This window comes from Enterobacter sp. Sphag1F, from assembly GCF_014193275.1.
GTDB classification, from domain to species: Bacteria; Pseudomonadota; Gammaproteobacteria; order Enterobacterales; family Enterobacteriaceae; genus Pantoea; species Pantoea symbiotica.
Genome location: NZ_JACHZD010000002.1, coordinates 687551 through 802366, shown reverse-complemented (window position 1 = coordinate 802366; position 114816 = coordinate 687551). Strand labels below are relative to the sequence as shown.

Below are 114816 nucleotides of genomic sequence, written 5' to 3'. Positions count from 1 at the left end.
ATGCTGGTATCAAAAACCAGTGCCTTACCGCTTGGCGATACCCCATCCGGCTGCCGAAGACTGAAATGGTGCGGGAGGCGAGACTTGAACTCGCACACCTTGCGGCGCTAGAACCTAAATCTAGTGCGTCTACCAATTTCGCCACTCCCGCAAAAAGATGGTGGCTACGACGGGATTTGAACCTGTGACCCCATCATTATGAGTGATGTGCTCTAACCAGCTGAGCTACGTAGCCATCTTTTTCGCGTAACCTTCATCGGCGTTGCGGGGCGCATTATGCGTATTGAGTCTTGTAGCGTCAACAATTTTTTTGCCGTTTTTCGCCTTAAAACGCCTGTTTGTCTGGCTTGTAACCAGGCTGGTGATTTATTCGGCAAATTTCAAAGGTTGCACGACAGATTGCATAAAAAAGGGGCTCGATTGAGCCCCTTATCTTGTTGAGTAAAAACCTTATTTATACGCGGACTGATGCACGCCAACGGCACGACCTGAAGGGTCATCCATTGATTTGAATGCTTCATCCCACTCAATCGCTTTAGCCGAAGAACAGGCCACTGATGGACCGCCCGGCACGCACTCTGCGGCGCTGGCAATCGGGAACAACTCTTCAAAGATCTCGCGATACAGATACGCTTCTTTCGAGTTCGGCGTGTTGTACGGGAAGCGGAAGTGCGCAGTCGACAGCTGTTGGTCGGTAATTTGCTTCGCCGCCACTTCTTTCAACGTATCGATCCAGCTGTAGCCAACACCGTCAGAGAACTGCTCTTTCTGACGCCACGCCACGCTCTCTGGCAGATAAGAAGAGAAGCATTCGCGCAGGATGTGTTTTTCCATCTTGCCGTTGCTGCCGCACAGTTTGTCTGCCGGGTTGATGCGCATCGCCACGTCGAGAAATTTCTTGTCGAGGAAGGGTACACGCGCTTCCACGCCCCAAGCGGACATCGCTTTGTTGGCGCGAGCACAGTCAAACATGTGCAGAGCCAGCAGTTTACGCACGTTCTCTTCGTGGAATTCTTTGGCGTTTGGCGCCTTATGGAAATAGAGGTAGCCGCCAAAGACTTCATCTGCACCTTCACCGGACAACACCATTTTGATGCCCATCGCTTTGATCTTACGCGACATTAAATACATCGGCGTTGAGGCGCGAATGGTGGTCACATCATAGGTTTCGATGTGGTAAATCACATCACGAATCGCATCCAGACCTTCCTGCACGGTGAAATGGATTTCGTGGTGCACGGTGCCAAGGTGTTCTGCGACCGATTTCGCCGCTTTCAGATCGGGTGAACCTTCCAGGCCAACCGCGAAGGAGTGCAGCTGCGGCCACCATGCATCGCTTTTATCCGCATCTTCGACGCGTTTTGCAGCAAAGCGTTTGGTCACGGCAGAGATGATGGATGAATCCAGTCCACCAGAAAGCAGCACGCCGTAAGGCACGTCAGACATCAGGTGGCTTTTTACGGACTCTTCCAGCGCATGCTTCAGCTCGGCGGCATCCGTGGTGTTGTGCTCAACGGCGGAATATTCCATCCAGTCACGCTGCCAGTAACGACAGATTTCACCATCGGCGCTCGACATGTAGCTTCCCGGCGGGAACTCTTTGATGCTGCGGCACACCGGCACCAGCGCTTTCATCTCGGAAGCGACATACAGGTTGCCGTGCTCGTCGTTGCCCATATACAGCGGGATAATGCCGATGTGATCGCGGCCAATCAGATATTGTTGCTTCACGCTGTCCCACAGGATGAAGGCGAACATGCCTTGCAGTTCGTCGAGGAAATCGACGCCTTTTTCCTGATACAGCGCGAGGATAACTTCACAGTCAGAACCGGTCTGGAAAGTGTAACGATCGCTCAATTCAGCACGCAGCGCCTGATGGTTGTAAATTTCGCCGTTAACAGCCAGTACGTGGGTGTGGTCAGCGTTATACAGCGGCTGTGCGCCGTTGTTAACGTCAACAATCGACAGACGTTCATGCACCAGAATGGCTTTATCATCTGCATAAACACCTGACCAATCCGGGCCGCGATGACGCATCAGACGAGAGGATTCCAGCGCTTTCTTGCGCAGCTCGATAGGATCGCTTTTCAGATCCAGCACACCAAAAATTGAACACATAACTGACTCCTGATCTCACCTTGTGGTGAAGTTATTTCTACGTTTGTCCGGCAGCCTTGACTGCGTGATGCATAAGAAAATGCGCTAAATGGTGGTGTTAGCGCAAGCATAATTGCGATTCTTTGATAAAAATAATGTTGAGGAGCGAGTAATATTGAATATTATTCAATTAATGCGCTGTTATTTTAGATGATATCTAATGAAATGCCCTTTTTGTTCATTTTGTGGTCACGCTGTGAGCAACAAAGTCAGGCTTAACCCCATAAAAAACAAAAGCCCTGCATGAGCAGGGCTATAAGAAGAGGTGATGGCTGGGATCAGAACAGGTCGATATCGGCTACCGATGGATAAATCCAATCCGGGCGGAAAGGCATGGCATCAATATCACTCAGCGTGGATACGCCAGACAGCACCAGAATGGTTTCCAGACCCGCCTGGAAGCCGGCCAGAATGTCTGTACGCAGATTATCGCCAACGATGACCGTCTCTTCCGAATGCGCATGCATCTTGTTTAACGCCGCGCGCATGATGTACGGACTCGGCTTGCCGACATAAAACGGTTTACGGCCGGAGATGGTTTCGATGCCAGCGCAGAGCGCTCCGCACGCCGGAACAAAGCCGCGCGCGTGGGTATCAGGATTGGTGGCGATAAAACGTGCGCCATTGGCCACAAAGAAAGCAGCTTTATGCATCATCTCCCAGTTGAAGGAGCGCGTTTCACCAACGATAACGAAATCTGGATTGACGTCGGTGATGGTGAAGCCGGCTTTATACAGCTCATGAATCAGCGCACCTTCGCCAATCACGTAGGCTTTTTTCCCTTCCTGGCGGCGCAGGAAATCGGCGGTGGCCATCGCCGAGGTGTAAAACACCGAATCTGGTACGTCAATGCCGGCGTTGGCAAAACGGTTCGCCAGATCCAGCGCGGTTTGTGAAGGATAGTTGGTTAACACCACCAACGGCATATCCTTCGCCAGAATGCGCTGCAGAAATTCGTTCGCGCCGGGAACGGCGGTATTGTCGTGCATCAACACGCCGTCGATGTCACAGATTACGCTTTTAATCGTCATAAATTGCATCCGGTCGGGCCCGCTAAACAAGCAGGCTGGTGATTACTCTTCCAGCAGATGTTGCAGCAAAATGCCATTCAGCATAGCGCGTTTTGCCAGCGCAAAGGCACCAATCGCCGAGCGATGATCGAGCTCGGAACGCACCACCGGCAAGTTTTTACGGAAGGCAGGCAGTGTCTGCGTGTTAATGCACCCTTCAATGGCAGGAAACAGCACTTTATCGGCTTCAGTGATTTCACCGGCCAACACCACTTTTTGTGGATTGAACAAGTTGATGGCGATAGCAATCGCCTTTCCTAAATAGCGGCCGACATACTCAATCACTTCACACGCCAGCGCGTCGCCGTGGTTAGCGGCGCGGCAAATCTGTGGCATCAGGCAGTCATTCAAGGTTAATGAACTGGGATAGCCTTGATTGAGCAGGTGACGCACGCGGTTTTCAATCGCGCCATTCGCTGCAATGGTTTCCAGACAGCCAAAGTTGCCGCAGTGGCAACGTTCACCCAACGGATCGACCTGAATATGGCCAATCTCGCCGACGTTACCGTTACTGCCGAGGAAAATATGGCCGTTGGCGATGATTCCGGCACCGGTTCCGCGGTGTAAACGCACCAGAATGGAGTCTGCGCAATCGCGACTTGCACCGAAGTAGTGCTCGGCCAGCGCCAGGCTGCGAATGTCATGGCCCACAAAGCTGGTGACGTTAAAGCGTTTTTTCAGGCTGGAAACCAGCGGCCAGTGACTTACCGCGATGTGCGGCATATAGCGAATGATGCCGTTAATGGGATCAACCAAACCAGGCAGAATCACTGAGATGGCAATTAGCTCATGAATCTTCCGCTGATGCGCGGCGATAAAGGCGCTGATAGCATTGAACAGCGCATTCTCTAGCGTTTCCTGCGTGCGCTCCGGCAGCGGATAATCTTCCTGCGCCAGCGATTTCCCGCTCAGATCAAACAGCGTCAACGTGGCGTCATTACGCCCTAAGCGCACGCCGATAGTATGAAAATGACGGGTTTCAGTGATGATGGAGATCGCGCGGCGCCCACCGGTGGAGGCTTGTTGCTCCACCTCTTTGATGAGGCCGCGCTCGATGAGCTGGCGGGTAATCTTAGTGACACTGGCGGGCGCAAGCTGACTGTGTTCGGCAATCTGAATGCGCGAAATCGGCCCTTGTTGATCGATTAGCCGATAGACGGCTGCACTATTAAGTTGTTTAACAAGATCAACATTTCCTATTTGAGACTGGCCGCCAGTGGTCATTCAATGCTTACTCGCTGAGGACGTTGTCTCCGTTGACGAACGTCTTAGTGATTTGATAATCGCGGGTAAAGACAGTCAGGTTGGCGACTTTTCCTGCTTCGACCGTGCCTAACTGCTTCTCCACACCCATCGCCTGCGCCGGATAGAGCGTCGCCATACGCAGCGCTTCATCAAGAGCGATACCGCAATGTTCAACGCTGTTCTGCACCGCTTCAATCATGGTCAAGGCAGAACCGCTGAGCGTACCGTTCTCGTCAACGCACAGGCCATCGCGATAGTATATTGTTTTGCCTGCAAAAATGAATTGATCAATCGACGCGCCCGCCGGTGCTGTGGCATCCGTCACTAACACCAGTTTGTCGCCTTTAATGCGTTTTGCATTGCGCACATTAGCGTAATGGACATGTAAACCATCCGCAATGATGCCGCAGTATACATCAGGCGAATCAAACAGCGCACCGATCAGACCTGGCTCACGTCCGGCGAAGGTTGGCATAGCATTATAAAGATGCGTGGCAAAACTGACGCCCGCGCTGAAGCCGATTTTTGCTTCTTCATAGGTCGCGTTGGAGTGACCGGCTGAAACGATGATGCCGGCATCACGTAACTTACGAATCACTTCGCTGCCCGCATTTTCAGGTGCCAGCGTGACTTTAGTGATGACGTCAGCATTGGCGCAGAGGAAATCCACCAGCTTGGCATCCGGCAGGCGAATCAGCTCAGGATTGTGTGTGCCTTTCTTGGCTTTATTCAGCCACGGACCCTCCAGATGCAGGCCGATGGCCTGATTCTGATGCTTCGCCAGATAGGCACGCATGGTTTCGACGGCGCGTTTCATCAGCGCATCGGTGCTGGTAATGAGCGTTGGCAAATAGCTGGTGCAGCCTGATTTCTCGTTGGCACGTTGCATGATCTCCAGCGTCTCAACGCTTAACGCATTGATGTCATCATTGAACTGCACGCCGCCGCAGCCGTTGAGCTGCAAATCAATAAAACCAGGAGCGATAAACGCACCAGCCACATCCTGCTGTGCAATTGCCGCGTCCAGGGCATCACGCGGACACACGCGCTCAATCAGGCCATCTGCAATCACAACTGCATGATTGTCCAGAATTTCATGACCGGTAAAAATCCGGCCGTTCACTAATGCGTACATCGTTTCTCTCTCCCGGCTAAGCCTGCTGCCTGAAAGCAGCAGGTTTTTTACAACGTGTTTTCACACACCTTTCATATTTTCCGCTTCCATTTCGCGGAAATATTTCACGGTTTTCACTTTCAGTTCCATGGTGGCGGGTTCGTCACAGACCACGACAGATTTGGCATGCAGCTGCAGACAGCTGATGGTCCACATGTGGTTAACGTTACCTTCAACCGCCGCCTGCAGCGCTTGCGCTTTCAGATGGCCGGTAACCAGAATCATCACTTCTTCTGCATCCAGCAGCGTACCGACACCAACCGTCAGGGCGTATTTCGGCACCTGATCCACATCACCGTTAAAGAAACGTGAGTTTGCAATGCGCGTATCGTGCGTCAGGGTTTTGATGCGGGTACGTGAGGAGAGGGAGGAAGCCGGTTCGTTGAAGGCGATGTGACCATCGTTGCCCACGCCGCCCATAAACAGGTTAATTTTGCCGTAAGCGCGGATCTTCTCTTCGTATTGGCGACATTCTGCGTCAATATCTTCGGCATTGCCATTCAGAAGATTGATATTTTGCTGTTGAATATCAACATGATCGAAAAAGTTACGGTACATGAAGCTGTGGTAACTTTCCGGATGCTCTTTTGGCAGGCCAACGTACTCATCCATGTTGAAGGTGACAACGTGCTTGAAACTAACCTGGCCCGCTTTGTGCATGTCGATCAGGTGCTTGTAAGCTTCCAGTGGCGTTCCACCGGTTGGCAGACCCAGCACGAAGGGACGTTCTGCGCTAGGCTTAAACGCATTAATGCGGTTAACAATGTGGCGTGCAGCCCATTTACCCACTTGGGTCGGTGTGGCCAAAGGGATCAGTCTCATGTCTTCACCTCAATTAAGATTGGAAATGTGGAGTTGCCGTTTCTCTGAAAGTTTTCTGCCTTTAAGCGTAATGCGTTTAAGCGTAGCCATCCGGGAAAAGTGCGACTCGATATTTTTCATCATAAAATAAGTTTGTGGTGCTGGCTAGCATTTCGCATTATCAAACCACCATTTTGGTGATTAAAGTCACAGTTGCAGTGGTTTTAATTTGCGAGGCGAATTAATTTGTCTTTACACTGCGCCACGTGGTGAAAAGTGTCATCAAGGTACCGGGCGACGGGATAATAAAATCAACCTGCGCCACGGCAAAACGCCAGTCTCATAGGGGGAGAATAAGGTGAGTGTATTAGGATATCTGCAAAAGGTCGGCCGCGCGCTTATGGTGCCGGTAGCGACTCTGCCGGCAGCGGCAATCTTGATGGGCGTTGGATATTGGATCGATCCAGATAGCTGGGGCGCAGGCAATGCGCTGGCGGCACTGTTGATCAAATCCGGTTCGGCGATCATCGACAACATGTCCGTGCTGTTTGCCATTGGTGTGGCGTACGGTATGTCAAAAGATAAAGACGGTGCAGCAGCGTTAACCGGCTTCGTCGGTTTCCTGGTGGTGACCACACTCTGTTCACCGGCTGCGGTCGCGATGATTCAGAAAATACCGGTGGAGCAGGTACCTGCCGCCTTCGGTAAAATCAATAACCAGTTTGTTGGTATCCTGGTGGGTATTCTCTCTGCTGAGGTTTATAACCGCTTCAGCCATGTTGAGTTGCCAAAAGCGCTGTCGTTCTTCAGCGGCCGTCGTCTGGTGCCGATCCTTGTCTCCTTCCTGATGATTGTCGTCGCCTTCGTACTGATGTATGTCTGGCCGATCATTTTCGGTGGACTGGTGAGCTTTGGTGAACACATCCAGAAAATGGGCTCAATCGGTGCGGGCGTCTACGCCTTCTTTAACCGCCTGCTGATTCCTGTTGGTCTGCATCACGCGTTGAACTCGGTATTCTGGTTCGACGTTGCCGGTATCAACGATATTCCTAAATTCCTCGGCGGCGCGCAGTCTATCGCTGAAGGTACAGGTATCCCGGGCATCACCGGTCGTTATCAGGCGGGCTTCTTCCCAATCATGATGTTCGGTCTTCCAGGCGCAGCGCTGGCAATTTACCACTGCGCACGCCCGGAAAACCGCGCCAAAGTCGGCGGTATCATGCTGGCAGCGGCCTTTGCCGCCTTCTTTACAGGTATCACCGAACCGCTGGAGTTCTCCTTCATGTTCGTGGCGCCGGTGCTGTATGTGATTCACGCGGCACTGACCGGTCTTTCTGTGTTCATCGCCGCGAGTATGCAGTGGATTGCCGGTTTCGGCTTCAGTGCGGGTCTGGTGGATATGGTGCTGTCAACGCGTAACCCGCTGGCAGTGCACTGGTGGATGCTGATCCCACAAGGCCTGGTGTTCTTCGTTATCTACTACGCGGTGTTCCGCTTCACCATCCAGAAATTCAACCTGATGACGCCGGGCCGCGAACTCTCTGCGGGCGATGAAACCGATGGTTATGACGTAAATGTCGATAACAGCGGCAGCGGTGAAAGCCAAACAGAATCTCTGGCACGTCGTTACATTGCGGCGGTGGGTGGCTCAGAAAACCTGACCCACATCGATGCTTGTATCACTCGTCTGCGTCTGAACGTTAAAGACTCTGCGCAGGTTAATGAGGGTGTGGCTAAGCGTCTCGGTGCTTCCGGTGTGATTCGTCTGAACAAACAAAGCGTGCAGGTTATCGTCGGTACTCAGGCAGAAAGCATTGCGATGGCAATGAAAACTGTCCTGAGCAAAGGTCCGGTTGCGGCATCCGCTGCCGCGTCAACGGCTGCGCCTGCTGCTGAAGTAAAACCTCAGGCCGTGCTGAACAGTGAAAAAGCCGTCATTGCCACGCTGCTGGCGCCGGTCACCGGTGACATTGTTGCGCTGGAAAATGTGCCTGACGAAGCGTTCGCCAGCAAGGCAGTCGGTGATGGTCTGGCGATCAAACCAACCGATAAAACCGTGGTTGCGCCAACCGCCGGAACCGTGGTGAAGATCTTCAATACCAACCATGCGTTCTGCCTTGAAGCGGAAAACGGTGTCGAGATCGTAGTGCACATGGGTCTGGATACGGTGGCGCTGGAAGGTAAAGGCTTCACGCGTTTGGTTGAAGAGGGCGCAACGGTCACTGCAGGCCAGCCAATCCTGGAAATGGATTTGGACTTCCTCAATGCCAACGCCCGCTCGATGATCAGTCCGGTTGTGGTCAGCAACAGCGATGATTTCGCTGGTCTGAATTTACTGGCAACCGGTTCAGTGGTTGCAGGCCAAACCCCGCTGTACGAGGTTAAAGGCTAAGTCCTTGTGATTGAGCCAGAAGGCAGGAAGCGATTCCTGCCTTTTTTGTTTTAAAACGACCAACAAACGGTTGTTTCCCTCCTGCGCTTTGTGGATCATACTCCGTTACTTCGTGGTACAAATCACCCGTTATAGTTTTTGAGGATTTTGAGATGAGTGAGGCTGAAGCCCGCCCAACGAACTTTATTCGTCAGATCATCGACGAAGATTTGGCGAGCGGTAAGCACAGCAGTGTGCATACCCGTTTCCCGCCTGAGCCCAATGGTTATCTGCATATTGGCCATGCGAAATCTATCTGCCTGAACTTTGGTATCGCGCAAGACTACCAAGGTCAGTGCAATCTGCGTTTCGACGACACTAACCCAGTAAAAGAAGATCTGGAGTTTGTCGAATCCATTAAGCGTGATGTGCAATGGCTGGGCTTTGAGTGGAGCGGCAACATTCGTTACTCCTCAGACTACTTCGACCAACTGTTCAACTATGCGGTTGAGCTGATTAACAAAGGCCTGGCCTATGTTGATGAACTGTCAGCAGATGAGATCCGTGAATATCGCGGTTCCCTGACGGCGCCGGGCAAAAACAGTCCGTATCGCGATCGCAGCGTGGAAGAGAACTTAGCGCTGTTCCAGAAGATGCGCGATGGCGGTTTCGAAGAGGGCAAAGCCTGTCTGCGAGCCAAAATCGACATGGCGTCCAGTTTCATCGTGATGCGCGATCCAGTGCTGTATCGCATTAAGTTTGCCGATCACCATCAGACTGGCAGCAAGTGGTGCATCTATCCGATGTATGACTTCACCCATTGCATTTCGGATGCGATTGAAGGCATTACGCACTCTCTCTGTACGCTGGAGTTCCAGGACAACCGTCGTCTGTACGATTGGGTGCTGGATAACATCACTATTCCGGTGCATCCGCGTCAGTACGAATTCTCACGCCTGAATCTGGAATACGCGGTGATGTCGAAGCGTAAACTGACTCAGCTGGTGAGCGAGAAGGTTGTCGAAGGCTGGGACGATCCGCGCATGCTGACCGTCTCTGGTCTGCGTCGTCGTGGTTACAGCGCCGCTTCAATCCGTGAGTTCTGCCGCCGTATTGGTGTGACCAAACAGGACAATATCGTGGAGATGGCTTCACTGGAATCGTGCATTCGTGACGATCTCAATGAAAACGCACCGCGTGCGATGGCCGTAATGGATCCGCTGAAAGTGGTGATCGAGAACCTGCCTGCAGGTCACGAAGAGATCATCAGCATGCCGAATCATCCGAACAAACCGGAGATGGGCACGCGTGAAGTACCATTCAGCCGTGAAGTGTGGATCGATCGCGCGGACTTCCGTGAAGAAGCCAACAAGCAGTACAAACGTCTGGTGCTGGGTAAAGAAGTGCGTCTGCGTAATGCTTACGTGATCCGTGCCGAACGTGTGGCGAAGGATGATGAAGGCAATATCACCTGCATCTACTGTACCTGCGACGTTGATACGCTGAGCAAAGATCCAGCCGATGGCCGTAAAGTGAAAGGCGTCATCCATTGGGTTTCTGCAATTCACGCGCTGCCAGCGGAATTCCGCCTGTACGATCGTTTGTTCAGTGTGCCAAATCCGGGCGCGGCTGAGGATTTCCTCACCACCATCAACCCGAGTTCACTGGAAATCAAACAGGGCTTCGTTGAGCCAGGTTTGCGTGCAGCGGATCCAATGGCGCCATACCAGTTTGAGCGCGAAGGCTATTTCTGTGCTGATAGCGTCTATTCACAGCCATCCAAACTGGTGTTTAACCGCACCGTTGGTTTGCGTGATACCTGGGCAAAAATCGGCGATTAATACATTTTGTCGCTAGCACGATAAGATCATGAAAGGGCGAGCAATCGCCCTTTTTTATTGTCTCGATTTAACCAGATACGACCTTTTATGCTGCCCGCTGCAATTAGCCTTTAATTCCTTATTTGCGACTATTCTGACTTTAGCAAAATTAAACCATTTGCCAGTGTGAAAAACTTTTTTTCAGGTAGGCTATGCGCTCTCAGCCGTTGCTCTGCGGGTAATCAAAGGATAAAAAATGACAAGTCTCGCCCTGGAAGCCAAACATAGCGTGGTGGTTTTACATCAGCTTATCGAACGTATTTTCAATCAGGCAGAAGGCAGTGATGACAGCATTGATCTGTTCTTGTCGTACTTTCATCCCGACTTCAAAATGGTTACGCCTCAGGGTAAACAGCTTGATCTTAATGAGATGGAAACACTGTTTCGCCAGTTGCAGGGGCAGCGTGAAGGGATGCGAATTGCCACCAGTGAGCACGCCATCATTTCGCAGCAAAGCGACGAAGTCACAATTCAGTATCGTGAATTGCAGATGATGAATGGCACCAATCAAAGCCGCATTTCTCTGGCGGTACTGGATTGCAGTACCGCCATTCCGCGCTGGCGCTACTTGCAGGAAACGCTCGTTGCCTGATTTCAGATATAAAAAAACCGGCTTAAGCCGGTTTTTTTATACTGCATAGCACACTCAATTACTTATCGTGGAGCGTATCGTCTTCGCGGCAGTCTCCCAGAGCACAGTGACCATACAGGTACAGGCTGTGGTTGCTAAGCTTGATGCCGTGGCGAGTGGCAATTTCACGCTGACGCGTTTCGATTGATTCATCGCTGAATTCGATAACTTTGCCACAATCCAGGCAGATCAAGTGATCGTGGTGATGTTGCTGAGTCAGTTCGAAGACAGATTTGCCGCCTTCAAAGTTATGACGGGTTACGATGCCCGCGTCGTCAAACTGGTTAAGAACGCGATACACCGTTGCCAGACCAATCTCTTCGCCCATATCGATCAGGCGCTTATACAAATCTTCCGCACTGACGTGATGGGACTCGGGGCCGGGTCCCTGAAGCACTTCCAGAATTTTCAGTCTGGGTAGCGTGACTTTCAGGCCAGCCTTCTTCAATGCGGAGTTGTTGTCAGTCATGCGGATATTGTCCTGTTACTTTGCTAGTCACTTGCGGCGCAGGGGCCTTGAATGTTTAGGTCAACGCGCATTCTCATTTGCGTCTCATTATAGAACTCAAGCAGTGAAATGAAAACCAAGGCAACGTCCTTAATCACCAAAGGTTGTAAGGATAACGTCACTAACGTCTTCAGGACGCTTGGGTTTTGGATTCCATTTCACTCAGCCTCATTCTACTGCCAGAGGAATAAGCGGATGACCATTGCGGGTATTCTACAGATTTGCGGGGAAAAGTTAAAAAACCGTAGCTATTATTTTTATAGGAAATTCCGTTGCCCGATGTGAGGCAGCGCGCACATCGGACAGAGCAGGGAATTAAGCTTCAATAATCTCTTTCAGCTGCAGCTCGTCGAAGATCTGCTTCACCCACTTCTCAACACGTTCGTTGGTCAATTCTGGCTGACGATCTTCATCAATCGCCAGACCCAGGAAGTTTTTGTCATCGGCCAGGCCTTTAGAGGCTTCAAAGTGATAGCCTTCGGTTGGCCAGTGCCCAACAATCACCGCACCGTTTGGCTCGATGATGTCTCGGATGGTGCCCATCGCATCACAGAAGTACTCGGCGTAATCTTCCTGATCGCCACAACCAAACAGCGCTACCAGCTTGCCATTGAAATCAATCTCTTCCAGCGTCGGGAAAAAATCATCCCAGTCACACTGCGCTTCGCCGTAATACCAGGTTGGAATGCCCAGCAGCAGGATGTCGAATGCATCGAGATCCTCTTTGGTGCTCTTAGCAATGTCATGCACTTCGGCGACATCTTTACCCAGTTGTTTCTGGATCATCTTTGCAATGTTTTCAGTGTTGCCGGTATCGCTGCCGAAGAAAATGCCTACGATTGCCATGGGTTAGGTAACCTCTTGAATCCTGATTGTGAAAGTAAGTCAGTTGACTGCACAGTTATGCGAATAATAGCAGACCGGTAAAAAGTGCGGAACTTGTAAAGCCGTGACTTTGTGTTCCAGCGTGCGGTCTTCGCGCGTTACGACAGTTTGAGCTGTGCCAGCAGCATTTGTTCAATCAATTCGCTGCGACTAATGTTTTGCTGATCGGCCAGCGTGCTGAGCGCGTCAACCGCCTCGCTCGACATCTTCAGCTCAACACGACGCAGCCCACGCACTTTATCGCGCTTGAGCTGGTTGCGTTTGTTGATGCGTAACTGTTCATCACGCGTCAGCGGGCTGGTTTTCGGGCGACCAGGACGCCGCTCGTCTGCGAAGAGATCAAGCGTAGTGCGGTCTGTCTGTTCTTTTGCCATGGTTTGTAAAACTGAGTGGGCGCGAACGGCGGAAAGGCGCTGCGCGATTAAAACATTATCGGCCCGACCACGGCGAAAAAATATCCGTGGCAAATTTTTAGCGCGACATCATACTCCAGCGCCTTCCCTGACGCCAACCCTAAAGCGCAAGCGGCAAGCTTTTGCTTTTACAGGTTAAAAAACCGCCGAACGGCGCGTAACACCGCATCGGGTTTCTCGGCGTGCACCCAATGTCCAGCTCCGCTGATCACATGTGCATGCGCCTGCGGGAACTGACGCAGCAGCGCATCGCGATGCTGATTATCCAGATAAGGCGAATCGCCGCCGCGGATAAACAGTGCCGGATGCGGCCATGCAGGAATCTCTTTCCAGCCGGAGATGGTGCTGTAGTTATCCCACAACACCGGCACATTAAAGCGCCATTCGCCCTCGGCTAAAGACTTGAGGATGAACTGGATCACGCCTTCTTCATCAATATGCTGGCGCATTACCTCAGCGGCCTCACTGCGGCGCGTGACGCCTGTGGCGGTAACGGCGCGAATAGCGGCAAAAATTTCGTCATGGCGGCGCGTTTGGTAATCAACGGGCGCGATATCGATCATCACCATTTTTTCGATGCGTTCCGGCGCGATGGCACAGAGCGCCATGGCGATTTTGCCGCCCATCGAATGGCCAATCACACCAGCGCGATCGATCTGGTGCGCATCCAGCGTTTCGACAATGTCCTGCGCCATCACGTGATAATTCATCTCATCGCTACGTGCCGACAAGCCGTGGTTGCGCACATCAACCTGCAGCGTCGGACGTACGTCACGCACCCCACGCGCCAGCACGCCAAGGTTATCAAGGCTACCAAAAAGACCATGGATTAACAGAATCGGCGTGGCATCGGGGGCAGATTGTTCAGTTTGCAGACGGGCGTTCAAAATCATGGCTAAAGTTCTTACGGTTGTGACCTTGGCTTAGGTTATCATGGATTCACCTGTCCAGCAGTCAGGCCGGTGGGCATTAGGGCATATTCCGACTTTTGCCCGGAAACGTTGCCAACGCTATCGGCTGCCACGGATTTAACTTTATAATCCTTATGTTAGAACCCGCTCACGTTTTGCACGACTGGATTTTGCTAAGGCCGTTGCACTAATGCGTGGTTCTGTCATTTGCCAGAATCGTACGGAAAAAGATGAAAACGATTGAAGTTGACGAAGAACTCTACCGTTATATTGCCAGCCACACGCAGCATATTGGTGAAAGCGCCTCTGATATTTTGCGCCGCATGTTGAAGTTCACCGCCGGACAGAGCGCACCTGCTGCGCCCGCCGCTGGTGCATCAGTGAAAGAAGCGCAACCTGCCAGCCGCGAAGCGCGTCCTCAGGATCGCGTCCGCGCGGTACGTGAGCTGCTGCTCTCCGATGAATATGCCGAGCAGAATAAGGCGGTTAACCGCTTCATGTTGGTACTGTCAACGCTCTATCGTCTTGATCCGGCAGCGTTTGCTGAAGCGACTGCCTCGCTGCAGGGCCGTACCCGCGTCTACTTCGCGGGCGACGAGCACACGCTGCTGCAAAATGGCACCCATACCAAGCCGAAGCACGTTCCCGGCACGCCGTACTGGGTGATCACGAATACCAATACAGGTCGCAAATGCAGCATGGTGGAACACATCATGCTGGCTATGCAGTTCCCACAGGAACTGACAGAGAAAGTTCGCGGCACCATTTAACTGAAGCGTCAGGGAGAAGCGCCAATGGCCAATCACCCCCGTGCCGGGCAGCCTGCCCAGCAGAGCGATTTGATTAACGTTGCACAATTAACCTCGCAGTATTACGTCCTGAAGCCCGATGTGGCGAATCCGGATCATGCGGTGAAATTTGGCACTTCAGGCCACCGCGGCAGCGCGGGACGCCAAAGCTTCAACGAACAGCACATTTTGGCGATCGCGCAGGCGATTGCTGAAGAGCGCAAAAAGAATGGCATCACCGGTCCATGCTACGTCGGTAAAGACACGCATGCGCTGTCTGAGCCGGCGATTCTGTCCGTGCTGGAAGTGCTGGCCGCTAACGGCGTAGACGTGATTGTGCAGCAGGACAACGGCTATACGCCAACGCCTGCGATCTCTAACGCGATTCTTGAGCACAACAAACGCGGCGGCGCGCAGGCAGACGGCATCGTTATCACGCCTTCGCACAATCCACCGGAAGATGGCGGTATCAAATACAATCCGCCAAACGGTGGTCCGGCTGATACCAACGTCACCAAAGTGGTGGAAGATCGCGCTAACCAGCTGATCAAAGGCGAGCTGAAAGACGTGAAACGTCTGCCGCTGGATCAGGCATGGGCGAGCGGTCACATCGTTGAGCAGGATCTGATCCAGCCGTACGTTGAAGGTCTGGCGCAGGTGATTGACTTCGCTGCCATCCAGAAAGCCGGCCTGAAAATTGGCGTTGATCCGTTAGGCGGTTCCGGTATTGCTTACTGGCAGCGCATTGCTGAGCACTACAAGCTTGATCTGACCATCGTTAACGACGCGGTCGACCAGACTTTCCGCTTCATGCATCTGGATAAAGATGGCGTGGTGCGTATGGATTGCTCATCTGAATGCGCGATGGCCGGTTTGCTGGCGTACAAAGACAAATTCGACCTGGCCTTTGGTAACGATCCTGATTACGACCGCCATGGCATCGTCACGCCTGCGGGTCTGATGAATCCGAACCACTATCTGGCGGTAGCGATCAACTACCTGTTCCAGCATCGTCCGCAGTGGGGCAAAGAGGTTGCTGTTGGTAAAACTCTGGTTTCCAGCGCAATGATCGACCGCGTCGTCAACGACATTGGCCGCAAGCTGGTAGAAGTACCGGTTGGGTTCAAATGGTTCGTTGATGGTCTGTTCGACGGCAGCTTCGGTTTCGGCGGTGAAGAGAGCGCGGGTGCATCCTTCCTGCGTTTCGATGGCTCAGCCTGGTCAACCGATAAAGACGGCATCATTATGTGTCTGCTGGCCGCTGAAATCACAGCGGTCACCGGCAAGAACCCGCAGCAGCATTATGACGAGCTGGCAGAGCGCTTTGGTGCGCCAAGCTATAACCGTCTGCAGGCTCCGGCGACTTCGGCACAGAAAGCGGCGCTGTCTAAGCTGTCTCCAGAAATGGTGAGCGCTGATACGCTGGCGGGTGATCCGATCACCGCACGCCTGACTGCCGCGCCGGGTAACGGTGCGTCAATCGGTGGTCTGAAAGTGATGACGGAAAACGGCTGGTTTGCCGCGCGTCCATCAGGTACCGAAGACGCTTACAAAATCTACTGCGAAAGCTTCCTGGGTGCTGAACATCGTCAGCAAATTGAGAAAGAAGCGGTTGAGATTGTTAGCGAAGTACTGAAAAACGCCTGATAGGGCGGTGAAGAGAAAAGGCCGCTTAGCGGCCTTTTTTTATGGCATAAATCGATAGCCGATGCCGGTTTCGGTCAGCAAATGGCTGGGCTGCGTGGGATTCGCTTCCAGCTTCTGCCGCAAGTGGCCCATATAGATGCGTAAATAGTGGCTGTGCTCCACCGCATTCGGGCCCCAAACCTGATTTAGCAACTGACGCTGAGTCAGCACTTTTCCGGCATTATTCAGTAGCAAGCTCAGCAGACGAAATTCGGTAGGCGTCAAATGCACTTCCTGTTGGTTGCGCAGCACGCGGCGCGCCGCCAAATCGACGCTGACTTCGCCAAATTTCACAATCGGTTCAGGCTGGCTGCTTTGATGGCGACGCAGCGCCACGCGCACACGCGCCAGCAGTTCACCAATGCCAAACGGCTTGGTGAGATAATCATCCGCACCGGCATCCAGCGCATCAATCTTATCCTGCTCATCGCTACGCGCAGACAGCACAATCACTGGCATGCTGCTCCACTGGCGTACTTCACGGATAAAGTCATTGCCATCACCATCCGGCAAGCCGAGATCGAGGATCACCAGATCGGGCTTACGCGTTGCCGCTTCAATCAGGCCGCGCTGCAACTGTTCCGCTTCCACAATTTTCAGGCCTTCGCTCTCCAGCGCCAGGCGCACGAAACGGCGAATCTCTTTTTCATCTTCCACTATCAAGATGGTCGTCACGCTGCCTCCAGCGGCAAAAAAGTTAACGCATCACTTTAGCAATAAAGCGGCCCGGCGTCCGTCACGAAGTTTTTAACTTGAAGGGATCGTTAAATTTACAATCTTGTAACTAAATTTCATCACCACTTAAATTGATGGAAAAAAGCGCAAATAAAGTGGTCGGATGAGTAGTAAAATTACACAAAAACGGGTAATATCTGAACCAGATCACATTTCAACGCAATGTTTACCACAAGGGGGCCAAAAAATGGATCGAGCATATCCACTGTATAAAATCGTACTGCGCCGCGTGCTGGTGGTAGCAATCGGTTTGCTGGCGCTGCCAGTAATGTTATTCCGCTCGGATCGCGCGCGTTTGTACAGTTACCTGCATCGTATGTGGTGCAAAACCAGCACTAAACCGGTCTGGCTGGCGCAGTCGGAAGCGGCTGCCGGCATTCACTGGTAAGCAATTTCAGCGCAGTATTAACCCGGCGACTTCCCGCGAAGCGCCGGGTTTTTTTATCGATAAATTCACGCCCACCGCGCGTTAGCGCTGTTATCCCCGCGCATTTCAGCTACACTTAAAACCTCTACAAGATTTCTGAGGTTGTACAAGTATGAGCGAGAAAATTCCTGTTGGTATCAGCGCTTGCCTGCTCGGAGATAACGTCCGATTTGATGGCGGCCACAAACGTTTTGCCTTCGCCACCGACGAACTCGTGCCATTTGTGCGCTTTGAACCTGTATGCCCCGAAATGGCGATTGGCTTGCCGACGCCGCGTCCGGCTTTGCGGCTGGTAAAAGAGAGCGATGAAAATATCCATCTCTGTTTCAGTAAAGATGGCGGCGAAGAGGTGACAGAAGAGATGCAGCGCTGGTCCGCTGAGCGGGTCAAGTCGCTGCATCATCTGTGCGGCTACATTTTGTGTGCCAAATCGCCAAGCTGTGGATTGGAACGCGTCCGCGTTTACGAGCCTGAAACCAACAACAACCGTAAAGCAGGCACCGGCATGTTTACTGCATTCCTGCAGAAAGAGATGCCGTGGCTGCCGCTGGAAGAGGATGGTCGTTTGCACGATGACGCTATCCGTGAAAACTTTATTGGCCGCGTTTACGCGCTGCATGAATTCAACGAAATGTGGCGCAGCGGATTATCACGTCACAAGCTGATGGCCTTCCACAGTCGTTACAAACTGCTACTGCTTTCTCACGCGCAGGATGAGTATCGCGAAATGGGTCGTTTTGTCGCGGCGATGGATCAGTGGGATTCGCTGGAGGATTACGCCTTTGAGTACCGCAATCGCCTGATGCACCTGATGTCACATCAGGCATCACGACGCAATCACACTAACGTGCTGATGCATGTCCAAGGTTACTTCCGTCCACAGCTGAGTTCGCCGCAGCGTCAGGAGCTGGCGCAACTGATTGATCGCTATCGTCTTGGCGTGCAGCCACTGTTAGCACCGATCACCATGCTGAAACACTACATGGCGGAATATCCGCATCCGTGGCTGGCACAACAGCGCTACTTTGATCCTTATCCGGAAGCGCTGCGTTTGCGCTACGGACAATAATTTCGGGGCTTTATGACCACCCATTTAGTTTGGTTGCGTAACGATCTGCGCATTAATGACAACATGGCGCTGGCCGCTGCCTGCCGCGATAGCCAGGCTACAGTGATTGCGCTGTTTATCGCCACACCACAGCAGTGGCAGCAGCACCACATGGCACCTAAGCAGGCGGCGTTCATCCAGCAAAATCTCCTTTTGTTGCAGGCATCGCTGGCCGAACGCGGCATTCCTTTGCACTTCCATCAGTGTGATGACTTTGCCGCTTCGATTGATCACCTGGCGGAATTTTGCCAGCAGCAGCAGGTTGATGCGCTGTTCTACAACTATCAGTACGAAATCAACGAACGGGAACGCGATGCCAGGGCGGAGAAACGTCTGGATGCGCAGGGCGTGATTTGTCAGGGATTCGACGACAGCCTGCTGTTGCCGCCGGGCAGCGTGCAAACCGGCAGTAACACCATGTTCAAGGTATTCACGCCGTTCAGCAGAGCCTTTGTTCGTCGCCTGCATCAGGGCTTGCCGGAGTGTTATCACGCGCCGAAAGCGCGTGATGGCGCGCCCGTCAGCATCAAAAAGAAGATCCCCGCCTTTGATTATCCCTGTGAAGCTTTTGATGACAGCGTGTTCCAGGCAGGGGAAGAGGCCGCGTTAAAACAGCTGCGCCACTTCGCCAAACAGGCGGTGCAACATTATCCGGATCAACGTGATTTGCCAGCCATTGACGGCACCAGTCGTTTATCGGCCTATCTGGCGATTGGCGTGTTGTCGCCGCGTCAGTGTCTGCATCGCGTATTGAAAGAGCATCCCGACGCGCTTAACGAGGGCAAGGCTTTTACCTGGCTGAACGAATTGATCTGGCGCGAGTTCTATCGTCATCTGATGGTGGCATTTCCCGCGCTATGTAAGCATCAGCCGTTTGTCGACTGGACGCGCAACGTGGATTGGCAGCAAAACGAAGCGCATCTCAAAGCCTGGCAGCAGGGTAAAACCGGCTATCCGATTGTTGATGCAGCCATGCGCCAGCTCAACACGCTCGGCTGGATGCACAATCGCTTGCGCATGATTACCGCTAGTTTCCTGGTGAAGGATCTGTTGATCGACTGGCGTGAAGGCGAGCGTTATTTCATGCAGCAGCTGATCGATGGCGATCTGGCTGCCAACAACGGCGGCTGGCAGTGGGCCGCGTCAACCGGCACCGATGCCGCGCCCTATTTTCGTATCTTCAATCCCACCACGCAGGGCGAGCGTTTTGATAAACAGGGCGCGTTTATCCGTCAGTGGCTGCCGGAATTAAAGGAAGTGCCCGACAGCGATATCCATCAGCCGCAGGTGTGGGCGCAGAAAAATAACAAGAAACTCGATTATCCCGCGCCAATCGTGGAACATAAGGACGCACGTAAAAAGACACTAGACGCCTTTGAGCGCGCTCGCAGCGCGGCTTGAGGCGGTCAGGGAGCCGTAATGAATAATGTCGAGTTAGAACAGATCGTCAATCAGCAACTGAACAACAGCGCCTTCAGCGACTATGCGCCGAACGGTTTGCAGGTTGAAGGACGCGCCGAGGTCAAAACCATCATCACCGGCGTCACCGCCTGCCAGGCGCTGCTGGATGAAGCGGTGAAGCGCAACGCCGATGCGGTGATGGTGCATCACGGATACTTCTGGAAAAGCGAAGCGCCGGTGATTAAAGGCATGAAGCGCCAGCGTCTGCGTACGCTGCTGGCCAATGATATCAACCTATATGGCTGGCATCTGCCGTTGGACGCGCACCCCGAGTTGGGTAATAACGCGCAGCTGGCGCGCCTGTTTGATATTGAAGTGAAAGGCGAGATTCAGCCGCTGGTGCCGTGGGGCGAGCTGGCAGAACCAGTGAGTGGCGCGGCGCTGGCGCAGAGAATTGCCCAGCGATTAGGTCGCACACCGCTGCACTGCGGCGATAACGCGCCGGCATTGATCAAGCGCGTTGCCTGGTGCAGCGGCGGCGGTCAGGGTTTTATCGATAGCGCAGCAGCCTTTGGCGTTGATGCCTTTATTACCGGCGAAGTTTCTGAGCAAACCATCCACAGCGCGCGCGAACAAGGTTTGCACTTTTTTGCCGCCGGACACCACGCGACCGAACGCGGCGGGATCAAGGCACTGGGCGAATGGTTAGCCGCCCATCATGGCCTTGATGTGACCTTTATAGACATCGATAATCCTGCCTGATTCTTCCATTCTCACGCCCTTAACCTGCGTTTAAGGGCGCAAATCTGTTGACACATCTCTGTCACTTTCGCATAACTTATTGCCTTTACGCATAAACGAGTTGCCCGGTCGCCATGAAAGGCGACCCTACGTTATGTTTTGAATTTGACCAGGAGGTTGTTTTTGCAACGAGCACGTTGTTATCTGCTAGGTGAGCGCGCGGTGGTGCTGGAACTGGAACCGCCGGTTTCGTTGACCAGTCAGCAGCGCATCTGGGGATTGTGTCAGCGACTGCAGCAGAACGAGCAGGTAGAGGAAGTGATTCCTGGAATGAACAACCTGACGTTGCTGCTGCGCGATCCGCAACTCAATGCATTGGACGCCATTGAGCGTTTGCAGCGCTGGTGGGAAGAGAGCGAAGCGCAGCTGCCGGAATCGCGTCGGGTTGAAATCCCGGTGGTGTACGGCGGCTCGGGCGGGCCTGATCTGCAGGTGGTGGCGGATCGCGCCAACATGACGCCAAAGCAAGTGGTAGAACTGCACAGCAGCATCGATTACGTGGTCTATTTCATCGGCTTCCAGCCTGGTTTCCCCTATCTCGGCGGCCTGGATGAGCGTTTACACACGCCGCGCCGTGCTGAGCCGCGCGTGATTGTGCCGAGCGGCTCAGTGGGCATCGGCGGCAGCCAAACCGGCATCTATCCGTTAGCCGCGCCTGGCGGCTGGCAACTGATTGGTCACACACCGCTTAGCCTGTTCGATCCACTTCAGCATCCACCGACACTGTTACGCCCCGGCGATAGCGTGCGCTTTGTGCCGCAGCAGGAGGGCGTATGTTGAAAATTCTCCGCGCGGGCATGATGACCTCGCTGCAAGACCACGGCCGCACCGGCTTCCGCCAATATGGCATCAGCGTGGGCGGCGCGCTCGATCAACCGGCAATGCGCACCGCCAATATGCTGGTGGGCAACCCCGAGCAGAGCGCGGTGCTGGAAATCGTGCTGGGACAATTTAAAGCGCAGTTTACCCGCGATGGCTGGTTTGCGTTGACGGGTGCGGGCTGCAATGCCGATCTGGATGGCAAACCGGTCTGGACCGGCTGGCGTCTGCCGGTGAAAAAAGGGCAGGTGCTGACGCTGGCAACGCCAACGCGCGGCATGCGCAGCTATATGGCGGTCAACGGTGGCTTTGCCGTGCCGGAAATGCTTGGTTCGGTGAGTACCGATCTCAAGGCGGCGTTTGGTGGCTGGCAGGGACGTAAGCTGCAGGACGGCGACGAACTGCCGTTGGGCAAACCGACGCGCGACTTCAAAGATAAAGCCGGCGTGCGTCAGCTGCTGTGGGGCAACCGCATCCGCGCCTTAGCGGGCCCGGAATATAACGAGTTCTCGCGAGAGGCGCAGCAGGGTTTCTGGCGCAGTCCGTGGAAGCTCAGTCCGCAAAGTAACCGCATGGGCTATCGCCTGCAGGGGCGTCAACTGCATCGCGATGCAACGCGCGATTTGCTGTCGCACGGTTTAGTACCCGGCGTGGTGCAGGTGCCGCCTAATGGTCAGCCGATTGTGTTGATGGCGGACGCACAAACTACCGGCGGCTATCCGCGCATTGCCTGCATCATCGAAGCCGATCTCTATCATCTGGCGCAAATTCGCCTCGGCGAACCGATTCACTTTATCCACTGCACGCTGGAAGACGCGATTCACGCCAAACAGCATCAACAACGTTCGTTCGACCAAATAGCATGGGGATTGGCACATGAAGATTGATCTTAACGCCGATCTCGGCGAAGGCAGCGCCAGCGATCAGGAACTGCTGACGCTGGTGAGTTCAGCCAATATCGCCTGCGGCTTTCACGCCGGTGATGCGCAAACCATGCTGCAATCGGTGCGCTGGGCCAAAGCGTCTGGCGTGGCGATTGGTGCCCATCCAAGTTTCCCCGATCGGGAAAACTTTGGTCGTACCGCCATGCAGCTGCCGCCGGAAACCGTATATGCGCAGATGATCTACCAGATTGGTGCGTTGAAAAGCATTGCGGAGAGCGAAGGCGAACGGCTGGTGCACGTCAAGCCGCACGGCATGCTGTACAACCAGGCGGCGGGCGATCCACAACTGGCGGATGCCATTGCGCGCGCAGTGAAAGCCGTGGATAGCGGATTGATTCTGGTGGGATTGGCGGGCAGCGCGTCGATTGCCGCGGCGGCGCATCATGGTCTGCGCACCCGCGAAGAGGTATTTGCCGATCGCGGCTATCTGGCGAGCGGGGCGTTAGTGCCACGCAGCCAGCCGCACGCGATGATTGAAGATGCCGATCAGGCGCTGGCGCAAACGCTGGCGATGGTACAGCAGCGCCAGGTGCAGAGCATCAGCGGAGAATGGGTCAAGGTCAACGCCGAAACCGTCTGTTTACACGGCGATGGCGCACACGCGCTGCAGTTCGCCCGCACGCTGCGTGCGGCATTTGCGACACATCAGATTGCTGTCACCAGCGCATAACGTTTTACTCATTGCCCGGCATCACGCCGGGCTTTGTCTATTCACATAAGGGAACAACATGGATAACGTGGTAAACCTCTGGCCGCTGTTGGGTATTGCCGCCATCATTCTGGGTTTTGTGCTGCGCTTTAACCCGGTGCTGGTAGTGATTGTGGCGGGCTTCGTCACCGGGCTGGCGGCGCATCTGCCGTTGGCAGACATTCTGGAAAAACTCGGCTCAGGCTTCCTCAATACGCGCAACCTGCCGCTGATTCTGCTGCTGCCGCTGGCCGTTATCGGGCTGCTGGAGCGTCATGGTCTGAAAGAGCGTGCGCAAAGCTGGATCGCGCAGATCAAAACCGCTACCGCCGGCCGCTTACTGATCGTCTACCTGTTTGTGCGTGAAGCCACCGCCGCGCTGGGCTTAACCAGTCTTGGCGGCCATCCGCAGATGGTACGTCCGCTGCTGGCGCCGATGGCTGAAGGCGCTACCGAAAACCGTTACGGTGACGTCCCGCCAGACGTGCGCCATCGTCTGCGCGCCATGTCTGCGGCGACCGATAACATCGGTCTGTTCTTTGGCGAGGATATCTTCGTTGCCTTTGGCGCGATTATCTTCATGCATAACTTCATGCAGGAATCTGCTGGTATCAGCACCGAACCGCTGCATATCGCGTTGTGGGGCATCCCGACCGCTCTTTGTGCTTTCCTCATTCACTCAGCCCGTCTGGTGCGTCTTGATCGCCAGCTGTCGCGTGAATTGGGCGCGTTGAACCAGCAGGCGCTGAACGCCAAAGGAGGGAAGTAATGTTCCAGCAACAATATTTGATGTGGCTGGCAGGCGTGATCCTGCTGGTGGTTGCCGTACTTTCATGGCGTGACAGCGCTAACCCGCGTCGTTTTACCACCGGGCTGTTCTGGGCATTGTATGGTCTGATTTTCCTGATTGGTGAGGGTGCTTACCAGCTGATGGGACAATGGGCGGGCGATGCCGAACTGGGCCGCCGCTGGTTGCATATCGGCGTGGGCGTGGCCGTGGTGTTGATGGCGTTAATTGCTGGTTTCGGTGGCGTGCGTCTGGGTCGTTACCATCAACGTAGCGATGAGCAGAAACAGGAGAGCGCTAAACGCCTGCATAACAAACTGTTCCTGCCAGCGCTGGCGATTCCGCTGGTCACGGTGATTGGCGTGCTGGCGTTTAACCATATTCCCGGCTTGCAGGACCGCGTGTTTGGTCCCGGCAATCACTCCACATTGGTGACGCTGTTCTCCATGATGATTGGCTGCCTGCTGGGCTGGCTGATCGCGTTGAAAATTACCCATGAAAAGCCGCTGCAGTCGATGCAGGAAACCCGTCGCCTGCTGGATGCGGTGGGTTGGGCATTTATCCTGCCGCAGATTCTGGCCACGCTTGGCCTGCTATTCACCAGCGCCGGTGTTGGCACGGCGATTTCGCACCTCACCGAGCAGTATCTGGCGGTGGATAATCGCCTGATTGCCGTCGCGGTGTATGCGGGTGGCATGGCGTTGTTAACCATGGTAATGGGCAACGCCTTTGCTGCCTTCCCGATTGTGACCGCCGGCATTGGTATTCCGATTCTGGTGCTGCAACACGGCGGCAATCCGGCAGTGATGGCGGCGATTGGGATGTTCTCTGGCTATTGCGGCACGCTGATGACGCCGATGGCGGCCAACTTCAACATCGTGCCAGCGCGCCTGCTGGAGCTGCCGGACCGCAACGCGGTGATCAAGGCTCAGGTGCCAACCGGTGTGCTACTGTTGGTAGTGAATATTTTCCTGCTCTACTTCCTGATGTTCTTGTGAGGTTGCAATGAAAACGGTGTTAATGACGGCGTTTGAGCCTTTTGGTGGCGAAACTATCAACCCTTCATGGGAAGCAGTGCGCACCTTCGACGGCAAAGAGATCGCCGGTGCGCGCATTGTGGTACGCCAGTTGCCAGTGGTGTTTGCCACCTGCGGTGAAGTGCTGACGCGCGCGCTGGACGAGATTCAACCCGATCGCGTGTTGTGTGTTGGGCAAGCTGGCGGCCGCGCCGATATTACGGTTGAACGTGTCGCAATCAACGTAGACGACGCACGTATTCCGGATAACAACCAGCAGCAACCTATCGACCAACCGATTGAAGCGGATGGCCCGGCGGCCTATTTCTCCACGCTGCCGATTAAAGCGATGGTTGCCGCGCTGCGCGAAGTGGGCGTGCCGGCTTCGGTATCGCAAACTGCCGGCACCTTCACCTGTAATCACGTGATGTACAGCCTGCTGCACTGGATCCACACCACCAACAGCAAGGCGCGCGGCGGTTTTATTCACATCCCGTATATGCCGGAACAAGCGGTGCACCATCCGGGCGTGGCCAGCATGGCGACGTCTAGCGTGATTCAGGCGCTTGAAACTTCGCTGCAGGTGATTCTGAGTACCGAAAATGATATCCGCGTCGTCGGTGGCGCCACGCATTAACAGGAGTTGTTATGCCTGAGGGACCGGAGATCCGCCGCGCGGCGGATCAGCTGGCAGAGGCAATGGTCGGCAAACCACTCACCGATGTGTGGTTTGCCTTTCCACAGCTGAAAACCTACGAACCGGCGTTGATGGATGCCACCATCAACGCCTTCGAAACGCGCGGTAAAGCGCTGCTCACCCACTTCTCCAACGGGCTAACGCTCTACAGCCACAATCAGCTGTACGGCTTGTGGCGCGTGGTGCCAACCGGCACGCAGCCGAATACTACGCGCCAGCTGCGTGTGCGGCTCGCTACCGCGGATAAAACCATTTTGCTGTATAGCGCATCGGATATTGAGCTGCTCAATGCTGATACCTTAGCGGCGCATCCGTTTTTGCAACGTGTAGGCCCGGATGTGCTGGATGCCAGTTTAACGGTGGAAGAGGTGCGCGAGCGTTTGCTGTCGCCGCGTTTTCGTCGTCGCCAGTTCAGCGGCTTGCTGCTCGATCAGGCCTTTTTAGCTGGCCTCGGCAATTATCTGCGCGTGGAGATTTTGTGGCACGCCGGATTGCTGGCGTCACATCGGGCGCAGGATCTCAGCGAGCAGCAGTTGACGGCATTGAGTGAAGCGATGCTGGCGGTGCCGCGTTTGTCGTATCAGATGCGTGGCAGTATGAAGAAATATCACGAAGAGGCAGCGTTTCGCTTCGAGGTGTTTCATCGGCAGGGCAAAAAGTGTCGGCGATGTGGAGCGGTGATTGAGAAGAGCGTGCTGTCATCGCGGCCGTTTTATTGGTGTCCGGGATGCCAGTTGTAGCGCTGCGTTCAGTGCCTAACGCTGGTGCCTGGTTTTCGTAGGGTGCGCATTTATGCGCACCAGGTCGCCATAAATGGCGACCCTACGGAGTTTGTAGCGATTGTGAGTTTATAAAACATATTGTTGCTAAAGCGCGGGTGTTGAGGCGACATCCCAAACCGCTGAACGATTGAGGGATTCCAGGGCGAGCCGCATGGATGCGGCGAGAGGTGGCGTTGAGCAGGAGCGAATCGACACCGGTCCGTCAGGAATCGTGAATGAGTGAAGGGACCGCGCAGCGGCGGGTTGGGCTGGCGCAGGGCCCGGGAGTGCAGAGGGCGTGGCCATGACGCCCTCTGCTCGGTCGCCGCACCAAAGTGCTGCAACTGCTTAGCACATGGCGAACGAAAGTCGCTCTGCGCTTAACTAATCGGCGTTGCCAGATGGCCGCCTTTCTCTTATTTATCCAGCGCCGAGGTGAATGGACGCTCGGTGTAACCGGTATACAGCTGACGCGGACGGGCGATTTTCATGCCTTCGTCGTGCATCTCTTTCCAGTGTGCAATCCAGCCCACGGTACGCGCCATCGCGAAGATCACGGTAAACATGGAAGACGGGATGCCCATCGCTTTCAGAATGATGCCTGAATAGAAATCGACGTTTGGATAGAGTTTACGTTCGATGAAGTACGGGTCGTTCAGGGCGATGTGTTCCAGCTCCATCGCCACTTCCAGCAGATCATCTTTCATGCCCAGTTCATTCAGCACTTCGTGACAGGTATCGCGCATCACGGTGGCACGTGGATCGTAGTTTTTATACACGCGGTGGCCGAAGCCCATCAGACGGAACGAATCGTTCTTATCTTTCGCACGTTTAACAAACTCAGGGATGTGATCTACGGTGCTGATCTCTTCCAGCATGCGCAGTGTCGCTTCGTTAGCACCGCCGTGCGCCGGTCCCCACAGTGAAGCGATACCGGCGGCGATACAGGCAAACGGGTTCGCGCCTGAAGAGCCTGCGGTACGCACGGTAGAAGTTGAAGCATTCTGCTCATGGTCGGCGTGCAGAATCAGAATACGGTCCATCGCGCGTTCCAGTACTGGATTCACTTTGTACTCTTCGCACGGCGTGGCGAACATCATATGCAGGAAGTTACCGGCATAAGAGAGGTCGTTACGCGGATACACAAACGGCTGGCCAATCGAGTACTTGTAGCACATCGCCGCCATGGTCGGCATTTTCGATAGCAGGCGGAACGCAGCGATTTCACGGTGACGTTCAATGTTGACGTCTAAAGAGTCGTGATAAAACGCCGCCAGCGCACCGGTCACACCACACATCACTGCCATTGGATGCGAATCGCGGCGGAAGCCGTGGAACAGTCGGGTGATTTGCTCGTGGATCATGGTGTGGCGGGTAACGGTGGTGCGGAACTCTTCGAACTGGGCTTGGGTCGGGGCTTCGCCATTCAGCAGGATGTAACACACTTCGAGATAGTTTGAGTGGGTTGCCAGCTGATCAATCGGGAAACCACGGTGTAACAGAATACCTTCGTCACCATCAATAAAGGTGATTTTAGATTCGCAGGACGCCGTAGAGGTGAAGCCGGGATCGAAGGTGAACAGGCCTTGAGAGCCAAGGGCGCGGACATCAACAACATCTTGTCCCAGCGTGCCTTGCATCACGTCCAGTTCAACAGACGTATTATCTTGTAGGGTTAGCGTCACTTTTTTATCTGTCATTATTTCGTCTCCATAGCGCCTTTAAGGTAAGGATCTTAGACACCAGAATAGCCTCCATGTTGCATAAAACCACAATCTTCCCAGCATCACTCTACGGTAACGTTGGTTAGGCAAGGTTACAGAGTAAACGCTGAATTTGGGCCATTCGGTGGCATCGGGGCATGACATGCTGCACATCGAGGATGTTAAAGTTCCTGTCACGACATAACTTCTTGGTAACCAATAACCTGATGCTTTATATAACTTGTATTGGCAATGTTACATAACTTGAGCTTAGGGGAAAGTGTATCCCCATAACTTTTGTGCATCATAGGGCTTTAATGCGATTGTTTGTAACTGAAATGTTGATTCTTTGTCAAATCAGATAATTAAAAATGTATAAATTGTGAAATTCGTGAAGGTGATCACTGTTCAGCCTAAATGTGACCAAAGAGATTGTAGGGGAATTGTAATCAGAATGTGATCCTCCTATACTGCGGCCAGGTCTCCGGAACACCCTGACACCAGGAGCCACCCAGCGTTTTACCCGCTTTATTTAACACTGGATGTTGCTATTTTGGTGGCGGTTGCAGTCTGAACACACGCTGTGTCTCTGATGCAACTCAGGACCGGAGGAAGCAAAATAAAAAAGAGCTGTGTGGGCAAAACCGTGAAAAAACAAAGACCTGTTAACTTGGATCTCTCGACGATCCGGTTTCCCGTTACTGCAATATCGTCCATTCTCCACCGCGTCTCCGGCGTGATCACCTTTGTCGCTCTCGGAATTCTGCTCTGGTTACTGGGTCTCTCCCTCTCTTCTCCTGAAGGCTTCCTGCAAGCGGCATCCATCATGGATAGCTTCTTCGCCAAATTCATCATGTGGGGCATTTTAACTGCGCTGGCGTATCACGTCGTGGGCGGTATTCGTCATATGTTGGCTGATTTTGGCTTTATGGAAGAAACCCTGCAGGTGGGAACCCGTTCCGCGCAAGCGGCTTTTGTTATCACTGTCGTGCTCTCAATTTTGGCTGGAGTCCTCGTATGGTAAGCAATGCTTCTGCATTAGGACGCAACGGTATCCATGACTGGCTGTTACTGCGTGCTGCTGCAATCTTAATGACGCTTTACATCATCTACATCCTCGGTTTTGTCGTGATGACAGGCACGCTGACGTATGACGTCTGGCATGGCTTCTTCTCATCCGCCTTCACTAAAGTGTTCACCATGTTGACGCTGTTCTCGATTCTCATCCATGGCTGGATTGGAATGTGGCAAGTGCTGACTGACTACGTGAAACCAGTAGCAACCCGTTTGCTGCTGCAGTTTGTGATTGTGGTTGCGCTGCTGTCGTACGCAATTTATGGATTTGTTGTGGTGTGGGGTGTGTAAATGAGTTTGCCAGTCAGAGAATTTGATGCCGTGGTGATCGGCGCAGGTGGCGCAGGTATGCGCGCCGCCTTGCAAATCTCCCAATCGGGCCAGACTTGTGCCCTGTTATCCAAAGTTTTCCCAACCCGTTCCCATACTGTATCGGCGCAGGGCGGTATTACCGTCGCGCTGGGTAACACCCATGACGATAACTGGGAATGGCACATGTACGATACCGTCAAAGGTTCCGACTTTATCGGCGACCAGGACGCGATCGAATATATGTGTCATGTCGGTCCAGAAGCGATTCTGGAACTGGAACATATGGGATTGCCTTTCTCCCGTCTTGATGACGGCCGCGTCTATCAGCGTCCGTTTGGTGGTCAGTCGAAGAATTTCGGCGGTGAGCAGGCGGCGCGTACCGCTGCGGCTGCTGACCGTACCGGCCACGCCTTGCTGCATACGCTTTATCAGCAGAACCTTAAGAACAAAACCACCATCTTCTCCGAATGGTATGCGCTGGATCTGGTGAAAAACGAAGACGGTGCGATTGTCGGCTGTACGGCTATCTGCATGGAAACCGGCGAAACCGTCTATTTCAAAGCCAAGGCCACCATTCTGGCGACCGGCGGCGCGGGCCGTATTTACCAGTCCACCACTAACGCCCACATCAACACCGGTGATGGCGTTGGTATGGCGCTGCGCGCAGGCGTGCCGGTGCAGGATATGGAAATGTGGCAGTTCCACCCAACCGGTATTGCCGGTGCGGGCGTGCTGGTTACTGAAGGTTGCCGTGGTGAAGGTGGTTACCTGCTGAATAAGCACGGTGAACGCTTCATGGAACGTTACGCGCCAAACGCCAAAGATCTGGCGGGTCGTGATGTGGTTGCACGTTCAATGATGGTAGAAATCCGTGAAGGTCGCGGTTGCGATGGCCCTTGGGGTCCGCACATTAAACTGAAGCTCGACCATCTCGGTGCCGATGTACTGGAATCGCGTCTGCCAGGCATCCTTGAGCTGTCGCGTACCTTTGCGCACGTTGACCCAATTAAAGAACCGATTCCGGTGATCCCAACCTGCCACTACATGATGGGCGGCGTGCCGACCAAAGTGACCGGCCAGGCGCTGCGCGTGAACGAGCAGGGCCAGGATGAGGTGATTCCGGGTCTGTTTGCTGTCGGCGAAATCGCCTGCGTATCGGTACACGGCGCTAACCGCCTCGGCGGCAACTCGCTGCTCGACCTTGTGGTGTTCGGCCGCGCAGCCGGTGTGCATCTGCTGGAGTGTATTGAAGAGCAGGGCGAACTGCGTGAAGCCACGCAGGAAAATCTTGATGAAGCGATGGCGCGCTTCAACCGTTGGGAAAATAACACCACCGGTGAAGATCCTGTTGAAATCCGTAAAGCGCTGCAGCGCTGCATGCAGAACAACTTCTCAGTATTCCGCGATGGCGATGCGATGCGTGAAGGTCTGGAAGAGCTGAAAGTGATTCGTGAGCGTTTGAAATCGGCGCGTCTTGATGACCGTTCGCCGGACTTCAACACCCAGCGTATCGAGTGCCTCGAGCTGGATAACCTGATGGAAACCGCTTACGCCACTGCTGTCGCCGCCAACTTCCGTACCGAAAGCCGTGGCGCGCATAGCCGCTTCGACTTCCCGGATCGCGATGATGAAAACTGGCTGTGCCACAGTCTCTATGTTCCGCAGACGGAAAGCATGACGCGCCGTGAGGTGAACATGCAACCGAAACTGCGTGCGGCCTTCCCGCCGAAAGCGCGTACCTACTAATTGCGGAGATCATCATGAGACTCGAATTTTCTATCTATCGTTACAACCCGGAAGTCGACGACAAACCGCGTATGCAGGAATACACGCTGGAGTCGGAAGATGGTCGCGACATGATGCTGTTGGATGCGCTGATCCGTCTGAAAGAGAAAGACCCAACGCTGGCTTTCCGTCGCTCATGCCGTGAAGGCGTGTGCGGTTCAGATGGTTTGAACATGAACGGTAAAAACGGTCTGGCATGCATCACGCCAATCTCTGCGCTGGGCAACGGCACGAAGAAAATTGTTATCCGTCCACTGCCAGGTTTGCCGGTGATCCGCGACCTCGTGGTAGACATGGGACAATTCTATGCACAGTATGAGAAGATTAAGCCTTTCCTGTTGAATAATGGGGAAAATCCACCGGCGCGCGAGCATTTACAGAGCCCTGCTGAGCGTGAGCATCTGGACGGTTTGTACGAGTGTATTCTCTGCGCCTGCTGCTCAACGTCGTGCCCGTCGTTCTGGTGGAATCCGGACAAGTTTGTTGGTCCGGCTGGCCTGCTGGCCGCTTACCGTTTCCTGATCGACAGCCGCGACACGGAAACCAATGCGCGTCTCGACAATCTAAACGATGCTTTCAGTGTTTTCCGCTGTCACAGCATCATGAACTGTGTGAGCGTGTGCCCGAAAGGCCTAAACCCAACGCGCGCCATCGGCCATATTAAGTCGATGCTGCTGCAACGCGGGGCGTAATAGAAAGTCACTCTCCGGGAACTTAGGTTCCCGGATGTTTACGGAAGCCTCTATAAGCGCGGTGCTGACCACGCTTATAAAGGTTCCCTTACGAGCCAGGCGCCGGTAGCGCACAGGTTCGTATCGCTGAACTCACTACGGCAAGCCGCGTAAGCGGTAAAAAATGAAACCTCATAAAAAGCAGATTAATGCTTAAGGGATCACAATGCAGAACAGCGCGATGAAACCCTGGCTGGACTCCTCCTGGCTGGCCGGCGCGAACCAATCTTACATAGAGCAACTCTATGAGGATTTCCTGACCGATCCTGACTCAGTTGATGACATGTGGCGCGAGCTGTTCCAACAGCTGCCGGGCACTGGCGTGAAACCTGAGCAATTTCACTCCACCACGCGTGATTACTTCCGCCGCCTGGCTAAAGACGCCACGCGTTACACATCAACCGTGACCGATCCGGCAACTAACTCCAAACAGGTTAAAGTGCTGCAGCTGATTAATGCGTTCCGCTTCCGCGGCCATCAGCATGCCAACCTCGATCCGCTTGGCCTGTGGAAACAGGACACGGTAGCCGACCTCGATCCGGCTTATCACGATCTGACCGACGCCGATTTTCAGGAAAGCTTTAACGTAGGTTCTTTTGCTATCGGCAAAGAGACTATGAAGCTGGCGGATCTGTTTGCGGCGCTGCAGCAGACTTACTGTGGCTCGATTGGTGCAGAGTACATGCACATCAACAACACCGACGAGAAGCGCTGGATTCAGCAGCGTCTGGAATCGGTGGTGGGCCACGCGTCTTTCAGCAGCGACGAGAAAAAAGGTTTCCTGAAAGAGCTGACCGCGGCAGAAGGCCTGGAAAAATATCTGGGCGCGAAATTCCCGGGAGCGAAGCGCTTCTCGCTGGAAGGCGGTGATGCGCTGGTGCCAATGCTGCGTGAGATGATTCGTCACGCCGGCAAGAGCGGTACGCGCGAAGTGGTGCTGGGTATGGCGCACCGTGGTCGTCTGAACGTACTGATCAACGTCTTAGGTAAGAAGCCGCAGGATCTGTTTGACGAGTTCTCTGGCAAGCACAAAGAACACCTCGGCACCGGCGACGTGAAGTACCACATGGGCTTCTCGTCTGACGTGGAAACCGAGGGCGGCCTGGTGCATCTGGCGCTGGCATTCAACCCGTCGCATCTGGAAATCGTGAGCCCGGTAGTAATGGGTTCGGTGCGTGCGCGTCTGGATCGTCTGGCCGAGCCAAGCAGCAACAAAGTTCTGCCAATCACCATTCACGGTGATGCTGCAGTGATTGGCCAGGGCGTGGTGCAGGAAACCCTGAACATGTCGCAGGCGCGTGGTTACGAAGTGGGCGGTACCGTTCGCATCGTGATTAACAACCAGGTTGGTTTCACCACCTCCAACCCGAAAGATGCGCGTTCTACGCCGTACTGTACTGATATCGGCAAGATGGTGCTGGCACCGATTTTCCACGTTAACGCGGACGATCCAGAAGCGGTGGCGTTTGTGACTCGCCTGGCGTTGGATTATCGCAACACCTTTAAACGTGATGTGTTCATCGATCTGGTGTGCTACCGCCGTCACGGCCACAACGAAGCCGACGAGCCAAGTGCAACTCAGCCGTTGATGTACCAGAAAATCAAAAAGCATCCAACGCCGCGTAAAATCTACGCCGATCAGCTGGAAAGCGAAGGTGTTGCGACCACCGAAGATGCCACCGAGATGGTTAACCTGTACCGCGACGCGCTGGATGAAGGCGAATGCGTGGTGCCGGAATGGCGTCCGATGAGCCTGCATTCGTTCACCTGGTCGCCATATCTGAACCACGAGTGGGATGAAAGCTACCCGGCAACCGTGGAACTGAAACGCTTGCAGGAACTGGCGCGCCGCATCAGCAGCGTACCGGAATCGGTAGAAGTGCAGTCCCGCGTGGCCAAGATCTACAACGATCGCAAAGAGATGGCCGAAGGCAACAAAGCGTTCGACTGGGGCGGTGCAGAAAACCTCGCTTACGCCACGCTGGTTGACGAAGGAATTCCGGTACGTCTTTCCGGTGAAGATACCGGTCGCGGTACCTTCTTCCACCGTCATGCAGTGATCCACAACCAGACCAACGGCTCAACCTACACGCCGCTGCACCATGTCCATAACGGTCAGGGTCAGTTCAAAGTGTGGGATTCCGTGCTGTCTGAAGAAGCGGTACTGGCCTTCGAATACGGTTACGCCACTGCAGAACCGCGCGTGCTGACCATTTGGGAAGCGCAGTTCGGCGACTTCGCCAACGGTGCGCAGGTGGTGATCGACCAGTTCATCAGCTCCGGCGAGCAGAAATGGGGCCGTATGTGTGGCCTGGTAATGTTGCTGCCGCACGGTTATGAAGGTCAGGGTCCTGAGCACTCCTCAGCGCGTCTGGAGCGTTATCTGCAACTCTGTGCTGAACAGAATATGCAGGTGTGCGTGCCTTCAACGCCAGCGCAGGTTTACCACATGCTGCGTCGTCAGGCGCTGCGCGGTATGCGCCGTCCGCTGATCGTCATGTCACCAAAATCACTGCTGCGTCATCCGCTGGCGATTTCCAGCCTGGAAGAGTTGGCCACTGGCAGCTTCCAGCCGGCGATTGGTGAGATCGACGATCTCGATCCGCAGCAGGTTAAACGCGTCGTGCTGTGTTCGGGCAAGGTTTATTACGATCTGCTGGAGCAGCGTCGTAAAAACGAGCAGACCGACGTGGCTATCGTGCGTATCGAACAACTCTATCCGTTCCCGCACAAAGTCGTGCAGGACGTATTGAAAAACTATGCTCATGTGCAGGATTTCGTGTGGTGTCAGGAAGAGCCACTGAATCAGGGCGCATGGTATTGCAGTCAGCATCATTTCCGCGAAGTGGTTCCATTTGGTGCGTCACTGCGTTATGCAGGCCGTCCGGCTTCTGCTTCACCGGCCGTGGGCTACATGTCCGTACATCAAAAACAGCAGCAAGACCTGGTTAATGACGCGCTGAACCTTGGTTAATAAAAAGGAAAGAAAATGAGTAGCGTAGAAATTCTCGTTCCCGATTTGCCTGAATCCGTAGCGGACGCAACGGTTGCAACCTGGCACAAAAAACCCGGCGACTCCGTGAGCCGCGATGAAGTACTGGTAGAGATTGAAACTGACAAAGTGGTGCTGGAAGTGCCTGCTTCAGCGGACGGCATTCTGGAAGCCGTGCTGGAAGATGAAGGCGCTACCGTCACTTCTCGTCAGATTCTGGGCCGTCTGAAAGAGGGCAACAGCGGCGGGAAAGAGACTGCGGCAAAAGCGGAAAGCAAAGAGTCGACACCAGCACAGCGTCAAACCGCTTCTCTGGAAGAAGAGAGCAACGACGCGCTCAGCCCAGCGGTTCGCCGTCTGATTGCTGAAAACAACCTCGATGCCAGCCAGATCAAAGGCACCGGCGTTGGCGGCCGTCTGACGCGTGAAGATGTGGAAAAACATCTGGCGAAGAAAGCCGACGGTGGCAAAGCCGCACCAGCGCCAGCCGCTGCTGCTGCACCGCAGGCCGCTGTGGCTAACCGCAGCGAAAAACGCGTACCGATGACGCGTCTGCGTAAGCGTGTTGCCGAGCGTCTGCTGGAAGCGAAAAACAGCACCGCGATGTTGACCACGTTCAACGAAATCAACATGAAGCCAATCATGGATCTGCGCAAGCAGTACGGCGACGCGTTCGAGAAGCGCCACGGCGTGCGTCTGGGCTTCATGTCCTTCTACATCAAAGCAGTGGTTGAAGCGCTGAAACGCTTCCCGGAAGTGAACGCGTCAATTGATGGCGAAGATGTGGTTTACCACAACTATTTCGATGTGAGCATTGCGGTTTCTACTCCGCGTGGTCTGGTAACGCCAGTGCTGAAAGATGTTGATGCGCTGAGCATGGCCGACATTGAGAAGAAAATTAAAGAGCTGGCGGTGAAAGGCCGTGACGGCAAGTTGACGGTTGAAGAGTTGACCGGCGGTAACTTCACCATCACCAACGGTGGTGTGTTTGGTTCGCTGATGTCTACACCAATCATCAACCCACCGCAGAGCGCGATTCTGGGCATGCACGCCATCAAAGATCGCCCAATGGCGGTCAATGGTCAGGTAGTGATTCTGCCAATGATGTATCTGGCGCTCTCTTACGATCACCGTTTGATTGATGGTCGTGAATCCGTTGGCTATCTGGTCGCGGTGAAAGAGATGCTGGAAGATCCAGCTCGCCTGCTGCTGGACGTCTAATTTCGCCGGGCGCGCGGTGTGAAGGCGCGCCCAAACTCATACCTGAATGGATAGAACATCATGAATTTACATGAATACCAGGCGAAGCAGCTGTTTGCACGCTATGGCATGCCAGCACCGACAGGCTACGCCTGCACCACGCCACGTGAAGCTGAAGAAGCCGCGTCTAAAATCGGCGCAGGTCCGTGGGTAGTGAAATGTCAGGTTCATGCCGGTGGCCGCGGTAAAGCGGGTGGCGTGAAAGTGGTTAACAGCAAAGAAGACATTCGTGCTTTTGCTGAGCATTGGCTGGGCAAACGTCTGGTGACCTATCAAACTGATGCGCACGGTCAGCCGGTAAATCAGATTCTGGTTGAAGCCGCGACTGATATCGATCAGGAGCTGTATCTGGGTGCGGTTGTTGACCGTGCGACTCGTCGCGTGATCTTCATGGCCTCGACTGAAGGCGGTGTTGAGATTGAGAAAGTGGCAGAAGAAACGCCACACTTGATCCACAAAATGGCGCTGGATCCATTAGCGGGTCCACAGCCGTATCAGGGCCGCGAGTTGGCGTTCAAACTCGGCCTGACCGGTAAGCAAGTTAGCCAATTCACCAAAATCTTTATGGGTCTGGCGACCATGTTCCTCGAGCGCGACCTGGCGATGGTTGAGATCAACCCGCTGGTGATCACTAAGCAGGGCGACCTGATCTGCCTCGATGGCAAACTGGGTGCAGACGGCAACGCACTGTTCCGTCAGCCGGAACTGCGTGAAATGCGCGATCCGAGCCAGGAAGATCCACGTGAAGCACACGCTACGCAGTGGGAACTGAACTACGTTGCGCTGGATGGTAACATCGGCTGTATGGTGAACGGCGCCGGTCTGGCAATGGGCACCATGGACATCGTGAAACACCACGGTGGTGAGCCAGCAAACTTCCTGGACGTTGGCGGCGGCGCAACCAAAGAGCGCGTGACCGAAGCCTTCAAAATCATCCTGTCTGACGATGCGGTAAAAGCCGTGTTCGTTAACATCTTCGGCGGCATCGTCCGTTGCGACCTGATCGCAGACGGCATCATCGGTGCAGTGGCAGAAGTGGGTGTGAACGTACCAGTTGTGGTACGTCTGGAAGGTAACAACGCCGAGCTGGGCGCTAAGAAACTGGCGGACAGCGGTCTGAACATCATTGCAGCAACCAGCCTGACAGACGCTGCACAGCGTGTTGTAGCTGCAGCGGAGGGTAAATAATGTCCATTTTGATCGACAAAAACACCAAAGTCATTTGCCAGGGTTTCACCGGTGGTCAAGGGACGTTCCACTCTGAGCAGGCGCTGGCCTATGGTACGCAGCTGGTTGGCGGTGTAACGCCAGGCAAAGGTGGCACCACGCATCTCGGCCTGCCGGTGTTCAACACCGTGCGTGAAGCAGTAGAAGCGACCGGCGCAACCGCCACCGTTATCTACGTTCCAGCGCCGTTCTGCAAAGACGGTATTCTGGAAGCGATCGATGCGGGCATCAAACTGATCATCACCATCACCGAAGGTATCCCAACGCTGGATATGCTGACCGTGAAAATGAAACTGGATGAAGCTGGCGTACGTATGATCGGCCCGAACTGCCCAGGCGTGATCACGCCAGGCGAATGTAAGATCGGTATCATGCCGGGCCACATTCACCAGCCGGGCCGCGTCGGTATCGTATCGCGTTCAGGTACGCTGACTTATGAAGCCGTTAAGCAGACCACTGACATCGGCTACGGCCAGTCAACCTGCGTAGGTATTGGTGGTGACCCGATCCCAGGCTCTAACTTCATCGACATCCTGAAACTGTTCCAGGAAGATCCACAGACCGAAGTGATCGTGATGATCGGTGAGATCGGTGGTAGCGCGGAAGAAGAAGCAGCAGCCTACATCAAAGCACACGTGACCAAGCCGGTTGTCGGCTACATCGCGGGTGTGACTGCACCGAAAGGCAAGCGTATGGGCCACGCAGGCGCCATCATTGCCGGTGGTAAAGGTACTGCTGACGAGAAATTTGCTGCGCTGGAAGCGGCCGGTGTGAAAACCGTTCGCAGCCTGGCAGACATTGGCGACGCGGTTAAAGCGGTTCTGCCAATCAAATAAGCCAGTCCTGACTGATATGGAAAAGCCACCTTCGGGTGGCTTTTTTTTTGGTAATAACCCGCCGAAAACAGGGGAAAAAAGCGTAACGGTTTCAAAAACAGCGGCTATGCTTACTCTGTCATCAGGGTAAAGAAGGGAAAAGACGCTGGATCTTTGTCAAACAATTGGCGCAAAGCTTTCCAGATCGAGGTTAAATAATTGCGGAAAAGGTAATTATATTCTTAATTATATGATGATGTTGTGACATCTAATTAACAACCATTTTAACACTACATATCTGGAAATTTATTGTCTTAATCCAGATCAATAAATAGCGAGTTATAGGAAACTTTACCGCTAGCAAAACAGCGACTAACCGGTATAAATTGCGCTGCATCAATTCAGTCTTCGTCATAATTTTTCAGGAGTTTGTGCCAGGCGTTGTTATATCAATTCTGCCGCCTCCTCATTCCACTCCTGCTTAAAATTGACTGAAAAGATCGGTTTTTAAGGGAATTTTATCACTGTTACTCGCCTTCTTCGGGCAACAGCTTTCTCTGTTCTATCAGTAACAAAACTGGAATCAATAATCAGTCGTTCCTGAATCTTATTCTGCGCGTCAATGTCTGTTGTTTGCCGTTGTCATCCGCAGGGGAAGTTCATGCGAGGAGCAAGGAGTCATCATGTTAGATATTGTCGAGCTGTCGCGTTTACAGTTTGCCCTGACGGCGATGTACCATTTCCTGTTCGTGCCATTAACGCTGGGTATGGCGTTTTTATTGGCGATCATGGAAACCGTATATGTCCTGACGGGGAAACAAATTTATAAAGATATGACCAAGTTCTGGGGCAAGTTGTTTGGTATCAACTTTGCGCTTGGCGTGGCTACCGGCCTGACCATGGAATTCCAGTTCGGTACCAACTGGTCATATTACTCACATTACGTCGGCGATATCTTCGGTGCGCCGCTCGCCATTGAAGGCTTAATGGCGTTCTTCCTCGAATCCACCTTTGTTGGCCTGTTCTTCTTCGGCTGGGATCGCCTCGGCAAGGTGCAACACCTTGCTGTGACCTGGCTGGTGGCGCTCGGTTCCAACATGTCCGCGCTGTGGATTCTGGTGGCGAACGGCTGGATGCAAAACCCGATTGCTTCCGAGTTCAATTTTGAAACCATGCGTATGGAGATGCTGAGCTTCTCCGAGCTGGTGCTAAACCCGGTTGCGCAGGTGAAGTTTGTGCATACCGTGGCCGCTGGCTACACCACAGGTGCGATGTTCATCCTTGGTATCAGCGCATGGTATCTGCTGAAAGGGCGCGATATTGCTTTCGCTAAACGCTCCTTTGCTATAGCAGCCAGCTTCGGTATGGCGGCGATTTTGTCGGTGATCGTGCTGGGTGACGAATCTGGTTATGAAATCGGCGACGTCCAGAAAACCAAGCTGGCGGCAATTGAAGCTGAATGGGAAACCCAACCGGCTCCAGCTGCGTTTACGCTGTTTGGCATTCCGGACCAGGAAACCCAGGAAAACAAATATGCGATTCAGATTCCGTATCTGCTCGGTTTAATCGCCACGCGTTCAGTCGATACGCCCGTGACCGGTTTGAAAGATCTGCTGGCGCAGCATGAAGTGCGTATTCGTAACGGCATGAAAGCGTACGCGCTGCTGAACGAACTGCGCGGTGGTAGCAAAGATCCTGCGGTGCGCAGCCAGTTTGAAGCCAGCAAAAAGGATCTGGGTTATGGCCTGCTGCTGAAGCGCTATACGCCGGATGTGGCTAACGCCAGCGAAGAGCAGATTCAGAAAGCCACGAAAGACTCAATCCCACGTGTTGCGCCGCTGTACTTCGCCTTCCGTATCATGGTGCTGGGCGGTGTGTTGATGCTGGGCATCATTGCGCTCTCCTTCTGGAGCGTGATTCGTAACCGTATCGGCAAGTCGCGCTGGTTACTGAAAGCCGCGTTGTATGGCATTCCATTGCCATGGATTGCGATTGAAGCGGGTTGGTTCGTTGCCGAGTATGGTCGCCAGCCGTGGGCAATTGGTGAGGTGCTGCCAACCGCAGTCGCTAACTCCTCATTGACCGTCGGCGATCTGTTGTTCTCAATGACGCTGATTTGCGGTCTCTACACCTTGTTCCTCGTGGCGGAAATGTACCTGATGTTCAAGTTCGCGCGCCTCGGTCCAAGCAGCCTGAAAACCGGCCGCTATCATCATGAAACGCTGAAGACATCATCTCAGCCGGCGCGTGGATAAGGAGAGCGACCATGTTTGATTACGAAGTATTGCGCTTTGTCTGGTGGCTGCTGATTGGCGTGTTGCTGATTGGTTTTGCGGTCACCGATGGCTTCGATATGGGCGTCGGTATGCTGACCCGCATTTTGGGTCGTACCGATACCGAACGTCGCATCATGATTAACAGCATTGCGCCGCACTGGGATGGAAACCAGGTTTGGCTGATCACCGCCGGTGGCGCGCTGTTCGCCGCCTGGCCAATGGTGTATGCCGCTGCGTTCTCCGGCTTCTATGTGGCAATGATTCTGGTGCTGGCTTCACTGTTCTTCCGTCCGGTTGGTTTTGATTACCGTTCGAAGATTGAAGATATGCGCTGGCGCGGCATGTGGGATTGGGGCATTTTCATCGGCAGCTTTGTCCCGCCGCTGGTGATTGGCGTGGCATTCGGCAACCTGCTGCAAGGCGTGCCGTTCCATGCTGACGAATATCTGCGCCTGTTCTATACCGGCAACTTCTTCCAGCTGCTAAATCCGTTTGGCCTGCTGGCGGGCGTAGTGAGTGTGGCGATGATCCTGACGCAGGGCGCAACCTACCTGCAGATGCGTACTGCCGGTGAGTTGCACGTCCGCAGCCGCAGCACCGCACAAATCTCAGCGCTGGTGATGATGGTGTGCTTCATCCTTGCCGGCGTGTGGGTGAAATACGGTATTAATGGTTATGTGCTGAAAAGCGTTATCGATCATCACGCCGCATCCAACCCGTTGGGTAAAGATGTGGTGCGTGAAGCGGGCGCATGGATGGTGAACTTCGAGCAGATGCCAGTATTGTGGCTGTTCCCGCTGTTGGGCGTGGTGTTACCGCTGCTGACCATTCTTTTTTCGCGTATCGAGAAGGGCGCTCTGGCGTTTATCTCTTCTTCACTGACCTTAGCTTGCGTGATCATGACTGCTGGGATTGCGATGTTCCCGTTCATCATGCCATCCAGCACCGTGCCAGGCATCAGCCTGACGATGTGGGATGCCACGTCTAGCCTGCTGACGCTGAAAGTGATGACCATTGCCGCCATCATCTTTGTACCGATTATCCTGGCGTACACCGCCTGGTGTTATTACAAGATGTTTGGCCGTATCACCAAAGAACACATTGAGAGCAATACGCACTCCCTGTACTGATTAAGGAGATTGAGCATGTGGTATTTTGCCTGGATTCTTGGCACCTTGCTGGCCTGTGCGTTCGGTGTGATCACGGCGCTGGCGCTGGAGCATGTTGAAGAGAGCAGCGCCAAGGACGAGCAAGTCTGATGCGCACACTGATTCGGACGCTGTATCGTCTGATGGACAAGGGCCCACTTCGGGCCCTTTCGTTAATTCTGGCACTGTGGCTGGCGGGATGCGTTATTTGGCAACCTTCACGCTTTGCTGCGCGTACCAGTGATTTGGCGATATGGCATGGATTGCTGCTGATTTGGGCTGTGTGTACCGGCGTGATTCACGGCACCGGATTCAGTCCACAACAAACGCGTTGGCAGGCTCTATTCTCACCTCTGCCCGCGCTGTTGATTTTGTTGGCAGGAATTTCCTGGTTCTACCATTAAGTCCAGGTTCAGGACTTAAAAACGCTGCATTTTCAGGCGCTGGCGTGAGGTTTTGTCAGCGCCCGGTCAAGAAACATCCTATAAATCCTTCCAGTTGTTAACCTGTGATAATTATTTTCATCTGGCTCTGGCGGACCATTCCCAAGCCGATCTCACTTGCGTATAGTAGCAACGTTTAAAATGAGACCGGGATGTAGAGTGAGTACTACGCTGTTTCGCTGGCCGGTTCGTGTCTATTACGAAGACACTGATGCCGGTGGTGTGGTTTACCACGCCAGTTATCTTGCTTTCTATGAACGAGCACGTACCGAAATGTTGCGCCAGCACCATTTCAATCAGCAGGTCCTGTTGGAAGAGCAGGTGGCTTTTGTGGTACGACGCATGACGATCGATTTTGTTGCAGCTGCACGTCTGGACGATCTTTTGGAAATTCAAACAGAAGTGACCTCAATGACGCGTGCAACGATGACGTTCTCGCAGCGTATCGTGAATGCAGAAGGCAAAGTGCTAAATGAAGCAGAAGTCCTGATTGCCTGCATCAACCCACATCTAATGAAGCCAATTGCGCTTCCCAAGTCTATTGTCGCGGAGTTCAAGCAGTGACTGACATGAATGTTCTTGATTTGTTCCTGAAGGCGAGCCTTCTGGTCAAACTTATCATGTTGATTTTGATCGGCTTTTCTATTGCCTCATGGGCGATCATTATTCAGCGTACGCGCATTTTGAATGCGGCGGGGCGCGAAGCCGAAGCCTTTGAAGATAAGTTCTGGTCCGGTATTGAGCTGTCACGCCTGTATCAGGAAAGCCAGGGACGCCGCGATGAATTGAGCGGATCTGAGCAAATTTTCTATTCGGGTTTCAAAGAGTTTGCGCGCTTGCACCGTGCTAACAACCATGCGCCAGAAGCCGTGGTAGAGGGCGCAAGTCGTGCGATGCGTATCTCCTTCAATCGTGAACTGGAAACGCTGGAAACTCACATTCCTTTCCTTGGCACCGTTGGCTCAATCAGCCCGTATATCGGTCTGTTCGGTACGGTGTGGGGGATCATGCACGCCTTCATCGCCCTTGGGGCGGTAAAACAGGCCACGCTGCAGATGGTTGCACCGGGTATTGCCGAAGCGTTGATCGCCACCGCAATCGGTCTGTTTGCGGCCATTCCTGCCGTTATGGCGTACAACCGTCTGAACCAGCGCGTTAACAAGCTGGAACAGGGCTACGACAACTTCATGGAAGAGTTCACGGCTATCCTGCATCGTCAGGCTTTCTCCAACGACAACACGAAGTAAGTCGAGGTTTACGATGGCCAGAACCCGTGGTCGCGGTAAACGCGACCTTAAGTCGGAAATCAACATTGTTCCACTGCTGGACGTGCTGTTGGTGTTGCTGCTCATCTTTATGGCAACCGCGCCGATTATTACCCAGAGCGTGGAAGTGGATCTGCCGGATGCGACAGATTCAAAAACCGTCTCAACTGATGATAATCCACCGGTGATTGTTGAAGTGTCTGGTGTTGGCCAGTACAGCCTGGTGGTGGATCACGATCGTATGACGCAGTTGCCGCCGGAGCAGGTGGTGAGCGAAGCGCAGCGCCGGATTGAAGCCAATCCGAAAACGGTCTTCCTGATCGGCGGTGCGAAAGACGTCCCTTACGACGAAATCATCAAGGCGCTGAACCTGTTACATCAGGCAGGCGTGAAATCTGTCGGTTTGATGACGCAGCCGATTTAAAGCGAACCGTTTTTGGGAACCGAGTGTGTCGAAGGCAACCGAGCAGAACGACAAGTTAAAACGCGCAATAATCGTTTCGGTGATTCTGCACATCGTGCTGATCGCCTTACTGATTTGGAGCTCGTTTAACGAAAAAATCGAATCCAGCGGCGGTGGCGGTGGCAGTGATATTGACGCAGTGATGGTCGATTCAGGCGCCGTGGTTGAGCAGTATAACCGCCAGCAGAATCAGCAACGAGACAGTCAGCGCGCCGAGCAGCAGCGTCAGAAACAGTCGCAGCAGCAGGCCGAAGAGTTACAGCAGAAACAAGCTGCTGAGCAGCAGCGCCTGAAAGAGATGGAAAAAGAGCGCTTGCAGGCCCAGCAGGAAGCCAAAGAGCAGGCGAAGCAGCAGGCCGAGCAGCAGAAAGCCGCTGAAGCCGCCGCTAAGCAGGCGCAGGAACAGCAGAAAACTGCCGAAGCTGCCGCAGCGAAAGCCAAGGCCGATGCTAAAGCGGAAGCCGATGCGCAAGCAAAAGCGGCTGCTGACGCCAAAGCTAAAGCGGTAGAAGAAGCCAAGCAAGCCGCAGCTGACGCGAAGAAGAAAGCTGACGCGGAAGCCAAAGCTGCCGCTGCTGAAGCGGCCAAAGAGAAAGCGGCGCAGCAGGCGAAAGCCGCCGCAGAATCGAAAGCCAAAGCGGATGCTGAAGCCAAAGCTCAGGCTGCTGCCGATGCGAAGGCGAAAGCGGCTCAGGAAGCGAAAGAGGCTAAAGAGCATGCGGCTGCTGAGGCAAAAGAAAAAGCTGCAACTGAAGCGAAAGAGAAGGCTGCAACCGAGGCGAAAGCCAAGGCTGATGCAGCTGCGAAGGCCAAAGCCGATGCAAAAGCGAAAGCCGCTGCAGATGCCAAAAAAGCCGCCGCTGAAGCTGCGAAGAATGAAAACGCCGTTGACGATCTGTTAGGTGGCTTGTCTTCAGGTAAGAATGCACCGAAAAGCGGCACCGCATCGGGTGGCGCAGCAGGGCAGGGCAATCAGAAGAAGGCTGGCGCGTCAGGCGCAGATATCAATAATTACATGGGGCAAGTGGTCGGCGCGATTCAGAGCCGTTTCTACGACGCTGATTTGTACAAAGGTAAAGAGTGCAACCTGCGCATCAAGCTGGCACCGGATGGTTTGCTAATTGATGTTAAATCGGAAGGTGGCGATCCAGCCTTGTGTCAGGCAGCAATCGCTGCCGCGAAGCAGGCGCGTATTCCAAAGCCGCCTTCGCAGGCGGTGTATGAAGTGTTTAAAAACGCACCTATGCGTTTCAAACCAGAATAATGCAGTAACGTACGGCAGGTTGAACTATGGTTAGCTCGCCGTACTCTATAAGTACTCGTGTTTTTCAGGAACTGTGCGAATTATCATGAACCTTTGGTTCAGGTAAGGGAGAAAAGATGAAGCAGGCACTTCGTGTAACCTTAGGTTTTTTTGTACTGCTGTGGGCAGCAATGCTTCATGCAGAAGTCCGTATTGAAATTACGCAGGGCGTTAACACCGCACGCCCTATTGGTGTGGTTCCGTTCCAATGGGCTGGCCCAGGCGCGGCACCAGAAGACATCGGCGGGATCGTTTCTGCTGACTTACGCAACAGCGGAAAATTCAATCCGCTCGATCGTTCTCGTCTGCCACAACAGCCAGCCAGCGCGCAGGAAGTTCAACCTGCTGCATGGAGCACATTGGGTATTGATGCGGTCGTGGTCGGCCAGGTAACGCCAAACGCTGACGGCAGCTATCAAATTGCCTATCAGCTGGTGGATACCGGCGGCGCGCCAGGCACCGTGCTGGCACAGAACTCTTACAAAGTGACTAAGCAGTGGCTGCGTTATGCAGCGCACACTGCCAGTGACGAAGTGTTCGAGAAGCTGACCGGCATTAAAGGCGCATTCCGTACTCGTATCGCCTATGTGGTGCAGACCAACGGTGGTCAGTTCCCGTATGAGTTGCGCGTGTCGGATTACGATGGCTACAACCAGTTTGTGGTTCACCGTTCACCGCAGCCATTGATGTCTCCGGCCTGGTCGCCAGATGGCAGCAAGGTGGCTTACGTAACCTTCGAAAGCGGCAAATCTGCGCTGGTCGTGCAGACGCTGTCTAACGGTGCAATCCGTCAGGTGGCTTCTTATCCGCGTCACAACGGTGCGCCAGCCTTCTCACCAGACGGTTCTAAACTGGCCTTCGCGTTGTCGAAAACCGGTAGCCTGAACCTGTACGTGATGGATCTGGCTTCTGGTCAGACGCGTCAGGTGACGGATGGTCGCTACAACAGCACTGAACCGACGTGGTTCCCGGATAGCCAGACGCTGGCTTACACCTCGGATCAGGCCGGTGCGCCTCAGATTTATAAAGTTGGTATCAACGGCGGTGCGCCACAACGTATTACCTGGGAAGGTGCGCAAAACCAGGATGCGGATGTGTCAACCGACGGTAAAACTATGGTGATGATCAGCAGCGCCGGTGGCGCTCAGCATGTCGCCAAACAGGATCTGGTAACGGGAGCCGTTCAAACAATAACGGACACGTTCCTGGATGAAACGCCGAGTCTGGCGCCAAACGGCACAATGGTAATCTATAGCTCTACTCAGGGGATGGGTTCCGTGTTGCAGTTGGTTTCAACCGACGGGCGTTTCAAAGCGCGTCTTCCGGCAACTGATGGACAGGTCAAATTCCCTGCCTGGTCGCCGTATCTGTGATGCATAGATCCCCTGCACGGCGGGGGATTAAAATGTATGGCAAACAAAATAATAGGATAAAGAAATGCAACTGAACAAAGTGCTGAAGGGTTTGATGCTGGCTCTGCCGGTTATCGCAGTAGCTGCATGTAGCTCACACAAAAACAACAACAACGATCAGACTGGTATGGGCGCTAACGACGGTGCTTACGGTGCTGGTCAGAACGGTAACATGTCTTCTGACGAGCAAGCGCGCCTGCAGATGCAGCAGCTGCAGCAGAACAACATCGTTTACTTCGGTCTGGACAAGTATGACGTGGCTTCTGACTACGCTCAGATGCTGGATCAGCACGCGGCATTCCTGCGTGGCAACCCGTCTTACAAAGTGACCATCGAAGGTCACGCGGATGAGCGCGGTACTCCAGAATACAACATCGCCCTGGGCGAACGTCGTGCAAGCGCCGTTAAGATGTATCTGCAAGGCAAAGGCGTTTCTGCTGACCAGATGTCTATCGTTTCTTACGGTAAAGAAAAACCAGCTGTACTGGGTCATGACGAAGCGGCTTACGCTAAAAACCGTCGTGCCGTACTGGTTTACTAAGAAAATATCATGATGAGTAACTTCAGACTTCATCTGTTGAGTCTGTCGTTACTGGTTGGTTTAGCGGCCCCTTTGGGGGCTGCTAATGCCCAGGCGTCAATCAGTAGCGTTGGCTCAGGCTCGGTCGAAGACCGCGTCACCACTCTTGAACGTATCTCTAATGCCCAGGCTCAGCTTCTGCAGCAATTGCAGCAGCAGATGAGCGACAACCAAAGCGATATCGATTCGCTGCGCGGGCAAATCCAGCAAAACAGCTATCAGCTTAATCAGGTGATCGAGCGCCAGAAACAGCTTTATCAGCAAATCGACAGCCTCAGCTCCGGCAGTAACGGTGCGCAGGCAGGCGGTGGTGCGGATGCCGCTGCTGCGGGCGCTACGGGTGCCGCAGCGGCTGATAGCGGTAGCAGCGATAACGCCAGTGCGGCCGCGCCAGCACAAACCGGCGATGCCAACACGGATTACAATGCTGCCGTTGCGCTGATTCTGGAGAAGAAGCAGTACGATCAGGCGATTACTGCCCTGCAGGCTTGGGTGAAGAAATATCCTGATTCTACCTATCAGCCGAATGCCAATTACTGGCTGGGTCAGCTGTATTACATCAAGGGTAAAAAAGACGATTCGGCCTATTATTTTGCCACTGTGGTAAAAAATTACGCGAAATCGCCAAAAGCCCCGGAAGCGCTGTTTAAGGTTGGCGTGATCATGCAAGAGAAGAATGATACGGCGAAAGCCAAGGCTGTCTTCCAGCAAGTGATCAAACAATTCCCAAATAGTGATTCTGCTAAGCAGGCGCAAAAACGTCTTGCCGGGTTGTAATTTGTGCTTAAAAGACCGGATTTCGTGTGATTTCTGGTCTTACAGCATGAAAGGTAAGCAATTGAGACATTTAGTGGAAAATAAGGGTTGCGCCCTCCCGCTAAATCAGTAATATATGCCGCCGTTGCCGGGACATATCTTAACAAGTATCGGCAGCACTGAAGATGGGTCGTTAGCTCAGTTGGTAGAGCAGTTGACTTTTAATCAATTGGTCGCAGGTTCGAATCCTGCACGACCCACCATCTCAACCCGTTGTAAGTGAGATGATTTCTTCAGTAAGCTTCACAACCTTGATGGGTCGTTAGCTCAGTTGGTAGAGCAGTTGACTTTTAATCAATTGGTCGCAGGTTCGAATCCTGCACGACCCACCATCAAGTAAAGGTTGTAAGCCCCACAGCGGGTCGTTAGCTCAGTTGGTAGAGCAGTTGACTTTTAATCAATTGGTCGCAGGTTCGAATCCTGCACGACCCACCAGTTATGTAGAAAGGCGCCCTAAAGGCGCCTTTTTGCTTTTCTACGCTATAGCTGGATTTGCTTTGAGATGGTGCACCGGCCAGATAAGGCGGGGCGGATCGCGAAGAAACCTCACATCCCTGTGGATCGGCCTCGCCATCCATGGCTCGGACGCTTCGCTCCTTCCGCTCCCGCCTTTTCTGGCCCTTAAGCTTCGATGTTGCTTTAAATAATCGCACCCATGCTGAACGAAGACGGAAGGACCGGGCGGTGGAGTAAAGCTTCCGGCGCATGGATGCGCCGGCAGAGCCTACAGGGATGTATCCACGGCGACTTTACGGAACCGCCCGGTTCTTTCGGCTGGTTGGCAAGCTTTTAAACCCAATCTACTTTTTTACCTTAACCGGTGTCAGACTTTTCCAGATATGCAGCACCGCATAGCTGCGCCAAGGTCGCCAAACCTGCGATAACTGCTCCGCCACTTTGGCACTCACGCCGCCGAGGTTATTACGAATCGCAATATCTTCTTTGGGAAATGCATCAGGCCAACGCAGTGCGCGCATCGCGATATAGCTTGCGGTCCACGGCCCAATCCCTTTTAGCGCCAGTAACTGCTGCTGAACCACGTCCGGATTCACCGCACCGTTAAAGCGCAATGCGCCAGAAGCACAGGCCTGCGCCAACGCCTGAATGGCATGTGAACGCGCACTGACAATTCCCAGGCTGGCGATATCATCGATGCTCGCCGCCGCCAGCGACTCCGCATTCGGCGGCAAACGCGAAAGTTCTGGCCACGGCGTTACCAGCGGCTCACCAAAGCGCTGTGCCATTCGGCTACTTAACGTGGTTGCCGCTTTCACCGTAACCTGCTGGCCGAGTATCGCGCGCACACCCAGCTCAAAGCCGTCAAACGCACCAGGAACGCGTAAACCCGGAAAGCGCGACAAGCTTTCGGCTAAAAGGGGATCGTGGCTTAGGTGCTCTGCTATGCGCTGTGGCTGCGCATCCAGGTCGAACAGATCGCGCAGACGACGTAGCAAAGCGGGCAGCACCGGCGTCAGAGACGTTGTAAATTGCACTTTCAGCGACTGTTTTTCTGCAAGATGGCTCACGCGCACCCAGCCGCGGCAGTTGCCCAGCGCTACGGTGCGGTGATAAATGCCTGCGTTCACCCATTCCACCTCCTTCATCACGCGCTGTTGCAGGAAATCGAGCATCGCATCCCAATCGTAAGGCGGCCGATAACTCAGGCGCAGTTCGGCACTCTCCTGCGTGGTCTTCACGGCGTCGGGTTGATTCTGTTTACGCAAGCGGGAAGGCGTCATGCGATAGCGCGCCTGGAACACATCGTTAAAACGCCTCAGACTGCGAAAGCCGCTGGCATAAGCAATTTCTGTTACCGGGAGTGAGGTTTCTGTAAGAAGTTGCTTAGCGAGCAGCATACGACGTGTCTGACGCAGCTCTAAAGGCGATACGCCGAGCTCCTGCTGCACCACGCGACGTAATTGACGTTCACTCAGGTCAAACTCGCTAGCGATGTCTGCCAGCGTCTCTTGTTCTTCCAGCATGCCCTCTTCGATGCGGCGAATTAAACGGTCGGCAATGCGGTGATGGCTATCCACCGGCGCAGAGCCGGGTGCCAGTTCCGGGCGGCAGCGTAAACAGGGGCGGAAGTGCGCTTTCTCGGCGGCTTCTGCACTGTTAAAAAACAGGCAGTTCTTCTGCATCGGCGCTTTTACTGGACAAATGGGGCGGCAATAGATGCCGGTGGATGTCACGCCAACAAAAAACAGCCCGTCGAAGCGGCTATCGCGCGACGTCAGCGCCTGGTAAGCAATTTCAGCATCAAACATCATCGTCTCCGGCAAATAAACGGCATGGTCGCGCAAGCTGAACAGGAAAACTCGCTGCTTTCGGACAGCTAACCAGTTTATGCTGATGACCGAAAACAGCCAGTTTCCTGCGGCGGAAATGCGATAATCGCCAGCAGAGATTAAGCCGGAGGTGCACCATGTATCATGCCAAAATCATCGCAACGCCCGTTGGCGAGCTCACGCTTGTTGCCACCGATAAGGGATTGTCGGCGATTCTGTGGGAAAACGAAGGCGCGCAGCGCGTGCCGCTGAAGCCGATTAGCCGTAACGATCAGCATCCGATTCTGTGTGAGGCTGAACGCCAACTGCGCGAATATTTCGCCGGTGAACGTCAGCAGTTTGATATGCCGTACGACACTGTCGGCACCGAGTTTCAGAAAAAAGTGTGGCAAGCGTTACTGACTATTCCGTTTGGTGAAACGCGCAGCTATCTGCAAATCGCTGAGCAGATCGGCAATCCGAAAGCGGTGCGCGCCGTGGGCGCAGCTAACGGTAAAAACCCGCTATCGATTATGGCACCGTGTCATCGCGTAATAGGCAGCAACGGCAAACTCACCGGTTTTGCGGGCGGGCTTAGCGTTAAAGCTTTCCTGCTGGAGCTGGAAAGTCCACAGAAGAGCGCATTGTTGCTATAGAGCGCGCAAAAAAGAGACGACACTCTCGCGCAATTCCGCTATCGTGTTTAGCATATAAAACACGATGGCGGTTTTGATGCCGCATCATTGCCGTAACAGGCAATTTTGTTAAATTGAGAAAACGAGAGCCGTGTCATGAGTCTGATGTTTGATCCTGAAAGCGCGATCTATCCTTTCCCGCCGAAACCGGTACGTCTCAGTGACGATGAAAAATCCCATTACAAAAACAAAATCAAACGCTTGCTGAAAGAACGTGATGCGGTGATGGTGGCGCATTACTACACCGATCCTGAAATTCAGGCGCTGGCGGAAGAGACCGGCGGCTGCGTATCGGACTCACTGGAAATGGCGCGTTTCGGCAGCACACATTCCGCTAAAACCTTGCTGGTGGCGGGCGTGCGTTTTATGGGCGAAACCGCAAAAATTCTTAGCCCGGAAAAAACCGTGTTGATGCCTACCTTGCAGGCGGAATGCTCGCTCGATCTCGGTTGCCCGATTGAGGAGTTTAACCGCTTCTGCGATCAGCATCCCGATCGCACCGTGGTGGTGTATGCCAACACCTCGGCGGCGGTGAAGGCGCGCGCGGATTGGGTCGTCACCTCAAGCATCGCGGTTGAGCTGATTGAACATCTCGACAGTCTCGGCGAGAAAATCATCTGGGCCCCGGATCGCCATCTTGGCCGCTACGTCACGCAAAAATCCGGCGCAGATGTGCTTTGCTGGCAGGGCGCCTGTATCGTGCATGACGAATTCAAAACGCAGGCATTGCAACGCATGAAGGCGCTCTATCCGGATGCGGCAGTGCTGGTGCATCCTGAATCGCCGCAGGCGATTGTCGATCTGGCCGATGCGGTGGGATCCACCAGCCAGCTGATTCAGGCGGCACAAAACTTGCCACATCCGCAGATGATCGTTGCCACCGATCGCGGCATCTTCTACAAAATGCAGCAGGCGGTGCCGAACAAAGAGTTGCTGGAAGCGCCAACCGCAGGTGAGGGCGCAACCTGCCGCAGCTGTGCGCACTGTCCGTGGATGGCAATGAACGGCCTGAAAGCGATTGCCGAAGGATTGGAACGTGGCGGCAGCGAGCATGAAATTCATGTCGATGATGCGCTGCGCGAGGCCGCGTTGATCCCGCTTAATCGCATGCTATCCTTTGCTGCAGATCTCAAACTTAAAATCAAAGGGAATGCATGACGGGCTCCCGTTACACAGGCACCTTATATGGACTTTTTTAGCACGCAAAATATTCTGGTTCACATTCCACTTGGCGTTGGCGGCTACGATCTCTCCTGGATCGAAGCCGTTGGCACCATCGCTGGCTTGCTATGTATCTGGCTCGCCAGCCTGGAAAAAATCATCAACTACTTTTTCGGGCTGATTAACGTCACGCTGTTTGCGGTGATCTTCTTCCAGATTCAGCTCTACGCCAGCTTATTGCTGCAGCTGTTCTTCTTCGTCGCCAACGTTTACGGCTGGTACGCGTGGAGTCGGCAAACCGCCAACAATGAAACTGAGCTGCAAATTCGCTGGCTGCCGCGCTCAAAAGCCTTGGGTTGGGGCGCGGCGTGCGTGGTGGCTATTGCTCTGATGACGCTTTATATCGATCCAGTGTTTGCCTTCCTGACCAAAACAGCGGTCGGCATCATGCAGAGCGTGGGGCTCACCGTGGCGATGCCGCAGCTGCAGCCGGATGCTTTCCCGTTCTGGGATTCGTGCATGATGGTGTTGTCGATTGTGGCGATGATTCTCATGACGCGTAAATACGTTGAGAACTGGCTGCTGTGGGTGGTGATCAACGTCATAAGCGTGATGATCTTTGCGCGTCAGGGCGTTTATGCCATGTCACTCGAGTACGCGATTCTGACGCTGATTGCGCTCAACGGTTCGCGTCTGTGGATGCAAAGCGCACGCGAACATGGCTCGCGCGCGCTGTCACATCAGTGATGATGATGAGCGTGACCTTCCAGCGCAGCATGATCGTGGTGATCGTGCTGCGCGGCGCTGTTATCTAAACAGAGCTCACAGTCCGGTCCGCTGCACGGCTGATACTCCATCTGCACCGTGGCATGGGCAATCTGATAGTGCTCATGCAGATAATGGTGGATGCGCTTAAGCAGGCCGTCATGATCGTAAGGCGGAATCACCTGCACATGCAGCGTCAGCACTGGCTTTTCACCTACTTGCCACAGATGAACGTGATGCACGTTACGCACTTCATCGATATTGCGCGTCAGCTCACGCGACAGTTTATCCGCGTTGATATGGCCCGGCGCACCTTCCAGCAGCTCATGCAGACTCTCGCGCAGCAGCGACCAGGCGCTGCGCACCACCAGCAATGACACCAGCAGCGACAGAATCGGATCGATTGGCGTCCAGCCGGTCAACATGATGATCACCGCCGCGACAATCGCACCGACCGAACCCAGCAAATCGCCCAGCACATGCAAAGCCGCCGCACGTACGTTGAGATTCTTCTCTTCGCTGCCGCGATGCAGCAGCCAGAACGACAGCAGATTGGCCAGCAAACCGGCAATGGCGATGCCGAGCATCAATCCGCCTGCTATTGGCTGTGGCTCGTAAAAGCGACGCAGCGCTTCCCAGACTATCAGCACCGTTATCACCAACAGCGCAATGGCGTTGACGAACGCCGCTAAGGTGGTGAGGCGCAGCAAGCCGAAGGTATGACGCGCGTTGGGTTTGCGCTGAGCAAATTGCACCGCAAGTAACGCCATCAGCAGTGCGGCGGCATCGGTCAACATATGTCCGGCATCGGCCAGCAGCGCCAGCGAGCCAGAAACCAGCCCGCCAATCACTTCCGCCACCATAAACAGCGCCGTTACGCCAAACGCCGCTGCCAGCCGCGTGCGGTTGCTGCTAGCTGCGCCGTGGGAATGAGTGTGTGCCATAATTTTCCAGTTGTTTAAGTAACCTGTTTGTTAATGATATCAGTAAATTGAGATCATCAAGCGGCAACTGCTGCTGTTTGGTCTGCACAATCAACTGCTGACAGCGCTCGGCAACCTCATCCATCCCGAGCATCAACCAGCTGCCTTTCATGCGGTGCGCTGCCTGTTCCAGCGCTGACCAGTTTTGCTTATCGCGTGCGCTGATCAGCGAATCCCGATCCTGTTGCAGCGTGCGCTGCAAGGTCTGGCAGATGCGTGGAATAAACGCCTGATTATTCTGCGCCAAAATCAGCAAACTGTTTGGCAACAAATCCAGCGGATCTTTTACCGCGCGCGCCAGCAGCGGCGCCAGATGATCAAGCTCGATGGGTTTAAGCAGCAAGGCTTCATCGTCCTGCAGGGCGATTTTCAGCAACTGAACATCCGCAGAGCACAGCACGCGCAGCGTGGCGGTGCCGCGCTGGCGCTGGCGACGGCGCAGAATGCGAAGCAGCGTTAAACCATCCGGGCGCGGCATCATCTGGTCGATAAACAAGATGTCGAAGGCGCGCTGGGCATCGGCGCGCAGCAGCGCTCGGCCCTCTTCAAACACCTGCGCCTGCACACCAAAGTTCGCCAGCTGCTGCTGCATCACTAAAAGATTGGTCGGGTGATCGTCCACAATCGCTACGCGCAGCTGCGGGTAAAGTGGCCAGCTTGCTGTGCGCTCGGTTAACGGCTCTTCGCTCAGTACTAACGGCAACTGCACGCTGACCGTGGTGCCGCTGCCGGGCTCTGAAGTGAGCGTTAGCGAACCGCCCATCCGTTGCACAATCTCGCGACAGATAAACAAACCCAATCCGCTACCTTGTACCGCATGGCTTTTGCCGGATGGCGCCTGATACCAGGGTTCAAACAGCTCTGCCTGCTCGTTAAGCGGAATGCCGCTGCCGGTATCGGCCACCGTAAGCTGGATATGCGCATCAACCGCCAGCGACAGGCGAACTTCGCCTTCGCGGGTAAACTTCAGGGCGTTGGCGACCAGATTATTCACCACCTGCTGCAGGCGATCGCCATCCAGCAGCACGCTGGCAGGCAGCGGCGTCAGGGCTTCGGCAATCAGGTTTGGCCCGGCATCGCGCATCAAGGGATGATAGAACTGCTGCTGTTGCTGAAGCCAAAGCGTCAGATTGAGCGGACGCGGCGCCAAACGGAAGCTCTGGCTCTCAATGCGTGCGTGATCCTGCAAGTCGTTTAGCAGCGCCATCAGCGAGCGCGCGCTGCTGTGCATCAGCGCCAGCCGTTCGCTCGGGTGCTGTTGCTGTTCCAGCTCCAGCAAACCGAGAATCGCCTGCATCGGCGTGCGCAATTCGTGGCTGGCGGTGGCGAGAAACTGGCTCTTGGCGGCATTGGCGCGTTCGGCCTGTTCACGCTGCAATCGATCACGACGCTGCTGCCAGTAACGACGCGCCAGCAAACCCAGCAGCAACAGAATAATCACGCCAGCCGCAATCAAAATCATCAGCGGAATATTGCGCATCGCCATCGTGGTACCGGGCTGCGGCGGCTGTGACCAGCTGACGCGCATCTGATTGAGCGTATCGGGCGGGATCTGCTGCAATGCATGGTCGAGCAGGGCGCGCAGCTCAGGCTGTTCAGCGCTTACCTGCGGTGCCAGCGGCCAGGCGATATCGCTGGCGGCAAACGCCAAATGCACACGATTATCTTCGTGACTCGCCATACGCCAGCGCGCGGAAAGCACGTTATCCACTAGCGCATCAATCTGGCCGCTATTCAGCGCTTGCCACAGCTGCGCCCGGTCGTCAAACGGCTGTGGCGTAACGCCAGATGGCAGCAAACGTGAGGCGAGATCGTCGCGTAACACGCCTACGCGCTGGCCTTGTAGGGATTGCCAGTTCATCGGTTGATGGGTGGCAAGCGTGTAAATTCCCCAAATGGCGCGCCATACCGGCAAGGTGTTGCTGCCGGGATCGTCGCCATACAGCGGCTGTAAAAGATTCAGCATTACCTGCTGTTGCTGCAATAGCGTGGCGGCCTGCTGCGGATTGTTGACCCAGCGCGGGGTAAAACGCAGGCCGGTACTTTGGCTCAGCGCGTTTAGCAGATCGATGCCAAAGCCACGCGCATTGCCGTTGCTGTCGCGATAACTCCATGGCGCGTTATCCGCCTCAACCGCATAGGGAATCTCGTTGTGCTGCGCCAGCCACTGCTTTTCGCCAGCCGAAAGCATCAATGTTTGCGTGTCCTGATAGCGCAGCAGCGGCGGACTCCAGCGCTGCTGGACGCGACTGCTGAATTCGGCGGGCAGCAGGCGCAGCTGGCTGTTAAGCCAGTGGATCAAGGCGGCATCGCGCGCCAGTGCACGTAGCGTCAGTTCGCCCGCACCGGGATCGGCGGTGATTTGGTAGATTTGTCCTTGCTGCAGTTGGCCCAGCAGGAAACCGGCGCTGGCTTCATCGGCGACCAGGTAATCGCTCTGCTGATTGAGCAGCGCATACAGCGCCTGCAGATCGCCCGGCAAGGTGTGCCAGCGATGCTGCTGGACAAATTCGGCGGGCAACTGCGCTAGCGTCGCCTCGGCAATGGTGAGCTGCGCGGTGTCGCTGTTGAACATCACCGCGCGCTGATTATCCCGGTTGCGATAGATACGAATCGGGCTGCTGTACCAGCTATCGCTGAGCAGAACATCGGATGGCAGCTCGGTGTGCTGATTACTCAACACCAAATCTACTTCGCCGCGCTGCAAGGCTGCCAGCTGCTGCGCGCGATCGGCATAGCTTTGCAGCGTGAAATGGGTGCCTGTCAACTGGCTAAGGGCGCTGAGATAGTCGGCGTCGATGCCCCAGATGTGATCGCCAATGCGCATCGCCCAGGGCGCGCTGTTCTGTGCCGGCACCGCGACGCGCAAGGTTGCACCCGGCCACGGCTCGGCGTGCGGCGCTGGCATCATCGCGGGTAACATCACGCTGCTAGCGGGTTGCAGATCGGCTTTCGCCATCACACTCAGCACCAACAGGCCGAGTAATAGCCAAATCCTCACTGCTGCGCTTTCCACAGTTCAGCCAGCTCAACCACTGATTGCACGCCGGTTTTCTCCAGGATGTTCTTCTTATGGGTGCTGACGGTTTTATTGCTGATGTGCAGCTGCTCGCCAATTTGCAGATTCGATAAGCCGCGTACCAGCAACGCTACAATTTGCTGCTCCTTCTCGGTTAACGGCAGTTCGATACGCTCTGGCAGCGGCGGAAACGCCTGTTGTCCGCCGAGCACTGCCAGAATTGCACTCAATAGTTGCGCCATGCTTTGGCTTTTCACCACGTAACCGGCGGCGCCCAGCGACACCGCGCTGAGCAATGTGTGGCGGCTCTGCTGCGCGGAATAGATCAACACAGGACAGTGCTGATTGCGCACGCGTAACCGGCGCAGCAGCTCAAGGCCGTCGCAATCGGGTAAGCCAATATCCAGCACAATTAAGTCGATGGGATGTTGCTGCAGCAGTTGGCGTGCCTGGGCTTCGTCGCCAGCGGCGTGAATTTTCAGCGTGATAGGAGCGTTAACGCAAGCCGCTTCCAGTGCGACTTCAACTAACGGGTGATCATCAATAAGCAGCAATGAAGCCATGAATCAGTTCCTGTGAATTTCATTGCTTCAGCATAGCGGAAAAGGGCGGGGGGCAAAATAAAAGGGAGAGCCGAAGCTCTCCCGATTGAGACCAATGACTTACTTACTGCGTGGTGCCATCGGTCTTATGATGCTTGGTTCCGACTTTTTTATTCATGTCAGGGCATTTGCCCTCTTTACACATTGAATTTTTATGAACCTGTTCCGCAGACATATTGCTGGTGTTGGTGCCGGATGTTGCAGCGCTATTAGTGTTCATGCTGCCGCTGTTGATTTTGCTGTTATCAACTTTATTCGGTGGCAGATTCTGTTTTGCACCGCCCGCTGCTGCGCCTGCTTCTGCTGAAGCGTTAGCCGCGCCATTATTGTCTGCAGCCATTACAGCACCGCTACCTAAAGTCATCGCTGCCGTCAGAAAGATCATTGCAAACTTATTCATCATTATGCTCCAGTAATTAATGGATAGTTGCCGTCAAACACGCACTGGTGTTAATTGACGAAAATAGCGTGCCGCGATGGAATAAAATTCCACCTTATACGCTTCGCTTAAATATTAAATTTTGTAAACACCTCATTCCTTAGTGCTTACATTTAAAAAGCTTAGTGCATAGATATATTAATGCAAACTTGAGATATACATTTTAGCCACGGTGCGTAATTTACACCTACCGCGTGAAGGGCTAAAGTGGGCGGGTTGCGCCCGACGGACGTTGGGCCAGAAATTTGAATGGAATTGTGTATGGATTACCAGAACGACGATTTACGCATCAGAGAGATCAAAGAGTTACTTCCTCCTGTTGCCTTGCTTGAGAAATTCCCCGCCACCGATAAAGCTGCCGAAACCGTTGCGCAGTCACGTCAGGCGATTCACCGCATTTTGCATGGCGAAGATGATCGTCTGCTGGTGGTGATCGGTCCGTGCTCGATTCACGATACCCAGGCTGCGCAAGAGTATGCCGCGCGTCTGCTGAAATTGCGTGATGAGTTGAAAGACGATCTCGAAGTGGTGATGCGCGTTTACTTTGAAAAACCGCGCACCACGGTGGGCTGGAAAGGGCTGATCAACGATCCATTTATGGACGGTAGCTTCCAGATCAACGACGGCCTGCGCCTGGCGCGCAAGCTGCTGGTGGATATCAACGACATCGGTTTGCCTGCAGCGGGTGAGTTCCTCGATATGATCACGCCACAATATATGGCCGATCTGATGAGCTGGGGCGCGATTGGCGCACGTACCACTGAATCGCAGGTGCATCGCGAACTCTCTTCCGGCCTCTCTTGCCCGGTGGGCTTCAAAAACGGCACCGACGGCACCATCAAAGTGGCGATTGACGCGATTGGTGCAGCCAGCGCACCGCACTGCTTCTTGTCGGTCACCAAATATGGTCACTCGGCGATTGTCGAAACCAGCGGTAACGAAGATTGCCACATCATTCTGCGCGGCGGCAAAGAGCCGAACTACAGTGCGGAACACGTTGCGGCAGTGAAAACCGGTCTGGAGAAAGCAGGCTTGCGTCCGCAGGTGATGATCGACTTCAGCCATGCCAACAGTAGCAAGCAGTTCCAGCGTCAGATGGTCGTTTCTGATGACGTGGCGCAGCAAATTGCTGGCGGTGAGCAGGCAATTACCGGCGTGATGATCGAGAGTCATCTGGTGGAAGGCAATCAGAGCCTCGAAAGCGGCAAACCGCTGGTGTACGGCCAGAGCGTGACCGATGCCTGCATCGGCTGGGAAGACACCGAGAAAGCGTTGCGTCAGCTGGCTCAGGCGGTCAAACAGCGTCGCGGTTAAGCTTAGCGGCAATAAAAAAGGCCAGACTCGCGTCTGGCCTTTTTGCGTTTCAGCGGTCGCTTACTTCGCTTTACCCTGATTTGCTACGGCTGCCGCTTTCGCAGCGATCTCGTCAGCATCACCCAGATAGTAACGTTTGAGCGGCTTGAAGTTCTCGTCGAACTCATACACCAATGGCACGCCAGTTGGGATGTTCAGTTCGAGGATCTCGTCTTCGCTCAGGTTGTCGAGGTATTTTACCAGTGCACGCAGTGAGTTGCCGTGTGCAGCAACGATCACTTTCTCACCGCTCTTAATGCGCGGCAGAATGCTTTCGTTCCAGTAAGGAATCACGCGTTCGATGGTCAGCGCCAGGCTTTCGGTGGTTGGCAGCTGCGCGTCAGTCAGTGAAGCGTAACGCGGATCGTGGCCAGGGAAACGCTCATCAGCGCGATCCAGCTCTGGTGGGGTGATGGCAAAGCCACGACGCCACTGTTTCACTTGCTCGTCACCGTATTTAGCGGCGGTTTCTGCTTTATCCAGACCTTGCAGCGCACCGTAGTGACGCTCGTTCAGACGCCAGGTTTTCTCAACCGGCAGCCAAGCCTGATCCAGCTCATCCAGCACGTTCCACAGCGTGTGGATAGCGCGCTTCAGCACTGAGGTGTAAGCGAAATCAAACACGAAACCTTCTTTCTTCAGCAGCTGACCGGCTGCTTTGGCTTCAGTGCGACCTTTGTCAGACAGGTCAACGTCGTACCATCCGGTGAAGCGGTTTTCCTGGTTCCACTGGCTTTCGCCGTGTCGCACCAGTACCAGCTTAGTTACGGCCATAGCTTTACTCCTTAATGCTCGATTTACGATTAGTATTGAAACCGGCTGCGGCCGCTGAGAAGCGGCTCACTAATAGCGCCATACCATAGCGGAAAACAACGCACGGCGTAAGCCTGTCGGCAGCGCAGTGCGCGTTTTTCATCCGGTGGCTCAGTGCGGCGTGAAGCGATAACGCGTCACGGACTGCCAGCTGTCGCCGGGTTGCAGCCAGCAATCGGGCTGCGGCCACTCTGCATGGTTGGGCGAATCCGGTAAAAATTCGCTCTCCAGAGCGATGCCCTGGAAAGCAGTATAGCTGTCCTGCTCACGGGCGCGTGTTCCCGCCAGATAGTTGCCGCTGTAGAACTGCAACGCCGGGGCAGCAGTAAATACGCTCAGCTCCAGCTTGCCATCCGCAGACCACAAATGGGCGGCGGGCTGGCTGCTGTCGCCAGCGGTGTTGAGCAAAAAGGCGTGGTCATAGCCTTTCACCGCTTTTTGATCGTCATCGGCGAGGAACTCATCAGCGACGCGCTTCGGCTGGCGGAAATCAAAACTGTTTCCCGCTACCTCTTTCAGCGGCGCGTTAGGAATACCTTCGCTATCCACCGGCAAGTAACGATCGGCGTGCAGTTGTAAGCGATGCTGGCGCGCATCACCATGATGCGCATCAAGATTAAAGTAAGCATGGTTGGTCAGATTGACCGGGCAGGGCTTGTCGGTTTGCGCTTCGTAGCGAATCGACAGGCAATTATCATCATCAAGTTGATAGATGACATCGGTGATTAAATTACCGGGATAACCCTGATCGCCATCCGGCGAATCGAGGCGATAGTGCACCTCGCTTTCGCTCTGACTGAGGATCTGCCAGCGACGTTTATCGAAACCTTCCGGCCCGCCGTGCAGCTGATGTGCGCCCTGATTCGCTGCCAGCAACAAATTAAGCGGCTTCAGTTCGGCCGAGGCGATGCGGTTTGCGTAGCGGCCAATCGTCGCGCCAAGATAGGCATCCTGATGCAGATAATCAGATGGCGTGGCGCAGCCGAGCAATGCTTCACGCACGCTGTGATCCAGCATTGGCACGCGCGCTGACAGCCAGGTCGCGCCCCAATCCATAAAGGTCGCGACCATGCCGTTGCGATTACGCAGCACAGTGATGCGCCACGGTTGCCCGTCTGGCGCGTGTGAATTCACATCACTTACCATTGGCCTGCTCCTGCGGACGCTTTGCACACGTAGAAGGTCTCTTTGATGCCGGTTTGTGCTTCATACTTCTCGGCCACCACCGCTTTCACCGCATCGACCAGATCGGTTGGCATCAGCGCCACGATGCAGCCACCAAATCCGCCGCCGGTCATACGCACGCCGCCGCGCGGGCCGATTTCTGCTTTCACAATCTCAACCAGTTGGTCGATTTGTGGCACGGTGATTTCGAAATCGTCACGCATCGAGGCGTGCGATTCGGCCATCAGTTCGCCCATACGTTTCAAATCGCCAGCGCTTAAGGCATCGGCTGCTTCCAGCGTGCGCGCATTTTCGGTAATGACGTGACGCACGCGTTTGGCTACCAACGCATCCAGTTCGCCTGCTGAGGCTTCGAACTCTTCCAGCGTCACATCGCGCAGCGCCGGTTTATTGAAGAAGCGCGCGCCGGTTTCGCACTGCTCACGACGCGTGTTGTATTCGCTGCCCACCAGGCTGCGACGGAAGTTGGAGTTGATGATCACCACTGCGACATCTTCCGGCATCGATACCGCGCGCGTGCCAAGCGTGCGGCAATCCAGCAACATGGCGTGATCCGGCTGACCGAGCGCGGAGATCAGCTGATCCATGATGCCGCAGTTGCAGCCGACAAACTGGTTTTCCGCTTCCTGACCGTTCACTGCAATCGCTGCGCCGTCGAGGTTCAATGCATACAGCTGCTGGAATACGGTACCAACCGCCACTTCCAGCGACGCCGAAGAGCTCAGGCCCGCGCCTTGTGGCACGTTGCCGCTGATCACCATATCGACGCCACCAAAGCTAGCATCGCGTTTCTGCAGATGTTTCACCACGCCGCGCACGTAATTGGCCCACATTGGCTCTTTCAGCGGCTCAATCGGCGCATCCAGCGAGAAGCTATCCTGCTGATTGTCGTAATCGACGGCAATCACGCGCACCTGACGATCGTCGCGTTTGGCGCAGGCAATCACGGTTTGATAATCGATGGCGCACGGCAGCACGAAGCCATCGTTGTAATCGGTGTGTTCGCCGATCAGATTGACACGGCCCGGTGCCTGAATGCTGTGCGTGGCTGGATAGCCGAAGGTGTCAGCGAATACCTGTTGAGTAATGGATTTTAATGACATTTATTGCGCCTCGCGGAAATGGACATCGCTGACAGAACGCAGACGTTCAGCTGCCTGTTCCGCCGTTAAATCACGTTGGGTTTCGGCCAGCATTTCATAGCCAACCATAAATTTGCGTACCGTGGCTGAACGCAGCAACGGTGGATAGAAGTGCGCATGCAGCTGCCAGTGATCGTTACTTTCGCCATTGAACGGCGCGCCGTGCCAACCCATTGAATAGGGGAATGAGCACTGGAACAGGTTGTCGTAGCGGCTGGTGAGCTGCTTGAGCGCCAGCGCCAGATCGGTGCGCTGTGGCTCGGTGAGATCGGTGATGCGTTTCACATGGGCTTTCGGCAGCAGCAAGGTTTCAAACGGCCACGCCGCCCACCACGGCACCACTGCCAGCCAGTGTTCGGTTTCCACCACCGTGCGGCTGCCATCATTCATTTCACGCGCGGCGTAATCGACCAGCATCGGCGTGCCTTTCTCGGCAAAATAGTGACGCTGATGGTCATCTTCTTTTTGCGCTTCGTTCGGGAGGAAGCTGTTGGCCCAAATCTGACCGTGCGGATGCGGGTTGGAGCAGCCCATCGCCGCACCTTTGTTTTCAAACACCTGCACCCACGGATAGTGCTGGCCGAGGTCGGCGGTCTGTTCCTGCCAGGTACGCACGATATCTTCCAGTCCGCTCAGCGGCAGCTCCGGCAGCGTTTTGCTGTGGTCCGGCGAGAAACAGATCACCCGGCTGGTACCACGCGCGCTTTCGCAGCGCATCAACAGATCGTCGCTCTGCGGTGCGTCTGGCGTGTTGGTCATCAGCGCGGCAAAGTCATTGGTGAACACGTAAGTGCTTTTATAGTTGGGGTTTTTGTCACCGGTAATGCGAGTGTTTCCCGCACAGAGGAAACAGTCAGGATCGTGCGCCGGCAGCTGCTCCAGCGCCGGGGTTTCCTGCGCGCCTTGCCACGGACGCTTAGCGCGATGGGGTGAGACCAGCACCCATTGATCGATCAATGGGTTATAACGGCGATGCGGATGATCGACCGGGTTAAATTTTTCCATGATGAGTCCTGGTAAACGGCAAACAGATAAAAATGATTTTGATCAAAGTAGCACAAAGACCAGCGTGAAAGCGTGATCCAGTCTGGATAAATGGTATCGTTTACACAAGGTGACGATTCTCATTTTGTGGGGTTATCAGTGCTATTTGCTTACTTACCAGGCAATGAAATGGTAGCGGTTACATTGCCTTCATACTTCGAACTGCTGCTGCGTTGGCTGCGCATGCGCGCCCCAGTCACTTACTGATGTAAGCTCCTGGGGACTTGCCTGCTTGCCGCCTTGCAGCAGCACGAATTATTTTGGCAATGGCTTTATTGCACGGTAGGCCTTCGTAGGGTCGCCATTCATGGCGACCGCTAATTAACGCAGCGACTCTTGCAGAAAACCGTAACCCTGTTCCTGCGCGACAAAACTCAGGCGGTGGGTGATGCACTGCGGGGCATCTTCGGCGTGGTGGGAAACAAACAGCAGTTGCGTGCGGCCTTCGCCAATCAGCACATCGACAAAGCGACGCACCAGCTGGCGGTTAATCGGATCCAGTCCTTGCAGCGGTTCATCAAGGATCAATAACGTAGGATGCTTCACCAGCGCGCGCGCAATCAACAATAGCCGCTGCTGTCCCCACGACAAACTGTGGAACGGCGCATCGGCCAGATGATTATCCATACCGAGCAGCGCCAGCCACTGACGCGCCAGCGCTTTTTGCCGATCGGACACCGCCTGATACAAACCAATCGAGTCAAAGAAGCCGGAGAGCACCACGGTGCGCACATTGCAGCTGACGCGATAATCGAGGTGCAGGCTGCTGCTGACGTAGCCGATATGCTGCTTGATATCCCAGATGGTTTCACCGCTGCCGCGTCGGATGCCGAACAGCGTTAAATCGTTGCTGTAACCCTGCGGATGATCGCCGGTCACTAAACTGAGCAGGGTAGATTTACCCGCGCCGTTCGGCCCCACAATCTGCCAGTGTTCGCCGGGATTAACCTGCCAGTTCAGGCCATCAATTACCGCTTTATCGTTGTACGACACCACGCCGTTGCGCAGAACCACGCGCGGCGCATCTTCAGCCAGCTGCGGCAATTGATCCGGCTGATCCGCTTCCGGCAGCGCCATGCCCTCGAGTTTCTCGCTGTGTGCCAGCTGTGCCACCAGCGCTTCAGCCAGAATCGCGCGGCGCTCGCCCACGTGAGTTAGCGTGCATTCCGCCAATACGCCAACCTTCTCGACAAACTCGGGAATATCATCAAAGCGATTAAGCACCAGCACCACGCTATAACCGCTTTGATGCAAATCGTTGAGGGTTTGCGCCAGGCTGGCGCGCGACGCCACATCCAGCCCATCAAAAGGTTCATCGAGGATCAGCAAATCCGGCTGCGCCATCAGCGCCTGACACAGCAGCGTTTTGCGCGTCTCGCCGGTGGAGAGGTATTTGAAGCGACGATCGAGCAGATAAGTGATGCCAAACTGCTGCGCCAGCGCCTGACAGCGCGCCTCATCTTTCACTTCGTCCTGAATGATTTGCGCGGCGGTGCGGCCGGTATCGTCTTCGCCTTCACTCAGCAGATCGGTGTTATTGCGTTCCCACTCATCGCTGACCAGTTTTTGCAGTTGCTCCAGCGACAGGCGCCTGCGGTGCTGAAAATCCTGCTGCACGCTGCCTTTGCCGGGCAGCAATTCGCCGGAAAGGGCGCGCGCCAGCGATGACTTGCCGCTGCCGTTGGCGCCGACGAACGCCCAGCTTTCGCCGCTGTTGAGAGTTAAATCGTTGAGGGACAGTGCTCGGGTGTCGCTAAGGTGAAATGTGCCTTGCGAAATTTGCAATGAAGCCATGATTTATTCCGTTTTATGCATCGTGTTGCTCAGTTTTAGCCAGCGATGCAGGCGAAGTCAAATCATGCCGTGGATTTCAGAGCAGTGTGGCGATGATGGCGTGTTCGGCATTAAAACTGGCGGTGACGCTGGCGCCAACCTGCAGATTCTGCTGTTTCACCGCGTCATTGGTGACGGTAGCGCACAGCGTTTCGCCGCTCGGCAACGCCATCAACACTTCGCTAACCTGATCGCCGGGCTCAATCGCGCTGATCTGCGCGGCCAGCTGATTATCGCTGCTGTCGGCGGCGTGACTGACGTGAATCCACGGCGCTTTAATCAGCACCAGCACCTCTTTGCCGCTGTCGAGCTGTAGCCGTTCAGCGCTGCGGGCGGTGATCGCCACTTGCAGGCGCGTCACGCCATCGGCGAGCAGCACCTCAATGTGCTGCTGCACCTGCTGATGATCGCTGGCCAGCACCGTACCAAACAGCTGATTGCGCGCGCTGGTTTGCAGCGAGAAGCGCGCAATTGCCGCCAGCAAACTGTCGAGCGGCAAACTGTCGTTTTGCAGCACATCGAAGGCTTTCTGTTGAATTTGCTCCATCAACTGGAACAGCTGAATCAAGCGTTCGCCATAACGCGTCAGCTGCGCGCCGCCGCCGCCTTTGCCGCCGGTCGCGCGATCCACCAGCGTTTGATCGGCCAGCTGATTCATCTCATTGATCGCATCCCAGGCGCTTTTGTAGCTGATGCCCGCCAGTTTCGCGCCCTGGCTAATCGAGCCGGTTTGCTGTACGCGTTTCAGTAATTCGATGCGGCGCGGATCGGCAAACAGCTTTTGCTGAAGACGAATATGGAGAGAAAGTTCTGCCTGCATGTCAGCTCCTTAGGTTTATGAACCTAGTGTAAGGCCTAAAGTAAAAGCACGAAAAGGGCAGTGCGTTTTTTTCGCTAACCGTTACAATCACTTTTTTATTTTCTGCGTGAGGTTTCCATGCTGGAACTGTTAAAAAGCCTGGCTGTGGCTATCATCATGGTGCCGATTGTGATGGCTATTATGCTCGGTCTGATTTACGGCCTGGGTGAAGTTTTCAACGTCATCTCAAAATTTGGCCGCCGCGACGATCGTCCTGCCAACAGCTCACAACACTAATTTCTCAACGCCCGCTTCCTGCGGGCGTTTTGTTTCTGAACTTCTGTAAAATCCTGCCGATAAATATCCTATCGTCTTGGTCACCATAAATGGCGACCCTACGTCACCAAATAGCGGCTGACATGCTTTGTGCTCACGTTGTATTATCAAATATATAACGTAACAAGGAGCAACAAATGCAAACAATCAATTACCGCTGGGCTGCTGCAACCGTTTTAGGCGTTTCGTTGGCTGGTCATGCCGTGGCCGCAGAGAAAATTACCGTGTTCGCGGCGGCATCGCTGACCAATGCGCTGCAGGAAATTGCGACACAGTATCAGAAGAAAAGTGGCGTAGAAGTGGTCTCTTCTTTTGCCTCTTCTTCGGTGCTGGCGCGCCAGATTGATCAGGGCGCACCGGCCGATCTGTTCATCTCTGCCGATCAGCAATGGATGGACGATGTGGTGGCGAAAAAAAGCGTGGTGACCAGCACACGCTACACGCTGCTTGGCAATGATCTGGTGCTGATTGCGCCGAAAAGCGACGCGGCTAAAGCGGTCACCATTGACAGCAAAACCGACTGGAAAAGCCTGCTGAAAGGCGAGCGGCTGGCGGTGGGCGATCCGGATCACGTGCCCGCTGGCATTTATGCCAAAGAAGCATTACAAAAACTCGGCGCGTGGGACGCTTTATCCCCGCAGCTAGCGCCGGCTAATAATGTGCGTGCCGCGCTGGCATTGGTTGAGCGTAATGAAACGCCGTACGGCATCGTGTATGGTTCGGACGCGGTGGCCAGCCAAAAAGTGCAGGTCGTGGGACGATTCCCGGAAGATAGCCACAAGCCAGTGGAATATCCGATGGCGATTGTCAAAGAACATCAGAACGCAACGGTTGAAGCCTTCTACAACTATTTGCAGGGGCCGGATGCCGCTGCCGTGTTTAAACAGTATGGATTCACGCCGAAGAAATGATATTGAGCGATCCCGAATGGCAGGCCGTTTTTCTCAGCCTGAAAGTTTCTTGTGTAGCTGTGATCTGCAGCTTGCCGTTTGGCATCATGATGGCCTGGATACTGGCGCGCTGCCGTTTTCCGGGCAAAACCCTGTTGGATAGCATCGTCCATCTGCCGCTGGTGCTGCCGCCGGTGGTGGTGGGTTATCTGCTGCTGATCGCTTTAGGCCGTCGCGGTTTTATCGGCGAATGGCTGTATGACTGGTTTGGCTTCACCTTTGCCTTTAGCTGGCGCGGCGCGGCGATCGCTTCGGCGGTGATGGCGTTTCCGCTGATGGTGCGCGCGATTCGTCTCGCGCTGGAAGCGGTGGATACTAAACTGGAGCTGGCCGCCCGCACGCTTGGTGCCGGGCGCTGGCGCGTGTTTTTCACCATCACACTTCCGCTCACCTTGCCGGGCATTATTGTCGGCACGGTGCTGGCCTTCGCCCGTTCACTGGGCGAATTTGGCGCCACCATCACTTTTGTCTCCAACATTCCCGGCGAGACGCGCACCATTCCGTCGGCGATGTTTACCCTGATTGAGACGCCGGGTGCGGAAGGCACCGCAGCGCGGCTTTGTGCGGTGGCGATAGCGTTAGCGCTGATGTCGCTGGTGGCGTCTGAGCTGCTGGCGCGCTGGGGCCGTAAACGGCTGGGAGCGGCATAATGCTAAATCTGCATCTTTCTCAGCAGTTGGGCGATCACCTGCTCGACGTCAATGTCAACATTCCAGCCAGCGGCATTACCGCCATTTTCGGCGTGTCGGGCGCGGGAAAAACCTCGTTAATTAACGCGATTGGCGGATTAACCCAGCCGCAAAGCGGGCGCATCGAGTTAAACGATCGCCTGCTGTTCGATTCGACAACGCGCGTCAATCTGCCGCCAGAGAAGCGCCGCATCGGCTATGTGTTTCAGGATGCGCGACTGTTCCCGCACTATCGCGTGCGCGGTAATCTGCAATACGGCATGGCACCGTCAATGAAGCCGCAGTTCAACGCGCTGGTGGCGCTACTCGGTTTAGAATCGCTACTGACGCGTTATCCCGCGTCACTTTCGGGCGGTGAAAAACAGCGCGTGGCAATTGGCCGCGCTTTGCTGACCGCGCCCGATATTCTGCTGATGGATGAACCGCTGGCATCGCTCGATCTGCCGCGCAAACGTGAGCTGATGCCCTATCTGCAAAAGCTGGCGAAGCAGGTCGATATCCCGATTCTTTACGTGTCGCACAGCCTCGATGAAATCCTGCAGTTGGCAGATAACGTGCTGGTGCTGGATGCCGGTCAGGTGAAGGCCTTTGGTCCGCTGGAGAAAGTGTGGAGCAGTTCGGCGATGCGTCCGTGGCTGCCGCTCGCCGAGCGCACCAGCGTGCTGCGCGTGCAGGTGCTGGAGCAGCATCCCGATTATCCGATGACCGCGCTGTCGCTGGGCGATCAGCATATTTGGGTGAGCCGGGTGAATCAGCCGCTGAAAACGCCGCTGCGTATTCGTATCGCCTCAGCCGATGTGTCGCTGGCCTTGCAGCCGCCGCACAATACTTCGATCCGCAATATTTTGCCGGCGCAGGTGGTTGAGCTGCTGGAGATTGACGATCAGGTGGAAGTGAAGCTGCGTATTGGCATCAGCGAGTTGTGGGCGCGTATTTCACCGTGGGCGCGTGATGAGTTGGGGATTCGGCCCGATCAGTGGCTGTATGCGCAGATTAAGAGCGTGTCGATAGCGGCATAACAAAAGGTCGCCATGAATGGCGACCCTACAAAACCGCACTAAACATCTGTAGGGTCGCCATTTATGGTGACCGAAAAGCGTTGATGCGGAGGGTTAACTAGAGAACTTCCTGATAAATCACTTCGGCGATACCCGGCTCCAGATTGGTGCCAATCACCTTTTTGGCGCGCGCTTTGATGGCGTCATCGGCATTGCCCATCGCCACGCCTAATCCCACCTGTTCCAGCATGCTGAGATCGTTGTAGTTGTCGCCAAACGCCAGCACGTCTTGCATGCTGAAGCCCTGACTTTCAACCCACTGCGCCAGACGCTTGCCTTTGCTGTTGCCGCCTTTGGCGATATCCACCTGATCGTGCCACGACCATTCACACGCCAGACCGAGTTCGGCTTCGGTGCGTTCAGCAAACTGCTGCAGTGCACGCGTGTCGGGATGCGACAGCGCGAATTTCCAGATCGAGTCAGCGTCAATCGCCGCCTGCGCCAGGCTTGGCACCTGCAGGAACAGCGGACGCTGCGCTTCCGGCAGCGATTGCGCCCAGTTCAGCGTCCGCGTCACATGGCCGGTTGGCGTCTGGTAGAGCATCGCATCATCGACATACAGCAAACCGTGGATGTTCTCTTCATCCAGCATCTCAATCACACGCGCGGCTTTGCTTTTATCCAGCGGATCGGCGGCCAGCACCTGTTTCGCAGGATAATCATACAAATAGGTGCCATTGCAGCAGATTGCGGGTGTATCCAGCTTAAGTGCCTGATAAAAAGGGTGGATAGCGCAGTGGTGGCGACCGGTGACGATCAACACTTTCACGCCCGCCTGTTGCGCGCGGGCCAGCGCTTCGATGGATTCAGACAGAATGGTTTTGTTCGGGGTCAACAGGGTGCCGTCGAGGTCAAGGGCGATTACGCGGTAGCTCATTACACTTTCCGTCCGGGAGTTGGCAAAGCATTGAGTCTACACCCGGCAGCGGCCCTGAGACAAAAAACAGGGCACAAATGAATCCAGCGCGACAAAATGAAACGCGCTACAGTTATCCCTTTCATCAGGCAGCGAATAAGGAAAACGCATGAAACAAGTCGTGTATACCGCCAGTCCCGAGAGCCAGCAGATTCATGCCTGGCAGTTGCAGGAAGATGGCGCACTGACGTTATTGCAGGTAACGGATGTTGCCGGCCAGGTGCAGCCGATGGTGGTGAGCCCGAAGAAAGATTTCCTCTATGTAGGTGTTCGTCCGAATTTTCGCGTGCTGGCGTTCCGCATTGCGGCCGACGGTTCGCTGAGCCTGGCCGGTGAAGCGCCGCTGCCGGGCAGCCCAACGCACATCTCCACCGATCGTCACGGTAATTATCTGTTCTGCGGCTCGTACAATGATGCCTGCGTCAGCATCAGCCCGATTGGCAGCGATGGTTTGCCGCAAGCACCAAGTCAGGTGATCAGCGGGTTGGACGGCTGCCACTCCGCCAATATCGACCTGAAAAACCAAACGCTGTTTGTTCCGGCACTGAAGCAGGATCGCATCTGCCTGTATCAACTGAACGCAGACGGCACGCTGTCCCCGCGTGAACAAGCGCAGGTCACCACTGTTGAAGGTGCGGGTCCGCGTCACATGGCCTTCCACCCGAACGGCGCGTATGGCTACGTGGTGAACGAGTTGGATAGCAGCGTCGATGTCTGGGCGTTGAACAATGTGCACGGCCAGGTTGAGCGGGTGCAGAGCCTCGACATGATGCCGAAGGATTTCAGCGATACGCGTTGGGCGGCGGACATCCACATCACGCCGGATGGCCGTTTCCTCTATGCCTGCGACCGCACTAGCAGCACCATTACGGTGTTCAGCATCAGTGAAGATGGTTCGGTATTGGCGATTGAAGGCTATCAGCCGACGGAAACCCAGCCACGCGGCTTCAATATTGATCACAGCGGTCAATATCTGGTGGCGGCGGGACAAAAATCGCACCACATCGAAGTGTATAAGATTCAGGAGCGCGGCCTGCTTAATCCGCTGGCGCGTTACGCGGTAGGACAAGGTCCAATGTGGGTGTTAATCCACCAGTTGGGATAACTTTTTGGGTCGCCATTCATGGCGTAATGCATGTTAGATAAGCAGCGCACTGACATCGCAGGGATTCCGCCCGCTAAGCATCTGGTAGTTTCAGAATGTGTGAAGCAGGCGGCCGGGCTAAGGTCCGAAGGCGCGGACCTTAGCAATCCGCGCCTGCGCCGTCCTCGCTGTTCCCTCGCTTATCCTTCCGGCCTGACGGACCGCGCGGATTCGCCTTCCTGGCTCATGCCGCGCTTTCGCCGACGTCCTGTCGGCTCATCCTGGCCGTCACTCTGCGCTCGGCGCTGCGGATGGCGCGCAACAGCGCCGCCTGTGATGACAGTGTCCGTACGTATTCATGCGCACCAGGTCGCCATAAATGGCAACCCTACGGAATTTTTAGCGATGGCGAGTCAGGAAAATGCATTGCTGCTGCAGCGCGGGTGTTGAGGCGACATCCTAAACCGCTGAGGGAATGAGGGATTCCAGGGCGAGCCGCATGGATGCGGCGAGAGGTGGCGCTGAGCAGGAGCGAATCGCCGCCGGTCCGTCAGGAATCGTGAATGAGTGAAGGCACCGCGAAGCGGCGGGTTGGGCTGGCGCAAGGCCCGGGAGTGCAGAGGGCGCGGCCAGGCGCCCTTTGCTCGGTCGCAGCACGGAGATGCTGCAACTGCCTCAGCACATGGCGAACGAAAGTCGCTCTGTGCTTAACTGATCGGCATTACGCCATTTATGGCGACCTTTTTTATTACGCGTACTTCACTGTAATCGACGCACTGGCCAGCGCGTGGAAATGCACGTTAAAACCCACCATCGCGCCACTCGCGCCTTCATCGACGTCAATCTTATCCGTATCCATGGCATGCACCGTAAAGATGTAGCGATGCGATTCGCCCTGCGGTGGCGCTGCGCCGCCGTAGCCGGTTTGGCCAAAATCGGTGCGCGTCTGAATCGCGCTTTCCGGCAGTTCTGCCACGCCGGAACCGGCACCTTGCGGCAACTCGGTGACTTCTGCCGGAATGTTCGCTACCACCCAATGCCACCAGCCGGAACCGGTTGGCGCGTCGGGATCGTAGCAGGTGACAACAAAGCTTTTGGTGCCCGCCGGCACATCATCCCACGCCAGATGCGGTGACACATTGTCGCCCTGGTAACCCATGCCGTTGAAAACGTGTCGCTCTGGCATCTTATCGCCGTCGTTAAAATCCTGGCTAACTACGCGCATGATCGCTCCTTATTGGTTGTGCAGTGCCCTCAATCATGGTGGAAATGCGCCGCAACATCCAGTGCCGCGCCGACCGCTTGCGTCAGTTTCGTCAGTTCGGCGGCAGAAATCAGATAAGGTGGCATCAGGTAGATCAATCGCCCAAACGGACGAATCCACACGCCGCGCTCCACGAAGAAGTGTTGCAACGCCGCCATGTTCACCGGCTGATGGGTTTCGATCACGCCAATCGCGCCCAGCACACGCGCGTCGGCCACTGCATGATGACTGCGCAGCGGGAGCAGTTCGGCACGCAGCTGCTGTTCAATCTGCACCACTTGCGACTGCCAATGCCCTTCATTCACCATTTTCAGACTTTCCACCGCCACTGCGCAGGCCAGCGGATTGCCCATGAAGGTGGGGCCGTGCATAAAGCAGCCCGCTGCGCTGCGGCTGATGGTGTCCGCGACTTCACGCGTGGTCAGCGTAGCGGAGAGCGTCATGGTGCCGCCGGTCAGCGCTTTGCCGAGGCAGAGAATGTCCGGCGTGATGCCCGCATGGTCGCAGGCAAACAGCTTGCCGCTGCGGCCAAATCCGGTGGCGATCTCATCGGCAATCAGCAGCAAACCGTAGCGATCGCACAGCGCGCGCACCTGCTGCAGATAGCGCGGATGGTAGAAACGCATGCCGCCCGCGCCTTGCACAATCGGCTCCAGAATCACCGCCGCAATCTCGCGATGGTGGATTTCGGCCAGCTGCGCGAAATCGGCGAAATCGGCCTCGTTCCACTCATCATTGAAAGCACACTGCGGCGCGTTGGCGAACAGATGTTCCGGCAGATAGCCGCGCCACAGGCTGTGCATCGAATTTTCCGGATCGCACACCGACATCGCGGCAAAGGTATCGCCATGATAGCCGCGCTTCAGCGTGAGGAATTTTTGTCGCGTTTGGTTGCGTCCCAACCAGTATTGCAGCGCCATTTTCATCGACACTTCGACGGCGATCGAACCTGAATCGGCGAGGAACACGCACTCCAGCGCCTCAGGCGTCATGGCAACCAGCTGGCGGCTCAGTTCCACCGCCGCCGGATGAGTAATGCCGCCAAACATCACATGCGACATCTGCGTCATTTGCTGCTGTAACGCCTGATTGAGGCGCGGATGGTTGTAGCCGTGGATTGCTGCCCACCACGACGACATGCCGTCCACCAGTTCACGTCCATCGGCCAGCTGCAGCTGACAGCCGTGCGCCGCCACAACCGGATAACAGGGCAGGGGATCGCGCATCGACGTGTAAGGATGCCAGATATGCTGGCGGTCAAAGTTGAGGTCGTCCTGAGTGAACATGTGAGTTGTAAACCATTTTAAAAAGATTTAGTTTACAAGTATAACCACGTTAATCGTCTGGATGAACCCCCTTTTTCTGGAGTAAGCAATGGCAAACCGCTGGACACTGACACAAGCTCAGGCACTGTTCGATAAACCTTTCCTTGAGTTGATGTTTGAAGCGCAGCAAGTGCATCGTCAACATTTCGATCCACGTCAGGTGCAGGTCAGCACGCTGCTATCGATCAAAACCGGCGCCTGCCCGGAAGACTGTAAATATTGTCCGCAGAGCGCGCGCTACAAAACCGGTCTGGAATCAGAACGGCTGATGGAAGTGGATGCGGTGCTGGAATCGGCGCGCAAAGCCAAAGCGGCGGGATCGAGCCGCTTCTGCATGGGCGCGGCGTGGAAAAACCCGCACGAGCGCGACATGCCGTACTTGCAGCAGATGGTGCAGGGCGTGAAAGCGATGGGCATGGAAACCTGCATGACGCTCGGCACGCTGGATGGCAGCCAGGCACAGCGTCTTGCCGAAGCCGGACTCGATTTCTACAACCACAACCTCGACACCTCGCCAGAGTTCTACGGCAACATCATCACCACGCGCAGCTATCAGGAACGTCTGGATACGCTGGATAAAGTGCGCGGCGCGGGCATCAAAGTGTGCTCAGGCGGCATCGTGGGGCTGGGTGAAACGGTGAAGGATCGCGCGGGCTTGCTGGTGCAGCTGGCGAATCTGCCAACGCCGCCCGAAAGCGTACCAATCAACATGCTGGTGAAGGTCAAAGGCACGCCGTTGGCCGATAACGATGACGTTGAACCCTTCGACTTCATCCGCACCATCGCGGTGGCGCGCATCATGATGCCATCCTCGCACGTGCGCCTTTCAGCCGGTCGCGAGCAGATGAGCGAACAAACTCAGGCGATGTGCTTTATGGCCGGTGCTAACTCAATTTTCTACGGCTGCAAGTTGCTCACCACGCCAAACCCGGAAGAGGATAAAGACTTGATTCTGTTCCGCAAACTGGGCCTGAATCCTGAGCATACCGCGACAACCGCCGGTGACAACGAGCAGCAATATCAGCTCAGCGAGCAGCTGCTGCACGCGGATACCGAGCAGTTCTACAACGCGACTGTGTAAATGGGCTGGTCACAACGTATCGATCAGGCGCTGGCGGCGCGGCGTGCCGCTGATGGCTGGCGGCTGCGGCGTCCCGTTGAGCACAACAGCGTGCGGGAGATTACGCTCGAAGGGCAGCGCTATCGCCACTTCTCCAGCAATGACTATCTCGGCTTGAGTCAGCATCCGGCGGTGATCGCTGCCTGGCAGCAGGGCGCGGCCGAATCAGGCGCGGGTGCGGGTGCATCCGGTCATGTCACCGGCTACAGCCGCCATCATGCGCAGCTCGAAGCGGAGCTGGCGGACTGGCTGGGCTATTCGCGCGCGCTGCTATTTATTTCGGGATTCGCCGCCAATCAGGCGGTGATCCATCTGCTGGCGGAAAAACAGGATCGCATCTTCGCCGATAAGCTGGCGCACGCGTCACTGCTGGATGCCGCCAGCCACAGCCCGGCGAGTCTGCGTCGCTTTGCCCACAATCAGCCGGAAAGTCTGGCGAAGCTGCTGGCAACGCCGTCGGATGGCGGCACGCTGGTGGTGACCGAAGGCGTGTTCAGCATGGATGGCGACAGTGCACCGCTGGCAGCTATCGCAGAAGAGACGCGGCGCGGTAACGGCTGGCTGCTGGTGGATGATGCGCACGGCATCGGCGTCACCGGTGCGCAAGGGCGCGGCAGCTGCTGGCAGCAGCAGGTCAAGCCGGAACTGCTGATTGTCACCTTCGGCAAAGGGTTTGGCGTCAGCGGCGCGGCGCTGCTGTGCGATGACGCCACTGCTGATTATGTCGAGCAGTTTTCACGCCATCTGATCTACTCCACCGCGATGCCACCGGCGCAGTGCTTCGCGCTGCTGGCGGCACTGCGGCAGATTCAACAAGGCGATGCGCTGCGCGAAAAACTGCACAGTCACATCGCGCGTTTCCGTGCAGGAGCCGCCGATTTGCCGTGGCAGTTAGGCGCCTCTGAAAGTGCTATCCAACCGCTGATCGTCGGTGAAAACAGCGCGGCGCTGGCGTTGTCGCAGCGGCTGGCGCAGGCCGGCTGTTGGGTCAGTGCGATTCGTCCCCCGACCGTGCCGCCGGGCACCGCGCGGCTGCGTATTACGCTCACCGCTGCGCATCACACCGATGACATTGATCGTCTGCTGGAGGCGCTGTATGACGCTGCAGGTTAACAAGCAGGCCGTGGCAAACGCTTTTGGTCGTGCGGCTGCGCATTACGAGCAGCACGCGCAGTTACAGCGGCTGAGCGGTGATGCGCTGCTGGCGCTGGCGCCCGCCGGTTTTGGCCCGCATCTGCTGGATGCCGGTTGCGGCACCGGCTGGTATAGCCGCTACTGGCGCGATCGCGGGCGCACGCTGACGGCGCTTGATCTGTCGCCCAACATGCTGCAAACCGCGCGCGATCAGCAATCGGCACAGCACTATCTGCTGGGCGATATTGATGAGGTGCCGCTACCAGACGCCAGCGTTGACGGCGTGTGGAGCAATCTGGCGGTTCAATGGAGCAGCGACTTGCACACCGCGCTGCTGCAGTTTTTACGCGTTACGCGGCCAGGCGGCACGGTACTGTTTTCCACGCTGCTCGACGGGTCGCTGCACGAAGTGCATCACACGTGGGCGCAGCTGGATGGTCGTCAGCACGCTAACCGTTTCCTCAGCGCCGTGCAGTTTGACGCGGCCACCGCGACGCTGCCGATCGCTAAGCAGCAACAGGTTATCACGCTGCATTTTCCCAGTGCGCTCAGCGCTATGCGCTCGCTGAAAGGCATTGGTGCCACGCATCTGCACGACGGACGTGGCGCCAGCGTGCTAACGCGTTCCCAACTGGCACAACTTGAGCAGCACTGGCCGCAGGATGAGTCTGGTTATCGCCTGAGTTATCACCTGATGTATGGAGTTTTAAGCAAATGACACGCTGGTTTATTACCGGAACCGATACCGAAGTGGGCAAAACCGTGGCCAGCGGCGCGCTGTTGCAGGCGGCGAGCGCCGCCGGTTTACGCACCGCAGGCTACAAGCCGGTGGCTTCCGGCTGCGAGATCACGCCGCAAGGCATCCGCAACAGCGACGCGCTGGCGTTACAACGCTACAGCAGCTTGCCATTAAGTTATGAGCAGGTGAACCCGCTGGCGTTTGTCGAGCCGACCTCGCCGCATATCATTAGCGCGGAAGAGGGCAGACCGATTACTTTTGCCACGCTGTCAGCAGGCTTGCGCGCGCTGGAGCAGCTGGCGGAATGGGTGTTAGTCGAAGGGGCAGGCGGATGGTTTACGCCGCTGTCGGAAACGCAAACGTACGCCGATTGGGTGGAAGCCGAGCAATTGCCGGTGATTCTGGTGGTGGGCGTGAAACTTGGTTGCATCAACCATGCGATGCTCACCGCCGAAGCGGTTAAAGCGCGCGGATTGCGCCTTGCGGGCTGGATTGCCAATGATATCCAGCCGCCCGGCAAACGCCATCAGGAGTATATGGCCACGCTGTGTCAGCGCATTGACGCGCCGTTGTTGGGTGAGATCCCGCACCTTAGCGATGAGGCCGCACAGGCGGAATGTGGGCGTTATTTGACGTTGCCGCAATAAATAACCCAGGTCGCCATTTATGGCGACCTGGCTACATCTTCACGTTGCGGTCAACCACTTATTCACCGTCAAATCATCCAGCTGCGCCACTTTGCCATGCGCCACGTTACGCCCACGATGCAGCAGCAGGAAATAGTCGGCGACGCGCCGGACAAACGACACGTGCTGCTCCAGCAGCAAAATGGTTAAACCATACTCACGGTTTAGCCGACGAATCAGATTGCCCATCTCCTCTTCCAGCCACGGCGACATCCCTTCCGTTGGCTCATCCAGAATCACCAGCTTGGGTTGCAGCACCAGCGCACGCGCCAGTGCCAAATGTTGCTGCTGTTCCATCGGCAACTCGCCGCTGCGCTGATGGCGCAATGAATAGAGCGCCGGAAACAGGTCAAACACCATTTCTGGAATGGCGCGGCTACGATCGTCCTGCGCCGCCATCAGGGCGATCAGCAGGTTATCCTCCACGCTCATCTGCGAGAAAATATGCCGTCCTTGCGGCACGTAACCAATGCCGGTGCGCGCGCGCAGTTCGGCCGGTTGCAGCAGCAAATCTTCCGGTGGTGCGCCATCTTCCTGCCAGGTCATTGAGCCGCTGTTAATCGGCAGGCGGCCCATAATGCAGTTCACCAACGTGGTTTTGCCCATGCCGGGGCTGCCCAGCACGCCGGTGCAGGTGCCCGGCGGCAGATCGAGATCCACATCCCACAGAATGTGATTTTGACCGTAAAACTGATTCACCGAACGTAAACTCAGCATCTGACATACTCCTTCCAGATTATTAGCCTGAATGCTCCCGCTCTGTGTCGTCTGGCATACAGTCGTGCACGATTGATGGACACCGCTGTCGTCGGCAACTGCCGATATGGACTCGTCACTCCATACCGTTAACACTGCAATTCCCAGGCCAGGTTAGGAAATTATGCCTTTCTACTTCGGAAACCTGACAAATCAACCGCTAAAAGTTGAGAAACGCTTAACAATTGCCAGTGGTGATAAATGAGCTGCACTTTGACGGTGCTGACTGCTTAACGTTTCTGGTGCATTTGATCGTTCGTAAGGCAATAACCGGGGAAATAAATGGCCTTAAAGGCTGGCTTTTCTCCGGGTAATAAGAGGTAAACCGGGAAAAAGAAGGGGTAATGCGACACGCAGGAGAAGAAAAATAAATGCGAAAAAATTTTTTTTCGCGCTTAAGAATGGGCGGGAGAAAATTATACACAGCCGATGGGCTCGGGGCTGGATTCACTTATCCACCATTACTGTGGATAACCTTGTGCATTAGCGACTGAAAACCGTGTGCAAGCGAGTAAATTCGCGGCCTTCATACATTATGATGAGAAACTGGGCTTTTGAGTCAATGTCAGTAAAAACAGCAGGTTAGTTAAAATCAAGCATGCGAATTATCTGGCTTGTCATCGGACTGCAATTTAATGACACTCTATTGACAAATGTTAAAAGCGTCCTTCGCTTGGGGATAACATTGCGCAACAAGAGCTTGCTGGCTGCCGCTTAAATTGCACTGAAGAAAATCCGCTTCAGGTTCCATTATCGTGCAAGGTTACTGTAATTATGTCCAGTATTTTTTTCTGGCAAATTCGCCATAGCAGAGTAGAATTAGCAGCCTGCCCGCCGACTTCTTCTGCTGGAACCGCTAAAACATGAGCAAAGCCTTTAAACTCAACTCCGCTTTCAAGCCTTCAGGCGATCAACCTGAGGCGATTCGCCGTCTCGAAGAGGGGCTGGAAGATGGACTCGCGCATCAAACGCTGTTGGGCGTGACGGGCTCTGGTAAAACATTTACCGTGGCGAACGTGATTGCCGACCTCAACCGCCCGACGATGGTGCTGGCGCCGAATAAAACCCTGGCAGCGCAGCTCTACGGCGAGATGAAGGAGTTTTTCCCGGATAACGCGGTGGAGTTTTTCGTCTCTTATTACGATTACTACCAGCCTGAAGCCTATGTGCCGAGTTCTGACACCTTTATCGAGAAAGATGCCTCGGTGAATGAGCACATTGAGCAGATGCGTCTGTCGGCCACCAAAGCGCTGCTGGAGCGTCGTGATGTGATTGTGGTGGCGTCGGTTTCGGCGATCTACGGCTTGGGCGATCCTGATCTCTACCTGAAAATGATGCTGCACCTGACGCGCGGCATGATTATCGATCAGCGCAGCATTCTGCGTCGCCTGGCGGAACTGCAATATACCCGCAACGATCAAGCCTTCCAGCGCGGTACCTTCCGCGTGCGCGGCGAAGTGATTGATGTGTTCCCGGCCGAATCGGATGACATCGCGCTGCGTATTGAACTGTTTGATGAAGAAGTTGAAAGGCTGTCGCTGTTTGATCCGCTGACCGGCCAGATTGATTCCGTCATTCCACGCTTTACCGTCTATCCAAAAACGCACTACGTGACGCCGCGCGAACGCATTCTGCAAGCGATGGAAGAGATCAAAGATGAGCTGGTGATCCGCCGCAAAGTGCTGCTGGAGAACAACAAGCTGCTTGAAGAGCAGCGTATTTCTCAGCGTACACAGTTCGATCTCGAGATGATGAACGAGTTGGGTTACTGCTCCGGCATCGAAAACTACTCGCGCTATCTCTCCGGTCGCGGACCGGGCGAGCCGCCTCCGACCTTGTTCGACTATTTACCGGCGGATGGCTTGCTGGTGGTCGACGAATCGCACGTTACTATTCCGCAGATTGGCGGCATGTATCGCGGTGACCGCGCGCGTAAAGAGACGCTGGTGGAATACGGTTTCCGCTTGCCGTCGGCGCTGGATAACCGTCCAATGCGCTTTGAAGAGTTTGAAGCGGCCGCGCCGCAAACCATTTATGTGTCGGCCACGCCGGGCAATTACGAGCTGGAAAAATCGGGCAGCGAAGTGATTGATCAGCTGGTGCGCCCAACTGGCCTGCTGGATCCGGTGCTGGAAGTGCGTCCGGTGGCGACGCAGGTCGATGATTTGCTGTCGGAAATCCGCAAGCGTGTTGAGATCAACGAGCGTGTGCTGGTGACCGTACTGACCAAGCGTATGGCGGAAGATCTCACCGAATACCTTGTGGAGCACGGCGAGAAGGTGCGCTACCTGCACTCGGATATCGATACCGTAGAGCGCATGGAAATTATTCGCGATTTGCGCCTCGGCGAATTTGATGTGCTGGTCGGCATCAACTTGCTGCGAGAAGGTCTGGATATGCCGGAAGTGTCGCTGGTGGCGATTCTCGATGCCGATAAAGAGGGCTTCCTGCGTTCCGAGCGTTCGCTGATTCAAACCATTGGCCGCGCCGCGCGTAACATCAACGGCCGGGCGATACTCTACGCCGACAAAATCACGCCGTCGATGGAGCGCGCGATGGGCGAAACCGAGCGCCGTCGTGAGAAGCAGCAGAAATACAATGAAGAGAATGGTATTACACCGCAAGGGCTCAACAAGAAGATCACCGATATTCTTGAGCTCGGCAAAAACGTGGTGAAAACGCGCGGCAAAGGCAAAACCGCGTCACGCACTGCGGCAGAAGCCGAAGCTAACTATATGGCGCTGACGCCGCAGGCGATGCAGAAGAAAATTCACGAGCTGGAAGGGCAGATGCAGCAACACGCGCAGAATCTGGAGTTCGAAGAAGCCGCCAGCGTGCGCGATCAGTTACATCAATTGCGTGAGCTGTTTATTGCGGCTTCGTGATGGTTGTAGCCAGGTCGCCATAATCGTGATGGTTGTAACCAGGTCGCCATAAATGGCGACCCTACACGGCCTGAATGGCGTGCTCCAGCGCGATGCGTAGCAGCTGGCGGTCGTGGCGATATTTGATGTCGGCGGCTTCCAGCGGTTCGCGAATGATTAAACGCTCTTCCACGCCGCGAATATCGGCGGCCGGACTCACCACCACCGCATCAATCACCCGCTTGCCAATCGCTTTCTCCATGATCGCCAATTTATCGGCCACATTCAGGCTGGCTGCCGCCGGGCTCAGTTCGCGGCCCAGATTACCAATAAACACCATGGTGGCAGGTGTACGACGCAGCGCGCGTGCCATATCTTCCATCAGCAGAATCGGCATCAGGCTGGTGTAAAAACTGCCGGGACCAATCAGAATCAAATCCGCTTCGCCTATCGCCTCAATCGCTTCACGGGTTGGCAGTACGTTGGGATGCAACATCAACTCTTCGGGCGGCTGCTTCATCTCATCAATCGCGGTTTCGCCGTACACCATGTTGCCTTCGCCATCCTGCGCCACCAGATCAACCGGCTGTTCCGACATCGGAATCAGAAACGCATCAACCTTAAGCAGATTGCGAATGATATTGATGGCTTCCAGCGGACGTACGCTCAGGTGATCGAGCGCCTTCAGCATCAGGTTACCTAAGTTGTGCCCGGCCAACTCGCCATTGCCGGTGAAGCGATACTCAAACATCGCAGTGGCGACGCTGGGTTCGGTAATCAACTGGTTGATGCAGTTGCGCATATCGCCCCACGCAATGCCGCCTTCCGAGCGGCGAATGCGGCCGGTGGATCCGCCGTTATCGGTGGTGGTGACAATACCGGTTAAGCGCGAGCCTAACGGTGCCAGCGCCGACATCACGCGGCCCAAACCGTGTCCGCCACCTAATGCCACTACGCGGTCCAAATCTGCCAGGGTTCGATTCATGTTTCTCCTTTGTCACTGACGTCCTCGCGTTGAGGCGTAATTGAACTGATGTGCATCAATATCTGTGATGCATTTTACCGTATCCTGTCGCGAAAATGCGGTGAAAAACACGTTATACATCAAGATATATAGCGAAATTCACTGATGGATGCGAATCGCTAATCGCGCTACCATTCGTTTTAACCGTGTTGTCCATAATGACAACAAACTCCCAAGCCTGGTTTCCTAAGTCGTTAAAGATATGGAATGCAGGCCGCAGCCTTGAGCTGCCAGGGTGCAGAAAGAAATGACTGCATCTCCCGACTTTGGAAAGGTGTTCAGGTGCCACAATTTACAGATGCCTACGCGCGCAGCTTTTACTATCTGCGCCTGTCGGTCACGGATGTGTGTAACTTCCGTTGTACCTACTGCTTGCCGAATGGCTACAAGCCGAACGGTACGCACAATAAAAGCTTCCTCTCGCTGGATGAGATTCGTCGCGTGACGCGTGCCTTTGCGGCTGCGGGCACGGAAAAAGTACGCCTGACGGGCGGCGAACCCTCTATGCGTCGTGATTTCACCGACATCATCGCCGTCGTGCGTGAAAACGCCGCTATTCGCCAGATCGCGATGACCACCAACGGTTACCGCATGGCGCGTGACGTACGTGCGTGGCGCGCCGCCGGTCTCACTCATATCAACGTCAGCGTCGACAGCCTCGATGCACGCCAGTTTCACGCCATTACCGGCCAGGACAAATTTGCCGAGGTGATGGCGGGAATTGACGCCGCCTTCGATGCCGGTTTCGAGAAAGTGAAAGTCAACAGTGTGCTGATGCGCGATGTGAACAGCCACAGTCTCAGCACCTTCCTTGAGTGGCTGCGCCTGCGACCGATTCAACTGCGCTTTATCGAACTGATGGAGACCGGCGAAGGCAGCGATCTGTTCCGCCGTCATCACATCTCCGGTGAAGTGATCCGCGATCAGCTGATCATGCAAGGTTGGCAACGCCAGCCGCGCGGTCGCAGCGACGGCCCAGCGCAGGTGTTCCGTCATCCCGATTATCAGGGCGAAGTGGGCCTGATCATGCCGTACGAGAAAGATTTCTGTGCCAGCTGCAACCGCCTGCGCGTCTCGGCGCTGGGCAATTTGCATCTGTGCCTGTTTGGCGATGGCGGCGTGTCGCTGCGCGATCTGCTGGCCTCTGACGATCAGCAAGATGCGTTGCAGGCACGCATTGCGCACAGCCTTGGACAGAAAAAGCAGACGCATTTCCTGCATCAGGGCAACACCGGCATCACACAAAATCTCTCCTTTATTGGTGGCTAAACACAGGAGTTACGGCCATGGGTAAACCTTCTGGCGAATTTGTCGCCTTAAATGTGGCGGTGATGACCGTCTCGGATAGCCGCGATGCCAGCAATGACACATCCGGCGATTATCTGCGTGAAGCGCTGGCGGAAGCCGGACATCAGGTGGTGGATCGCGCGATTGTGCCGGATAACCGCTATCGCATTCGCGCCACGGTGTCGCGCTGGATCGCCAGCGACGATGTGCAAGTGGTGATCGTTAACGGCGGCACCGGTTTCAACAGCAAAAACAGCACGCCAGAAGCGTTGCTGCCGCTGCTGGACCGCGAAATCGAAGGCTTTGGCGAACTGTTCCGCATGATCTCCTATGAAGAGATCGGCAGCTCAACGCTGCAGTCGCGCGCGGTGGCTGGATTAGCCAATCAGACGCTGATTTTTGCCGTGCCGGGATCGACCAACGCCTGCCGCAGCGCCTGGGAACGCATTATTGAAGATCAGCTGGATGCACGTACGCGTCCGTGTAATTTCGTCTCACATTTGAAGAAGTTGTAAGCATGTCATCGTTAACTCATATCAATGCCGCTGGCGAAGCCCACATGGTGGATGTCTCTGGCAAAACCGAAACGGTACGCGAAGCGCAGGCCGAAGCGCTGGTGCTGATGAGCGCCGAAACGCTGCAGATGATTATTGACGGCAGCCATCACAAAGGTGACGTGTTCGCCACCGCGCGCATCGCCGGTATTCAGGCGGCAAAACGCACCTGGGAACTGATTCCGCTCTGTCATCCGCTGATGCTGAGCAAAGTGGAAGTCAGTTTGTTTGCTGAACCTGAGCACAATCGCGTGCGCGTCACCTCGCTGTGTCGTCTGACCGGCAAAACCGGCGTCGAGATGGAAGCGTTGACGGCGGCCTCCGTCGCGGCGCTGACCATCTATGACATGTGCAAAGCGGTGCAAAAAGATATCGTCATCGACCAATTGCGTTTGCTGAGCAAAAGCGGCGGCAAGTCCGGCGACTTCAAGGCGGTGAGCCATGATTAAGGTGCTGTTTTTTGCTCAGGTGCGTGAATTGACCGGCACCAGCTCACTTGATTTGGCTCCAGAATATGATGACGTCGCGACATTGCGCGCGGCGTTAGCGGAGAAGGGCGATCGCTGGGCGCTGGCGCTGGAATCTGGCAAGCTGCTGGCGGCGGTAAACCAAACGCTGGTGCCGATGACTCATCCGCTGCGTGCCGGTGATGAAGTGGCCTTTTTCCCGCCGGTCACTGGAGGCTGATGATGGAAACGCGGATTCGTGTGGGATCAGAGCCTTTTAACGTCGGCGAAGAGTATGAAAAACTTGCCGCGCATGACAGCGACGGCGCGGTTGTCACTTTCACCGGCAAAGTGCGTAATCACAATCTCGGCGCTAGCGTGGCGGCCTTAACGCTCGAGCACTATCCCGGCATGACGGAAAAAGCGCTGGCCGATATTGTTGAAGATGCGCGTCAGCGCTGGGCGCTGCAGCAGGTCACGGTAATTCATCGCGTTGGCGAACTGTTCCCCGGCGATGAGATCGTGTTTGTGGGCGTCAGCAGCGCGCATCGCGGCAGCGCATTCGCCGCTACCGAGTTCATCATGGATTACCTGAAAACTCGTGCGCCGTTCTGGAAGCGCGAAGCCACCGCCGCAGGCGACCGCTGGGTTGATGCCCGTGACAGCGATCATCAGGCCGCTGAGCGCTGGAGCTAGCGCGCAAAATCCTCCGGCTCCGATAGCGGCAGGCCACTGAAAACGTTAAGGTACGGTTTTTGTTGGCGTCAGGGAGCAGGATGAACACGAGCAAGATGATGAAAGGCGCAGCATTGCTGGCTGCGCTGGTGCTGGTTGGTTGTAGCACCAAAAAAGAGCCGCAGGTGCCTGCACGTCAGCCCGCCGATGTTAAAAGCCAAATCCAGCAGTTGTTGCCAAGCGACGTGAAGCAAAAATCCTCCTGGGCCGACGACATCTATACCGCGTTCCGCGTGCAGCAAATCGATGCCAGCGTCAGCAACATCTGCGCGGTAATTGCCGTCACCGATCAGGAGTCCAACTTCAGTGCTGATGCGGAAGTGCCGGGCTTACCGAAAATCGCCTGGGGCGAAATCGATCGCCGCGCCGCCAAAGTACACGTTCCGGCATTTCTGGTGCGCACCGCACTGCTGATCAAATCGCCGAACGGTGAAAGCTATGCCGCGCGTCTGGATAAAGTGCGCAGCGAGAAAGAGCTAAGCGCCATCTTTGATGATTTTATCGATATGGTGCCGATGGGGCAGAAGCTGTTTGGCAACCTTAACCCGATTCATACCGGCGGGCCGATGCAGGTCAGCATTGAGTTTGCGGAAGCGCACGCCAAAGGCTATCCGTATGCGGTTGACGGTTCGATTCGTCGCGAAGTCTTCACCCGTCGCGGTGGTATCTACTTCGGCACGCTACATCTGCTTGGCTATCCAGCCGATTACAGCCAGCCGCTCTATCGCTTCGCCGACTTCAACGCCGGTTGGTATGCCAGCCGCAACGCGGCATTCCAGGCGGCGATTGCCCGCGCCAGCGGCATCAAGCTGGAACTGGATGGCGATTTGATTATGTATGGCAGCGAGCAGGCCGGCTCCACCGAACTGGCGGTACGCAGCCTGAGCAAGCAGCTGGATATGAGCAATCGTGAAATCCGCCGCGATCTGGAGAAGGGCGACACTGAAGATTTTGCCAAAAGCACGCTGTGGAAGCAGACCTTTACCCTTGCCGATAAGATGGCCGGAAAACGTCTGCCGCGCGAAATGCTGCCGGGCATCAAGCTGGAGAGCCCGAAAATCACCCGCAATCTCACCACCGCGTGGTTTGCCCAGCGCGTTAATGGCCGCTATCAACAGTGCTTGACGCGCCGTTGACGCAAACGGGTGTACACTCCACACTTACAGAGTTTGTTAACGTAAAAGCTAATGAGGCGCTTCATGGATCGATATCCACGTAATGATTCAATCGTGCAGCAGGCATCCACCTCGCTGCAGACCTACATGGCGCAGGTGTATGGCTGGATGACCTGCGGCTTGCTGCTCACCGCGTTTGTTTCGTGGTTTGCTGCCCGCACACCTGCAGTAATGGAACTGGTGTTTGCTAACCGTATCACTTTCTTTGGTCTGATCATCGCGCAGCTGGCACTGGTGTTTGTGCTGTCTGGCATGGTGCAACGGATGAGCGGAGCGGTCGCCACCGCGCTGTTTATGCTCTATTCGGCGCTGACTGGCCTGACGATGGCAAGTATTTTCCTCGTCTACACCTACTCATCGATTGCCAGCACCTTCTTTGTGACGGCCGGGATGTTTGGTGCCATGAGCTTCTACGGTTACACCACCAAGCGCGACCTGAGCCGTTTTGGCAGCCTGCTATTTATGGCGCTGATCGGTATTTTGCTGGCGTCGCTGGTGAACTTCTGGCTGAAAAGCCCGGCGCTGATGTGGGCGATTACCTATATCGGCGTGGTAGTGTTTGTCGGCTTAACCGCTTATGACACGCAGAAGCTGAAGGCGATTGGCGAGAACATCAACGTCAATGATAAAGAGAACCTGCGTCGCACTTCCATCATGGGCGCGCTGACGCTGTATCTCGACTTTATCAACCTGTTCCTGATGCTGCTGCGCATCTTCGGCAACCGCCGCTAAACCCTGCACCAAACAGTTCCCTCTCCCGCCTGCGGGAGAGGGTTAGGGTGAGGGACAAACCGCACAAAATTACCGCGAAACCGATTTCTCCATCTTCTGCTCATTCTTCTGCCGCAAATGCTTCGCGCGGCTCTCCAGCCACAAATAGAGCACCAGCGCCACCAACAGCGGCAGAATAAAGTAGAGCACGCGATAAGCCAGCAGCGCCGCGATAATGCTGCCGTGCGAAGCATGTTGCCCACTCAGCAGCGCCAAAAACACCGCCTCCAGCACACCAATTCCGGCCGGAATATGAATAATCACGCCCGCGATACTGCTGATCAACAGCACGCCTAACACAATCGGATAATCCACCTGACGCGCCAGCAGCAGCCAGATAATCATGCCCATCACCATCCAGTTGGCGCAGGAGACGGCAAACTGGAACAGCGCCATGCGCAGCGAAGGCAACTGCAGATGCTGGCCTTTTACCGTCCAGCGGCGCTTCTTCGCAAAGGCGCACGCCCACAAATAGACCGCCACCATCACCAGTAGCACCGCGCCAATAATGCGCAGCGTGGTTTCGCCAATGAACCAGCCGGAAGGAATTGGCACCATGCCCGCCGCAAACACCACGCCGGCCAGCAAAATGTAGCCGAGCCAGTTGGTAGCGATGCTCAGCGAGAAAATGCGCGTAATGGTGTTTCCCGGCAAACCGAGTCGCGAGTAGAGCCGATAACGCATCGCCACGCCGCCAACCCAGGTGCTGAGCGTCAGGTTGAAGGCATAACAGATAAACGACACCAGCATCACCTGACGCTTCGCCAGCTTATGGCCGCAGTACGCGCGTCCAATCAGGTCGTAAAGGCCGTAAGTCAGATAACTCACTACCACCAGCGCGGCAGCGCTCAGCACCACATAGCGGTTGTAGCCGACGATGACGGTATAGACATCTTCCCAGTTCACCTTGCGCGCATACACCACCAGCAGCACAATCACCGCGATAAAAAACAGCCAGGTGAGGATTTTTTTCGCCAGTTGCCAGCGCGGATTCTTTTTCGACATTAGGGTTTCGCTCCTGGATTATCGGCTTCAACCCGATCCTGGGTTTCCATTTCAGGTTGCACCGGCGGCGCAACCTGCGACAAGTGCGGCGTATGCGCAGGCAACCAACCGGCGATAGCCGGAAAGTGGCGTAAAAAGTGAAACACAATCACGCCTTTGGTTAGCTGCCACCAGTTGCGCGGCGGCAGCTTGTCATCCTCCACGCGCACACAATCCTGCTGAATCAGCAACTCCAGATTGTCGCGCAGCGTCTGGTTGAAGGCGCGATCGTGCACCATCAAGTTGGCTTCCAGATTGAGGGATAAACTCAACGGATCGAGGTTGCTGGAGCCGACGGTGGACCACTGCTGATCCTGCACCGCAATTTTGCCGTGCAGCGGGCGGCGGCAGTATTCATACACTTCTACGCCACCATCGACCAAATAGTTGTACAGCAGCTCGGCACCAACTTTAACGATCGGCATATCGGGTTCGCCCTGCACAATCAGCCTGACGCGCACGCCGCGCTGTGCCGCACTGCGCATCTCGCGCAGCAAACGATAGCCGGGGAAGAAGTAGGCGTTGGCGATGATCACATCCTTCTGTGCTTTGCGCAGCATGGCGAGATAGTGCTGCTCAATGTCGTCGCGGTGTTCGTCGTTATCGCGATAGACAAACAGCACCTGCGCTTCACCGGGCATGGCATTAACCGCCGGACGATGTGAACGCGCGCCCCACCAGCGCCGCGTGTGCTGTTCGCTGCCCATTTGTTGCTGCACATACTGGGTAATATCCAAAACCACCGGGCCTTTCACCTCCACCGCATAATCCTGTTTGGCTTGCGCGCCAAAATCGATGTTGTGCTCGGCGGAGAAGTTGATGCCGCCGACAAAGGCGATCGCTTCATCGATCACCACAATTTTGCGATGCAGACGGCGGAACACGTTGGTGCGCATACCGAGCACTAACGGACGCGGATCGTAATAGATAAAGCGCACGCCAGCGGCGGTCAGGCTATCGACAAAGCGATCGGAGAGATCCGGCGAGCCGTAACCATCGACCATCACTTCAACTTTCACTCCACGCTGCGCTGCGTTAAGCAACGCTTCGTGCAGGTCGTTACCCACTTCATCTTCAAACAGAATAAAGGTTTCCAGCAGCAGCGTGCGCTCGGCGCGCTGAATCGCGCCCAACACGCGCGGGAAAAATGCGTCACCGTTTTCAAGTAAACGGAGCTGATTACCGTCGCGCCAATTGAAACTCATAGGAAAATCTCCACCGCTAATGGCGCATGATCGGACAGGTGTGACCAGGGTTTAACCGGCAGCGCCCACGGACGACTTACCGTGGCGTTGCGGATGTAGATACGATCAAGCCTCAACAGCGGAAAACGTGCCGGAAAGGTGCGGGCAGGGCGGCCGGTTTTGATGCTGAACACTTCCTCTAAGCCCACCGCGCGCTTGAGAAAGCGATTGGCGCTGACCTGCCAGTCATTAAAATCACCGGCCACCACCAATGGCGCATCGGGCGACAGCGTATCGATGAAGTCGCACATCATCTTCATCTGCGCCTGACGATGCTTCTCTTTCAGACCGAGATGCACGCAGAACACATGCAGCGGCTCAGCACGATCTGGCAGGCGGATTTGGCAGTGCAACATGCCACGCTTTTCACTTCCGGCGACGGAAATATCGCGGTTTTCATATTCAACGATGGGAAATCGTGACAATATCGCGTTCCCGTGATGTCCCTCGGGATAAACGGCGTTGCGGCCATAGGCGAAATCATCCCACATGGTATCGGCCAGAAACTCATAATGTGAGGTTTCCGGCCAGTTTTCGATGTTCAGTGAATGGATAGCGTGGGTGCCCATCACCTCTTGCAGGAAGACAATATCCGCTGATGTCGCGCGGACAGCGTCACGCAATTCCGGCAGGATAAAGCGGCGATTAAAGCTGGTGAACCCCTTGTGGGTATTGATCGTCAGGACTTTAAATGAAAATCCTTGCGTATTTTGTGGCATACTTCGACGCGCTCCTTTTCATCATCAACAGCACAAAGTGTAGTCTTTGTCACAAATGGATGGTGTTAAGGGCAGAAAATTAGGGCGTAATCCGAAATTTGCTTTACATTGAGGACGTTCGTCTGGCCTCCAGCCAGATACACTTGGGCGACCTGTTGGGTCTGCCAGGAGAAGAGAATGAAATGGTCTAATCGTGTTCAGATTGTTACCGGACAAACCTGTTTGCACATTGCAATGCACCTGCTGGTGATTGCCGCGCTGGTTTGGGGCTGGAAACATAGGGCGCTGGTTGAAGTGAGCAGTACCCTGGTGGCAGCTTATGCGGTGGTATTTATTACCATGCTGGTCATGCAGCGTAGTGCCCGTTTACGTAGAATGGGTGACTCCCTCGAAGAGGTGACCACCACGTACTACTTTGGCGCAGCGATGTTAACGCTGTTCCTGATCTCCCGCTTTATCCACAACAACCTGCTGATTGGTATCCTCGGCGTGGTGATGTTGGTGGGACCGGCGCTGGTATCACTGCTGGCGAAAGAGCCGGTCCAGCGCATCGAGAAGAAGCGCAGTTGATCGATTAGGGACCGCAATCCTGCGGACCTGACAAAAAGGAGCCGAATGCGGCTCCTTTTTTTATGGATGCTGTACGCGCGGAAAGCTGCTAAACTCGCGCCCTTACGCATGGTAGTTTGTGCCCTTTTCACACGTGAGCCCCGCGCTTGCGTCATATCCCTCCTGAAAACTACATCGCTTACGGCGATCAGGACGGTTCGGAGTAATACACCTGCATGTCATTTGACTCTCTCGGCTTAAGTGCCGATATTTTGCGTGCGGTAGCAGAACAAGGCTACCAAGAGCCGACGCCTATTCAGCGTCAGGCAATTCCTGTGGTGCTGGCTGGTCGTGACCTGCTGGCGAGCGCCCAAACCGGCACTGGTAAAACCGCCGGCTTTACGCTGCCATTGCTGCAGCGTCTGACTGCAAAACCGTCCACGGCGCGTGGCCGCCGTCCGGTGCGTGCGTTAATCCTGACCCCGACCCGCGAACTGGCGGCTCAGGTTGGCGAGAACGTGCGTGAGTACAGCCAATATCTGGATATCCGTTCGCTGGTGGTCTTCGGCGGCGTGAGCATCAACCCGCAGATGATGAAACTGCGCGGCGGCGTTGACGTATTGGTGGCAACACCGGGCCGTCTGCTCGATCTGGCACACCAGAACGCAGTTGATCTGTCACAGGTTGAAATCCTCGTGCTGGATGAAGCGGATCGTATGCTCGACATGGGCTTCATCCACGACATCCGTCGCGTGCTGGCGCGTCTGCCTGCTAAGCGTCAGAACCTGCTGTTCTCTGCCACCTTCTCTGACGAGATCAAAACGCTGGCGGAAAAACTGCTCACCAACCCAGAACAGGTTGAAGTTGCGCGCCGTAACACCGCATCTGAGCAGGTTTCCCAGCAAGTGCATTTCGTGGATAAGAAGCGCAAGCGGGAACTGCTGTCGCTGATGATTGGCCGTGATAACTGGCAGCAAGTGCTGGTGTTCACCCGTACCAAACACGGCGCCAACCACCTGGCTGAACAGCTGAACAAAGACGGCATCACTGCCGCCGCGATCCACGGCAACAAGAGCCAGGGCGCTCGTACTCGTGCATTGGCTGACTTCAAATCTGGCGGTATTCGCGTGTTGGTTGCCACCGACATCGCGGCGCGTGGTCTGGATATCGAAGAGCTGCCACACGTGGTGAACTACGAGCTGCCAAACGTGGCGGAAGATTACGTGCACCGTATCGGTCGTACCGGCCGTGCAGCTGCTACCGGCGCGGCACTGTCGCTGGTGTGTGTTGATGAACACAAACTGCTGCGTGACATTGAGCGTCTGCTGAAGCGTGAAATCCCACGCATCGAGCTGCCTGGTTTCGAAGTCGATCCAAGCATCAAAGCCGAGCCAATCCAGAACGGTCGTCAGCAGCAGGGCGGCGGTCGCGGTCAGGGTGGACGCGGTCAAGGCCAGGGTCGCGGACAGGGCGGCAACGTTTCTCGTCCACACAGCGGCAATGCACCTCGTCCGCAGGGTGAAGCGCGTTCAGCGCGTCGTCCAGCGCAGGGCGCAAGCCAGGCCGCGCCAGCCGCCAACAGCGGTCGTCGTCGTCCGGCACCAAAGAAAACCGGGAACGCCTAACGTCATGAGGGTTTTGCTGGCGCCAATGGAGGGCGTGCTCGATTCGCTGGTGCGTGAGCTGCTCTCCGGGGTTAATGATTATGACTTATGCGTGACCGAGTTTTTGCGCGTGGTCGATCAGCTGCTGCCGGTAAAATCCTTCTATCGTTTGTGTCCTGAGCTGCATAACCACAGCCGCACGCCGTCAGGCACGCGCGTTCGCATGCAGCTGCTCGGGCAATATCCCGAATGGCTGGCAGAGAACGCCGCGCGCGCGGTGGAGCTCGGTTCCTGGGGCGTAGATCTCAACTGCGGCTGTCCGTCGAAGCTGGTAAACGGCAGCGGCGGCGGTGCCACCTTGCTGAAAGATCCCGAACTGATCTATCGCGGCGCGAAAGCGATGCGTGAAGCGGTGCCGGATCATCTGCCGGTGACGGTGAAAGTGAGATTGGGCTGGGATTCCGGCGATCGTCGCTTTGAAATCGCCGATGCGGTGCAGCAAGCCGGTGCCAGCGAATTAGTGGTGCACGGTCGTACCAAAGAAGATGGCTATCGCGCCGAAAGCATTAACTGGCAGGCGATTGGCGAAATCCGCCAGCGTCTGCGTATTCCGGTGATCGCCAACGGTGAAATCTGGAACTGGCAGGACGCGCAGGATTGCATGCGCATTACCGGCTGCGATGCGGTGATGATTGGGCGCGGTGCGCTCAACGTGCCAAACCTGGCGCGCGTGGTGAAGTACAACGAAGCGCCGATGCCGTGGCCTGATGTGATCGCATTGTTGCTGAAGTACACCCAGTTGGAAAAGCAGGGCGATACCGGCATGTATCACGTGGCGCGCATTAAGCAGTGGCTTGGCTACCTGCGCAAGGCGTATCACCAAGCCGACGGCTTATTCAGCGAAGTTCGCACCCTCAAAGTCTCCGCCGAAATCGCCACCGCGATTGAGCGGCATGCATCAGCAATCATCACTTAATTCCGCAAAACCATTGTCGGATCGCCATTTATGGCGTAATGCTGCGCACCCTACGAAAAACGCGCCAATCCTTTGTAGGGACGCCATTCATGGCGACCTTCTCATACAAGTGCATATAAACTTAATAATTAAAAAATCCGCGATCTCTTAGCACGCTAAGGTTATAGTTATCGCCTACTTTCATCCTGATCCCCGACGCCACCTTCCATGTCTGACGCCGCTGTACTGAGTAACGCTCAGTTAAATAAACGTATTCTCTCCGTCATTGTCTTCACTTTCTTTTGCTACCTTTCGGTGGGCTTGCCGCTCGCGGTGCTGCCGGGATTCGTGCATAACCAGCTTGGATTCAGCTCGTTTATCGCCGGATTGATCATCAGCCTGCAATACTTCGCCACGCTATTAAGTCGCCCGCACTCCGGTCGTCTGGCGGATCGCTACGGTCCAAAACGCGTGGTGATGATGGGATTGGTGTTCTGCGGCATGAGCGGCGTGCTATCGATTATCGCCGCGCTGTGCAGCGATATGCCGCTGTTGAGCCTGGCGCTGCTGGCGGCGGGGCGCCTGTTCCTCGGCGTCGGTGAAAGTTTTAGCAGCACCGGATCCACGCTGTGGGGCATGAACATTGTCGGCCCGCTGCAAACCGCGCGCGTGATCTCGTGGAACGGCGTGGCGACCTATTTCGCCATGGCGATTGGTGCGCCGCTCGGCGTGCTGCTCAATCAATGGTTTGGCATCAGTGGCTTTGCGGGTTTGGTGGCGATCATGGGAGTTGCCGGATTCTGGATGGCGAGCCGCAAAGCGGGCGTCAGTGTCACCGCCGGCGTGCGCATTCCGTTTCATCGTGTGGTCAGCCGCGTGTGGATGTTTGGTCTGGCGCTCGGTTTTGGCACCATCGGCTTCGGCGTGATCTCCACCTTTATCACCCTCTATTTCGCCAGCCGCGACTGGAGCGGAGCCGCGTTCGCGCTGACGCTGTTCAGCCTCGGCTTTGTGATTGTGCGCCTCGGTTTTGGCCGCTACATCACACGTTTCGGAGGCCTGAAGGTGGCGCTGGTGTCGTTCGTGCTGGAGTGTGCCGGATTGCTGCTGATTTGGCAGGCTGACAGCATTTGGCTGGTGGATTTGGGCGCGTTCCTTACCGGCGGCGGTTTCTCGCTGGTGTTCCCGGCGCTCGGGGTGGAAGCGGTGAAGCGCGTACAGCAGCAGGATCAGGGTTCGGCGCTTGGCACCTATTCGGCGTTTCTCGATTTAGGGCTGGGATTAACCGGGCCGGTAGCGGGCTTGCTGATTGGTCATTGGGGCATGCAGTCAGTCTATCTTGCGGCGGCACTGATGGTGCTGGGCGCGTTTGCCATCACGCTGCGCCTGCACCAACAGCACGGCCGCCAGACGGCCGCGCAAGCGCTTTAGTATTTCTCCGGCACCACCATGTGCTCGGGTACCGGCGCGCGGCGATAGTCTTCGGAACGTTCGCGCGGCGGTAGCATAATCGGTTTGGCTTCACTCTCTTCGTACGGCATCTGCTGCAGCAAATGGCTGATGCAGTTGAGTCGCGCACGCTTCTTATCCACGCCTTGTACCACCCACCACGGCGCTTCGGGAATATTGGTGCGCTCCAGCATCTCCTCTTTCGCCTCGGTGTAATCTTCCCAGCGACGACGGCTTTCGAGATCCATCGGGCTCAGTTTCCACTGTTTGAGCGGATCGTGAATGCGGCTGAGGAAGCGCAATTCCTGCTCTTCATCGGTGATTGAGAACCAGTATTTGATGATCTGGATGCCGCTGCGCGTCAGCATTTTTTCAAACTCCGGCACGCTGCGGTAAAACTCTTCCACTTCATCTTCGTTGCAGAAACCCATAACGCGCTCAACGCCCGCACGGTTGTACCAGCTGCGGTCAAACATCACGATCTCACCGGCGGCCGGCAGATGGGCGATATAGCGCTGAAAATACCACTGCGTTTTCTCGCGATCGTTGGGCGCGGGCAGGGCGGCTACACGACAGGTGCGCGGATTGAGACGCTGAGTGATACGTTTGATCACGCCGCCTTTACCCGCCGCATCGCGCCCTTCAAACAGAATCACCACGCGATGTCCGGTGCGCATCACCCAATCCTGCAGCTTCACCAGCTCGCCTTGCAGATGCAGCAGTTCGCGGAAATAACGACGACGAAAGGCTTTATCGTCATCCGCCTGCGGCTCGTCGCTGTCGTTAAAACGCAGGTCATCCAGCTCCATCTCCAGCTCTTCGTCGTAGCTGTCGTAAAACTCCTGCAGCAGACGCTGATTAAAGGTCTCGCTGTGGAAGCTATTGTCGTGTGTCGCCATTATTTTCTCCCGTTACAGGTGGATAAACAGGGCGTAAAGGAGCCCCGAAAGTAATACAGAAACCGGCAGCGTCAGCACCCACGCCATCCCCAGATTGCGGATGGTGGAAAGTTGCAAACCTGAACGGTTGGCGGCCATCGAACCGGCGACGCCCGAAGAGAGCACATGCGTGGTGGAAACCGGCAGGCCAAACACATCCGCCGCGCCAATGGTCGCCATCGCCACCAGCTCGGCGCTGGCCCCTTGCGCGTAGGTGAGATGGGTTTTACCGATGCGTTCGCCCACCGTTACCACGATGCGGCGCCAGCCGACCATGGTGCCGAGACCCAGCGCTATCGCCACCACCACTTTCACCCACATCGGGATAAAGCGCGTGGCGGCATCCAGCTCTTTCTTCACCGCCGCCAGGTTGCGCGCGGTCTCTTCCGGCAGCGTCACTTTGGCATTTTGCAGATGCTTGATGGTTTCTGATGCCAGATACATGTCGTTTCGCGTGTTGGTCACCGCCTGCGCCGGGATATTCTCCACTGCGCCGTAGCGGCGAATCTGATCACCGATATCTCCGAGCATCATGCCGAGCGCCGGTAACACTTGCGGGCGATTTTGGTTGGTGCGCACGAATTCGGTCAGAACTTCACGCGGCGCAGGCATGGCGGCGGGCGCCGGTTGCAGCGTCAGCAGCTGCTGTTCCGTCACCTGAGTTAATGCGGCGACGCGCGGAATCTGCTCCGGCGGCAGCGAGCGGTTCAGCGCGTAGGCAATCGGCATGGTGCCGACCAGAATCAACATGATTAAGCCCATGCCTTTTTGGCCGTCATTCGAGCCATGCGCGAAAGAGACGCCGGTGCAGGTGAGGATCAGCAAGCCGCGAATCCATACCGGCGGCGGCTGATTGCCTTTTGGCGCTTCATACAGCTGGCGATTGCGGATAAAGGCTTTCATCGCCAGCAGCAGCAGGGCGGCGCAGACGAAGCCGACAATTGGCGACAGCAGCAGCGCATAACCGACTTTAATCGCCTGATCCCAATCCACGCCGCTGGTGCCGCTGCGACCATGCAGCAAGGCGTTCGCCACGCCAACGCCGATGATCGAACCGATCAGCGTATGCGAAGAGGAGGCCGGCAAACCAAAATACCAGGTGCCGAGGTTCCAGATAATCGCCGAGAACAGCAGCGCATACACCATGGCAAAGCCGTGGCCGCTGCCCGCTTGAAGAATCAACTCCACCGGCAACAGCGAGATGATGCCGAACGCCACCACGCCGCTGGAGAGCAGCACGCCCAAAAAGTTACAGAAACCGGACCACATCACCGCCACGCCCGGCGACAGCGAATGGGTGTAGATCACGGTGGCTACGGCGTTGGCGGTATCGTGGAAACCGTTCACAAATTCAAAGCCGAGCGCGATGATTAGCGCCACGCCGAGCAGCACGAACGGCGTATAACTGGTGACCGGCGCGCCAGTCTCTTCAACGTCATTAAACAGGTTAATGCCGGCATACATCAGGCCAGCGATCAGCAACAGTACAAAGATCAGGCGTGAGGCTGGACCGTTGCCGCGGTTAAGGTTTGGGCGTCCGCTGTGGGACGAGGAGGTCGATGCAGGTAAACTGTTTTCAGCCATAAAACACCTCAGTGTTAAATCACGATGCTCGAACGGCATCCGTTAATGGCAGTGTGATACGTGGTTTGTATGACAGAATGATGATGGCGATCACGCTGTGTCATCGTGCTGCAACAAAGCTGTCGCACGCTGTGGATCTGACCGTTGCGGAATGACCTGCTAATGCTCCAGCCCGTACTACCACTCGCCTCGCTGCCGGACTTCAACAATGAAGTCGCCGGATTGATTCACGGTTATCTGTTTACTCCCGCGTCGCCGCCCCAGCGCCTCAATGCGCGCGAAGCGGCTCAGCTGGCGCAGCAGCAACTGCCGGAGTCGTACTTTATCTGGCTGCACATCAACCTCAATCATGCGCGTGCAGAGCGTTGGGTTCAGGACCACTTTGGCGTAGACCACGATTTTTTCGACGAGATACATTCGGCTTCGCCGCGCACCCGTTTAGCCCATCAAAACGATGCGCTGCTGGCGGTGCTCAATGACGTGACTTTCAGTAAAGAGGAACGCAGCACGCAGAACGCCACGCTGTGGATGTGGTGCTGCCCGCGTGTGGTGGTCACCGCGCGTTTTCGCCCGGTTGGCATGATTGAACGCATGCATCAGCAGATGGACCGCCTGAAGTTCGCCGAGCCGGATGCGATGCTGCTGTGGCTGCTTGGCGAGCAGGAAGCGCAGCTGGAGCAAGTGGTGCGGCGATCCAGTCAGGCGGTGGATGCGATTGAAGAGCGGTTGCTGAGTGCGGCGATCAAAACCAATCGCCGCGAGCTGGGGCAGCTGCGACGTATGCTGCTGCGCGTGCAGCGTTTGCTGGCACCGGAGCCGGCGGCGTTGTTCCGTCTGTTGAATCGTCCGCCCAAATGGCTGAAGCGCGAACCATTAGGCGAGCTGAGGATTTTCACCGAAGAGTTCAGCGTGGCGCTGAATGACCTTGCGAGTTTGATGGAACGCATTCGTTTGTTGCAGGAAGAGATCGCCGCGCGATTAATGGAGCAGAGTAACCGCACGCTGTTTTTGCTGACGGTGATTACCGTGCTGGCGCTGCCGATCAATATCGTGGCGGGATTTTTTGGTATGAACGTGGGCGGCATTCCGCTGGCGAATAATCCGCACGGCTTTTTGCTGCTGGTGTTGGTGGTGCTGGCGTTTACGTTGGTGGCGGGTTGGCTGGCGTTTCGACGACCGCGGGATTGATTTGGCAAGGTTGCCATAAATGGCAACCCTACAAAACCCGGAACGGACGCTGTCGCCATGAATGGCGATCTTGCCGTTTACGTAGGGTCGCCATTCATGGCGACCTTCTTAACGCGCGCACAAAAAAACCAGCCCGCAGGCTGGCTCTTCACATCTTCAACCGCGATTACAGGCTGGTGGTCGGCTGCGCCGCTGGCGCTGCGCCGTTGATACCTTGCGGTGTCATTGGCTCTTCTTTCGGCAATGCATCAGAAGACTCCTGAACCGGAACCGGTGCTGGCTGAACTTCGCCTGCTGGACCGTTAATCTTGATCGGCATACCGTTACGCGCCTGGATAGCGTTGTTGACCGCATCCTGGTTGGTGCTGGCATCAGCAATCACTTTGGTCACAGCGGAAGTCAGGTTGATCGGCACCACTTCGCGTGAGTTGAACTGCTCTTCGGTGGTCGACAGCGGGTTGTGCACTTCCACGTAGCGCGAACCATCTGGCTCAACGGTGGCTTTCACCGGCTGATCGATGAACTGAACGCGCGTGCCAACCGGCACGTTGTCGAACAGCCACTTGATGTCGTCAGCACGCAGACGCACGCAGCCGTGGCTCACGCGCAGGCCGATACCGAAGTTGGCGTTAGTACCGTGAATTGCATACAGACGGCCGATATACAGCGCGTGCAGACCCATCGGGTTATCCGGGCCAGCCGGGAACACCGCAGGAATGCTCTCGCCGCGTGCCGCATATTCTGCGTGCATCGCTTTGGTTGGCGTCCAGGTTGGGCCATCTTTCTTACGCTCAACCGCAGTAGTCCAGTTGATCGGCGTATCTTTACCCAGCTCGCCGATACCGATTGGCAGCACGACTACAGTCTTGGTGCCTTTCGGGTAGTAATAAAGACGCATCTCAGCGCTGTTGATCACGATGCCTTCACGCGGCGCGTCAGGCAGAATCAGCTGCTGTGGGATGATCATTTTAGTGCCAGCTTTCGGCAGATAAACGTCAACGCCCGGATTGGCTTCCAGCATGTTGCTGAGGCCCATCTGATACTGAGCAGCAAAGGCTTCCAGCGGAAGTTTGCTGTCATCAGGTACGGTGATTTCAATGTTTTCGCCGATCAGACGGCTGTTAGCCGGCGGCAGCGGATAGACTACTGCAAATGCCGACTGGCTGAACGCCGCCAGTGCGAGGGCGAGTGAAGCGAACGCGCGAATGCTCATTTTCATGTTTTTCAAGTCGTTATGGCCATGTTTCAGGCTTGTCAGTGTGTCGAATCCATCGTGGTCAGTATGACCCGCTGCGCATTATATGTGCATTGACGCATTGATGGAAATCAGGATTTTTACTGGCTGCAGATACTTTACGCAATTCCTTGTCTTTACCAGACAATTCTCTTGGATCCGCAGCCCAAAATGTGAATTTTCACGGCTGCCACAGCGTCACTTCATTACTCAGTTTACGATTGAGGAAAAAAGCGGCACTGATTAATGCCAGATGCGTCAACGCCTGCGGCATGTTACCCAATGCTTCGCCGTGCGAAGTAAACTCTTCGGCATACAAACCGAGCGGATTGGCGTAACTCAGCAGCTTTTCAAACTCAAAATGCGCCTCATGTACGCGACCCGCACGCGCCAGACACTCCACATACCAGAAGGAACAGGCGGCAAAAGAGCCTTCTCCACCGGTTAAAGCATCGGCAGGCGTCTCGTGAATGTTATAGCGCCGAACTAAACCGTCGCTCACCAGATGCGTTTTAATCGCATCCAGCGTCGAAATCCAGTCGGGATCGGTGGAGCTGACAAAGCGCACCAGCGGCATCAGCAGCATCGACGCATCAAGGAAGGTTCCGCCGCGCGTGGCGGTGAAATGGCCCAGTTCCGGGTTCCAGAAGTTCTGCCAGATATCGTCGCGGATCTCGCTGCGCACCCGATCCCAGCGTTCGTACGGCATCGGCAATGAACGCTTCATGCCCAATCGCAGCGCGCGATCCAATGCTACCCAACACATCAGGCGTGAATGCAGGAAATGCTCCGGCTCACCGCGCATCTCCCAGATGCCAGCATCGGGCTGATTCCAGTTAACGCAGACGTAATCGATCATATCGGAGACGTACTTCCAGCCGCGATGTGAAATCGCCTCGCCATATTTGTTGGCGAGATAAATGGCATCCATCAGCTCGCCATAAATATCGAGCTGCGTCTGACGCCAGGCATCATTGCCGATGCGCACTGGACGCGAATTGGCGTAGCCGGAAAGATTGAGCAACTCGGTTTCGTGCAGTTCGGTGCCGCTGTCGAGGCGATACATCACCTGTAAGTGTGGCGTATCGTCGTGGCTGTGTTCAACGCAGCGGCCGACCCATTTGGTAAAGTCGCGCGCTTCTTCGGTGTAGCCGAGGCGCATTAGCGCGTACATGCTGAACGAGGCATCGCGGATCCACGAGGCACGATAATCCCAGTTGCGCTCGCCGCCCAACTCTTCCGGTAAGCCAAAGGTGGCGGCTGCGGCGATTGAACCGTGCTGATGCGAGGTTAGCAGCTTCAGCGCCAGCGCCGAACGCGTCACCATCTCTTGCCAGCGACCGCGATAGGAACTGTGGCTGCTCCAGCGCCGCCAGTACTGCAGCGTGTCATGGAAACACTGCTCGGTAGCGATCTTGGCCACGTTGGCATCGTCATCGTTACCAAAGACAAATTCGGCGGTTTCACCGGCTTTCAGGGTGAATTCCGCCACCGCGCTGTGATTTTCGCGCGTCATCACCACTGTAGCGCTCAGACGCAACGTGGGTTGTCCGGGCGCCAGAAACGCGATGCCGCCGGGCCGCAGCTCGGTGGTGGTTTCGGCGCGTGCATAGTCATGGCGCGGGGCGCACAGCAGATGAAATTTTGCCGTGCCGCGTACCATTTTCACGCGACGCACGATACGCGGCACTTTGCTGTGTTCATCGCAAATCGGCATGTAATCGGTAATCTCTGCTACGCCCGCGTCATCCAGCCAGCGGGTTTGCAGAATATTGGTATCAGGCAGGTAAAGCTGCTGCTGGCGGGCATGTTTCCAGTCCGGCGCGAGGGAGAAAAGGCCTGCCTCATCGCTGTCGAGCAAGGCGGCGAAAACCGACGGGCTATCGAGCTCCGGCCAGCACAAATAATCGATGGTGCCGTCATTCGCGATCAGGGCGCAGGTGCGTAAATCACCAATCACACCGTGGTCGTCTATTCTTCGTTTTATCTCGCTCATCGTGCCCCCTAATGCGTATGTAATTGTTAACTATAGACGAAACGGCAGATTCGGCGGCGCCGAGGCACAGAAGGATAACTTCTATACTGTAAAGACACCCTCAATCAGGAGAATGTTATGAGCTCAGGAAAACAGAAAGTCGCTGTGGTCACCGGATCCAGTTCTGGCATTGGTCGCAGCTGTGCGGTGATGCTGGCCGAAGCGGGCTATACGCTTGGCATCACCTGGAGTTCGGATGAAGAGGGCGCCCAGGAAACCGCACGCATGGTGGAGAGCCGTGGACAGCAGGCGCAGGTGCGGCAGGTCGATCTCTCCGATCCGCAAGCTGGCGCGCAGCAACTGGCACAGCTGATCAACTCGCTGGGGCGCATCGATGTGCTGGTGAGCAACGCCGGCGTGATGACCAAAGCCGACTTTCTCGACGTCACCTTTGAGGATTGGCGCAAGGTGTTCAATGTGGATGTCGATGGCGCGTTTCTGTGTGGGCAGATTGCCGCGCGCCATATGGTGGATCAGGGCGACGGCGGACGCATCATCAACATCACCTCGGTGCATGAACACACGCCACTGCCGGATGCCACTGCTTATACCGCCGCCAAACATGCGCTTGGTGGCCTGACCAAGTCGATGGCGTTGAGTCTGTTGCCGCACCATATTCTGGTGAACGCGGTCGCGCCGGGCGCAATTGCCACCGCAATGAACGATATGAAAGATGATCAGCAAGGGCGACGTATGCCGGAAATCCCGATTGGGCGTCCCGGCGATACGCGTGAAGTGGCGAGTTTAGTGGCGTGGCTCTGCTCGGAGTGGGCAACCTATACCACCGGACAATCGTTTATTGTCGACGGTGGTTTTATGCTGGCCAATCCACAGTTTAAGGGTTACCACCAGTAATTAACCGGCGCGGCGGCGGTTCCAGTGGCGAATGATAAAGCGCAGGACGATGCCGAAAATCACCGCCGCCGCCAGCCACAATACCGGCTTGAGGTGCTGATCGATTTTGTGCAGCCACGGCGCGACGATCTGTCCGGCAAAGTAGCCCAGCGAAACAAAGATCAGCGACCACAGCGCCGCGCCAATCACATTCAAAATAAAGAAGCGCAGCGGCTTGAGATGGCTGGTGCCGATGATGATCGGCCCGACAATGCGAAAGCCATACATAAAGCGCACGCCAATCACGAACAGGCTGGGATGTTTGCGAATCAGCCGATTAGCTTTGCCGATAGTTTCCTGATGTTTACTGAAACGGCGCAAAATACGCGTGCCATAACGACGTCCCAGCCAGAACAGCAGCTGATCGCCAATAATGCCGCCCGCCATTGCCGCCAGCACCACGCCGCTGAAGTGCAATAAGCCTTCATGCGCCGCCACACCGCCCAACAGCGTGAACGTTTCCCCTTCGGCGATACAACCAATCAGCAGCGCCAGATAACCGTATTGGGTAATTAATCCATTGATATCGAGATGCAAATTATCCTCCCTGCAAAGTGTGAAATCGCTATTAGTGTATACCAGCGGCTTAATTTGTGTGGCGACCCGCAAAAACGGCGCTGACGATTATACTTGAGTTAACGCTGCCTCCGTTGATCAGGCCGTTAGCTGTAAGGGCAGCCCATCGCAGCAAAGGAGTAGATGTATGAATCATGTCTGGGGTTTACTGGCGCATCCAGGTCAGGAAATGCGCGATATTAAACAGGAAAATGAGAGCGTTTCGCACCATTACACCCATCATGTTCTGCTAATGGCGGCGATCCCGGTGATCTGCGCCTTTATCGGGACCACGCAACTGGGCTGGAATCTGGGCGAAGGGCAATTCGTACAACTCAATCTACTGACCGGTATCGGTCTCGGCATTCTGTTCTATCTGATTATTCTCGGCGGCGTGGCGGTGATGGGGCGGGTGATCCACTGGATGGCGCGAAACTATCCGCAGCGTCCTAGCCTGCAGCGCTGCACGGTGTTTGCCGGCTATGTGGCAACGCCGCTGTTCCTCAGCGGGCTGGTGGCGCTCTATCCGTTGGTATGGCTTTGCGTGCTGGCGGGTGCGGTGGCGCTGGTGTACACCGGTTATCTGCTTTACGTCGGCATCCCGGTGTTCCTGAGCATCGACCGTGAAGAGAGCCTGCGTTTCTCCGGTTCAACATTGGCGATCGGTGTGTTGGTGTTTGAAGTGCTGCTGGCGCTGACGGTGATTTTGTGGGGTTACGGGCCGCGGTTGTTCTGACGTTAGCCAGGTCGCCATAAATGGCGACCCTACAAAAAACACACTCAACTCGTAGGGTCGCCATTCATGGCGACCTTCCCCTAAAACGCACCCAACCCGTGAGGTCGTCTTTTATGGCGACCTTTTTAACGCCCAGAAACAATCTCGATAAGAAATTTCTCAGGTAAGTGCGTATGATACTGCTGCCAGCCCGCATCCCGTCTGGATTGTTGCGGGCGGCCTGTGTCTCAACACAGCGCAAAACTCCTTACCGGATTTTTTTGACACGATGTCTGCAAAAATGCGTATTTCCTTGCTGTCGCTGGCGCTGTTTGTCGCCGCGCCAGCCGCTGTAACGCCCGCGCTGGCTGCGCCGGCGGCACTCTCTAACCTGGCGCCGATTGCCCAACCGCAAATCGCCTCCGGCAGTGCCATGATTGTTGATCTGGAAAACGGCAAAGTGCTGTTTTCCAGCCATCCTAACCGCGTACGTCCAATCGCTTCACTCACCAAAGTGATGACGGCGATGGTGGTCCTGGATGCCAAGCTGCCGATGGATGAAATGCTGTCGGTGGATATTAGCCATACCGCTGAGATGCGCGGCGTGTTCTCCCGCGTCAAACTGAACAGCGAAATCAGCCGCCGCAATATGCTGCTGCTGGCGCTGATGTCCTCGGAAAACCGTGCTGCCGCCAGCCTGGCGCATCACTATCCAGGCGGTTACGATGCGTTTATCCGCGCCATGAACGCCAAAGCGCGTGCACTCGGCATGACGCACACGCGCTATGTGGAGCCAACCGGCCTGTCGATTCAGAACGTTTCCAGCGCGGAAGATTTGGTCAAGCTGGTGAAAGCCACGCGTCAGTACCCGCTGATTGGCGAACTGAGTACCACCAAAGAAGATACTGCGGTATTTAAACATCCGAACTACGCGTTGCCGTTCCGTAACACCAATCATCTGGTGTACAAAAACGACTGGCGTATTCAGCTGACCAAAACCGGTTACACCGACGAAGCCGGGCATTGCCTGGTGATGCGCACGGTGATCAACAACCGTCCGGTGGCGCTGGTGGTGCTGGATGCCTTTGGCAAATACACCCATTTCGCCGATGCTAATCGCCTGCGCGACTGGCTGGAAACCGGCAAAGCCGCACCGGTTCCGGCCGCGGCGCTGGCGTATAAAAAGCAGAAGTCCGGTTTGACTGCCAGCAACAACGAGGCGGAATAATCATTCGCAGGTAATCTGCAATCTGTCGTAGGGTCGCCATTAATGGCGACCTGATTTATCCCGGTTACCGACAAAATCTCTTATCGTTAGCGCCAAAGTTTTACACCTTCATTCCTATAGTTTCAGTGTCGGCAACGTCTTAAACTAGCCGCCATTCACGATCGCACTTGCGTTTATCGGCTGTTATTACGCTGGAATCTCACTCATATGTTCAAGTTCCGTCACCTGTTTACCCCATTTTTACTGCTGTTAGTGCTGCTAGCCCCCACGCTGAGCGTGGCCGCTGATACTCCGCCCAACGATCAGGCAGAAGACGCCGCGCCCAAGGTTAACGCCTCGGTCGAGCTGCCTAAGATGCAGAAAATTCTCGACAAAATTAAAGGCCAGGTCTCAGGCGATACCAATGAAAGCCAGCTCAACCAGCTCAACGAGATGGCGCTCGAGCTTTCCGGTAATGCCGAAACCCTCGGCCAGGCGCTGGTGCCACAGCGTCAGCAGCTGGATGCCCAGTTAGCGGTGCTCGGCCCGGCACCCAAAGCCGACAGCGGCGTGAAAGAGACGCCCGAAGTGACACGCAAACGTGCGGCGCTGGAGAGCCAGAAAGCCAAGCTGGATGATCAGATCAAACAAGCCGATGGCATCAAAAACGGTGCGCTGGTGCTGTCATCGCAGATCGTCAACCTGCGTCGTGACCAGCTGAAAAGCCAGCTGGCGTTGAACTCTGGCAGTATCCTCGGCCCGCGCTTTTGGGCACCCGTGATGAGCAGCCAGGATCTCGATGGCGAGAAGATCAGCGATTTTATCGCCGAATTGCAGGACACCGCCGCGCTGTCGTGGGAGTCAGGCTGGCGTTTTGGCACCATCGCCTGGCTGTTTGCGGCGATGCTGGTGATGACGCTGGGACGCCGCTACAGCGAAGAGTTCTTTGCCTGGGTCAGCATTCATAAAATGCCGGAAGGGCGCTTACGTCGTAGCTTCCTCGCCGCCACCACCGCGCTCACCACGCTGGCGGCGGTGGTGCTAACTTTCAACTTCATCGCGCTGGCCTTTACGCGCCGCGACGAAGTCTCTGGCGATGTGCAGGATTTTGTCGAGCGACTGGTGCAGCTCAGCGTCTATTGCGGCTTGATTGCCGGTTTAGGCCGCGCGTTTCTCTCAACCCGTCGCCCAAGCTGGCGTCTGCCGGCCATCTCCAACGAAGTGGCGCAGGCGCTAAAACCGTTCCCGCCATTCACTGCGGCGCTGGTGTTTGTTTTCCAGACGGTGGAAGCCTTCAACTACAGCGTCGGCACCAGCCTGAATACCACCATTTTTGCTAACGGCTTGACCGCGCTGCTGATCGGCAGCACCGGACTGGCGATCGGCATGCGCATCAACCGCGTACGCCGCCGCATGGTGCAGGAAGGCCATCAGCCTGAAGCGCGTTCAACGCTGGTGGGATTGGTGCAGCTGGCGCTGATGCTGACGGCACTGGGCATTCTGATATCGCTGATTATTGGTTACGTCACGCTGGCGCGCTTCCTCAGTTATGAGGTGATTTGGTGCGGCATCTTGTTTGGTTCGTTCTACTTCCTCAGCCATCTGGTGAATGACGGCTGCGAAAGCCTGTTCTCCACCAGCAATGCCACCGGCAAGCGCCTGCAAACCACGCTGAATATCGATGAGCGCTACCTGCAACAGGCGGCGACGCTGCTCAGCGCGCTGGGTAAAACCTTGCTGATTGCGATTCTGGCGCTGGCGCTGCTGAACGGCACTTTTGCCTCGTCAACGCCGATTGAGCTGATCCAGAAGGTGATTGAATTCTGGGGCGGTAAAGGGCTGGAGTCGCTGAACATTGTGCCAGCGCACATGGTTAATGCGATTCTTTGTCTGGTGGTGGGGATTTACGTGCTGCGTTCGGTGCGTCGCTGGCTGGATAAAGATTTCCTGCCAAAAACCACCATGGATGTCGGCATGCGCGTGTCGCTGGTGACGCTGTTCAGCAACATCGGTTACGTGCTGATTATCCTGCTGACGCTATCGATTATGGGCCTGCAGTGGAACAAGCTGGCGTGGATCGTCAGCGCCTTGTCGGTCGGTATCGGTTTTGGTTTACAGGAGATCGTGAAGAACTTTATCTCTGGCCTGATTCTGTTGACCGAGCGTCCGGTAAAAGTCGGCGATCTGGTAAGCATCAGCGGCATTGAAGGGGATATTCGTCGCATCAACGTGCGCGCCACCGAAATTCAGCTGGGCGACAAATCGACGGTGATTGTGCCGAACTCGCAGTTTATCTCGCAGAACGTGCGTAACGCCACCATGGGCAATGCGCAAGGCGTGGTCACCATCTTGCTGACCTTCCCGCTGGATATCGATCCGGTGCGCGTGCGTGAAATTCTGCTGGAAGTGTATCAGGAGAACGAACGCATTCTGGAGACGCCAGAGCCGTCAGTGTCGTTCAAAGATTTGACGCCGGCGGGCATCGTGTTAAGTGTCACCGGCAACGTGGCGGGTCAGCGCCAGATTTCCGGCGCCAAGAGTGATTTGCTGTTCGATATTCTGACGCGTCTGCGCAAAGAGGGCATTATGCTGTCAACGCCGCAAACCATGATTATCGAGCGCCGCGCTTTGGCCGCAGCACAAGATCAGCAAAGCGATCCGTTGCCATAAATCCGTAGGGTGGCCATTCATGGCCACCTTAACAACAACCGCACTGGATCAAACCTTCACCGCCCAACCTTTCTGTTTACTGGTTTTGCCAATCCCCGGATTAAAACTGTTGGTAGGATCGAGCTGCTGATAAAACGCCTGCAGCTGCGGTTTTGCCTGATACAGATGGCCGACGTTATGTTCGGCCGGATATTCGGCACCGCGCGCGGCTAATATCGCCAGCATCTTCTCTTTCAGCGCATGCGCATCCACGCCTTTTTTCACGATGTAATCCTGATGGAACACGTGGCAGAAGAAGTGGCCGTAATAGAGACGATGGCTTAAATCGTTATCGAACTCGGCCGGCAGGCGCTCAAACCACTCCTCATCATTACGACGCAGCGCGATATCCAGCGCCAGAATGTCCTCCACTTCATCGGCATGCACCGCGTGATAACGCACCGCAGCACCAGCGGCAGCAAAGCGATGCAGGAACGCGTGCGCGCCCTCTTTGGCGTCGCAGGCGAAAAACGCGCCACCGCCTTCGCGGAAATATTCGGTCAGATAAGCCTGCGCTTCGGCCACGCCGTCGCCAGACATCTTCAGCATCAGGTGATGCTCATATTTATCGCGATACAGTTTAAGGCGTTTGGGCAGATGCGCCGGAAGCCAGCCGCTGACGCGCTGTAATAAACGATCGGTGAGATGCGGTTTCACCCAGCTCAGCTTGCTAAGCCAGGCATCCACGCGGCCTTTAAGGGTGAAAAACAGCGGCATTTTGTCGGTGCCGAGTTTATCGATCATCACGAAAGTATCTTTGCCGTACACCTCGGCGATGTCGAAAATGTCGCGGTGCATATATTCGCCCGCCACCGGCAGATGGGTAAACTCCGCCAGAATATGGCGACGAATATCGCCTAGCTCCGCCGGATTGTTGGTGCCGATATAGAACACCTGCTGCTGCGGTTCGGTGGGGAAGGTATCCAGACGCACGGCAAACACCGCCAGCTTCCCGGCGCAGCCAGAAGCTTCAAACAGGCGGCGCTCATCGGCGTTGAAGCGCGCTGGCGTCTGCGCATTAATATCGCGCACGCGCTCGGCGTATTCGTGATCCGAGGCGTGACGTTCATCCCAGCGCACATCACTCTGCTGCCAGCGATCGTCATCCAGCCGACCCAACATCTCTTCCGGCGAATGGCCGAGATCGATGCCGAGATGGTTTACCAGCTTGAGTTTGCCGCTGGCATCAATCTGTGCAAACAGCGCCATTTCGCTGTAGGCCGGACCGCGTTTGATCAGCGATCCGCCTGAGTTATTGCAAATTCCGCCCATCACCGAGGCGCCAATGCAGGAGGAACCGATCACCGAATGCGGCTCGCGTCCGAGCGGCTTCAGCGCTTTTTCCAACTGATACAGCGTGCTGCCGGGGAAGGCGAGGATCTGTTTGCCGCTGTCGATCAGCTGCAATTTATCCAGACGCAAGGTGCTGATGATCACCACCGGACGATCGTAATCGTTGCCGTTTGGCGTGGAACCTTCGGTCAGGCCGGTGTTGGCGGCCTGCATTAAAATGATCGCATCGGCGCTCACCAGCGCCTGCAACGCCCGCCATAGCTCAAGCAGCGAACCGGGAAAAATCACCGCCAGCGCTTCGCCTTCGCCGGAGCGAAAACCTTTGCGGTAGCGCGCGGTTTGCTCCGCGTCGGTTAACAGGTTCGACGATCCGACCAGACGACGCAGTTCGGCGAGCAGAGTAGGGTGCGAAGTGTTGTTATTCATTGGCCTATCCTTGTCTTTAACATGGCGCATTTACTGTAGCACGCGTCAGCGACAGGGTCGCGGTGTGACATGGCGGCTACCTGCTATCCTCATCTTGTGGCAAACTGCCCCGGTTATTTCGATATTGCGCAGTCACTTAAGAGAACCCGACCTGATGAAATGGATTTACTCTGTTAGCCTCGCTGTCTCCTTAGCCATTCAGCCCGCTTTCGCGGACGACTTGTTTGGCCCACATCCGATGACTGAACAGGCGCGCGACGCCTTTGTGAATCAGCTGCTCAGCAAAATGACCCTCGATGAAAAAATCGGGCAGATGCGTTTGATCAGCGTAGGACCGGATACGCCAAAATCGGCGGTTCGCGACATGATTCAGCATGGTCAGGTCGGGGCAATTTTTAACACCGTGACGCGTCAGGATATTCGCGCCATGCAGGATCAGGTGATGCAGCTCAGCCGCCTGAAAATTCCGCTGTTCTTCGCCTATGACGTAGTGCACGGTCAGCGCACCATCTTCCCGATTCCACTCGGCCTGGCGGCGAGCTGGGATCTGGATGCCATCGCCGAGGTGGGACGCGTCTCTGCTTATGAAGCCGCAGATGACGGCCTGAATATGACGTGGGCACCGATGGTTGATGTGTCACGCGAACCTCGTTGGGGACGCGGCTCGGAAGGCTTCGGTGAAGACACCTTCCTCAGCGCACAAATGGGCAGCAGCATGGTAAAAGCCATGCAGGGCAAAAGCGCGGCGGATCGCTTCTCGATAATGACCAGCGTGAAGCACTTCGCGGCCTACGGCGCAGTGGAAGGTGGACGTGATTACAACACCGTCGACATGAGCCCGCAGCGTCTGTTCCAGGATTATCTGCCGCCGTATAAAGCATCATTGGATGCCGGCAGCGGTGGCGTAATGGTGGCGCTCAACTCGCTGAATGGCACGCCAGCCACGGCGGACAGTTGGCTGCTGAAAGATATCCTGCGCGGCGACTGGAAGTTCAAAGGCATCACCATTAGCGATCACGGTGCGATTAAAGAACTGATTAAACACGGTGTAGCCAGCGATCCGCAGGATGCGGTGCGCATTGCGATGAAATCAGGCATCGACATGAGCATGAGCGACGAATACTACAGCAAATACCTGCCGGGCCTGGTGAAGAGCGGCGCGGTGAGCATGGCGGAAGTGGATGATGCCGCGCGCCACGTGCTGAACGTCAAATATGACATGGGCCTGTTTAACGATCCTTACAGCCATTTAGGACCGAAGGAGAGCGATCCGCAGGACACCAATGCCGAAAGCCGTTTGCACCGCGCCGAAGCGCGTGATGTGGCGCGCAAAAGCATTGTGTTGCTGAAAAACTGGCGTGAAACCTTGCCGCTGAAAAAAGACGCCACCATTGCGTTGGTGGGACCGTTAGCGGATAGCCAGCGCGACATCATGGGCAGCTGGTCGGCGGCTGGCGTAGCGAAACAATCGATCCCGCTGCTGCAAGGCATGCGCAATGCGATGGCGGGTAAAGGCACGGTGCTGTACGCCAAAGGCGCGAACATCAGCGACAACAAAGGCATTCAGGACTTCCTCAATCTGTATGAGCAAGCGGTAAGCGTGGATAAGCGTTCGCCGCAGGAGCTGATTGATGAAGCGGTAGCACAGGCGAAAAAAGCTGATGTGGTGGTGGCCGCAGTCGGTGAAGCGCAAGGCATGGCGCATGAAGCCTCCAGCCGCAGCGATCTCGTTATTCCACCTAGCCAACAGAAGTTGCTGGCGGCGCTGAAAGCCACCGGTAAACCGCTGGTGATCGTGCTGATGAACGGCCGTCCGCTGACGGTGGTCAATGAAGATAAGCAAGCCGATGCGATGCTGGAAACCTGGTTCAGCGGCACCGAAGGCGGCAACGCCATCGCTGATGTGCTGTTTGGCGATTACAACCCGTCAGGCAAATTGCCGGTCTCCTTCCCGCGTTCCGTGGGCCAGATTCCGATTTACTACAACCATTTGCCAACCGGTCGTCCGTACAACTTCGCCAAGCCGAACAAGTACACTTCGCATTACTACGATGCGGTGAATGGTCCGCTTTATCCGTTTGGTTACGGTCTGAGCTACACCACCTTCAGCGTATCACCGGTGAAGATGTCTTCGCGCACCATGCCGCGTAACGGTTCGGTGGAGGCGTCAGTGACCGTCACCAACAGCGGTAAACGCGATGGTGCGACCGTGGTGCAGCTCTATCTTAACGATCCGGTGGCCAGCATCAGCCGTCCGGTGCAGGAGCTGCGCGGCTTCCAGCGCATCATGCTGAAAGCCGGTGAATCACAGACCGTGAAGTTTAAGATCGACGTTGATGCGCTGAAATTCTGGAACCAGAAGATGCAGCACATCGCCGAGCCAGGCAAAATCAATGTAATGATTGGACTGGATTCGGTGCGCACTCAGGATGCGCAGTTTGATTATCTGTAAGTAAGCTTGTTGCGCTCTTTGGTTCGGTCAGCATGAACGCTGACCCTACATGTTATGCTTCACTGATTTGTAGGGTCGGCATTTATGCCGACCTGGCCAACGAGCGCACAAACCCATGAACATCCGCGAACGCATCCAACAGCAAGTCTTCCGCCTCAACGGCCTGTCACTCAACGAATTCGACATCTCGCAACCGCCTGGCGATCCCGGCTTATTTGGCCCGGACCACGTTATCTGGCGCGTCCACGGCGACTTCACCTCCATGCTGTGCGGCGGCATCAGCGCGTTGATGCTGCAAATGCTGCATCCGGCGGCGCTGGCGGGCGTGTGGGATCACTCCAATTTCCGTCAGGACATGATGGGCCGCCTGCGCCGCACCAGCCAGTTTATTGCCGTCACCACCTTCGGTAACACCGCCGATGCCAATATCTTGATCGACCGCGTCAAACGTATTCACCTGCGCGTGACCGGTGTTGATAACGCGGGCAAGCCTTATGCCGCCAGCGATCCGCATCTGCTCACCTGGGTGCACGTCGCGGAAACCAGCCGTTTTCTGGCGGCGCATGTGCGCTATAAAAATCCGCAGCTCAGCCTCGCCGATCAGGATCGCTATTATCAGGAAGCGGCATTAGTTGCCGAAGCGCTAGGTGCGCAGCGGGTGCCGAAAAGCGTGGAGGCGGTTGAGGCATATCTTCAGATGATGCGGCCTGAGTTGATCTGCGATGCGCGCACGCTGGAGGTGATGCAGTTATTGATCAACGCGCCCGCGCCCAGCTGGCAGGCAAAACCGGCAATGCGCGTGATGCTGAAAGCGGGGATGGGATTGCTGCCGGACTGGGCGCAACAGCAGATCCAGCAGCCGGTTGCGCCGCTGACGCAGTGGCGGGTGGATCGGGAAATGGCGGTGATCGCCGCACTGCTGCGCTGGTCGATTCAGCGCGGCGCTTATACGCGTGCGATGCAGCGCATGGGCCGCTAAAGGTTACAGATGCAGCTCATCCTGCTTATTCGTGTAAGTGCGCGGTGTGCGCGCTTGACGTTTTAACGCCAGCTGACGTTGCTGATAATGATGCAGCAACATGCCGAGCCCGAGGCCAATCAGCGCCAGCGGCAACAAGCTGTAATAGATATCAATCGGTAATAACACCAGCAATGCCACGCCGCCTAGCAATAAGGTCAGCGACGACATCACCCACGTATAGCGGATAAACAGCCACACCAACATCACGAAAATAACCACATCCCGCAGGTTCAGATCGAGGTTTTGTAGCACCATGATGGCAGCTCCAAAGAGGCGAATGTGCAAACAATATCACGCGAAATTGTAAAAGAATCGCAAATTAATCTGAAGCTTGTCAGCCAGTTAAGCGGCGATTCATAAGCCGCTCTCATCTATTTCCCACCGCACTTTGAGAGTTTTACCCTTGTGTCACATGGCACGAGTGCCGATCCTGCTCTATTCTCGGGGAAAATGGATTCCTCCAGGTAATATCGAGGCGTTATGACCCACCAACCTCTGATTGCTGAGGTGCCGAATCAGCAACACACACTAACCGCAATCGTCGAGCAGGATGCGCGCACGGCCTATTTTTATATCTGGCCGAATGACCTGTTTCGCAGCCAATACGCGGTGCGCGGCTGCTGGCTGCGTAACCTGCTGCCTGCACCCGCGCAGGAAGATCGTGAAGCGATGGAGCAGGGCATCGCGCCGCTGCTGAGTGCCGAGTATTGCCGCACGCTGGAAGCCGAGCCGATGCTCGATCCGGCGGGATTACAGGTGCTGTGGGAGCCCAGCGATGACGGCGCAGCGCTGTGGTATTACGGCCAGCTGCTGGCGGTGATCCCCGGCTGGAGCCTGTATCAGGATAAGCAGGTGAGTTTTTCTGCTGCCTGCATCAAAGAGAATCGCCTGACCGCGCCGCTTGGGTCGGCCTCCACCAACGATTACTACGCGCGCGCAGAGCAACAGCGCCACTTCTGGCGCGACTGGCACGACGGCCATTTGTGGGATGTGGTGCAGCGCGAGCTGATGCAGTGTTATCAGGCGCAGTTTGGCGAGTCGGTAAAATATTACTCCATCGATCAGGGCAACTGGCCACCGATGGCGATTTCGCAGCACTTGCACAATGGCGTCTGGTATTTTCTCACTCTCGGCATGGGAATTCGCCCGATGCCGCAGGTGGATCATCTGTTTGACGAGCTGGCCCCGCAGTATCGCCGCGTCGAGCTGGCGATGGCGGTAGACGGCGAAGTGATGACCGAAGCCAACGCGGTGCAGATGGCGAGCGCACTGGCTGAGTTTGCCCATCTGCCGTGGGCGCGCCTGACCTGGATTGGCGAAGGGCATACGCTGGCGTCGGAAGTCGCCCCTGTGGGCTTTGAAAGTTTCCTGCTGGCGAATGATCTTGCCCCGGAAGCGGCGCAGTTCCGCCTGCCGAAACGCGATGGCGATCGCGTGAATCTGCTGTGGTGCACGCCAATTACCGAGGCCGAACGCCAGTTCGCCCAGGCGGACGATCGCGGTGGGCAGCAGCTGCTGCAACGTTTGCTGGCGGACGGCAATAATCATGTGTTTCGGCCACGGCAGGAAGTGGTGGAAACCCCCGCACCGTAAATCAGGTCGGCATCAATGCCGACCCTACGATTTTAAATTATCACCCAAATCAACTATTTCACTGCTTTGTGATCTCGCTCACCTCA

Annotated in this window: 105 protein-coding genes, 6 tRNA genes and 1 riboswitch (1 of these 112 running past the window's edge); of the genes, 71 read left to right on the top strand and 40 right to left on the bottom strand. The window is 55.6% G+C overall.

What is annotated here, in order from left to right; genetic code table 11:
- The 8 genes from FHW71_RS09240 to nagB form a co-directional block, all read right to left on the bottom strand.
- Positions 1 to 45: transfer RNA gene (locus FHW71_RS09240), tRNA-Gln, on the bottom strand (it extends 30 nt beyond the left edge of the window).
- 21 nt (positions 46 to 66) lie between these two features.
- Positions 67 to 151 (bottom strand) — tRNA-Leu (locus FHW71_RS09235).
- Positions 152 to 158: 7 nt separating this feature from the next.
- Positions 159 to 235: transfer RNA gene (locus tag FHW71_RS09230), tRNA-Met, on the bottom strand.
- A gap of 215 nt (positions 236 to 450) precedes the next feature.
- Positions 451 to 2118 carry an asparagine synthase B gene (gene asnB, locus FHW71_RS09225; protein ID WP_179451590.1) on the bottom strand — a complete coding sequence of 556 codons (1668 nt, stop codon included), beginning with the start codon at positions 2116 to 2118 and terminating at the stop codon, positions 451 to 453.
- A gap of 317 nt (positions 2119 to 2435) precedes the next feature.
- Complete coding sequence (locus FHW71_RS09220; protein ID WP_036649098.1) at positions 2436 to 3188, bottom strand: HAD-IIA family hydrolase; 753 nt, start codon at positions 3186 to 3188, stop codon at positions 2436 to 2438.
- Between the two features lie 42 nt (positions 3189 to 3230).
- On the bottom strand, positions 3231 to 4451 hold the full coding sequence (locus FHW71_RS09215; protein WP_176971379.1) for an N-acetylglucosamine repressor: 1221 nt from the start codon (positions 4449 to 4451) through the stop codon (positions 3231 to 3233).
- A gap of 7 nt (positions 4452 to 4458) precedes the next feature.
- A complete protein-coding gene (gene nagA / locus FHW71_RS09210; protein WP_061717381.1) occupies positions 4459 to 5607 on the bottom strand; it encodes an N-acetylglucosamine-6-phosphate deacetylase in 1149 nt (382 codons plus the stop codon).
- Positions 5608 to 5667: 60 nt separating this feature from the next.
- A complete protein-coding gene (gene nagB / locus FHW71_RS09205) occupies positions 5668 to 6468 on the bottom strand; it encodes a glucosamine-6-phosphate deaminase (RefSeq protein WP_110865725.1) in 801 nt (266 codons plus the stop codon).
- Between the two features lie 337 nt (positions 6469 to 6805).
- Between nagB and nagE the strand changes: the two genes are divergently transcribed.
- The 3 genes from nagE (at position 6806) to FHW71_RS09190 (ending at position 11290) form a co-directional block, all read left to right on the top strand.
- Positions 6806 to 8839 (top strand): N-acetylglucosamine-specific PTS transporter subunit IIBC, encoded by a 2034-nt coding sequence (gene nagE, locus FHW71_RS09200; RefSeq protein WP_179451588.1) that lies wholly within the window; start codon positions 6806 to 6808, stop codon positions 8837 to 8839.
- 152 nt (positions 8840 to 8991) lie between these two features.
- Positions 8992 to 10659: a glutamine--tRNA ligase gene (glnS, locus tag FHW71_RS09195; RefSeq protein WP_061717379.1), complete on the top strand. Its 1668-nt coding sequence runs from the start codon at positions 8992 to 8994 to the stop codon at positions 10657 to 10659.
- A 235-nt stretch (positions 10660 to 10894) separates the two neighbouring features.
- Complete coding sequence (locus tag FHW71_RS09190) at positions 10895 to 11290, top strand: hypothetical protein (RefSeq protein ID WP_179451586.1); 396 nt, start codon at positions 10895 to 10897, stop codon at positions 11288 to 11290.
- A 58-nt stretch (positions 11291 to 11348) separates the two neighbouring features.
- Here the strand turns inward: FHW71_RS09190 and fur are convergent, their stop codons facing one another.
- From fur to ybfF, 4 genes are all read right to left on the bottom strand, one after another.
- Positions 11349 to 11798 (bottom strand): ferric iron uptake transcriptional regulator, encoded by a 450-nt coding sequence (gene fur, locus FHW71_RS09185; RefSeq protein ID WP_007890672.1) that lies wholly within the window; start codon positions 11796 to 11798, stop codon positions 11349 to 11351.
- 354 nt (positions 11799 to 12152) lie between these two features.
- Positions 12153 to 12683, bottom strand: a complete 531-nt coding sequence (fldA, locus tag FHW71_RS09180; protein WP_008107028.1) for a flavodoxin FldA — start codon at positions 12681 to 12683, stop codon at positions 12153 to 12155.
- Between the two features lie 137 nt (positions 12684 to 12820).
- On the bottom strand, positions 12821 to 13096 hold the full coding sequence (gene ybfE / locus FHW71_RS09175) for a LexA regulated protein (RefSeq protein ID WP_007890670.1): 276 nt from the start codon (positions 13094 to 13096) through the stop codon (positions 12821 to 12823).
- Positions 13097 to 13263: 167 nt separating this feature from the next.
- A complete protein-coding gene (gene ybfF / locus FHW71_RS09170; protein WP_179451584.1) occupies positions 13264 to 14028 on the bottom strand; it encodes an esterase in 765 nt (254 codons plus the stop codon).
- A 248-nt stretch (positions 14029 to 14276) separates the two neighbouring features.
- Between ybfF and seqA the strand changes: the two genes are divergently transcribed.
- Together seqA and pgm are read left to right on the top strand one after the other, a co-directional pair.
- Positions 14277 to 14816, top strand: coding sequence for a replication initiation negative regulator SeqA (seqA, locus tag FHW71_RS09165; protein ID WP_061717375.1), 540 nt, complete (start codon positions 14277 to 14279; stop codon positions 14814 to 14816).
- Positions 14817 to 14840: 24 nt separating this feature from the next.
- A complete protein-coding gene (gene pgm / locus FHW71_RS09160; RefSeq protein ID WP_061717373.1) occupies positions 14841 to 16481 on the top strand; it encodes a phosphoglucomutase (alpha-D-glucose-1,6-bisphosphate-dependent) in 1641 nt (546 codons plus the stop codon).
- A gap of 39 nt (positions 16482 to 16520) precedes the next feature.
- Here the strand turns inward: pgm and kdpE are convergent, their stop codons facing one another.
- Entirely contained in the window at positions 16521 to 17195 is a 675-nt protein-coding gene (kdpE, locus tag FHW71_RS09155) for a two-component system response regulator KdpE (RefSeq protein ID WP_008107021.1), read from the bottom strand.
- A gap of 247 nt (positions 17196 to 17442) precedes the next feature.
- Between kdpE and FHW71_RS09150 the strand changes: the two genes are divergently transcribed.
- The 11 genes from FHW71_RS09150 (at position 17443) to nei (ending at position 26683) form a co-directional block, all read left to right on the top strand.
- A complete protein-coding gene (locus FHW71_RS09150) occupies positions 17443 to 17643 on the top strand; it encodes a YbfA family protein (RefSeq protein ID WP_008107019.1) in 201 nt (66 codons plus the stop codon).
- 151 nt (positions 17644 to 17794) lie between these two features.
- Positions 17795 to 18751 carry a 2-thiouracil desulfurase family protein gene (locus FHW71_RS09145; protein ID WP_008107017.1) on the top strand — a complete coding sequence of 319 codons (957 nt, stop codon included), beginning with the start codon at positions 17795 to 17797 and terminating at the stop codon, positions 18749 to 18751.
- 12 nt (positions 18752 to 18763) lie between these two features.
- Complete coding sequence (gene phrB, locus FHW71_RS09140) at positions 18764 to 20191, top strand: deoxyribodipyrimidine photo-lyase (protein ID WP_179451582.1); 1428 nt, start codon at positions 18764 to 18766, stop codon at positions 20189 to 20191.
- An 18-nt stretch (positions 20192 to 20209) separates the two neighbouring features.
- Positions 20210 to 20953: a type 2 GTP cyclohydrolase I gene (locus FHW71_RS09135; protein WP_179451580.1), complete on the top strand. Its 744-nt coding sequence runs from the start codon at positions 20210 to 20212 to the stop codon at positions 20951 to 20953.
- A 162-nt stretch (positions 20954 to 21115) separates the two neighbouring features.
- Positions 21116 to 21772, top strand: a complete 657-nt coding sequence (pxpB, locus tag FHW71_RS09130; RefSeq protein WP_179451578.1) for a 5-oxoprolinase subunit PxpB — start codon at positions 21116 to 21118, stop codon at positions 21770 to 21772.
- Positions 21766 to 22698: a 5-oxoprolinase subunit PxpC gene (gene pxpC, locus FHW71_RS09125; protein WP_179451576.1), complete on the top strand. Its 933-nt coding sequence runs from the start codon at positions 21766 to 21768 to the stop codon at positions 22696 to 22698. The genes pxpB and pxpC overlap by 7 nt, the downstream gene beginning before the upstream one ends.
- Positions 22688 to 23425: a 5-oxoprolinase subunit PxpA gene (pxpA, locus tag FHW71_RS09120; protein ID WP_154181394.1), complete on the top strand. Its 738-nt coding sequence runs from the start codon at positions 22688 to 22690 to the stop codon at positions 23423 to 23425. The genes pxpC and pxpA overlap by 11 nt, the downstream gene beginning before the upstream one ends.
- Positions 23426 to 23483: 58 nt before the next feature.
- Positions 23484 to 24212, top strand: a complete 729-nt coding sequence (locus tag FHW71_RS09115) for a DUF969 domain-containing protein (protein WP_008107005.1) — start codon at positions 23484 to 23486, stop codon at positions 24210 to 24212.
- Positions 24212 to 25228, top strand: coding sequence for a DUF979 domain-containing protein (locus tag FHW71_RS09110; RefSeq protein WP_179451574.1), 1017 nt, complete (start codon positions 24212 to 24214; stop codon positions 25226 to 25228). Before FHW71_RS09115 ends, FHW71_RS09110 begins: the two co-directional genes overlap by 1 nt.
- Before the next feature lie 7 nt (positions 25229 to 25235).
- Positions 25236 to 25883 (top strand): pyroglutamyl-peptidase I, encoded by a 648-nt coding sequence (gene pcp, locus FHW71_RS09105; RefSeq protein ID WP_008107000.1) that lies wholly within the window; start codon positions 25236 to 25238, stop codon positions 25881 to 25883.
- 11 nt (positions 25884 to 25894) lie between these two features.
- Positions 25895 to 26683, top strand: a complete 789-nt coding sequence (nei, locus tag FHW71_RS09100; RefSeq protein WP_179451572.1) for an endonuclease VIII — start codon at positions 25895 to 25897, stop codon at positions 26681 to 26683.
- Between the two features lie 437 nt (positions 26684 to 27120).
- On the opposite strand, the gene FHW71_RS09095 is transcribed toward nei, so the two are convergent.
- Complete coding sequence (locus tag FHW71_RS09095; protein WP_008107361.1) at positions 27121 to 28404, bottom strand: citrate synthase; 1284 nt, start codon at positions 28402 to 28404, stop codon at positions 27121 to 27123.
- A gap of 637 nt (positions 28405 to 29041) precedes the next feature.
- On the opposite strand from FHW71_RS09095, the gene sdhC reads away from it, so the two are divergent.
- From sdhC to FHW71_RS08985, 22 genes are all read left to right on the top strand, one after another.
- A complete protein-coding gene (gene sdhC, locus FHW71_RS09090; protein WP_013508296.1) occupies positions 29042 to 29431 on the top strand; it encodes a succinate dehydrogenase cytochrome b556 subunit in 390 nt (129 codons plus the stop codon).
- The gene (sdhD, locus tag FHW71_RS09085; protein ID WP_008107364.1) at positions 29425 to 29772 is read left to right on the top strand and encodes a succinate dehydrogenase membrane anchor subunit; all 348 of its coding nucleotides are present in this window, start codon (positions 29425 to 29427) and stop codon (positions 29770 to 29772) included. Before sdhC ends, sdhD begins: the two co-directional genes overlap by 7 nt.
- Positions 29773 to 31539, top strand: a complete 1767-nt coding sequence (gene sdhA, locus FHW71_RS09080; RefSeq protein WP_036649196.1) for a succinate dehydrogenase flavoprotein subunit — start codon at positions 29773 to 29775, stop codon at positions 31537 to 31539.
- Between the two features lie 14 nt (positions 31540 to 31553).
- The gene (locus tag FHW71_RS09075) at positions 31554 to 32270 is read left to right on the top strand and encodes a succinate dehydrogenase iron-sulfur subunit (RefSeq protein WP_008107369.1); all 717 of its coding nucleotides are present in this window, start codon (positions 31554 to 31556) and stop codon (positions 32268 to 32270) included.
- Positions 32271 to 32475: 205 nt separating this feature from the next.
- A complete protein-coding gene (gene sucA / locus FHW71_RS09070; RefSeq protein WP_008107371.1) occupies positions 32476 to 35283 on the top strand; it encodes a 2-oxoglutarate dehydrogenase E1 component in 2808 nt (935 codons plus the stop codon).
- Positions 35284 to 35298: 15 nt separating this feature from the next.
- Positions 35299 to 36522 (top strand): 2-oxoglutarate dehydrogenase complex dihydrolipoyllysine-residue succinyltransferase, encoded by a 1224-nt coding sequence (gene odhB, locus FHW71_RS09065; RefSeq protein WP_008107373.1) that lies wholly within the window; start codon positions 35299 to 35301, stop codon positions 36520 to 36522.
- 60 nt (positions 36523 to 36582) lie between these two features.
- Positions 36583 to 37749 (top strand): ADP-forming succinate--CoA ligase subunit beta, encoded by a 1167-nt coding sequence (gene sucC / locus FHW71_RS09060; RefSeq protein ID WP_007890646.1) that lies wholly within the window; start codon positions 36583 to 36585, stop codon positions 37747 to 37749.
- Positions 37749 to 38624 (top strand): succinate--CoA ligase subunit alpha, encoded by an 876-nt coding sequence (sucD, locus tag FHW71_RS09055; RefSeq protein WP_179451570.1) that lies wholly within the window; start codon positions 37749 to 37751, stop codon positions 38622 to 38624. The genes sucC and sucD overlap by 1 nt, the downstream gene beginning before the upstream one ends.
- 662 nt (positions 38625 to 39286) lie before the next feature.
- On the top strand, positions 39287 to 40858 hold the full coding sequence (gene cydA / locus FHW71_RS09050) for a cytochrome ubiquinol oxidase subunit I (RefSeq protein ID WP_154153344.1): 1572 nt from the start codon (positions 39287 to 39289) through the stop codon (positions 40856 to 40858).
- 11 nt (positions 40859 to 40869) lie between these two features.
- Positions 40870 to 42009, top strand: a complete 1140-nt coding sequence (cydB, locus tag FHW71_RS09045; protein ID WP_179451568.1) for a cytochrome d ubiquinol oxidase subunit II — start codon at positions 40870 to 40872, stop codon at positions 42007 to 42009.
- A 15-nt stretch (positions 42010 to 42024) separates the two neighbouring features.
- Complete coding sequence (gene cydX, locus FHW71_RS09040; RefSeq protein WP_007890642.1) at positions 42025 to 42138, top strand: cytochrome bd-I oxidase subunit CydX; 114 nt, start codon at positions 42025 to 42027, stop codon at positions 42136 to 42138.
- On the top strand, positions 42138 to 42431 hold the full coding sequence (ybgE, locus tag FHW71_RS09035; protein ID WP_179451566.1) for a cyd operon protein YbgE: 294 nt from the start codon (positions 42138 to 42140) through the stop codon (positions 42429 to 42431). Before cydX ends, ybgE begins: the two co-directional genes overlap by 1 nt.
- Positions 42432 to 42629: 198 nt before the next feature.
- Positions 42630 to 43034 carry a tol-pal system-associated acyl-CoA thioesterase gene (ybgC, locus tag FHW71_RS09030; protein WP_008107385.1) on the top strand — a complete coding sequence of 135 codons (405 nt, stop codon included), beginning with the start codon at positions 42630 to 42632 and terminating at the stop codon, positions 43032 to 43034.
- Positions 43031 to 43717: a Tol-Pal system protein TolQ gene (gene tolQ / locus FHW71_RS09025; RefSeq protein WP_008107387.1), complete on the top strand. Its 687-nt coding sequence runs from the start codon at positions 43031 to 43033 to the stop codon at positions 43715 to 43717. Before ybgC ends, tolQ begins: the two co-directional genes overlap by 4 nt.
- Before the next feature lie 13 nt (positions 43718 to 43730).
- Entirely contained in the window at positions 43731 to 44159 is a 429-nt protein-coding gene (tolR, locus tag FHW71_RS09020) for a colicin uptake protein TolR (protein WP_008107389.1), read from the top strand.
- 25 nt (positions 44160 to 44184) lie between these two features.
- Complete coding sequence (gene tolA / locus FHW71_RS09015; RefSeq protein WP_179451564.1) at positions 44185 to 45462, top strand: cell envelope integrity protein TolA; 1278 nt, start codon at positions 44185 to 44187, stop codon at positions 45460 to 45462.
- A gap of 116 nt (positions 45463 to 45578) precedes the next feature.
- A complete protein-coding gene (gene tolB, locus FHW71_RS09010) occupies positions 45579 to 46874 on the top strand; it encodes a Tol-Pal system beta propeller repeat protein TolB (RefSeq protein WP_179451562.1) in 1296 nt (431 codons plus the stop codon).
- 64 nt (positions 46875 to 46938) lie between these two features.
- Positions 46939 to 47454, top strand: coding sequence for a peptidoglycan-associated lipoprotein Pal (gene pal, locus FHW71_RS09005; RefSeq protein ID WP_008107396.1), 516 nt, complete (start codon positions 46939 to 46941; stop codon positions 47452 to 47454).
- A gap of 9 nt (positions 47455 to 47463) precedes the next feature.
- Complete coding sequence (gene cpoB, locus FHW71_RS09000) at positions 47464 to 48270, top strand: cell division protein CpoB (RefSeq protein WP_179451560.1); 807 nt, start codon at positions 47464 to 47466, stop codon at positions 48268 to 48270.
- 166 nt (positions 48271 to 48436) lie between these two features.
- Positions 48437 to 48512 (top strand) — tRNA-Lys (locus tag FHW71_RS08995).
- A 53-nt stretch (positions 48513 to 48565) separates the two neighbouring features.
- Positions 48566 to 48641 (top strand) — tRNA-Lys (locus FHW71_RS08990).
- 27 nt (positions 48642 to 48668) lie between these two features.
- Positions 48669 to 48744 (top strand) — tRNA-Lys (locus FHW71_RS08985).
- Positions 48745 to 49109: 365 nt separating this feature from the next.
- On the opposite strand, the gene FHW71_RS08980 is transcribed toward FHW71_RS08985, so the two are convergent.
- A complete protein-coding gene (locus FHW71_RS08980; protein ID WP_179451558.1) occupies positions 49110 to 50576 on the bottom strand; it encodes an AlkA N-terminal domain-containing protein in 1467 nt (488 codons plus the stop codon).
- A gap of 158 nt (positions 50577 to 50734) precedes the next feature.
- Here FHW71_RS08980 and FHW71_RS08975 point away from each other — a divergent pair, with 158 nt between their 5' ends.
- From FHW71_RS08975 to pnuC, 3 genes are all read left to right on the top strand, one after another.
- Positions 50735 to 51232: a methylated-DNA--[protein]-cysteine S-methyltransferase gene (locus FHW71_RS08975; protein ID WP_179451556.1), complete on the top strand. Its 498-nt coding sequence runs from the start codon at positions 50735 to 50737 to the stop codon at positions 51230 to 51232.
- Between the two features lie 135 nt (positions 51233 to 51367).
- Positions 51368 to 52429 (top strand): quinolinate synthase NadA, encoded by a 1062-nt coding sequence (gene nadA / locus FHW71_RS08970; RefSeq protein WP_179451554.1) that lies wholly within the window; start codon positions 51368 to 51370, stop codon positions 52427 to 52429.
- Positions 52430 to 52456: 27 nt separating this feature from the next.
- Positions 52457 to 53179, top strand: coding sequence for a nicotinamide riboside transporter PnuC (gene pnuC / locus FHW71_RS08965; RefSeq protein WP_179451551.1), 723 nt, complete (start codon positions 52457 to 52459; stop codon positions 53177 to 53179).
- On the opposite strand, the gene zitB is transcribed toward pnuC, so the two are convergent.
- The 4 genes from zitB to FHW71_RS08945 form a co-directional block, all read right to left on the bottom strand.
- Complete coding sequence (zitB, locus tag FHW71_RS08960) at positions 53173 to 54141, bottom strand: CDF family zinc transporter ZitB (RefSeq protein WP_061717352.1); 969 nt, start codon at positions 54139 to 54141, stop codon at positions 53173 to 53175. The two genes, pnuC and zitB, sit on opposite strands and share 7 nt — an antisense overlap.
- On the bottom strand, positions 54110 to 57139 hold the full coding sequence (locus FHW71_RS08955) for an ATP-binding protein (RefSeq protein ID WP_218889212.1): 3030 nt from the start codon (positions 57137 to 57139) through the stop codon (positions 54110 to 54112). The genes zitB and FHW71_RS08955 overlap by 32 nt, the downstream gene beginning before the upstream one ends.
- Positions 57140 to 57177: 38 nt before the next feature.
- Positions 57178 to 57762: a response regulator transcription factor gene (locus FHW71_RS08950; RefSeq protein ID WP_008109041.1), complete on the bottom strand. Its 585-nt coding sequence runs from the start codon at positions 57760 to 57762 to the stop codon at positions 57178 to 57180.
- Positions 57763 to 57865: 103 nt separating this feature from the next.
- Positions 57866 to 58201, bottom strand: coding sequence for a YbgS-like family protein (locus FHW71_RS08945; RefSeq protein ID WP_154192254.1), 336 nt, complete (start codon positions 58199 to 58201; stop codon positions 57866 to 57868).
- Between the two features lie 300 nt (positions 58202 to 58501).
- Between FHW71_RS08945 and aroG the strand changes: the two genes are divergently transcribed.
- Complete coding sequence (aroG, locus tag FHW71_RS08940) at positions 58502 to 59554, top strand: 3-deoxy-7-phosphoheptulonate synthase AroG (RefSeq protein ID WP_008109046.1); 1053 nt, start codon at positions 58502 to 58504, stop codon at positions 59552 to 59554.
- 60 nt (positions 59555 to 59614) lie between these two features.
- Here the strand turns inward: aroG and gpmA are convergent, their stop codons facing one another.
- From gpmA to modE, 6 genes are all read right to left on the bottom strand, one after another.
- Positions 59615 to 60367, bottom strand: a complete 753-nt coding sequence (gene gpmA / locus FHW71_RS08935) for a 2,3-diphosphoglycerate-dependent phosphoglycerate mutase (RefSeq protein WP_008109047.1) — start codon at positions 60365 to 60367, stop codon at positions 59615 to 59617.
- A 150-nt stretch (positions 60368 to 60517) separates the two neighbouring features.
- Positions 60518 to 61552 carry a galactose-1-epimerase gene (galM, locus tag FHW71_RS08930; RefSeq protein ID WP_179451547.1) on the bottom strand — a complete coding sequence of 345 codons (1035 nt, stop codon included), beginning with the start codon at positions 61550 to 61552 and terminating at the stop codon, positions 60518 to 60520.
- Positions 61546 to 62694 carry a galactokinase gene (gene galK, locus FHW71_RS08925; protein ID WP_154153312.1) on the bottom strand — a complete coding sequence of 383 codons (1149 nt, stop codon included), beginning with the start codon at positions 62692 to 62694 and terminating at the stop codon, positions 61546 to 61548. Before galK ends, galM begins: the two co-directional genes overlap by 7 nt.
- The gene (gene galT / locus FHW71_RS08920; protein WP_008109054.1) at positions 62695 to 63738 is read right to left on the bottom strand and encodes a galactose-1-phosphate uridylyltransferase; all 1044 of its coding nucleotides are present in this window, start codon (positions 63736 to 63738) and stop codon (positions 62695 to 62697) included.
- A 360-nt stretch (positions 63739 to 64098) separates the two neighbouring features.
- Entirely contained in the window at positions 64099 to 65571 is a 1473-nt protein-coding gene (gene modF / locus FHW71_RS08915) for a molybdate ABC transporter ATP-binding protein ModF (RefSeq protein WP_179451545.1), read from the bottom strand.
- A gap of 76 nt (positions 65572 to 65647) precedes the next feature.
- Entirely contained in the window at positions 65648 to 66430 is a 783-nt protein-coding gene (gene modE, locus FHW71_RS08910; RefSeq protein ID WP_154153307.1) for a molybdenum-dependent transcriptional regulator, read from the bottom strand.
- A gap of 117 nt (positions 66431 to 66547) precedes the next feature.
- Here modE and FHW71_RS08905 point away from each other — a divergent pair, with 117 nt between their 5' ends.
- The 4 genes from FHW71_RS08905 (at position 66548) to modC (ending at position 69403) form a co-directional block, all read left to right on the top strand.
- On the top strand, positions 66548 to 66706 hold the full coding sequence (locus FHW71_RS08905; RefSeq protein WP_007890616.1) for an AcrZ family multidrug efflux pump-associated protein: 159 nt from the start codon (positions 66548 to 66550) through the stop codon (positions 66704 to 66706).
- 176 nt (positions 66707 to 66882) lie between these two features.
- Positions 66883 to 67656, top strand: coding sequence for a molybdate ABC transporter substrate-binding protein (gene modA / locus FHW71_RS08900; protein ID WP_179451543.1), 774 nt, complete (start codon positions 66883 to 66885; stop codon positions 67654 to 67656).
- Positions 67653 to 68345: a molybdate ABC transporter permease subunit gene (modB, locus tag FHW71_RS08895; RefSeq protein ID WP_179451541.1), complete on the top strand. Its 693-nt coding sequence runs from the start codon at positions 67653 to 67655 to the stop codon at positions 68343 to 68345. Before modA ends, modB begins: the two co-directional genes overlap by 4 nt.
- Positions 68345 to 69403 (top strand): molybdenum ABC transporter ATP-binding protein ModC, encoded by a 1059-nt coding sequence (gene modC, locus FHW71_RS08890; RefSeq protein WP_179451539.1) that lies wholly within the window; start codon positions 68345 to 68347, stop codon positions 69401 to 69403. Before modB ends, modC begins: the two co-directional genes overlap by 1 nt.
- 97 nt (positions 69404 to 69500) lie before the next feature.
- Here the strand turns inward: modC and FHW71_RS08885 are convergent, their stop codons facing one another.
- A complete protein-coding gene (locus tag FHW71_RS08885) occupies positions 69501 to 70319 on the bottom strand; it encodes a pyridoxal phosphatase (protein WP_179451537.1) in 819 nt (272 codons plus the stop codon).
- Positions 70320 to 70467: 148 nt separating this feature from the next.
- Here FHW71_RS08885 and pgl point away from each other — a divergent pair, with 148 nt between their 5' ends.
- Positions 70468 to 71463, top strand: a complete 996-nt coding sequence (pgl, locus tag FHW71_RS08880) for a 6-phosphogluconolactonase (RefSeq protein WP_179451535.1) — start codon at positions 70468 to 70470, stop codon at positions 71461 to 71463.
- Positions 71464 to 72190: 727 nt separating this feature from the next.
- On the opposite strand, the gene FHW71_RS08875 is transcribed toward pgl, so the two are convergent.
- Both FHW71_RS08875 and bioA read right to left on the bottom strand, forming a co-directional pair.
- Positions 72191 to 72667, bottom strand: coding sequence for a kinase inhibitor (locus tag FHW71_RS08875; protein WP_179451533.1), 477 nt, complete (start codon positions 72665 to 72667; stop codon positions 72191 to 72193).
- A gap of 29 nt (positions 72668 to 72696) precedes the next feature.
- Positions 72697 to 73992: an adenosylmethionine--8-amino-7-oxononanoate transaminase gene (bioA, locus tag FHW71_RS08870; RefSeq protein WP_179451531.1), complete on the bottom strand. Its 1296-nt coding sequence runs from the start codon at positions 73990 to 73992 to the stop codon at positions 72697 to 72699.
- An 88-nt stretch (positions 73993 to 74080) separates the two neighbouring features.
- Here bioA and bioB point away from each other — a divergent pair, with 88 nt between their 5' ends.
- The 4 genes from bioB to bioD are packed head-to-tail and all read left to right on the top strand — an operon-like array spanning position 74081 to position 77671.
- The gene (gene bioB, locus FHW71_RS08865) at positions 74081 to 75112 is read left to right on the top strand and encodes a biotin synthase BioB (RefSeq protein ID WP_179451529.1); all 1032 of its coding nucleotides are present in this window, start codon (positions 74081 to 74083) and stop codon (positions 75110 to 75112) included.
- A complete protein-coding gene (gene bioF / locus FHW71_RS08860) occupies positions 75113 to 76264 on the top strand; it encodes an 8-amino-7-oxononanoate synthase (RefSeq protein ID WP_179451527.1) in 1152 nt (383 codons plus the stop codon). It begins immediately after the preceding gene.
- On the top strand, positions 76248 to 77003 hold the full coding sequence (gene bioC / locus FHW71_RS08855) for a malonyl-ACP O-methyltransferase BioC (RefSeq protein WP_179451525.1): 756 nt from the start codon (positions 76248 to 76250) through the stop codon (positions 77001 to 77003). Before bioF ends, bioC begins: the two co-directional genes overlap by 17 nt.
- Positions 77000 to 77671 (top strand): dethiobiotin synthase, encoded by a 672-nt coding sequence (bioD, locus tag FHW71_RS08850; RefSeq protein WP_179451523.1) that lies wholly within the window; start codon positions 77000 to 77002, stop codon positions 77669 to 77671. The genes bioC and bioD overlap by 4 nt, the downstream gene beginning before the upstream one ends.
- 39 nt (positions 77672 to 77710) lie before the next feature.
- Here bioD and FHW71_RS08845 read toward each other — a convergent pair whose 3' ends face one another.
- Entirely contained in the window at positions 77711 to 78427 is a 717-nt protein-coding gene (locus tag FHW71_RS08845) for an ATP-binding cassette domain-containing protein (protein WP_008102708.1), read from the bottom strand.
- 902 nt (positions 78428 to 79329) lie between these two features.
- Here FHW71_RS08845 and uvrB point away from each other — a divergent pair.
- Positions 79330 to 81351 (top strand): excinuclease ABC subunit UvrB, encoded by a 2022-nt coding sequence (uvrB, locus tag FHW71_RS08840; RefSeq protein ID WP_008102704.1) that lies wholly within the window; start codon positions 79330 to 79332, stop codon positions 81349 to 81351.
- A 61-nt stretch (positions 81352 to 81412) separates the two neighbouring features.
- On the opposite strand, the gene yvcK is transcribed toward uvrB, so the two are convergent.
- Positions 81413 to 82315, bottom strand: coding sequence for a uridine diphosphate-N-acetylglucosamine-binding protein YvcK (yvcK, locus tag FHW71_RS08835; RefSeq protein ID WP_008102701.1), 903 nt, complete (start codon positions 82313 to 82315; stop codon positions 81413 to 81415).
- A 196-nt stretch (positions 82316 to 82511) separates the two neighbouring features.
- Positions 82512 to 82647: riboswitch (molybdenum cofactor riboswitch) on the top strand.
- Between yvcK and moaA the strand changes: the two genes are divergently transcribed.
- The 7 genes from moaA to FHW71_RS08800 all read left to right on the top strand — a co-directional run bounded on the left by moaA (position 82637) and on the right by FHW71_RS08800 (position 87283).
- The gene (gene moaA, locus FHW71_RS08830) at positions 82637 to 83623 is read left to right on the top strand and encodes a GTP 3',8-cyclase MoaA (protein WP_179451521.1); all 987 of its coding nucleotides are present in this window, start codon (positions 82637 to 82639) and stop codon (positions 83621 to 83623) included. (Overlaps the previous riboswitch by 11 nt.)
- A 17-nt stretch (positions 83624 to 83640) precedes the next feature.
- Positions 83641 to 84156 carry a molybdenum cofactor biosynthesis protein B gene (gene moaB / locus FHW71_RS08825; protein WP_101763177.1) on the top strand — a complete coding sequence of 172 codons (516 nt, stop codon included), beginning with the start codon at positions 83641 to 83643 and terminating at the stop codon, positions 84154 to 84156.
- A 2-nt stretch (positions 84157 to 84158) separates the two neighbouring features.
- Positions 84159 to 84644: a cyclic pyranopterin monophosphate synthase MoaC gene (gene moaC, locus FHW71_RS08820; RefSeq protein WP_179451519.1), complete on the top strand. Its 486-nt coding sequence runs from the start codon at positions 84159 to 84161 to the stop codon at positions 84642 to 84644.
- Positions 84637 to 84882, top strand: coding sequence for a molybdopterin synthase sulfur carrier subunit (gene moaD / locus FHW71_RS08815; RefSeq protein WP_008102694.1), 246 nt, complete (start codon positions 84637 to 84639; stop codon positions 84880 to 84882). The genes moaC and moaD overlap by 8 nt, the downstream gene beginning before the upstream one ends.
- Entirely contained in the window at positions 84882 to 85337 is a 456-nt protein-coding gene (gene moaE, locus FHW71_RS08810; protein WP_179451517.1) for a molybdopterin synthase catalytic subunit MoaE, read from the top strand. The genes moaD and moaE overlap by 1 nt, the downstream gene beginning before the upstream one ends.
- 80 nt (positions 85338 to 85417) lie before the next feature.
- On the top strand, positions 85418 to 86512 hold the full coding sequence (locus FHW71_RS08805) for a DUF1615 domain-containing protein (protein ID WP_179451514.1): 1095 nt from the start codon (positions 85418 to 85420) through the stop codon (positions 86510 to 86512).
- 63 nt (positions 86513 to 86575) lie between these two features.
- On the top strand, positions 86576 to 87283 hold the full coding sequence (locus FHW71_RS08800; RefSeq protein WP_008102687.1) for a Bax inhibitor-1/YccA family protein: 708 nt from the start codon (positions 86576 to 86578) through the stop codon (positions 87281 to 87283).
- Between the two features lie 69 nt (positions 87284 to 87352).
- On the opposite strand, the gene FHW71_RS08795 is transcribed toward FHW71_RS08800, so the two are convergent.
- Genes FHW71_RS08795 through FHW71_RS08785 form a run of 3 tightly spaced genes read right to left on the bottom strand, consistent with a single transcriptional unit; the run spans position 87353 to position 90329 of the window.
- Positions 87353 to 88327: a lysylphosphatidylglycerol synthase domain-containing protein gene (locus tag FHW71_RS08795; protein ID WP_008102686.1), complete on the bottom strand. Its 975-nt coding sequence runs from the start codon at positions 88325 to 88327 to the stop codon at positions 87353 to 87355.
- Positions 88327 to 89571 (bottom strand): cardiolipin synthase ClsB, encoded by a 1245-nt coding sequence (gene clsB, locus FHW71_RS08790; protein WP_179451512.1) that lies wholly within the window; start codon positions 89569 to 89571, stop codon positions 88327 to 88329. Before clsB ends, FHW71_RS08795 begins: the two co-directional genes overlap by 1 nt.
- A complete protein-coding gene (locus tag FHW71_RS08785; RefSeq protein ID WP_179451510.1) occupies positions 89568 to 90329 on the bottom strand; it encodes an endonuclease/exonuclease/phosphatase family protein in 762 nt (253 codons plus the stop codon). Before FHW71_RS08785 ends, clsB begins: the two co-directional genes overlap by 4 nt.
- A 177-nt stretch (positions 90330 to 90506) precedes the next feature.
- On the opposite strand from FHW71_RS08785, the gene FHW71_RS08780 reads away from it, so the two are divergent.
- From FHW71_RS08780 to FHW71_RS08765, 4 genes are all read left to right on the top strand, one after another.
- The gene (locus tag FHW71_RS08780) at positions 90507 to 90899 is read left to right on the top strand and encodes a YbhQ family protein (RefSeq protein ID WP_007890591.1); all 393 of its coding nucleotides are present in this window, start codon (positions 90507 to 90509) and stop codon (positions 90897 to 90899) included.
- A 215-nt stretch (positions 90900 to 91114) separates the two neighbouring features.
- Positions 91115 to 92503 carry an ATP-dependent RNA helicase RhlE gene (gene rhlE, locus FHW71_RS08775; protein ID WP_008102680.1) on the top strand — a complete coding sequence of 463 codons (1389 nt, stop codon included), beginning with the start codon at positions 91115 to 91117 and terminating at the stop codon, positions 92501 to 92503.
- Between the two features lie 4 nt (positions 92504 to 92507).
- Entirely contained in the window at positions 92508 to 93458 is a 951-nt protein-coding gene (gene dusC, locus FHW71_RS08770; RefSeq protein ID WP_179451508.1) for a tRNA dihydrouridine(16) synthase DusC, read from the top strand.
- A 207-nt stretch (positions 93459 to 93665) separates the two neighbouring features.
- Positions 93666 to 94868, top strand: coding sequence for an MFS transporter (locus FHW71_RS08765; protein ID WP_008102673.1), 1203 nt, complete (start codon positions 93666 to 93668; stop codon positions 94866 to 94868).
- On the opposite strand, the gene ppk2 is transcribed toward FHW71_RS08765, so the two are convergent.
- Together ppk2 and FHW71_RS08755 are read right to left on the bottom strand one after the other, a co-directional pair.
- On the bottom strand, positions 94865 to 95785 hold the full coding sequence (gene ppk2 / locus FHW71_RS08760; protein WP_154153256.1) for a polyphosphate kinase 2: 921 nt from the start codon (positions 95783 to 95785) through the stop codon (positions 94865 to 94867). The two genes, FHW71_RS08765 and ppk2, sit on opposite strands and share 4 nt — an antisense overlap.
- A 12-nt stretch (positions 95786 to 95797) precedes the next feature.
- Positions 95798 to 97408, bottom strand: a complete 1611-nt coding sequence (locus FHW71_RS08755; RefSeq protein ID WP_179451506.1) for an inorganic phosphate transporter — start codon at positions 97406 to 97408, stop codon at positions 95798 to 95800.
- A 162-nt stretch (positions 97409 to 97570) separates the two neighbouring features.
- On the opposite strand from FHW71_RS08755, the gene FHW71_RS08750 reads away from it, so the two are divergent.
- Positions 97571 to 98596, top strand: a complete 1026-nt coding sequence (locus FHW71_RS08750) for a transporter (protein ID WP_008102665.1) — start codon at positions 97571 to 97573, stop codon at positions 98594 to 98596.
- Positions 98597 to 98762: 166 nt separating this feature from the next.
- Here the strand turns inward: FHW71_RS08750 and FHW71_RS08745 are convergent, their stop codons facing one another.
- Both FHW71_RS08745 and FHW71_RS08740 read right to left on the bottom strand, forming a co-directional pair.
- Positions 98763 to 99815 (bottom strand): L,D-transpeptidase family protein, encoded by a 1053-nt coding sequence (locus tag FHW71_RS08745; protein WP_008102664.1) that lies wholly within the window; start codon positions 99813 to 99815, stop codon positions 98763 to 98765.
- A 196-nt stretch (positions 99816 to 100011) separates the two neighbouring features.
- Positions 100012 to 101826: a glycoside hydrolase family 15 protein gene (locus FHW71_RS08740; RefSeq protein ID WP_154153250.1), complete on the bottom strand. Its 1815-nt coding sequence runs from the start codon at positions 101824 to 101826 to the stop codon at positions 100012 to 100014.
- A 117-nt stretch (positions 101827 to 101943) separates the two neighbouring features.
- Here FHW71_RS08740 and FHW71_RS08735 point away from each other — a divergent pair, with 117 nt between their 5' ends.
- The gene (locus FHW71_RS08735; RefSeq protein WP_008102660.1) at positions 101944 to 102720 is read left to right on the top strand and encodes an SDR family oxidoreductase; all 777 of its coding nucleotides are present in this window, start codon (positions 101944 to 101946) and stop codon (positions 102718 to 102720) included.
- On the opposite strand, the gene FHW71_RS08730 is transcribed toward FHW71_RS08735, so the two are convergent.
- Positions 102721 to 103296 carry a DedA family protein gene (locus FHW71_RS08730; protein ID WP_008102658.1) on the bottom strand — a complete coding sequence of 192 codons (576 nt, stop codon included), beginning with the start codon at positions 103294 to 103296 and terminating at the stop codon, positions 102721 to 102723.
- A 166-nt stretch (positions 103297 to 103462) separates the two neighbouring features.
- Between FHW71_RS08730 and FHW71_RS08725 the strand changes: the two genes are divergently transcribed.
- From FHW71_RS08725 to FHW71_RS08715, 3 genes are all read left to right on the top strand, one after another.
- On the top strand, positions 103463 to 104050 hold the full coding sequence (locus FHW71_RS08725) for a Yip1 family protein (protein ID WP_008102656.1): 588 nt from the start codon (positions 103463 to 103465) through the stop codon (positions 104048 to 104050).
- A gap of 268 nt (positions 104051 to 104318) precedes the next feature.
- Complete coding sequence (gene pbpG, locus FHW71_RS08720) at positions 104319 to 105257, top strand: D-alanyl-D-alanine endopeptidase (protein WP_179451504.1); 939 nt, start codon at positions 104319 to 104321, stop codon at positions 105255 to 105257.
- A 207-nt stretch (positions 105258 to 105464) separates the two neighbouring features.
- Positions 105465 to 107906: a DUF3772 domain-containing protein gene (locus FHW71_RS08715; protein WP_179451502.1), complete on the top strand. Its 2442-nt coding sequence runs from the start codon at positions 105465 to 105467 to the stop codon at positions 107904 to 107906.
- 48 nt (positions 107907 to 107954) lie between these two features.
- On the opposite strand, the gene dld is transcribed toward FHW71_RS08715, so the two are convergent.
- Positions 107955 to 109664, bottom strand: a complete 1710-nt coding sequence (gene dld / locus FHW71_RS08710) for a D-lactate dehydrogenase (protein ID WP_179451500.1) — start codon at positions 109662 to 109664, stop codon at positions 107955 to 107957.
- A 154-nt stretch (positions 109665 to 109818) separates the two neighbouring features.
- Between dld and bglX the strand changes: the two genes are divergently transcribed.
- Both bglX and FHW71_RS08700 read left to right on the top strand, forming a co-directional pair.
- Complete coding sequence (bglX, locus tag FHW71_RS08705; RefSeq protein ID WP_061717301.1) at positions 109819 to 112116, top strand: beta-glucosidase BglX; 2298 nt, start codon at positions 109819 to 109821, stop codon at positions 112114 to 112116.
- A gap of 115 nt (positions 112117 to 112231) precedes the next feature.
- Positions 112232 to 113095, top strand: coding sequence for an oxygenase MpaB family protein (locus FHW71_RS08700; RefSeq protein WP_179451498.1), 864 nt, complete (start codon positions 112232 to 112234; stop codon positions 113093 to 113095).
- A gap of 3 nt (positions 113096 to 113098) precedes the next feature.
- Here the strand turns inward: FHW71_RS08700 and FHW71_RS08695 are convergent, their stop codons facing one another.
- Entirely contained in the window at positions 113099 to 113392 is a 294-nt protein-coding gene (locus tag FHW71_RS08695; protein ID WP_061717297.1) for a hypothetical protein, read from the bottom strand.
- 225 nt (positions 113393 to 113617) lie between these two features.
- Here FHW71_RS08695 and FHW71_RS08690 point away from each other — a divergent pair, with 225 nt between their 5' ends.
- Positions 113618 to 114730, top strand: coding sequence for a suppressor of fused domain protein (locus FHW71_RS08690; protein WP_061717295.1), 1113 nt, complete (start codon positions 113618 to 113620; stop codon positions 114728 to 114730).
- The last annotated feature ends 86 nt before the right edge of the window (positions 114731 to 114816 follow it).

Excerpts from the sequence above, each read along its gene's own strand:
- pgl (WP_179451535.1), top strand. The coding sequence starts at position 70,468 with ATGAAACAAGTCGTGTATACCGCCAGTCCCGAGAGCCAGCAGATTCAT.
- ybgE (WP_179451566.1), top strand. The coding sequence starts at position 42,138 with ATGCGCACACTGATTCGGACGCTGTATCGTCTGATGGACAAGGGCCCA.
- FHW71_RS08745 (WP_008102664.1), bottom strand. The coding sequence starts at position 99,815 with ATGAAAATGAGCATTCGCGCGTTCGCTTCACTCGCCCTCGCACTGGCG.
- FHW71_RS08875 (WP_179451533.1), bottom strand. The coding sequence starts at position 72,667 with ATGCGCGTAGTTAGCCAGGATTTTAACGACGGCGATAAGATGCCAGAG.
- nagA (WP_061717381.1), bottom strand. The coding sequence starts at position 5,607 with ATGTACGCATTAGTGAACGGCCGGATTTTTACCGGTCATGAAATTCTG.
- clsB (WP_179451512.1), bottom strand. The coding sequence starts at position 89,571 with ATGAGTTTCAATTGGCGCGACGGTAATCAGCTCCGTTTACTTGAAAAC.
- ybfF (WP_179451584.1), bottom strand. The coding sequence starts at position 14,028 with ATGATTTTGAACGCCCGTCTGCAAACTGAACAATCTGCCCCCGATGCC.
- bioA (WP_179451531.1), bottom strand. The coding sequence starts at position 73,992 with ATGTTCACTCAGGACGACCTCAACTTTGACCGCCAGCATATCTGGCAT.
- FHW71_RS09190 (WP_179451586.1), top strand. The coding sequence starts at position 10,895 with ATGACAAGTCTCGCCCTGGAAGCCAAACATAGCGTGGTGGTTTTACAT.
- FHW71_RS08690 (WP_061717295.1), top strand. The coding sequence starts at position 113,618 with ATGACCCACCAACCTCTGATTGCTGAGGTGCCGAATCAGCAACACACA.
- moaD (WP_008102694.1), top strand. The coding sequence starts at position 84,637 with ATGATTAAGGTGCTGTTTTTTGCTCAGGTGCGTGAATTGACCGGCACC.
- FHW71_RS08795 (WP_008102686.1), bottom strand. The coding sequence starts at position 88,327 with ATGTCGAAAAAGAATCCGCGCTGGCAACTGGCGAAAAAAATCCTCACC.
- FHW71_RS08700 (WP_179451498.1), top strand. The coding sequence starts at position 112,232 with ATGAACATCCGCGAACGCATCCAACAGCAAGTCTTCCGCCTCAACGGC.
- FHW71_RS09215 (WP_176971379.1), bottom strand. The coding sequence starts at position 4,451 with ATGACCACTGGCGGCCAGTCTCAAATAGGAAATGTTGATCTTGTTAAA.
- nagB (WP_110865725.1), bottom strand. The coding sequence starts at position 6,468 with ATGAGACTGATCCCTTTGGCCACACCGACCCAAGTGGGTAAATGGGCT.
- pxpA (WP_154181394.1), top strand. The coding sequence starts at position 22,688 with ATGAAGATTGATCTTAACGCCGATCTCGGCGAAGGCAGCGCCAGCGAT.
- FHW71_RS08980 (WP_179451558.1), bottom strand. The coding sequence starts at position 50,576 with ATGTTTGATGCTGAAATTGCTTACCAGGCGCTGACGTCGCGCGATAGC.
- FHW71_RS08740 (WP_154153250.1), bottom strand. The coding sequence starts at position 101,826 with ATGAGCGAGATAAAACGAAGAATAGACGACCACGGTGTGATTGGTGAT.
- tolR (WP_008107389.1), top strand. The coding sequence starts at position 43,731 with ATGGCCAGAACCCGTGGTCGCGGTAAACGCGACCTTAAGTCGGAAATC.
- pxpC (WP_179451576.1), top strand. The coding sequence starts at position 21,766 with ATGTTGAAAATTCTCCGCGCGGGCATGATGACCTCGCTGCAAGACCAC.
- glnS (WP_061717379.1), top strand. The coding sequence starts at position 8,992 with ATGAGTGAGGCTGAAGCCCGCCCAACGAACTTTATTCGTCAGATCATC.
- modB (WP_179451541.1), top strand. The coding sequence starts at position 67,653 with ATGATATTGAGCGATCCCGAATGGCAGGCCGTTTTTCTCAGCCTGAAA.
- sucA (WP_008107371.1), top strand. The coding sequence starts at position 32,476 with ATGCAGAACAGCGCGATGAAACCCTGGCTGGACTCCTCCTGGCTGGCC.
- FHW71_RS09110 (WP_179451574.1), top strand. The coding sequence starts at position 24,212 with ATGTTCCAGCAACAATATTTGATGTGGCTGGCAGGCGTGATCCTGCTG.
- FHW71_RS08955 (WP_218889212.1), bottom strand. The coding sequence starts at position 57,139 with ATGGCGAAAGCCGATCTGCAACCCGCTAGCAGCGTGATGTTACCCGCG.
- FHW71_RS08975 (WP_179451556.1), top strand. The coding sequence starts at position 50,735 with ATGTATCATGCCAAAATCATCGCAACGCCCGTTGGCGAGCTCACGCTT.
- yvcK (WP_008102701.1), bottom strand. The coding sequence starts at position 82,315 with ATGAATCGAACCCTGGCAGATTTGGACCGCGTAGTGGCATTAGGTGGC.
- pal (WP_008107396.1), top strand. The coding sequence starts at position 46,939 with ATGCAACTGAACAAAGTGCTGAAGGGTTTGATGCTGGCTCTGCCGGTT.
- bglX (WP_061717301.1), top strand. The coding sequence starts at position 109,819 with ATGAAATGGATTTACTCTGTTAGCCTCGCTGTCTCCTTAGCCATTCAG.
- modC (WP_179451539.1), top strand. The coding sequence starts at position 68,345 with ATGCTAAATCTGCATCTTTCTCAGCAGTTGGGCGATCACCTGCTCGAC.
- phrB (WP_179451582.1), top strand. The coding sequence starts at position 18,764 with ATGACCACCCATTTAGTTTGGTTGCGTAACGATCTGCGCATTAATGAC.
- FHW71_RS08715 (WP_179451502.1), top strand. The coding sequence starts at position 105,465 with ATGTTCAAGTTCCGTCACCTGTTTACCCCATTTTTACTGCTGTTAGTG.
- ybfE (WP_007890670.1), bottom strand. The coding sequence starts at position 13,096 with ATGGCAAAAGAACAGACAGACCGCACTACGCTTGATCTCTTCGCAGAC.
- nadA (WP_179451554.1), top strand. The coding sequence starts at position 51,368 with ATGAGTCTGATGTTTGATCCTGAAAGCGCGATCTATCCTTTCCCGCCG.
- FHW71_RS08780 (WP_007890591.1), top strand. The coding sequence starts at position 90,507 with ATGAAATGGTCTAATCGTGTTCAGATTGTTACCGGACAAACCTGTTTG.
- FHW71_RS09150 (WP_008107019.1), top strand. The coding sequence starts at position 17,443 with ATGGATCGAGCATATCCACTGTATAAAATCGTACTGCGCCGCGTGCTG.
- FHW71_RS08905 (WP_007890616.1), top strand. The coding sequence starts at position 66,548 with ATGCTGGAACTGTTAAAAAGCCTGGCTGTGGCTATCATCATGGTGCCG.
- ppk2 (WP_154153256.1), bottom strand. The coding sequence starts at position 95,785 with ATGGCGACACACGACAATAGCTTCCACAGCGAGACCTTTAATCAGCGT.
- cydA (WP_154153344.1), top strand. The coding sequence starts at position 39,287 with ATGTTAGATATTGTCGAGCTGTCGCGTTTACAGTTTGCCCTGACGGCG.
- nei (WP_179451572.1), top strand. The coding sequence starts at position 25,895 with ATGCCTGAGGGACCGGAGATCCGCCGCGCGGCGGATCAGCTGGCAGAG.
- bioC (WP_179451525.1), top strand. The coding sequence starts at position 76,248 with ATGACGCTGCAGGTTAACAAGCAGGCCGTGGCAAACGCTTTTGGTCGT.
- FHW71_RS08950 (WP_008109041.1), bottom strand. The coding sequence starts at position 57,762 with ATGGCTTCATTGCTGCTTATTGATGATCACCCGTTAGTTGAAGTCGCA.
- modA (WP_179451543.1), top strand. The coding sequence starts at position 66,883 with ATGCAAACAATCAATTACCGCTGGGCTGCTGCAACCGTTTTAGGCGTT.
- bioB (WP_179451529.1), top strand. The coding sequence starts at position 74,081 with ATGGCAAACCGCTGGACACTGACACAAGCTCAGGCACTGTTCGATAAA.
- FHW71_RS08805 (WP_179451514.1), top strand. The coding sequence starts at position 85,418 with ATGAACACGAGCAAGATGATGAAAGGCGCAGCATTGCTGGCTGCGCTG.
- FHW71_RS08800 (WP_008102687.1), top strand. The coding sequence starts at position 86,576 with ATGGATCGATATCCACGTAATGATTCAATCGTGCAGCAGGCATCCACC.
- FHW71_RS09095 (WP_008107361.1), bottom strand. The coding sequence starts at position 28,404 with ATGACAGATAAAAAAGTGACGCTAACCCTACAAGATAATACGTCTGTT.
- FHW71_RS09115 (WP_008107005.1), top strand. The coding sequence starts at position 23,484 with ATGGATAACGTGGTAAACCTCTGGCCGCTGTTGGGTATTGCCGCCATC.
- gpmA (WP_008109047.1), bottom strand. The coding sequence starts at position 60,367 with ATGGCCGTAACTAAGCTGGTACTGGTGCGACACGGCGAAAGCCAGTGG.
- galM (WP_179451547.1), bottom strand. The coding sequence starts at position 61,552 with ATGGTAAGTGATGTGAATTCACACGCGCCAGACGGGCAACCGTGGCGC.
- pnuC (WP_179451551.1), top strand. The coding sequence starts at position 52,457 with ATGGACTTTTTTAGCACGCAAAATATTCTGGTTCACATTCCACTTGGC.
- moaB (WP_101763177.1), top strand. The coding sequence starts at position 83,641 with ATGGGTAAACCTTCTGGCGAATTTGTCGCCTTAAATGTGGCGGTGATG.
- cydX (WP_007890642.1), top strand. The coding sequence starts at position 42,025 with ATGTGGTATTTTGCCTGGATTCTTGGCACCTTGCTGGCCTGTGCGTTC.
- zitB (WP_061717352.1), bottom strand. The coding sequence starts at position 54,141 with ATGGCACACACTCATTCCCACGGCGCAGCTAGCAGCAACCGCACGCGG.
- FHW71_RS08735 (WP_008102660.1), top strand. The coding sequence starts at position 101,944 with ATGAGCTCAGGAAAACAGAAAGTCGCTGTGGTCACCGGATCCAGTTCT.
- FHW71_RS09145 (WP_008107017.1), top strand. The coding sequence starts at position 17,795 with ATGAGCGAGAAAATTCCTGTTGGTATCAGCGCTTGCCTGCTCGGAGAT.
- sdhD (WP_008107364.1), top strand. The coding sequence starts at position 29,425 with ATGGTAAGCAATGCTTCTGCATTAGGACGCAACGGTATCCATGACTGG.
- sucC (WP_007890646.1), top strand. The coding sequence starts at position 36,583 with ATGAATTTACATGAATACCAGGCGAAGCAGCTGTTTGCACGCTATGGC.
- FHW71_RS08845 (WP_008102708.1), bottom strand. The coding sequence starts at position 78,427 with ATGCTGAGTTTACGTTCGGTGAATCAGTTTTACGGTCAAAATCACATT.
- moaC (WP_179451519.1), top strand. The coding sequence starts at position 84,159 with ATGTCATCGTTAACTCATATCAATGCCGCTGGCGAAGCCCACATGGTG.
- FHW71_RS08945 (WP_154192254.1), bottom strand. The coding sequence starts at position 58,201 with ATGAATAAGTTTGCAATGATCTTTCTGACGGCAGCGATGACTTTAGGT.
- tolB (WP_179451562.1), top strand. The coding sequence starts at position 45,579 with ATGAAGCAGGCACTTCGTGTAACCTTAGGTTTTTTTGTACTGCTGTGG.
- bioD (WP_179451523.1), top strand. The coding sequence starts at position 77,000 with ATGACACGCTGGTTTATTACCGGAACCGATACCGAAGTGGGCAAAACC.
- aroG (WP_008109046.1), top strand. The coding sequence starts at position 58,502 with ATGGATTACCAGAACGACGATTTACGCATCAGAGAGATCAAAGAGTTA.
- dusC (WP_179451508.1), top strand. The coding sequence starts at position 92,508 with ATGAGGGTTTTGCTGGCGCCAATGGAGGGCGTGCTCGATTCGCTGGTG.
- moaE (WP_179451517.1), top strand. The coding sequence starts at position 84,882 with ATGATGGAAACGCGGATTCGTGTGGGATCAGAGCCTTTTAACGTCGGC.
- pcp (WP_008107000.1), top strand. The coding sequence starts at position 25,236 with ATGAAAACGGTGTTAATGACGGCGTTTGAGCCTTTTGGTGGCGAAACT.
- galT (WP_008109054.1), bottom strand. The coding sequence starts at position 63,738 with ATGGAAAAATTTAACCCGGTCGATCATCCGCATCGCCGTTATAACCCA.
- uvrB (WP_008102704.1), top strand. The coding sequence starts at position 79,330 with ATGAGCAAAGCCTTTAAACTCAACTCCGCTTTCAAGCCTTCAGGCGAT.
- seqA (WP_061717375.1), top strand. The coding sequence starts at position 14,277 with ATGAAAACGATTGAAGTTGACGAAGAACTCTACCGTTATATTGCCAGC.
- dld (WP_179451500.1), bottom strand. The coding sequence starts at position 109,664 with ATGAATAACAACACTTCGCACCCTACTCTGCTCGCCGAACTGCGTCGT.
- sucD (WP_179451570.1), top strand. The coding sequence starts at position 37,749 with ATGTCCATTTTGATCGACAAAAACACCAAAGTCATTTGCCAGGGTTTC.
- asnB (WP_179451590.1), bottom strand. The coding sequence starts at position 2,118 with ATGTGTTCAATTTTTGGTGTGCTGGATCTGAAAAGCGATCCTATCGAG.
- cpoB (WP_179451560.1), top strand. The coding sequence starts at position 47,464 with ATGATGAGTAACTTCAGACTTCATCTGTTGAGTCTGTCGTTACTGGTT.
- sdhA (WP_036649196.1), top strand. The coding sequence starts at position 29,773 with ATGAGTTTGCCAGTCAGAGAATTTGATGCCGTGGTGATCGGCGCAGGT.
- odhB (WP_008107373.1), top strand. The coding sequence starts at position 35,299 with ATGAGTAGCGTAGAAATTCTCGTTCCCGATTTGCCTGAATCCGTAGCG.
- FHW71_RS08725 (WP_008102656.1), top strand. The coding sequence starts at position 103,463 with ATGAATCATGTCTGGGGTTTACTGGCGCATCCAGGTCAGGAAATGCGC.
- modE (WP_154153307.1), bottom strand. The coding sequence starts at position 66,430 with ATGCAGGCAGAACTTTCTCTCCATATTCGTCTTCAGCAAAAGCTGTTT.
- rhlE (WP_008102680.1), top strand. The coding sequence starts at position 91,115 with ATGTCATTTGACTCTCTCGGCTTAAGTGCCGATATTTTGCGTGCGGTA.
- FHW71_RS08885 (WP_179451537.1), bottom strand. The coding sequence starts at position 70,319 with ATGAGCTACCGCGTAATCGCCCTTGACCTCGACGGCACCCTGTTGACC.
- FHW71_RS08785 (WP_179451510.1), bottom strand. The coding sequence starts at position 90,329 with ATGCCACAAAATACGCAAGGATTTTCATTTAAAGTCCTGACGATCAAT.
- FHW71_RS09075 (WP_008107369.1), top strand. The coding sequence starts at position 31,554 with ATGAGACTCGAATTTTCTATCTATCGTTACAACCCGGAAGTCGACGAC.
- fur (WP_007890672.1), bottom strand. The coding sequence starts at position 11,798 with ATGACTGACAACAACTCCGCATTGAAGAAGGCTGGCCTGAAAGTCACG.
- FHW71_RS09135 (WP_179451580.1), top strand. The coding sequence starts at position 20,210 with ATGAATAATGTCGAGTTAGAACAGATCGTCAATCAGCAACTGAACAAC.
- pbpG (WP_179451504.1), top strand. The coding sequence starts at position 104,319 with ATGTCTGCAAAAATGCGTATTTCCTTGCTGTCGCTGGCGCTGTTTGTC.
- galK (WP_154153312.1), bottom strand. The coding sequence starts at position 62,694 with ATGTCATTAAAATCCATTACTCAACAGGTATTCGCTGACACCTTCGGC.
- pgm (WP_061717373.1), top strand. The coding sequence starts at position 14,841 with ATGGCCAATCACCCCCGTGCCGGGCAGCCTGCCCAGCAGAGCGATTTG.
- modF (WP_179451545.1), bottom strand. The coding sequence starts at position 65,571 with ATGGCTTCATTGCAAATTTCGCAAGGCACATTTCACCTTAGCGACACC.
- FHW71_RS08750 (WP_008102665.1), top strand. The coding sequence starts at position 97,571 with ATGCTCCAGCCCGTACTACCACTCGCCTCGCTGCCGGACTTCAACAAT.
- FHW71_RS08755 (WP_179451506.1), bottom strand. The coding sequence starts at position 97,408 with ATGGCTGAAAACAGTTTACCTGCATCGACCTCCTCGTCCCACAGCGGA.
- FHW71_RS09220 (WP_036649098.1), bottom strand. The coding sequence starts at position 3,188 with ATGACGATTAAAAGCGTAATCTGTGACATCGACGGCGTGTTGATGCAC.
- bioF (WP_179451527.1), top strand. The coding sequence starts at position 75,113 with ATGGGCTGGTCACAACGTATCGATCAGGCGCTGGCGGCGCGGCGTGCC.
- FHW71_RS08695 (WP_061717297.1), bottom strand. The coding sequence starts at position 113,392 with ATGGTGCTACAAAACCTCGATCTGAACCTGCGGGATGTGGTTATTTTC.
- fldA (WP_008107028.1), bottom strand. The coding sequence starts at position 12,683 with ATGGCAATCGTAGGCATTTTCTTCGGCAGCGATACCGGCAACACTGAA.
- cydB (WP_179451568.1), top strand. The coding sequence starts at position 40,870 with ATGTTTGATTACGAAGTATTGCGCTTTGTCTGGTGGCTGCTGATTGGC.
- FHW71_RS08765 (WP_008102673.1), top strand. The coding sequence starts at position 93,666 with ATGTCTGACGCCGCTGTACTGAGTAACGCTCAGTTAAATAAACGTATT.